At 69.3% G+C, this 115,343-nt stretch carries 88 protein-coding genes, 1 tRNA gene and 2 pseudogenes (2 of these 91 cut by a window edge); 33 read left to right on the forward strand and 58 right to left on the reverse strand.

What is annotated here, in order from left to right; all coding sequences use genetic code 11:
- The 5 genes from W7S_RS14530 to W7S_RS14550 form a co-directional block, all read left to right on the forward strand.
- Positions 1–253, forward strand: the 3' portion of a protein-coding gene (locus tag W7S_RS14530; RefSeq protein WP_014711873.1) for a glycoside hydrolase family 15 protein. It extends 1,538 nt beyond the left edge of the window; the window shows 253 of its 1,791 coding nt (coding positions 1,539–1,791); its start codon lies beyond the left edge, outside the window; its stop codon occupies positions 251–253.
- 34 nt (positions 254–287) lie between these two features.
- Positions 288–1,304 carry an SDR family oxidoreductase gene (locus W7S_RS14535; protein WP_041298240.1) on the forward strand — a complete coding sequence of 339 codons (1,017 nt, stop codon included), beginning with the start codon at positions 288–290 and terminating at the stop codon, positions 1,302–1,304.
- The gene (locus W7S_RS14540) at positions 1,301–2,419 is read left to right on the forward strand and encodes an enolase C-terminal domain-like protein (RefSeq protein ID WP_050989420.1); all 1,119 of its coding nucleotides are present in this window, start codon (positions 1,301–1,303) and stop codon (positions 2,417–2,419) included. Before W7S_RS14535 ends, W7S_RS14540 begins: the two co-directional genes overlap by 4 nt.
- A gap of 91 nt (positions 2,420–2,510) precedes the next feature.
- Positions 2,511–3,197, forward strand: a complete 687-nt coding sequence (locus tag W7S_RS14545; RefSeq protein WP_008257606.1) for a PAS and ANTAR domain-containing protein — start codon at positions 2,511–2,513, stop codon at positions 3,195–3,197.
- Between the two features lie 23 nt (positions 3,198–3,220).
- Entirely contained in the window at positions 3,221–5,035 is a 1,815-nt protein-coding gene (locus W7S_RS14550) for an ABC-F family ATP-binding cassette domain-containing protein (RefSeq protein WP_014711876.1), read from the forward strand.
- Positions 5,036–5,157: 122 nt separating this feature from the next.
- Here the strand turns inward: W7S_RS14550 and W7S_RS14555 are convergent, their stop codons facing one another.
- From W7S_RS14555 to W7S_RS14640, 18 genes and pseudogenes are all read right to left on the reverse strand, one after another.
- Positions 5,158–6,414, reverse strand: a complete 1,257-nt coding sequence (locus W7S_RS14555; RefSeq protein WP_014711877.1) for an HNH endonuclease signature motif containing protein — start codon at positions 6,412–6,414, stop codon at positions 5,158–5,160.
- Positions 6,415–6,471: 57 nt separating this feature from the next.
- Positions 6,472–7,533 (reverse strand): type III polyketide synthase, encoded by a 1,062-nt coding sequence (locus tag W7S_RS14560; protein ID WP_014711878.1) that lies wholly within the window; start codon positions 7,531–7,533, stop codon positions 6,472–6,474.
- Between the two features lie 160 nt (positions 7,534–7,693).
- Positions 7,694–10,795, reverse strand: coding sequence for a type I polyketide synthase (locus tag W7S_RS14565; protein ID WP_014711879.1), 3,102 nt, complete (start codon positions 10,793–10,795; stop codon positions 7,694–7,696).
- A gap of 2 nt (positions 10,796–10,797) precedes the next feature.
- Entirely contained in the window at positions 10,798–17,193 is a 6,396-nt protein-coding gene (locus tag W7S_RS14570; RefSeq protein ID WP_014711880.1) for a type I polyketide synthase, read from the reverse strand.
- The gene (locus W7S_RS14575) at positions 17,174–23,563 is read right to left on the reverse strand and encodes a type I polyketide synthase (RefSeq protein ID WP_014711881.1); all 6,390 of its coding nucleotides are present in this window, start codon (positions 23,561–23,563) and stop codon (positions 17,174–17,176) included. The genes W7S_RS14570 and W7S_RS14575 overlap by 20 nt, the downstream gene beginning before the upstream one ends.
- A 129-nt stretch (positions 23,564–23,692) precedes the next feature.
- On the reverse strand, positions 23,693–24,754 hold the full coding sequence (locus tag W7S_RS14580; RefSeq protein ID WP_014711882.1) for a type III polyketide synthase: 1,062 nt from the start codon (positions 24,752–24,754) through the stop codon (positions 23,693–23,695).
- Positions 24,755–24,865: 111 nt separating this feature from the next.
- Positions 24,866–26,296 carry an argininosuccinate lyase gene (gene argH / locus W7S_RS14585; RefSeq protein ID WP_014711883.1) on the reverse strand — a complete coding sequence of 477 codons (1,431 nt, stop codon included), beginning with the start codon at positions 26,294–26,296 and terminating at the stop codon, positions 24,866–24,868.
- Positions 26,293–27,510 carry an argininosuccinate synthase gene (locus W7S_RS14590; protein ID WP_014711884.1) on the reverse strand — a complete coding sequence of 406 codons (1,218 nt, stop codon included), beginning with the start codon at positions 27,508–27,510 and terminating at the stop codon, positions 26,293–26,295. The genes argH and W7S_RS14590 overlap by 4 nt, the downstream gene beginning before the upstream one ends.
- A 27-nt stretch (positions 27,511–27,537) precedes the next feature.
- Entirely contained in the window at positions 27,538–28,032 is a 495-nt protein-coding gene (locus W7S_RS14595) for an arginine repressor (protein WP_008257622.1), read from the reverse strand.
- 50 nt (positions 28,033–28,082) lie between these two features.
- Complete coding sequence (argF, locus tag W7S_RS14600; protein ID WP_014711885.1) at positions 28,083–29,009, reverse strand: ornithine carbamoyltransferase; 927 nt, start codon at positions 29,007–29,009, stop codon at positions 28,083–28,085.
- Positions 29,002–30,195, reverse strand: coding sequence for an acetylornithine transaminase (locus W7S_RS14605; RefSeq protein ID WP_014711886.1), 1,194 nt, complete (start codon positions 30,193–30,195; stop codon positions 29,002–29,004). The genes argF and W7S_RS14605 overlap by 8 nt, the downstream gene beginning before the upstream one ends.
- Positions 30,192–31,076: an acetylglutamate kinase gene (gene argB / locus W7S_RS14610; protein WP_008257625.1), complete on the reverse strand. Its 885-nt coding sequence runs from the start codon at positions 31,074–31,076 to the stop codon at positions 30,192–30,194. The genes W7S_RS14605 and argB overlap by 4 nt, the downstream gene beginning before the upstream one ends.
- Entirely contained in the window at positions 31,073–32,284 is a 1,212-nt protein-coding gene (gene argJ, locus W7S_RS14615; RefSeq protein WP_014711887.1) for a bifunctional glutamate N-acetyltransferase/amino-acid acetyltransferase ArgJ, read from the reverse strand. Before argJ ends, argB begins: the two co-directional genes overlap by 4 nt.
- Positions 32,281–33,340, reverse strand: a pseudogene (gene argC, locus W7S_RS14620) (N-acetyl-gamma-glutamyl-phosphate reductase). Before argC ends, argJ begins: the two are co-directional and overlap by 4 nt.
- Before the next feature lie 30 nt (positions 33,341–33,370).
- On the reverse strand, positions 33,371–35,857 hold the full coding sequence (gene pheT / locus W7S_RS14625; protein WP_014711889.1) for a phenylalanine--tRNA ligase subunit beta: 2,487 nt from the start codon (positions 35,855–35,857) through the stop codon (positions 33,371–33,373).
- Entirely contained in the window at positions 35,857–36,900 is a 1,044-nt protein-coding gene (gene pheS / locus W7S_RS14630) for a phenylalanine--tRNA ligase subunit alpha (protein WP_014711890.1), read from the reverse strand. Before pheS ends, pheT begins: the two co-directional genes overlap by 1 nt.
- Positions 36,901–37,039: 139 nt before the next feature.
- Positions 37,040–37,858, reverse strand: coding sequence for a rhomboid-like protein (locus W7S_RS14635; RefSeq protein ID WP_008257630.1), 819 nt, complete (start codon positions 37,856–37,858; stop codon positions 37,040–37,042).
- Between the two features lie 9 nt (positions 37,859–37,867).
- Positions 37,868–38,788, reverse strand: a complete 921-nt coding sequence (locus W7S_RS14640) for an adenylate/guanylate cyclase domain-containing protein (RefSeq protein ID WP_014711891.1) — start codon at positions 38,786–38,788, stop codon at positions 37,868–37,870.
- A 201-nt stretch (positions 38,789–38,989) separates the two neighbouring features.
- On the opposite strand from W7S_RS14640, the gene W7S_RS14645 reads away from it, so the two are divergent.
- Positions 38,990–40,057 (forward strand): oxygenase MpaB family protein, encoded by a 1,068-nt coding sequence (locus W7S_RS14645; protein ID WP_014711892.1) that lies wholly within the window; start codon positions 38,990–38,992, stop codon positions 40,055–40,057.
- Here the strand turns inward: W7S_RS14645 and W7S_RS14650 are convergent.
- The 4 genes from W7S_RS14650 to infC all read right to left on the reverse strand — a co-directional run bounded on the left by W7S_RS14650 (position 40,044) and on the right by infC (position 42,200).
- Positions 40,044–40,835 (reverse strand): RNA methyltransferase, encoded by a 792-nt coding sequence (locus W7S_RS14650; protein ID WP_085976503.1) that lies wholly within the window; start codon positions 40,833–40,835, stop codon positions 40,044–40,046. The genes W7S_RS14645 and W7S_RS14650 overlap by 14 nt on opposite strands.
- 30 nt (positions 40,836–40,865) lie before the next feature.
- On the reverse strand, positions 40,866–41,261 hold the full coding sequence (gene rplT / locus W7S_RS14655) for a 50S ribosomal protein L20 (protein WP_008257634.1): 396 nt from the start codon (positions 41,259–41,261) through the stop codon (positions 40,866–40,868).
- 88 nt (positions 41,262–41,349) lie between these two features.
- A complete protein-coding gene (rpmI, locus tag W7S_RS14660) occupies positions 41,350–41,544 on the reverse strand; it encodes a 50S ribosomal protein L35 (protein WP_008257635.1) in 195 nt (64 codons plus the stop codon).
- Positions 41,545–41,594: 50 nt separating this feature from the next.
- Positions 41,595–42,200, reverse strand: a complete 606-nt coding sequence (gene infC / locus W7S_RS14665) for a translation initiation factor IF-3 (RefSeq protein WP_072501342.1) — start codon at positions 42,198–42,200, stop codon at positions 41,595–41,597.
- Positions 42,201–42,660: 460 nt separating this feature from the next.
- Between infC and lysX the strand changes: the two genes are divergently transcribed.
- The 6 genes from lysX to W7S_RS14695 all read left to right on the forward strand — a co-directional run bounded on the left by lysX (position 42,661) and on the right by W7S_RS14695 (position 53,115).
- A complete protein-coding gene (lysX, locus tag W7S_RS14670; protein WP_369751689.1) occupies positions 42,661–46,014 on the forward strand; it encodes a bifunctional lysylphosphatidylglycerol synthetase/lysine--tRNA ligase LysX in 3,354 nt (1,117 codons plus the stop codon).
- 77 nt (positions 46,015–46,091) lie between these two features.
- Positions 46,092–47,570 (forward strand): alpha/beta hydrolase family protein, encoded by a 1,479-nt coding sequence (locus W7S_RS14675; RefSeq protein WP_192579388.1) that lies wholly within the window; start codon positions 46,092–46,094, stop codon positions 47,568–47,570.
- Positions 47,571–47,574: 4 nt separating this feature from the next.
- Entirely contained in the window at positions 47,575–47,994 is a 420-nt protein-coding gene (locus tag W7S_RS14680; RefSeq protein WP_179945122.1) for a DUF6653 family protein, read from the forward strand.
- A gap of 262 nt (positions 47,995–48,256) precedes the next feature.
- Positions 48,257–48,922: a TetR/AcrR family transcriptional regulator gene (locus W7S_RS14685; RefSeq protein WP_041297882.1), complete on the forward strand. Its 666-nt coding sequence runs from the start codon at positions 48,257–48,259 to the stop codon at positions 48,920–48,922.
- 87 nt (positions 48,923–49,009) lie between these two features.
- Entirely contained in the window at positions 49,010–51,136 is a 2,127-nt protein-coding gene (locus W7S_RS14690) for an Rv1355c family protein (RefSeq protein WP_014711898.1), read from the forward strand.
- Positions 51,137–51,249: 113 nt separating this feature from the next.
- Entirely contained in the window at positions 51,250–53,115 is a 1,866-nt protein-coding gene (locus tag W7S_RS14695) for a bifunctional diguanylate cyclase/phosphodiesterase (RefSeq protein WP_014711899.1), read from the forward strand.
- 48 nt (positions 53,116–53,163) lie between these two features.
- Here W7S_RS14695 and W7S_RS14700 read toward each other — a convergent pair whose 3' ends face one another.
- Positions 53,164–53,898: a hypothetical protein gene (locus W7S_RS14700; RefSeq protein WP_041297884.1), complete on the reverse strand. Its 735-nt coding sequence runs from the start codon at positions 53,896–53,898 to the stop codon at positions 53,164–53,166.
- 336 nt (positions 53,899–54,234) lie between these two features.
- Here W7S_RS14700 and W7S_RS14705 point away from each other — a divergent pair, with 336 nt between their 5' ends.
- Complete coding sequence (locus W7S_RS14705) at positions 54,235–54,480, forward strand: hypothetical protein (RefSeq protein ID WP_014711901.1); 246 nt, start codon at positions 54,235–54,237, stop codon at positions 54,478–54,480.
- Between the two features lie 82 nt (positions 54,481–54,562).
- On the opposite strand, the gene uvrA is transcribed toward W7S_RS14705, so the two are convergent.
- Positions 54,563–57,481 carry an excinuclease ABC subunit UvrA gene (gene uvrA / locus W7S_RS14710; protein ID WP_014711902.1) on the reverse strand — a complete coding sequence of 973 codons (2,919 nt, stop codon included), beginning with the start codon at positions 57,479–57,481 and terminating at the stop codon, positions 54,563–54,565.
- A gap of 133 nt (positions 57,482–57,614) precedes the next feature.
- Here uvrA and W7S_RS14715 point away from each other — a divergent pair, with 133 nt between their 5' ends.
- Entirely contained in the window at positions 57,615–58,313 is a 699-nt protein-coding gene (locus tag W7S_RS14715; RefSeq protein WP_020188595.1) for an MBL fold metallo-hydrolase, read from the forward strand.
- Between the two features lie 22 nt (positions 58,314–58,335).
- Here the strand turns inward: W7S_RS14715 and W7S_RS14720 are convergent, their stop codons facing one another.
- Positions 58,336–58,779, reverse strand: a complete 444-nt coding sequence (locus W7S_RS14720) for a universal stress protein (protein ID WP_008257654.1) — start codon at positions 58,777–58,779, stop codon at positions 58,336–58,338.
- Between the two features lie 297 nt (positions 58,780–59,076).
- Here W7S_RS14720 and W7S_RS14725 point away from each other — a divergent pair, with 297 nt between their 5' ends.
- Complete coding sequence (locus W7S_RS14725) at positions 59,077–60,660, forward strand: glycosyltransferase family 39 protein (RefSeq protein ID WP_014711903.1); 1,584 nt, start codon at positions 59,077–59,079, stop codon at positions 60,658–60,660.
- 11 nt (positions 60,661–60,671) lie between these two features.
- On the opposite strand, the gene W7S_RS14730 is transcribed toward W7S_RS14725, so the two are convergent.
- From W7S_RS14730 to W7S_RS14740, 3 genes are all read right to left on the reverse strand, one after another.
- Positions 60,672–62,090 (reverse strand): MFS transporter, encoded by a 1,419-nt coding sequence (locus W7S_RS14730; RefSeq protein ID WP_014711904.1) that lies wholly within the window; start codon positions 62,088–62,090, stop codon positions 60,672–60,674.
- Between the two features lie 57 nt (positions 62,091–62,147).
- Positions 62,148–64,325 carry an excinuclease ABC subunit UvrB gene (uvrB, locus tag W7S_RS14735; RefSeq protein WP_009954231.1) on the reverse strand — a complete coding sequence of 726 codons (2,178 nt, stop codon included), beginning with the start codon at positions 64,323–64,325 and terminating at the stop codon, positions 62,148–62,150.
- 343 nt (positions 64,326–64,668) lie between these two features.
- Positions 64,669–66,708 carry a serine/threonine-protein kinase gene (locus W7S_RS14740; protein WP_014380346.1) on the reverse strand — a complete coding sequence of 680 codons (2,040 nt, stop codon included), beginning with the start codon at positions 66,706–66,708 and terminating at the stop codon, positions 64,669–64,671.
- A 157-nt stretch (positions 66,709–66,865) separates the two neighbouring features.
- Between W7S_RS14740 and W7S_RS14745 the strand changes: the two genes are divergently transcribed.
- Positions 66,866–69,460, forward strand: a complete 2,595-nt coding sequence (locus tag W7S_RS14745; protein WP_238535812.1) for an FHA domain-containing protein — start codon at positions 66,866–66,868, stop codon at positions 69,458–69,460.
- Positions 69,461–69,554: 94 nt separating this feature from the next.
- Positions 69,555–69,995 (forward strand): DUF402 domain-containing protein, encoded by a 441-nt coding sequence (locus W7S_RS14750; RefSeq protein ID WP_014711906.1) that lies wholly within the window; start codon positions 69,555–69,557, stop codon positions 69,993–69,995.
- Between the two features lie 11 nt (positions 69,996–70,006).
- Here W7S_RS14750 and W7S_RS27180 read toward each other — a convergent pair whose 3' ends face one another.
- Positions 70,007–70,168 (reverse strand): hypothetical protein, encoded by a 162-nt coding sequence (locus tag W7S_RS27180; RefSeq protein WP_014385108.1) that lies wholly within the window; start codon positions 70,166–70,168, stop codon positions 70,007–70,009.
- Between the two features lie 86 nt (positions 70,169–70,254).
- Between W7S_RS27180 and W7S_RS14755 the strand changes: the two genes are divergently transcribed.
- Genes W7S_RS14755 through W7S_RS14775 form a run of 5 tightly spaced genes read left to right on the forward strand, consistent with a single transcriptional unit; the run spans position 70,255 to position 74,029 of the window.
- On the forward strand, positions 70,255–70,896 hold the full coding sequence (locus tag W7S_RS14755) for a chemotaxis protein CheB (RefSeq protein ID WP_008257666.1): 642 nt from the start codon (positions 70,255–70,257) through the stop codon (positions 70,894–70,896).
- Positions 70,897–70,901: 5 nt separating this feature from the next.
- Positions 70,902–71,900 (forward strand): non-homologous end-joining DNA ligase, encoded by a 999-nt coding sequence (gene ligD / locus W7S_RS14760; RefSeq protein ID WP_008257667.1) that lies wholly within the window; start codon positions 70,902–70,904, stop codon positions 71,898–71,900.
- Positions 71,900–72,790 carry a non-homologous end-joining DNA ligase gene (ligD, locus tag W7S_RS14765; RefSeq protein WP_008257668.1) on the forward strand — a complete coding sequence of 297 codons (891 nt, stop codon included), beginning with the start codon at positions 71,900–71,902 and terminating at the stop codon, positions 72,788–72,790. The genes ligD (W7S_RS14760) and ligD (W7S_RS14765) overlap by 1 nt, the downstream gene beginning before the upstream one ends.
- Complete coding sequence (locus W7S_RS14770) at positions 72,783–73,568, forward strand: Fpg/Nei family DNA glycosylase (protein WP_008257669.1); 786 nt, start codon at positions 72,783–72,785, stop codon at positions 73,566–73,568. The genes ligD (W7S_RS14765) and W7S_RS14770 overlap by 8 nt, the downstream gene beginning before the upstream one ends.
- Positions 73,569–73,615: 47 nt before the next feature.
- The gene (locus tag W7S_RS14775; protein ID WP_008257671.1) at positions 73,616–74,029 is read left to right on the forward strand and encodes a hypothetical protein; all 414 of its coding nucleotides are present in this window, start codon (positions 73,616–73,618) and stop codon (positions 74,027–74,029) included.
- Positions 74,030–74,041: 12 nt separating this feature from the next.
- Here the strand turns inward: W7S_RS14775 and coaE are convergent, their stop codons facing one another.
- From coaE to polA, 5 genes and pseudogenes are all read right to left on the reverse strand, one after another.
- Positions 74,042–75,256: a dephospho-CoA kinase gene (gene coaE, locus W7S_RS14780; RefSeq protein WP_008257672.1), complete on the reverse strand. Its 1,215-nt coding sequence runs from the start codon at positions 75,254–75,256 to the stop codon at positions 74,042–74,044.
- A gap of 18 nt (positions 75,257–75,274) precedes the next feature.
- The gene (gene rpsA / locus W7S_RS14785) at positions 75,275–76,717 is read right to left on the reverse strand and encodes a 30S ribosomal protein S1 (RefSeq protein ID WP_008257673.1); all 1,443 of its coding nucleotides are present in this window, start codon (positions 76,715–76,717) and stop codon (positions 75,275–75,277) included.
- 103 nt (positions 76,718–76,820) lie between these two features.
- Positions 76,821–78,356 (reverse strand): annotated as a pseudogene (locus W7S_RS14790) (carotenoid oxygenase family protein).
- A gap of 17 nt (positions 78,357–78,373) precedes the next feature.
- Entirely contained in the window at positions 78,374–79,003 is a 630-nt protein-coding gene (locus W7S_RS14795; protein WP_029384787.1) for a TetR family transcriptional regulator, read from the reverse strand.
- Between the two features lie 13 nt (positions 79,004–79,016).
- Complete coding sequence (gene polA / locus W7S_RS14800; RefSeq protein ID WP_008257678.1) at positions 79,017–81,677, reverse strand: DNA polymerase I; 2,661 nt, start codon at positions 81,675–81,677, stop codon at positions 79,017–79,019.
- A 164-nt stretch (positions 81,678–81,841) separates the two neighbouring features.
- Between polA and W7S_RS14805 the strand changes: the two genes are divergently transcribed.
- Together W7S_RS14805 and W7S_RS14810 are read left to right on the forward strand one after the other, a co-directional pair.
- Complete coding sequence (locus W7S_RS14805; RefSeq protein WP_008257680.1) at positions 81,842–82,324, forward strand: Zn-ribbon domain-containing OB-fold protein; 483 nt, start codon at positions 81,842–81,844, stop codon at positions 82,322–82,324.
- 5 nt (positions 82,325–82,329) lie between these two features.
- A complete protein-coding gene (locus W7S_RS14810; protein WP_008257683.1) occupies positions 82,330–83,532 on the forward strand; it encodes a lipid-transfer protein in 1,203 nt (400 codons plus the stop codon).
- Positions 83,533–83,703: 171 nt separating this feature from the next.
- Here W7S_RS14810 and W7S_RS14815 read toward each other — a convergent pair whose 3' ends face one another.
- Positions 83,704–84,318 (reverse strand): ANTAR domain-containing response regulator, encoded by a 615-nt coding sequence (locus W7S_RS14815; protein ID WP_008257686.1) that lies wholly within the window; start codon positions 84,316–84,318, stop codon positions 83,704–83,706.
- 113 nt (positions 84,319–84,431) lie between these two features.
- Between W7S_RS14815 and W7S_RS14820 the strand changes: the two genes are divergently transcribed.
- A tRNA-Leu gene (locus W7S_RS14820) sits at positions 84,432–84,508 on the forward strand.
- A 341-nt stretch (positions 84,509–84,849) separates the two neighbouring features.
- On the opposite strand, the gene W7S_RS26970 is transcribed toward W7S_RS14820, so the two are convergent.
- Positions 84,850–85,044, reverse strand: a complete 195-nt coding sequence (locus tag W7S_RS26970; protein WP_131810781.1) for a hypothetical protein — start codon at positions 85,042–85,044, stop codon at positions 84,850–84,852.
- A gap of 196 nt (positions 85,045–85,240) precedes the next feature.
- Here W7S_RS26970 and W7S_RS14825 point away from each other — a divergent pair, with 196 nt between their 5' ends.
- The 6 genes from W7S_RS14825 (at position 85,241) to cydC (ending at position 93,194) form a co-directional block, all read left to right on the forward strand.
- Positions 85,241–86,572 carry an adenylate/guanylate cyclase domain-containing protein gene (locus tag W7S_RS14825; protein WP_014711907.1) on the forward strand — a complete coding sequence of 444 codons (1,332 nt, stop codon included), beginning with the start codon at positions 85,241–85,243 and terminating at the stop codon, positions 86,570–86,572.
- Between the two features lie 38 nt (positions 86,573–86,610).
- Entirely contained in the window at positions 86,611–87,216 is a 606-nt protein-coding gene (locus W7S_RS14830; protein ID WP_026071350.1) for a DUF308 domain-containing protein, read from the forward strand.
- Between the two features lie 86 nt (positions 87,217–87,302).
- Positions 87,303–88,775, forward strand: coding sequence for a cytochrome ubiquinol oxidase subunit I (locus tag W7S_RS14835; protein WP_014711908.1), 1,473 nt, complete (start codon positions 87,303–87,305; stop codon positions 88,773–88,775).
- A gap of 42 nt (positions 88,776–88,817) precedes the next feature.
- Positions 88,818–89,858, forward strand: coding sequence for a cytochrome d ubiquinol oxidase subunit II (gene cydB, locus W7S_RS14840; RefSeq protein ID WP_014711909.1), 1,041 nt, complete (start codon positions 88,818–88,820; stop codon positions 89,856–89,858).
- Positions 89,859–89,920: 62 nt separating this feature from the next.
- A complete protein-coding gene (cydD, locus tag W7S_RS14845) occupies positions 89,921–91,534 on the forward strand; it encodes a thiol reductant ABC exporter subunit CydD (RefSeq protein WP_081490163.1) in 1,614 nt (537 codons plus the stop codon).
- The gene (gene cydC, locus W7S_RS14850) at positions 91,521–93,194 is read left to right on the forward strand and encodes a thiol reductant ABC exporter subunit CydC (RefSeq protein WP_014711911.1); all 1,674 of its coding nucleotides are present in this window, start codon (positions 91,521–91,523) and stop codon (positions 93,192–93,194) included. The genes cydD and cydC overlap by 14 nt, the downstream gene beginning before the upstream one ends.
- A gap of 26 nt (positions 93,195–93,220) precedes the next feature.
- Here the strand turns inward: cydC and usfY are convergent, their stop codons facing one another.
- From usfY to W7S_RS14905, 11 genes are all read right to left on the reverse strand, one after another.
- A complete protein-coding gene (usfY, locus tag W7S_RS14855; RefSeq protein ID WP_014385114.1) occupies positions 93,221–93,532 on the reverse strand; it encodes a protein UsfY in 312 nt (103 codons plus the stop codon).
- A 143-nt stretch (positions 93,533–93,675) separates the two neighbouring features.
- The gene (locus W7S_RS14860) at positions 93,676–95,073 is read right to left on the reverse strand and encodes a bifunctional lysylphosphatidylglycerol flippase/synthetase MprF (protein WP_036455977.1); all 1,398 of its coding nucleotides are present in this window, start codon (positions 95,071–95,073) and stop codon (positions 93,676–93,678) included.
- A gap of 143 nt (positions 95,074–95,216) precedes the next feature.
- Entirely contained in the window at positions 95,217–96,062 is an 846-nt protein-coding gene (locus W7S_RS14865; protein ID WP_238535854.1) for an acyl-CoA thioesterase II, read from the reverse strand.
- A gap of 56 nt (positions 96,063–96,118) precedes the next feature.
- Entirely contained in the window at positions 96,119–97,537 is a 1,419-nt protein-coding gene (gene pyk, locus W7S_RS14870; RefSeq protein ID WP_014711914.1) for a pyruvate kinase, read from the reverse strand.
- 66 nt (positions 97,538–97,603) lie between these two features.
- Positions 97,604–98,047 carry a DUF2752 domain-containing protein gene (locus tag W7S_RS14875; protein WP_014711915.1) on the reverse strand — a complete coding sequence of 148 codons (444 nt, stop codon included), beginning with the start codon at positions 98,045–98,047 and terminating at the stop codon, positions 97,604–97,606.
- 51 nt (positions 98,048–98,098) lie between these two features.
- Entirely contained in the window at positions 98,099–99,730 is a 1,632-nt protein-coding gene (locus tag W7S_RS14880) for a prolipoprotein diacylglyceryl transferase (protein ID WP_008257752.1), read from the reverse strand.
- Entirely contained in the window at positions 99,727–100,542 is an 816-nt protein-coding gene (gene trpA / locus W7S_RS14885; protein ID WP_008257755.1) for a tryptophan synthase subunit alpha, read from the reverse strand. The genes W7S_RS14880 and trpA overlap by 4 nt, the downstream gene beginning before the upstream one ends.
- Positions 100,539–101,801, reverse strand: coding sequence for a tryptophan synthase subunit beta (trpB, locus tag W7S_RS14890; RefSeq protein ID WP_176476830.1), 1,263 nt, complete (start codon positions 101,799–101,801; stop codon positions 100,539–100,541). Before trpB ends, trpA begins: the two co-directional genes overlap by 4 nt.
- Before the next feature lie 70 nt (positions 101,802–101,871).
- Positions 101,872–102,690: an indole-3-glycerol phosphate synthase TrpC gene (gene trpC, locus W7S_RS14895; RefSeq protein WP_008257758.1), complete on the reverse strand. Its 819-nt coding sequence runs from the start codon at positions 102,688–102,690 to the stop codon at positions 101,872–101,874.
- Between the two features lie 113 nt (positions 102,691–102,803).
- Positions 102,804–103,484 carry a TIGR02234 family membrane protein gene (locus W7S_RS14900; RefSeq protein WP_008257759.1) on the reverse strand — a complete coding sequence of 227 codons (681 nt, stop codon included), beginning with the start codon at positions 103,482–103,484 and terminating at the stop codon, positions 102,804–102,806.
- Positions 103,477–105,015 carry an anthranilate synthase component I gene (locus W7S_RS14905; protein WP_008257760.1) on the reverse strand — a complete coding sequence of 513 codons (1,539 nt, stop codon included), beginning with the start codon at positions 105,013–105,015 and terminating at the stop codon, positions 103,477–103,479. The genes W7S_RS14900 and W7S_RS14905 overlap by 8 nt, the downstream gene beginning before the upstream one ends.
- Positions 105,016–105,068: 53 nt before the next feature.
- Here W7S_RS14905 and W7S_RS14910 point away from each other — a divergent pair, with 53 nt between their 5' ends.
- On the forward strand, positions 105,069–105,527 hold the full coding sequence (locus tag W7S_RS14910; protein WP_008257761.1) for a peroxiredoxin: 459 nt from the start codon (positions 105,069–105,071) through the stop codon (positions 105,525–105,527).
- A gap of 9 nt (positions 105,528–105,536) precedes the next feature.
- Here the strand turns inward: W7S_RS14910 and W7S_RS14915 are convergent, their stop codons facing one another.
- From W7S_RS14915 to hisD, 9 genes are all read right to left on the reverse strand, one after another.
- Positions 105,537–106,643, reverse strand: a complete 1,107-nt coding sequence (locus tag W7S_RS14915; RefSeq protein ID WP_008257762.1) for a calcium:proton antiporter — start codon at positions 106,641–106,643, stop codon at positions 105,537–105,539.
- 61 nt (positions 106,644–106,704) lie between these two features.
- Positions 106,705–107,052 carry a phosphoribosyl-AMP cyclohydrolase gene (gene hisI / locus W7S_RS14920; RefSeq protein ID WP_008257763.1) on the reverse strand — a complete coding sequence of 116 codons (348 nt, stop codon included), beginning with the start codon at positions 107,050–107,052 and terminating at the stop codon, positions 106,705–106,707.
- Complete coding sequence (hisF, locus tag W7S_RS14925; protein ID WP_008257764.1) at positions 107,049–107,837, reverse strand: imidazole glycerol phosphate synthase subunit HisF; 789 nt, start codon at positions 107,835–107,837, stop codon at positions 107,049–107,051. The genes hisI and hisF overlap by 4 nt, the downstream gene beginning before the upstream one ends.
- A gap of 1 nt (position 107,838) precedes the next feature.
- Complete coding sequence (locus tag W7S_RS14930; RefSeq protein WP_008257765.1) at positions 107,839–108,639, reverse strand: inositol monophosphatase family protein; 801 nt, start codon at positions 108,637–108,639, stop codon at positions 107,839–107,841.
- 7 nt (positions 108,640–108,646) lie between these two features.
- Entirely contained in the window at positions 108,647–109,390 is a 744-nt protein-coding gene (gene priA / locus W7S_RS14935; protein WP_008257766.1) for a bifunctional 1-(5-phosphoribosyl)-5-((5-phosphoribosylamino)methylideneamino)imidazole-4-carboxamide isomerase/phosphoribosylanthranilate isomerase PriA, read from the reverse strand.
- A gap of 82 nt (positions 109,391–109,472) precedes the next feature.
- Entirely contained in the window at positions 109,473–110,093 is a 621-nt protein-coding gene (hisH, locus tag W7S_RS14940) for an imidazole glycerol phosphate synthase subunit HisH (RefSeq protein WP_008257767.1), read from the reverse strand.
- Entirely contained in the window at positions 110,090–110,722 is a 633-nt protein-coding gene (hisB, locus tag W7S_RS14945) for an imidazoleglycerol-phosphate dehydratase HisB (RefSeq protein ID WP_014711916.1), read from the reverse strand. The genes hisH and hisB overlap by 4 nt, the downstream gene beginning before the upstream one ends.
- Positions 110,719–111,852, reverse strand: a complete 1,134-nt coding sequence (locus W7S_RS14950; RefSeq protein ID WP_008257769.1) for a histidinol-phosphate transaminase — start codon at positions 111,850–111,852, stop codon at positions 110,719–110,721. Before W7S_RS14950 ends, hisB begins: the two co-directional genes overlap by 4 nt.
- Positions 111,849–113,252 carry a histidinol dehydrogenase gene (hisD, locus tag W7S_RS14955; protein WP_008257770.1) on the reverse strand — a complete coding sequence of 468 codons (1,404 nt, stop codon included), beginning with the start codon at positions 113,250–113,252 and terminating at the stop codon, positions 111,849–111,851. The genes W7S_RS14950 and hisD overlap by 4 nt, the downstream gene beginning before the upstream one ends.
- Before the next feature lie 108 nt (positions 113,253–113,360).
- Between hisD and W7S_RS14960 the strand changes: the two genes are divergently transcribed.
- Positions 113,361–113,783 (forward strand): nitroreductase family deazaflavin-dependent oxidoreductase, encoded by a 423-nt coding sequence (locus tag W7S_RS14960; protein WP_008257780.1) that lies wholly within the window; start codon positions 113,361–113,363, stop codon positions 113,781–113,783.
- Between the two features lie 127 nt (positions 113,784–113,910).
- On the opposite strand, the gene nadC is transcribed toward W7S_RS14960, so the two are convergent.
- Entirely contained in the window at positions 113,911–114,771 is an 861-nt protein-coding gene (gene nadC, locus W7S_RS14965) for a carboxylating nicotinate-nucleotide diphosphorylase (RefSeq protein ID WP_014711917.1), read from the reverse strand.
- On the reverse strand, positions 114,768–115,343 hold the end of the coding sequence (locus tag W7S_RS14970; RefSeq protein ID WP_014711918.1) for an L-aspartate oxidase. It continues 1,014 nt past the right edge of the window; only the last 576 of its 1,590 coding nucleotides appear in the window; the start codon falls outside the window, past its right edge; the stop codon is at positions 114,768–114,770. Before W7S_RS14970 ends, nadC begins: the two co-directional genes overlap by 4 nt.

Genomic DNA, 115,343 nt, shown 5'->3' on the forward strand with positions numbered 1-115,343 from the left:
CGGCGACGCCGAGGGAGCGTTCCTGCTCTGCGGGTTCATGATGGCGCTGGCCGAACACCAACAGGGCCATGCCCATTGCGCGATGCGATGGTTCGAACGCAACCGCACCGCCTGCGGGCCGCCGGGTCTGTTCTGCGAGGAATACGACGTGCAGCAGCGCCAGCTCCGCGGCAACCTCCCCCAGGCGTTCGCGCACGCGCTGATGCTGGAATGCACCGCCACCCTCACCGACGACGCCGCCCACCATGACTGATCGGGTGCCCGACACCGAGCGAAAGGGATTTGCGATGACTCAAACAGTGGTGATCACCGGAGCAAGCGCCGGCATCGGGCGCGCCACCGCCCAGCAGTTCGGGCAGCGCGGCGCGAACGTCGCCCTCCTCGCCCGCGGCGCCGCCGGGCTGGAAGGCGCGGCCCGTGACGTCGAGGCCGGCGGCGGCAAAGCCCTGGCCATCCCCACCGACGTCGCCGACCACGCGGCCGTCCTCGCCGCCGCCGACGAGGCCGAAGCCACGTTCGGACCCATCGACGTCTGGGTCAACGTCGCGTTCACCTCGGTGTTCGCGCCGTTCACCGAGATCAGCCCCGAGGAGTTCAAGCGCGTGACCGAGGTGTCCTACCTCGGCTACGTGCACGGCACCATGGCCGCGCTGGCCAAGATGCGCCCCCGCGACCGCGGCACCATCGTGCAGGTCGGCTCCGCGCTCGGGCAACGATCCATCCCGCTGCAATCGGCCTACTGCGGGGCCAAACACGCCATCAACGGGTTCACCGAGTCGGTGCGCTGCGAGCTGTTCCACGAGGGCTCGAAGGTGCGGATCACCGTGGTCCAGATGCCCGCGGTCAACACCCCGCAGTTCTCCTGGGTGCTGTCCCGGCTGCCCCGCCACCCCCAACCGGTGCCGCCGATCTATCAGCCCGAGGTCGCCGCCCGCGGCGTGCTGTACGCCGCGGATCACCCAGGGCGCAAACAGTATTGGGTCGGCGATTCCACCATGGTGACGCTGCTGGCGCAGAAGTTCGTCGCGCCGCTGCTGGACCGCTACCTCGGTCGCACCGGATACGACTCGCAGCAGACCGAGGAGCACGTCAGCGCCGGCCGGCCCCACAACCTCTGGGAACCGCTCGACCAGCAACCCGGCAGCGATCACGGCGCCCGCGGCGAATTCGACGACGAGTCGCACACCCACAGCCCGCAGCTGTGGGCGTCGCAGCACCCGGTCGTCAGCGGCACCGGCGCGCTGGGCGCCGCGGGTGTGGGCGCGTGGCTCACGGCGCGCGCGGGCCGCCGGTGGGCGCGATGACGACCGCCGCGCGGCTCGACACGACCATCGACGAGGTCACCGCGCAGGTCTACAAGATCCCCACCGACGCACCGGAAGCCGACGGGACCCTGGCCTGGTCGTCGACCACGCTGGTGCTGGCCGAGGTGTCGGCCGGCGGCGAGCGCGGAATCGGCTACACCTACGGCGACGGCGCGGCCGGCACGCTGATCACCGGGCCGCTGGCCGGCACGCTCACCGGGCACAACGCCGTCGACATCCCCGCCCGGTGGGAGTCGATGGTCAAGGCGATGCGCAACAACGGGCGGCCGGGTTTGGTGTCGTGCGCGATCTCGGCGATCGACACCGCGCTGTGGGACCTCAAGGGCAAGCTGCTGGGGCTGCCGGTGTGCCGACTGCTCGGCATGGCGCATCCCAAGGTGCCGATCTACGGCAGCGGCGGCTTCACCACGTATGACGAACGCACCACCCGCGCCCAGCTCGAACGCTGGGTCGACGAGTGGCAGATCCCGCGCGTCAAGATCAAGATCGGCGAGTCATGGGGCTCCGACGAGCGTCGCGATCTTGATCGAATCGCCTTGGCGCGCAAGGTGATCGGGTCCGACACCGAACTGTACGTCGACGCCAACGGGGCCTACCAACGCAAGCAGGCGATTCGGGTGGCCCACGCCATGGCCGATCACGACGTCACGTGGTTCGAAGAACCCGTCTCCTCGGACGACCTGGCCGGGCTCCGCGAGGTGCGCGACCAGGTGACCCCGGACGTCACCGCCGGCGAATACGGCTATGACTTGGCCTATTTCCACCGAATGCTGGCCGCCGGCGCGGTCGACTGCCTGCAGATCGACGTCACCCGCTGCGGGGGCATCACCGACTGGGTGCGCGCCGCCGCCGTGGCCGCCGCCCGCAACGTGGACGTCTCCGGGCACTGCGCCCCCAACCTGCACGCCCACGTCGCCACCGCCATCCCGAATCTGCGGCACCTGGAGTACTTCCACGATCACCACCGCATCGAGCACATGCTCTTCGAGGGCGCGCTCGCCCCCGAGGGCGGCGCCCTGCGGCCGGATCAGCACCGGCCGGGGTTCGGCCTGGAGTTCAAGCACAGCGACGCCGAGCGGTACCGGGTGGCCTGAGCGACCCCTCCGCTGCCGGCAGGCATGGACGGGGCAAAAAACGGGAACCGATACGCCAGGGTTTTCACAAACGGGAATGGAGCAAGGCGCGATGACAGTGAACTCGGACGACGAAACCGTGGAGCGCCGCGAGGCGCTCATGCGTGACGTCGTCGAGGAGAGCGACCTCACCGCGGTCGACTCGGTGCTCGGTCTCGGCGATCCGCAGCGCGTCGGCCGGTTCCGGTTCTTTCTGGACGGCCATCGCTGGGAATGGTCGGACGCGGTGGCGCGCATGCACGGCTACAAGCCCGGACAGGTGCAGCCCACCACGGAACTGTTGCTGCAACACAAGCATCCCGAGGACCGCGAACGGGTGGCGGCCGTGCTGGAGCGGGTGATGAAGGGGAAGCCGTTCAGCAGCCGGCACCGCATCATCGACACCGCCGGGCGCACCCACTGCGTCGTCGTCGCCGGGGATCGGATGGTCGACGACGCCGGTGCGCTGGCCGGCACGTCCGGCTTCTACGTCGACGTCACCGACTCGCTGCACACCGACATCACCAATGTGCTGTCGGCGGTCGCCGACGCCCGGGCCCGCATCGAGCAGGCCAAAGGCGTGCTGATGGTCACCTACGGCATTTCCGCCGAGCGGGCGTTCGACATCCTGGTGTGGCGTTCCCAGGAGGAAAACCTCAAGGTGCGCGACGTCGCCGGCCGCTTCCTGGACGCCGTGGCCAGCAAGGCGTCAGCGGAAACGCAAAGCCATGTGGACCAGGCGCTGCTGACGCTGGAATAGCACGCGCCAGTAGGGTCGGGCCGGTGGCGCACCTACTCGGAGCCGAGGCCGTACACCTCGAATACCCGACCCAGGTGGTGTTCGGGTCGATCACGCTCGGGGTCAACGACGGCGCGCGAATCGGCATCGTCGGGCGCAACGGCGACGGCAAGTCCAGCCTGCTGCGGCTGCTCACCGGCCAGCAACAGCCCGACTCCGGCCGCGTCACCCGGCGCAGCGGGCTGCGGGTCGGCGCGCTGAGCCAGGCCGACACCCTGGACCCCGACCACACCGTGGGGTGGACCCTGGTCGGCGATGCCGCCGAACACCAGTGGGCCGGCGACCCGCGGGTCCGCGACGTGGTCACCGGGCTGGTCTCCGACATCGCTTGGGACGCAACGGTTGCCACGCTCTCCGGCGGGCAGCGCCGGCGGGTGCAGCTGGCCAGGTTGCTGGTGGGCGAATGGGACGTCATCGCGCTCGACGAGCCCACCAACCACCTGGACATCGAGGGGATCACCTGGCTGGCCGGCCACCTGAAGGGGCGCTGGGCGCGCAACACCGGCGGGCTGCTGCTGGTCACCCACGACCGCTGGTTCCTCGACGAGGTCGCCACCACGACGTGGGAGGTGCACGACGGGATCGCCGAGCCGTTCGACGGCGGGTACGCGGCCTACGTGCTGCAGCGCGTCGAGCGGGACCGGATGGCCGCCGTCGCCGAAGCCAAGCGGCAGAACCTGATGCGCAAGGAGCTGGCGTGGCTGCGTCGCGGCGCCCCGGCGCGGACCTCCAAGCCCAAGTTCCGGATCGAGGCCGCCAACCAGCTGATCGCCGACGTGCCGCCGCTGCGTGACACCGTCGAGTTGGCCAAGCTGGCGAGCGCCCGCCTCGGCAAGGACGTGATCGATCTGCTCGACGTGTCGGTCTCTTTTGGCGGCCGCCCGGTGCTGCGCGACGTCGAGTGGCGGATCGCCCCGGGCGAGCGCACCGGCATCGTCGGGGCCAACGGCGCCGGGAAGTCCACGCTGCTGGGGTTGATCGACGGCACGATCGCGCCCGATGCCGGCCGCGTCAAACGCGGCAAGACGGTGCGGCTGGCGGTCCTCGACCAACAGGGCGACGCGCTGGGCGCGGTCGACGACGACCGGATCGCCGACGTGCTGGGCCGGCTGCCCGGCGCCTACCAGGTCGACGGCCGTGAGGTGACCCCGGCCCAGCTGCTTGAGCGGCTCGGCTTCGGACGCGGCCAGCTGTCCGCCCGCGTGGCGGATCTCTCCGGCGGCGAGCGTCGGCGGCTGCAGCTGATGCTCACGTTGCTGTCCGAGCCCAACGTGTTGCTGCTCGACGAGCCGACCAACGACGTGGACACCGACACGCTGGCCGCCATGGAGGATCTGCTCGACTCCTGGGCGGGAACGCTGATCGTCGTCTCGCACGACCGCTATCTGCTGGAGCGGGTCACCGATCAGCAGTACGCGGTGCTCGACGGCCGGTTGCGGCACCTGCCCGGCGGCATCGACGAGTACCTGCGGCTGGCCGAGCGGCGGAAGGACGGGGCGACCACCGAAGAGGCGCGGCCGTCGCGGCCGGCGCAGGCGTCGCAGGCGCAGGCGTCGCGGCCGTCGCAGCCCGCGATGTCGGGCGCCCAGCGCCGCGCCGCGGAGAAAGAGATGGCCTCCCTCGACCGCCAGCTGGTGCGGCTGGCGGACCGGATCAAGGACAAACACCACGAACTCGCTGCGCACGACCAGTCCGACCATGTCGGCATCACCCGGCTCACGCACGAGCTGCGCGCGCTCGAAGACGAGGTTGCCGCGACCGAGAGCCGTTGGCTGGAGCTTTCGGAATTGCTCGAATAGCGGTGAGCGGCTACAGCTTTCGTTATGCGGTGTAGGTGTGCGACCGGGTGGTGTGAACGAATTTCGTTATGCCCCACTGTATTTGATCGCCATCACTGTGCCGGTGGCGCCCGGTGGCCGGGCTAGTTGTTTGTCGGTGGTGGTTGGGGTTGGAAGGGGTCATACCACCACCAGTCGGCGCGTTCCCCGGTAGGACCGGGGCAGGGCGGCACCGCGGGCGGGGGAAGGCTGGGTGGGCGTGCGAGTGATCCCGGGCTCAGTATTTGGCCGGTGTCGTCGGTGACGGTGAGGTCGTGGGCGGTTCCGGTGAGGGTGATGTCGCCGCGGTGGTGTGCCCGGTGGTGATAGGGGCAGACCAGCACCAGGTTGGCCAACTCGGTGGGGCCACCGTCTTCCCAATGCCACAGGTGATGGGCATGCAGACCACGGGTGGCCCCACAACCGGGCACCACACACGCGCGGTCGCGGTGCTCCAGGGCGCGGCGCAGCCGCCGGTTGATCACCCGGGTGGTCCGGCCGGCCCCAATGACCTGCCCGTGGCGTTCGAACCACACTTCACAGGTGGCATCACAGGTCAACAAGCGGCGCTCGGCATCTGAGAGCAGCGGACCCAGGTGCAGAGCCGCAGCGCGCCGTTCGATGTCGAGGTGGGCCACCACGGTGGTGTGCTGCCCATGCGGGCGGCGGGTGGCCTCGGCGTCCCAGCCGGTCTCGACCAGGCGCATAAACGCATCGGCGGTGGTCGGCAATGGGGGCCGCTGGTCTGAAACGCCCTGGCCCTGGTTGTGGTCGTGTTTCCACTCGGCGATCAGCGCCTCGCGATGCGCGGCCACCGCGGCGTCGAACTTCGCCGCGTCGTGGTGGGGAAGTTTGATCCGATAGCAGCTGCCCGCCTCGTCGGTGGTCGTGGTGATCGAACGCTCGGGCCCAGGATCGGGGCGAGGTTCGGGTTGCGGTCGCGGTTCGAGGTTGACCGCGGTGCGCAACTGACTGACCGTCGCGACCGCGGCCAGCTGCGCATAATGCTTATCGGATCCCTGCCCGGCGCGCGCCGCGATCACCCCGACCTGATCGGCCGACAACCGACCCTCCCGCAGACCCTGGGCACAGCGCGGAAACTCGCCCAACCGGCCCGCAATCGCAGCGAGCGTGTGCGCGTTGGCCGACGAGCAGCCCAACTTCCAGGCCACTAACGCCGGCACCGAGCGCGCCCCGGTCACACCCCACAACCCGTCACGATCAATCTCGGCCACGATCTCCACGATGCGCCCATCGATCGCATTGCGCTGACCCGCCAACTCCGCCAACTCCTCGAACAGCACCGCCAGGCGGTCACTCGCAGTGACCACCACGGGCTCAGCGGACGCGATCGACGACATGACCACATCATCACAGCCACCACCGACAACACCGGGCCGCCTACGGAAGCGACCCGCTCAGTGCCAGCGCAGCAGCACCAGTTCGGACCCGAAGCCGGGCCCCGTCGCGATCATCAGCCCGGGGCTTCCGCCGGGCGGTGGTTTGGCGATGGTGTCCCGCAGGATGTGCAGCACCGACGCGGACGACAGGTTCGCGATTTCGCCGAGCGAGCGCCAGGTCAGCTCGTGCGCCTCCGGCGGCAGCTCGAGGCACTTGGCGATGGTGTTGATGACTTTGGGGCCGCCGGGGTGCGTCACCCAGGCGCCGACGTCGTCCTTGGTCAGCTGGTGCGCGGCGAGGAACCGGCTCACGTCGTCGGCCAGGTACCGGTCGATGACCGCGGGCAGTTCCGGCGACATCACCAGCTGAATGCCGGCCGAGCCGACGTTCCAGCCCATGATGTGCAGCGATTCGGGGTACAGGCGGCTGCGCGAATCGAGGATGTCGGGCCCGGCCGAGCTCAGCTGCTCGGCGCGACGGTCGCCGACGGCGACCACCGCGGCGGCGCCATCGCCGAACATCGCGGTCCCGACCAGCCCCGACACCGTCGGCCCGACCGCGGGGAAGGTCAGCGAGCACAGCTCGACCGACACCAGGGCGGCGACGCCGTCGGGGGCGCCGCGCAGGTAGTCGTGCAGTCTGCCGACCCCCGCCGCCCCGCCGGCGCAGCCCAGCCCGAACAGCGGCACGCGGCGCACGTCCGGGCGCAGGCCGAGGCGCCCGACGATCCGGGCGTCGAGCGACGGCACCGCGACGCCGGTGACGGTCGTGGTGACGATCGTGTCGATGTCTTGCGGGACGAGCCCCGCCTCGTCGAGGGCGCCGAGCAGCGCGTCGCAGCCCAGTTCCACGGCTTTGTCGATGAAGACCTCGTTGGCCTCACCGAAGTCGGTCAGCGAGTGGTACCGCTCGAGCGGCAGCACGAAGTGGCGGCTGTTGACCTTGGCGGCGGCGTGCAGACGCCGGACGATCTCTTCGTGTTCCTTCAACGCGGGGAACTCGACGATGTGGTCGGTGATTTCGCGTTGGCTGTAGCGATGCGGCGGCAAAGCGCCGAACACACCCGCGATGACGCTCATGCTCTACTCTCTTGATTGCCAACCAACGTGAACACGATTCCGCGTAATGCCGGAAGTTTATGCGGTTGGCTGTGGTCTTGCAAAAGTTTCTGGTATTCAACACATGTCAGATTGAGTGCGCGTGGTGTACGCGTAATCATGTCCGCCAGCGGGGAATTCGTCATTCGATATCGTCGTCCTCCGCCGCATTGAGCGCCATGGCGATTAAATCGTCGGGGCTCAAAGAATCGATATCGTCACCGCTGAGACCGGATTCATTTGCGTGGCCTTCGGGTGTTGACGGCACACCGGCAAGTAATAAGAGTTTGTCGAGCAATCCCGTTCTGCGAAGTTCACGCACGGGAATCCTCCTCAGCGCGGACCATAGTTTTTCGTCGTCGGATTCCTCGCGGTCGTCGTGGAGTAGTTGCCGGCGAAGATGATCGGCCAGCGCGGCCGGGGTCGGGTAGTCGAAGATCACTGTGCGTGACAACGCCGTCCCGGTATGCGTGGTGAGGCGGTTGCGCAGTTCGACCCCGGTCAGTGAGTCGAACCCGAAGTCGCCGAAGGCGCGGTCGTGGTCGATGGCCTGTCCGTCCGGATGTCCCAGCACGGCCGCCGCGTGCTCGCACACCAACCCGATCAGCACACGCTGCTGTTCGTCGCGCGGCAGGCCGTGCAACCGCTGGGCCAAGTCGGGCGAGCGCGTCACGGTGGCGGGCGCGGCCCCCGATCCCCCCGGCCCGCGCCCGTCACCGAGCCAAAACCTCTCTCGCGCAAAGCCATACGTCGGCAATTCGACCCGCCGCGCGTTCAGCCCGGCGAAGACGCCCGCCCAGTCGAGGTCGAGTCCGCGGGTGAACAGCTGCCCGGCGGCGGCCAGGGTCGATTCCGTCTCGGGGCGGTCCTTGGGCATGGTGGCCAGCGACACCGCCCGCTCGGCGCTCAGCGACTGGTCCACGGCGGCCGTCAGCGCCGCGCCCGGTCCCAGCTCGAGGAAAATCGCGGCGCCGCCCGCCTCGGCGGCGCGCACCCCCTCGAAGAAGCGCACCGGCCGGCGCACGTGTTCCACCCAGTACTGCGCGGACCCGTACTCGGCATCGGCCAGCCGCCCGGTCAGGTTCGAGACCAACTCGACTCGGGGGCGCCGCGGTTCGATGCCGGCCGCCACCGCGGAAAACTCGCCCAGCATGGGCTCCATCAGTGGGGAATGAAAAGCGTGGGAGACCGCCAACCGGTGTACGCGCCGACCGGTTTGCGCCAGCCGATCGGCCAGCGCCGCGACCGGTGTCTGCTCACCGGAGAGCACCACGGACTGCGGGCCGTTGACCGCCGCAATGCTCACCCCACCGCCCATCAACGCGGCCACCTCGGCCTCGCCGGCGCCGACGGCCACCATCACCCCACCGGCCGGCAGCCGTCCCATCAGCCGGCCGCGGGCGGCCACCAGCCGGGCCGCATCGGGCAGCGACAGCGCCCCGGCCACGCATGCCGCGGTGATCTCGCCCACCGAATGTCCCATCACCACATCCGTTGTGACACCGAAGGATTGCCACAGCGCCGCCAGCGCGATCCCCTGCGCGAACAGCGCCGGCTGGGCAAACTCCGTGCTCTGCAACAACTCCGGGTCCTCGCCCCACATCACCTCGCGCACGGGCAGCCGCACATGCCCGTCCATCGCTTCGACGGCCTCGTCGAAAGCGCGGGCGAACACCTCGAAGCGATCGTAGAGTTGGCGCCCCATCCCGAGCCACTGCGAACCCTGGCCGGGAAAGACGAACACCGTCTTGCCCGGTGGCATGCCCCGGCCCACCGACACATTCGAATGTGGCTGCCCCGCCGCGAGCGCCGCCAATCCCGTTGCCAGCTCCCCACGATCGCCACCCACCACGACCGCGCGGTGCTCGAAGGACGCCCGGGTGCTGACCAAAGACCAGGCCACGTCGAGGGGGGTGAGATCCTCCCGCTCGGCCAGGTGGTCCGACAGCCTCCGCGCCTGGTTGGTGAGCGCGCGTTGCGATCGGGCCGAGAGCACCCACGGCACCATGTGGCCTGGGTCCGACTGCGCCGCATCGGGTTGGACGGGAGGCTGTTCCACGACGAGGTGCGCGTTCGTCCCGCCCATGCCGAACGAGGACACCCCGGCCCGCCGCGGGTGGCCCGTCGACGGCCAGGGTACCGCCTCGGTATTGACTTGCAGTCCAAGGCGATTCAGATCCATCTCGGGATCTGGGCCGGCATGGTTGAGGCTCGGCGGAATCGTCGAATGGTGGATCGACAGGACGGCCTTGAGCAGACCCGCCACCCCGGCGGCGCCGCCGGCGTGGCCGATGTTGGTCTTCACCGATCCCACCCGAACCGGATCGTGTGCGCGCACGCCGAAAACCTCACCCAGCGCTTGGGCTTCGATCGCGTCACCCACTTTGGTTCCCGTGCCGTGGGCCTCGACGTAGTCGATGTCCGCCGCGTCGAGGCCGGCGTCGGCGAGCGCGCGGCGGATCACGTCGGCCTCGCCACGCGCCGACGGCACGGTCTGGCCGGCCGCGCTGTGCCCGGCGTTGGCGACGGCGCTGCCGCGAATGACGGCGTGGATGCGATCGCCGTCGTCGAGCGCGGCCGGCAGGGGCTTCAGCAGCACCAGCCCCGCGCCCTCACCGCGCACGTAACCGTCGGCGCGCCGATCGAAAGCGTAGGTGTGGCCGGACACCGACACGGCGCCGAATTCCCGTTCCAGCATGGCGATTTCGTCGGCCAGGTTGAGGTGAACCCCGCCCGCGATGGCCAGCGACGACTGCCCGGTCCGCACGCTTTCGCATCCGAGATGCACCGCCACCAGGGACGAGGACTGGCCGGAGTCGACGGTCATGCTGGGCCCCTGCAGCCCGAAGGCATGCGAGATCCGGTTGGCGATCATCGCCCGGCTGATGCCGGTGAACGTGTGGTGGTCGAGGTTGTCGGCGAGGTCGCGCAGCGTCAGCGCGGCGTAGTCATCCGTCATCACCCCGAGGTACACCGAGACCGGTTCTGTCCGCAGTGTGTCCGGAACGATGAATGCGTTCTCGAACAGCTCCCAGGTCAGTTCGAGGGCCAGCCGTTGCCTCGGGTCCATCGCGCACGCCTCGCGCGGCGACAGGTTGAAGAAGTCGGCATCGAATTGCTGTGCCTCCCCGGAGAATTGGGTGTTCTCTTGCCCGTCGCGGATGAGCCGCCACAAGGCCTCGGGGCCGGCCGCTCCGGGGAACTTGCACGCCAGCCCGATGATCGCTACGTCTGTCGAGGCCAAGGTCAGGGCCCGACTTCGTCGTCGAGGATGGCAAAGAGTTGACTCTCGGTGGCGGTGGCGAGGTCGTCGTCGAACGCGTCCTCAGGCTGATCCGGCAGCGCGGGCGGCGTCGGGCCGGTCGCCGTCGCCAGCAGACCCTCGAGGCGGGCGACGAGCTGCGCTCGGTCGGCGGTGCTCAGCCCGGGCCGGCCCAGCAGTGCCTGCAGTTCCCGCGCGATGTCGTCGAACCGTGCGATGCGATCGGGCTCGGTGGCCGGGGCGGCGACGGATCCGGTGGCCAGTTCGGTTCCGAGGTGTTCGGCCAAGGCGGCCGGAGTGGGGTGATCGAAGATCAGCGTGGGTGAAAGGGTAAGCCCGGTCGCGATTTTGAGCCGGTTTCGCAGTTCGACGGCGGTCAGCGAGTCGAAACCGAGGTCACCGAACGCGTCGTCGGCGTTGACGTCGGCAGTGGTGTGCCCCAGTACCGTGGCCGCGTTACCGCAGACCAGTTCCACCAATTCGGCTTGTCGCTGTTCGGGACTCAGGCCGTCCAGGCGCGCCCGCAGGCCCGTCAGGGACACCATGTCGGTGTGCTCGAGGACCCGCCGGGCGGGGCGGGTGGCCAGCTGGCTCAGCAGCGGCGGCAGCGTGGCGCTGTGGTGCGCCAGCGCGCCCCGGTCGAGGCGGGTGCCCACCACCATGGGCCGGTCGCCGAGCAGCGCGGCGTCCAACAGGTCCAGCGCTTGCCGGGTGGACAACGCGCTCAGCCCGGCCCGGCTCATCCTGGCCCGGTCGGCCTCACCGAGGTGGTGCGTCATCGCCGACGGCTCTTCCCACATCCCCCACGCCACCGACAATCCCGGCAGCCCCCGGGCGTGGCGATGGGCCGCCAGCGCGTCGAGGAAGCTGTTGGCCGCCGCATAGTTGCCTTGACCCGGCGCACCCACGATTCCGGCCATGGACGAAAAGGCCACGAACGCGGCCAGGTCCAGTTCTTTGGTCAGCTCGTGCAGGTGCCACGCGCCGTCGACCTTGGCGCGCAACACCGCGTCGATGCGCGCGGGAGTCAATGACGCGACCATCGCGTCGTCGATCACCCCCGCGGCGTGGAACACCGACCGCAGCGGGTAGTGCGAGGGCACCCGCGCGAGCAGGGCCGCGACCGCGTCCCGGTCGCCGATATCGCAGGCCACCACCGACACCGAGGCGCCCAGGTCGCGCAATTCGCCTGCCAGCTCGGCGATTCCGGCCGCCTGCTCCCCGCCGCGACTGACCAGCATCACGTGGGGCACCCGATGCCGCTCGACGAGGTGGCGGGCCACCGCCGACCCCGCCATGCCGGTGCCGCCGGTGATGAGCGCGGTCCCGCCCGCCAGCCCCGCGGGGCCGTCCGGCATGGTGAGCACGACCTTGCCGATGTGACGGGCCTGGCTGACAAAGCGGTAGGCGTCGGCGGCGCTCCGCGCGTCGAAAGCCTTGACCGGCAACGGCGCCAGGGCCCCACCGGCGAACAGCGTCATCAGTTCGGCCAGCATCTCCGCGATGCGATCCGGGCCGGCCTCCATCAGGTCGAAGGCGCGGTACCCCACCCCGGGGTGGGCGCGCGCGACGACATCCGGATCACGCAGGTCGGTCTTGCCCATCTCGATGAAACGACCACCCCGGCCCAAGAGCCGCAGGGACGCATCGTTGAATTCACCGGCCAGGGAGTTGAGCACCACGTCGAAGCCCCCGGCGCCCACCGCCGCGCGGAACTTGTGCTCGAAATCCAGCGTCCGCGAATCCGCGATGTGGGCGTCGTCGAAACCCATGGCGCGCAGCGTGTCCCATTTGCCGCGACTGGCCGTCGCGAACACCTCCGCGCCCCAATGCCGGGCCAGCTGCACCGCGGCCATGCCGACCCCGCCGGTGGCCGCGTGCACCAGCACCCGTTGGCCCGCCCGCAATCCGGCCAACACCGAGAGCCCGTAGTAGGCGGTCAGGAACACCACCGGCACGCCGGCGGCCTGAGCCATCGACCACCCCCGCGGCACCCGCGTGACCAGCCGCCGATCGACGGTCGCCTCCGAGCCCGCCAGCCCGAAGATCCCCATCACCGCGTCGCCGACGGCCACATCGGTGACGCCGGAACCGACTTCGGTCACGACGCCGGCGCCCTCGGCACCCAACTGCGCGGCACCGGGATACATGCCCAGCGCCACCAGCACGTCCCGGAAATTCACCCCGGCCGCGGCCACCGCCACCCGCACCTGTCCGGCTTCCAGCCCCGCCGGCGGGTACGCCTGGACCGCCAGATCCTCCAGCGTCCCGGCGTCGCCGGCGGCCAGCCGCCACACCGACGGCGGTTCGGGCAGCGACAACAGCGTCCGCTGGCCGGCCGGCTTCAGCCGGACACTGTGGGCGACCCCGTCGCGCACCACCAATTGCGGTTCGCCGCAGCCGATCACCGTCGCGACGTCCAGCGAGCCGTCGGTGTCGACCAATACGATGCGGCCCGGATGCTCGGCCTGCGCCGAGCGCACCAGCCCCCAGACGGCCGCGCCGGCCAGGTCGGAGACGTCGTCAGCGGACAGGGTCACCGCACCACGGGTCTGCACCACCAACGTCCCGGCCGCGTCGCCGGACAGCCAGGACTGCAGGACGCCGAGGGCCTCGTGCGCCGCGGTGTAGACCGCGGTGATCGAAGCGCCGGGGGGCGGCTCCCACACGGTCACGCCCTCGCCAACCCCGTTGCCCGGGAGCGAGATCGGCGACCACACCACGTCGAGGAGCTCGCCGCCCCCGGCGTGGGCCGCCAGCGCCGCCGTCAATTGGTCGGCCGACACGGCGCGCGTCACCAACTCCCGCACCGAGAGCACCGGCAGGCCTGACGCGTCGGCCAAATCGACCGCCACGGCGCCGGTGCCCGCCGGTGCCAGCCGCACCCGGACCCGCGACGCACCGGCGGCGTACAGGCTCACGCCCTGCCAGGAGAACGGCAACACGGTCTCGATCCGCTCGTCGGCCACCCCGAGCGCGTGCAACGCCGCGTCCAGCAGCACCGGGTGGATGCCGAAGCCGCCGGTCGCGACACCGGCGTGCTGCGGGAGTTCGACCTCGGCGAACGTTTCGGCCCCCCGCCGCCATACGGCACGCAACCCCTGAAAGGCCGGGCCGTACCCATAGCCGCGGTCCGCCAGGCCGTCGTACGCGCCGGCCACGTCCACCGCCTCGGCGCCGGCGGGGGGCCACACCGACAGATCCGTCACCGGGGTGGTCGCGCCGTCGCGCAACAAGCCTTCGGCGTGCAAAATCCAATCCGTTTGCGCCGCACGCGAATACACGCAGACGGCCCGCGCTCCGGTGCCGTCGGCCGCCTCCACCACCACCTGCAGCTGCACGACCCCGCCCGCCGGGACCGCCAGCGGTGCCGACAGCGTCAGTTCCTCGATCACCGAGCAGCCGACCTCGTCACCCGCCCGCAGCGCCAGCTCCACGAAGCCCGCCCCGGGGAACAGCACCGTGCCGGCCACGGCGTGGTCGCCCAGCCACGGTTGGGCGGCCGTCGACAGCCGGCCGGTCAACACCACACCGCCGGAATCCGGCCGGTCCACCACCGCCCCCAGCAACGCGTGCTCGGCCTCGGTCAGACCCAGGCTGGCGATGTTCGCCGATCCCACCGAATCGCTCGACAGCCAAAACCGGCGCCGCACAAAGGCATACGTCGGCAACGGGATGCGCCGCGCGCTCAGCCCGGTGAACGCCGCCGACCAGTCCAGGTCCGAACCTGTCGCGAACAGCTGTCCGGCCGCCGACAGCAGCGAGTCGACCTCGGGGCGGCCCTTGGCCATCGACACCACCGAGATCGCGCGGTCGGTCGTGAGGCATTGGTCGACCGCTGCCGCCAACGCCGCCCCGGGGCCGACCTCTAAATACACACCTGCGCCCAGCGATTCGGCCAGCTGCACGCCATCGACGAACCGAACCGGCTTGCGCACATGGTCAACCCAGTACGCGACCGTCCCATAGTCGGGCCCGGCCAGCTGCCCGGTCAGGTTGGACACCAACGCGATCCGCGGCTCGCGGGCCGACACGCCGGCCACCACCGCGGCGAAGTCCCCCATCATGGGTTCCATCAGCGGGGAGTGGAACGCGTGCGAGACCGCCAGCTGCCGCACCCGGGCGCCCCCGGCCGCCAGCCGGTCCGCGACCACCTTCACCGCCGGCTCCGAGCCCGAAAGCACCAGCGATCGCGGGCCGTTGACCGCCGCGATGCCGACGTCACCGGTCAGCAGCGGCGCCACGTCGGCCTCGGTCGCGGTCACGGCCATCATCACCCCACCGGGCGGCAATTGCGCCATCAACCGGCCCCGGGCCGCCACCAGTCGCGCCGCGTCGGACAGCGAGAGCGCCCCCGCGACGCAGGCAGCGGCGATCTCCCCCACGGAGTGGCCGATCACCACATCCGGTGTGACGCCCAGGGATTCCCACAGCGCGGCCACCGCGATCTCCAGCGCGAACAGCGCCGGCTGGGCGAATTCGGTGCTCTGCAACAACTCCGAGTCGGAGCCCCACATCACCTCGCGCAACGGCAGCCGGCAGTGGGCGTCCACCGCGGTCACCGCCTCGTCAAAAGCCCGGGCGAATACGGGAAAGCGTTCGTACAAGGGCGCACCCATGCCCAGCCACTGCGAACCCTGACCGGGAAACACGAACACGCGCTTGCCCGCCGCGCGGGTGCGCCCGGTGATCGCGCCCGGGACCGGCACCCCCGCGGCCAACCCCGCCAGGCCGGCCGTCAGGCCCGCGCGGTCGGCGCCGATCAGCACCGCGCGGTGCTCGAATGCCGCCCGGGTGGTCGCCAACGACCAGCCGACGTCCACCGCGGGCACATCCGGTGTGGCGGCCAGGTGGTCCAGCAGGCGTTGGGCCTGACCGGCCAGCGCGTCGGTCGAGCGCGCCGAGACCACCCACGGGACAACGGGATTCGAGTCGTCGCGCGCCGCGGGCACGTCGTTGGGTTCGGCGGGGGCCTGCTCGACGATCACGTGGGCGTTGGTGCCGCTGATCCCGAAGGAGGAGACGCCCGCCCGCCGCGGCCCGCCGTGATCCGGCCAGGGTCGCGGCTCGGTCAGCAGCGACACCGCCCCGGCCGACCAATCCACATGGGGCGACGGGACATCCACGTGCAGCGTCCTGGGCAACACACCGTGCCGCATCGCCTGCACCATCTTGATCACCCCGGCCACGCCCGCCGCGGCCGAGGTGTGGCCGATGTTGGATTTGATCGATCCCAGCCACAGCGGGCGCTCCGCCGGGCGGTCCTGCCCGTACGTCGCGAGCAGCGCCTGCGCCTCGATGGGGTCCCCGAGCACGGTCCCGGTCCCGTGGCCCTCCACGGCATCCACGTCCGCCGCCGTCAATCCGGCGTTGGCCAACGCCGCCCGGATGACCCGCTGCTGCGACGGGCCGTTGGGTGCGGTCAAGCCGTTGGACGCGCCGTCCTGGTTCACCGCGGTCCCCCGCAGCAGCGCCAGGACCGGGTGTCCCAGGCGCCGCGCGTCGGCCAGCCGCTCCAGCACCAGCACACCGGCGCCCTCCGACCACGAAGTCCCGTCCGCCGCACCGGCGTACACCTTGCAGCGACCGTCGGGCGCCAGCGCCCGCTGCCGGCTGAATTCGACGAACGCCGCCGGGGTGGCCATGACGGTCACTCCCCCGGCCAGCGCCAGGTCGCATTCCCCGGACCGCAACGACTGCGCGGCCAGGTGCATGGAGACCAACGAGGACGAGCACGCGGTGTCCACCGAGACCGCCGGGCCCTCCAGCCCCAACACGTACGACACCCGGCCCGAGGTGACGCTCAGGGTCGAGCCCGTGAGCCCGTAACCCTCCAGCTCGCCTTTCACCTCGCCGCCATACCCGGCGTGAATGACGCCCGCGAAGACTCCGGTCGCCGTGCCGCGCAGCGCGAAGGGGTCAATTCCCGCGCGCTCCAACGCCTCCCAGCAGATCTCCAGCATCATCCGCTGCTGGGGGTCCATGGCCAGCGCCTCGCTGGGCCCGATGCCGAAGAACCCGGCGTCGAAGTCCCCCGCGTCCTGCAGGAAGCTGCCGTGGCGGGTGTACATCTTGCCTTTCGCGTCCGGGTCCGGGTCGTAGAGGCCCTCGACGTCCCAGCCGCGATCGAGGGGGAAGTCCGACACCGTGTCCCGCCCGTCGGCGACCAGCTCCCAGAGGGCTTCCGGGGTGTCCACGCCGCCGGCGTAGCGGCAGGCCATGCCCACCACCGCGACCGGTTCGGACAGTTGGCCTTCCAGCTCGGCGACGCGCCGCCGGGTCCGCCTGAGATCCGCCGTGAGGCGCTTCAGGTAGTCGACGTGCTGCGCGGTGCCGGACGTCGCCGCTCCTGGCGGGGTATCAGCGGCCGAGTTCTTCATCGAGGATCGCAAAGAGTTGGCTTTCGGTGGCGGCATCGAGGTCATCGTCGAGGTGTTCGGAGTCGGCCGGATCGGCGGGCGCAATGGCGCCGAGCAGGGTGTGGATGCGCGCCCGCAGCACCGAGCGGTCGTCGGCATTCCAGTCGGGCGCGCCCAGCAGCGCCTGCAGTTCGCGGGTGATGTCGTTGACCCGGGCCATCAGGTTCGGCTGGACGTCGGTGTCGGCCCCCGCCAGCTGTGTGTCCAGGTGCCCGGCCAGCACGGTCGGCGTGGGGTAGTCGAAGATGAGAGTCGGCGAAAGGGTAAGGCCCGTCGCGTTTTTGAGCCGGTTGCGCAGCTCGACCGCGGTCAGCGAATCGAAGCCGAGCTCCTGGAACGCGCGGCCGACGTTGATGTCGGCCGGGTTCGGCACGCCCAGCACCATCGCGGCGTTGCCGCGAACCAGGTCGATCAATTCGCGCTGCCGGGCCTCGGGACTCAGGCCGTTCAGGCGTGCGCTCAGACCCGTGCTCGACGCGGCGGCGCCGGTGTCGTCGACCACGCGCCGGGCCGGGCCGGCGGCGAGTTCGCGCAGCAACGGCGGCAGCGCGGCGACGTTGTCCGACAGGGCGGCCCGGTCCACGGCGGCGGCCACCAGCACCGGACGGTCGACCAGCATGGCGGCGTCGAACGCCGCCAAGGCCTGCCCCGTCGACAGCGGCGCGAGACCGATCCTGCTCATCCGGGCCTTGTCCCGGTCGCCGAGGTGCGCCGTCATCGCCGAGGCCTGTTCCCACAGGCCCCAGGCCAGCGACAGGCCCGCGAGGCCGTGGGCGCGCCGGTAGGCGGCCAGCCCGTCGAGGAAGCTGTTGGCCGCCGCGTAGTTGGCCTGTCCCGGGGTCCCCACGATCCCGGCCATCGACGAAAACACCACGAACGCCGACAAATCCAGATCGCGGGTGAGCTGGTGCAGGTTCCAGGCGCCGTCGACCTTGGCCCGCAGCACCGCGTCCACCCGGTCCGGGGTCAGCGACGAGATCAACCCGTCATCGAGGATCCCGGCGGCATGAACGACGCCGCGCAGCGGATAGTGCGCCGGTATCCGGGAAAGCATCGCCCCCACCGCGTCGGGATCGGCGACATCGCAGGCCTCCACCGACACGTCGGCGCCAGCCCGCCGCAGCCCGTCCACCAGTTCCGCGACACCGGGCGCCTCCGCGCCGGCCCGGCTGACCAGCACCACGTGGGCCACCCCGTAGCGGTCGACAAGGTGGCGGGCCAGCGCCGAACCGGCCATCCCGGTGCCGCCGGTGATCACCACGCTGCCCCCGGCCAGCCCGCCGCCACAGCCGCTGAGCACCTCGCCGGGCCCCGACGGCACGGTGAGCGCGACCTTGCCGATGTGGCGGGCCTGGCTGACGTACCGGTAGGCCGCCGCGGCGCAGCGGACGTCGAATGTCTTCTGCGGCAACGGTGTCAAGACGCCGCCGGTCAACAATCCGACGATCTCGGCCAGCATGGCCGCCGTCCGGTCCGGGCCGGCCTCCAACAGGTCGAAGGCCCGGTACTGAGCGCCCCCATACTGTTCGGCGACGACGCGCGGGTCGCGGACGTCGGTCTTGCCCATCTCGATGAATCGCCCACCGGGCGCCAACAGCCGCAGCGAGGCGTCGGTGAAATCGCCGGCCAGCGAATTGAGCACGACGTCGAAGCCGCGGTCACCCGCCACCGCGCGGAACTTCTCCTCGAACTCGAGCGTGCGGGAATCCCCGATGTGGTCGTCGTCGAATCCCATCGCGCGCAAGGTATCCCACTTACCGCGGCTTGCGGTGACGAACACCTCCGCACCCCAGTGCCGCGCCAGTTGCACCGCGGCCATGCCCACTCCCCCGGTGGCGGTGTGCACCAACACGCGCTCCCCGCAGCGCAGCCCCGCCAGCACCGACAACCCGTACAGCGCGGTGAGGAACACCACCGGCACGCCGGCGGCGGCGACCAGCGACAGCCCTGGCGGCACCGGTGTCACCAAGCGCTGATCGACCATCGCCTCGGAGCCGACGACCCCCACCAACCCCATCACCCGATCACCGACGGTCAGCCCGGTCACGTCGGGGGCGACCTCGACGACCACACCGGCGCCCTCGGCCCCCAGCTGGCCGCCGCCGGGATACATCCCCAGCGCCACCAGCACATCGCGGAAGTTGACCCCGACCGCGGCCACCGCCACCCGCACCTGCCCGGCGGTCAATTCGGTTCGCGGGCAAGGGCTTACGACTAGGTCCTCCAGGGTGCCCTCGCCGCCGGCGTCCAACCGCCAGCCGCCGGCCGGCAGGCCGATCGCGGAGTCCGCCCGCACCGGCCGCAGCCGGGCCGCGTAGGCTACGCCCCGGCGGACCACCACTTGCGGCTCACCGCAACCGATTACCGCGTGGGCATCCAGCGACCCGTCAGAGTCGATCAGCACCATGCGGCCGGGGTGCTCGGCCTGCGCCGAGCGCACCAGGCCCCACACCGCGGCGCCGGAAAGGTCCGAAACGTCTTCGCCGGCAAGCGCGACCGCGCCGCGGGTCCGCACGGCCAGCACCCCGTCGCCGTCGGCGCGCAACCACGATTGCAGCACCCCCAAGACCTCGGCGGCCGCCGCGTGCACCGACTTCACCACGTCGCCGCCGTGATCGGCCAGCTCCCACACCGTGGCCTTTGCGCCGTCGTCCTCGCCGCCCAGCGTGATCGGTGACCAGGTGACGTCGAGCACTCCCTGGGCGAGCGGGCGCTGCGTGGGTGCCGCCGCGGTCGCCAATTGCTCGGCGGAGACCGGGCGCATGGCCAACGCGCCCACCGACAGCACCGGCAGCCCCGCTCCGTCCGCCAATTCCACCGAGACCGCCCCGGCGCCGGCCGGCGCGATCCGTACCCGCGCCCGCGCCGCACCCGACGCGTGCAACGACACGCCCTGCCAGGAGAACGGCAACACGGTCATGTCCTGCTCCCCGGCGACCCCGATCGCGTGCAGCGCGGCGTCCAACAGCACGGGATGGATTCCGAAGCCGCCGTCGGCCGCGGCGTGGTCGGGCACGGCGACCTCGGCGAAGAGCTCGTCCCCGCGCTGCCACATCGCCCGCAATCCCTGGAATGCGCGGCCGTATTCGTAGCCGCGCCGGGCGAGCGCGGCGTAGGCTCCCGAGACCTCGACCGCGGTCGCCCCGACGGGCGGCCACACCGAGAGGTCCGCGGCCGGCGTCACCGCCCCCGGCCGCAACAGTCCCTCGGCGTGCAACACCCACTCCGAACCCGGCTGCGCGGCATCCGAATACACCGACAGCCGACGCCGACCCGACTCGTCGGCCGCCCCGACCGCGAGTTGCACCTGCACACCGTCGCCGGCGGGCAGCACCAACGGCGCCGACAGCGTCAGCTCGTCGAGCACGCCGCAGCCGACCTCGTCACCCGCGCGGATGGCCAGCTCGACGAATCCCGCACCGGGGAACAAGACGGTCTGGCCCACCGCGTGATCGGCCAACCAGGGGTGGGCGGCCGTCGACACCCGGCCCGTGAGCGCCACACCGCCGGAGTCGGGCCGGGGCACCACCGCGCCGAGCAGCCCGTGCTCGGCACCGCTAACCCCCAGGGTGGCGGCGTCAGACGAGCCCGTCGATCCGCCCGGAAGCCAAAAGTGTTGCCGCGCAAACCCGTACGTGGGCAGGTCGACACGCCGGCCGCCCAGTCCGTCGAACGCGGCGGGCCAGTCCACACCCACGCCCGCCACGAACGCCTGCCCGGCCGAGAGCCAGAAGCGGTCCGGGCCGCCGTCGTCGCGGCCCAACGACGGGATGACGCAGCCCTGTTCGTCGTCGGGCATGGTCTCTTCGATGGCGGCCATCAGCACGGGGTGCGGGCTGGATTCGATGAACGCCCGATAGCCCGCGTCGCAGGCGCAGCGGACCGCCCGCTCGAACTGCACCGTCTGCCGGATGCTGCGGAACCAGTAGTCGGCGTCCAGTCCCGCGGTGTCCATGAGCTCACCGGTCACGGTGGAGAAGAACGCGACCGAGGACGACCGCGGTGCAATGCCGTCCAGCGCCGCGGCGAGGGGCTCGCGGATCGCGTCCACCGCGGCGGAATGCGAGGCGTAGTCGACGTCGATGCGGCGGGCGCGGATGTTGTCGGCTTCGCACCGCCGCATCAATTCGGTCAACGCGTCCACCTCGCCGGAGACCACCACCGCCGAAACACCGTTGATCGTGGCGATATTCAATCGCTCACCCCACGGCGCGATCAGCTGATCGGCGCGCGGCAGGGCGCAGGCCAGCGAGACCATGCCGCCCCGGCCCGACAGCCCCACCAGCAGCCTGCTGCGCAGCGCCACCACCAGGGCGGCGTCTTCCAGCGACAGCGCCCCCGCCACGCAGGCCGCAGCGATTTCGCCCTGGGAATGACCGATCACCGCATCGGGCACCACGCCCACCGAACGCCACAACTCCGCGAGCGACACCATGACCGCCCACAGCGCCGGCTGCACCACGTCCACCCGGTCCAGTCCGGGCGCGCCCGGCGCGCCGCGGATGACGTCGATCAGCGACCAGTCGACGTGATCGGCGAGCGCCCCCGCGCACCGGTGCAGCTGCTCGGCGAATACCGTTGAACTGTCCAGCAATTGGGCGCCCATGCCGGCCCATTGCGAGCCCTGGCCGGGGAACACGAACACCGTCTTGCCGGGCGACTGCGCCCGGCCCACCGCGACGCCGGCCCCCTGCTCGCCGGCCGCCAACTCGGCCAGCCCCCGCAGCAGCTGCGCGCCGGTGGCACCCACGACCACCGCGCGGTGCTCGAAGCGCGACCGCGTCGCGACCAGCGACCAGCCCACGTCGACCACCCGCAGCGCGGGATGGGCCTTCACGTGCGCCAGCAGCCGCGCCGCCTGGTTCGACAGCGCCTCGGCCGACCGGGCCGAGAGGACCCACGGCACCACCACGTCATCGCCTGGGGGCGAGTCGCTTTCGGGCTCCGGCGCATACTGCTCGACGATGACGTGCGCGTTGGTGCCGCTGATGCCGAACGACGAGACGCCCGCGCGGCGCGGCCGGTCGGGCGTGGACCACGGCCGCGATTCGGTCAGCAGCGACACCGCGCCGGCCGACCAATCCACGTGCGGCGTCGGCTCATCCACGTGCAGCGTCTTGGGCATCACGCCGTGGCGGACCGCCTGCACCATCTTGATCACTCCGCCCGCGCCCGCCGCGGCCGACGTGTGACCCATGTTCGATTTGATCGACCCCAGCCACAGCGGCCGGTCCACGGGCCGGTCCTGCCCGTAGGTCGCCAGAAGCGCTTGCGCCTCAATCGGATCCCCGAGCGTGGTGCCGGTCCCATGGCCCTCCACCAGGTCCACGTCCGCGGCGCCCAGCCGCGCGTTGGCCAGCGCCGCCCGGATCACCCGTTGCTGCGAGGGCCCGTTGGGCGTCGCCAGCCCGTTGGACGCGCCGTCCTGGTTCACCGCGGACCCGCGTATCACGGCCAGCACCGGATGCCCGAGCCGGCGCGCGTCGGCCAGCCGCTCCAGCACGAGCACGCCGACGCCCTCGGAAAACCCGGTGCCGTCGGCCGCGCCCGCGTAGGCCTTGCAGCGTCCGTCGGCGGCCAGCGCCCGCTGGCGACTGAATTCGATGAACATCGCCGGCGTGGCCATCACCGTCACGCCGCCGGCCAGCGCCAGATCGCATTCACCGGAACGCAACGACTGCGCCGCCAGATGGAGGGCCACCAGCGACGACGAACACGCCGTGTCGACGGAGACCGCCGGGCCCTCGAGCCCCAACGAGTACGCCACCCGCCCGGATGCCACACTCAGCGTCGAGCCGCGCAGGCCGTATCGCTCCAAGTGTCCCGGCACCCGGCCCTGTCCCCCGTAGGAGCCGTGAAAGATCCCGGCGAACACGCCGGTCGACGAACCGCGCAGGGTGACGGGATCGATTCCGGCGCGCTCCAACGCCTCCCACGACACCTCGAGCAACAGGCGTTGCTGCGGGTCCATCGCCAGCGCCTCGCTCGGCGCGATCCCGAAGAAGGCGGCGTCGAAATCCCCGACGTCCGAGAGGAACCCGCCGCAGCGCGCGTAGGACTTTCCGACCGCGTCCGGATCCGCATCGAAGAGCCCGGCCAGGCTCCAGCCGCGGTCCGACGGGAACTCCGAGACGACGTCGCGGCCCTCAACCACCATCTCCCACAACGCCTCTGGCGAGTCCACCCCACCGGGATAGCGGCATCCCATGCCCACCACCGCCACCGGTTCGGTGGTGGCGGCGAGGTATTGGCGGTTCTCGCGCTTGAGCCGCTCGTTTTCCTTCAGCGATTGGCGAAGGGCCCGGACGAGCTCTTCGGTGTTGCCGTTCATCGAACGCGGCCTTTCGTGTCACTCACAGCGCCGGCTCCCCCAAAGGGCCGTCGGTCGACCCACCGCCACAACCTCCCCGCCGCCCCAAGAGGGCGCCTCAGGGCAGGAACGGAGGTACACGAGCGACCATCAGTGCCAACGCAACAACACCAATTCGGAACAGAATCCCGGCCCCATCGCGAGCATCAGGCCGGGACTTCCGCTCGGCGGCGGCTTGGCGAGGGTGTCGCGCAGCACGTGCAACACCGACGCCGACGAAAGATTGCCGATCTCGCCGAGCGAACGCCAGGTGAGTTCGAGGGCCTCCGGCGGCAGGCTGAGCGCCGCGTTGATCGCCTCGATGACCTTGGGTCCACCGGGGTGGCTGACGAACGCGCCGACGTCGGTCGGGGTCAGGCCATGGGCCCCGAGAAACTGGGTGACGTCGTCCTCGATGTATTGCTCCACGACGGCCGCGACGTCCTTCGACAGCACGAGCTCGAATCCGCCCGAACGCACGTCGAAGCCCATGGTGCGCAGCGAATCGGGATACAGATGGCTGCGCGAATCCAGGACGCTGGGCCCGGCGGCGGCGAGCTGTTCGGCGCGCCGGTCGCCCACGGCCACCACCGCCGCGGCGCCGTCGGCGAACAGGGCGCTGCCGACCATCCCCGCCAGCGACGGCTTGTATCCGGGGTAGGTCAGCGAGCACAGCTCGACCGAGACCAGGGCGGCGACGGCGTCGGGCGCGCCACGCAGGTAGTCGTTCGCTCGGGCGACACCGGCCGCGCCGGCCACGCAGCCGAGGCCGAACAGCGGCACGCGGCGCACATCGTCGCGCAGGCCGAGCCGCGCGGCGATCCGGGCGTCCACCGACGGCACCGTCAGCCCCGTGACGGTCGTCGTGATCAGCACGTCGACGTCCTGCGCCCGCAGTCCCGCCTCGTCGAGCGCGCCGGACAGCGCCTCGCAGCCGAGGTTCACGGCGTGCTCGGTGAAGATCCGGTTGGCCATGCCGAAGTCGGTCAGCGTGGGGTATTGCTCGAGCGGCAGCACCAGGTGGCGGCTGTCGACTTTGGCGCTGGCGTGCAGCTGCCGGACGATGTCTTCGTAGTCCGCGAACTCGGGGATGCTGACGAAGAAGTCGGTGAGCTCGCGCTGCGAATAACGGTGCGGCGGTAGCGCACCGAAGACGCCGGCGACGACGCTCATTGGTTTCCCACCCCTTGGTCACGGGGATCCGGCCCGAAACGTTCATCCGGATCGCTTTGAGCCCGCAGTCTAGTCGGCGCGACAGCGCGGGGCACGGAAACCGACGTCATCTCAACGGCTCCCGCGCGCCCGGTCCTCGAGCCGCTCTTTGAGCCTTCCGGCGCTGGCCAGGACGTTTTCGATCTGCTCGGCGACCCGGACCGGCGCGGTGCCGCCCCACGCGTCGCGCGACGCCACCGAGCCCTCGATCGTCAAGACCTCGCGAACCTGCGGTGTCAGGTCGCCGCTGATGGCGGCCAGCTCGTCGTCGGTGAGCTCGTCGAGCCCGACGCCGCGCTGCTCGGCGGCGCGCACGGCCGCACCGGCGGCCTCGTGCGCGGAGCGGAACGGCACCCCCTGGCGCACCAGCCATTCGGCGATGTCGGTCGCCAGCGTGTAGCCGGCCGGCGCGAGGGCGGCCATCCGGTCGACGTCGAACGTCAGGCTTCCCACCAGCCCCGCCATCGCGGGCAGCACCAGCTCCAGCTGGGCCACCGAATCGAACACCGGTTCCTTGTCTTCCTGCAGGTCACGGTTGTAGGCGAGCGGCTGGGCCTTCAGCGTGGCCAGCAGGCCGGCCAGGTTTCCGATCAGCCGACCCGACTTGCCGCGGGCCAGCTCGGCGATGTCCGGGTTCTTCTTCTGCGGCATGATCGAGCTGCCGGTGGACCACGAGTCGTGCAGGGTGACGTAGCCGAATTCGGTCGAGCTCCACAGGATGACGTCCTCGGCCAGCCGGGACAGGTCGACGCCGATCATGGCGAAGACGAACGCCGCCTCCGCGGCGAAATCTCGGGACGCGGTGGCGTCGATGGAGTTGTCGGCGGGGGCCGCGAAGCCGAGCTCAGCGGCGATCGCGCCGGGGTCCAGGCCCAGCGACGACCCGGCCAGCGCCCCGGATCCGTACGGGGAGATCGCGGCCCGCTTGTCGAAGTCGGCGAGGCGGTCGACGTCGCGCAGCAGCGGGTGGGCGTGCGCGAGCAGGTGGTGGGCTAGCAGCACCGGCTGGGCGGACTGCAGGTGGGTTTTGCCGGGCATGATGGCGTCGGGGTGGGCGGCGGCCTGGGCGGCCAGCGCGCCGACGACGTCCAGCGCCCCGGCGGCGACGCGGCGCACCGCGTCGCGCAGCCACATCCGGAACAGGGTGGCCACCTGGTCGTTGCGGGACCGGCCAGCCCGCAACCGCCCGCCCAGCTCCGGTCCGACGCGGTCGATCAGCCCGCGTTCCAGCGCCGCGTGCACGTCCTCGTCGGTGACCAACGGCGAAAAGCTGCCGTCGGCGACGTCGGAGGCGAGCTGGTCCAGGCCGGCCAGCAGCCCGTCGCGCTGCTCTTCGGTCAGCAGCCCGGCCCGGAACAGGATCACCGTGTGCGCCCGCGAGGCGACGATGTCGTAGGGAGCCAGCACCCAGTCGAAATGGGTGGACTTGCTCAGCGCGGCCAGCGCGTCCGACGGGCCGTCGGCGAACCGCCCGCCCCACAGCGACCCCTCGCGCGTGCTCACGCTTGGGCCGGCCCCGTCACCGTCTGGTCCCGGCGGGACGCGATCTTCGACGACAGGCCGTGCACGTAGACGAAACCCTTCGCGGCCGACTGGTCGAAGCTGTCGCCCTCGTCGTAGGTGGCCAGGTTGAAGTCGTACAGCGATTCGGCGCTGCGCCGCCCGTTGACCGCGATGTGGCCGCCGTGCAACACCATTCGCACCTCGCCCGTCACGTGCTCCTGGGTCTTGGCGACGAAGCTCTCCAGCGCCTCCTTGAGCGGGGAGTACCACAGCCCGTCGTACACCAGCTCGGCCCAACGCTGATCGGTGTGCCGCTTGAACCGGCCCAGCTCGCGCTCGAGCGTGACGTGTTCGAGCTCGGTGTGCGCGGTGATGAGCACCATGGCGCCGGGCGCCTCGTAGATCTCGCGGCTCTTGATGCCCACCAGCCGGTCCTCGACGACGTCGAGGCGGCCGACGCCCTGCGCGCCGGCGCGGGTGTTGAGCTCCTCGATGGCGCCCAGCACCGAGACCCGCTTGCCGTCGATCGTCACCGGCACGCCGCGCTCGAACCCGACGATCACCTCGTCGGGGGTGCTCCAGTTCAGCGTGGGGTCTTCGGTGTAGGCGTAGACGTCCTTGGTGGGCGCGTTCCAAAGGTGTTCCAGGAAGCCGGTTTCCACCGCGCGGCCCCACACGTTCTGGTCGATCGAGAACGGCGAGCGTTTGGTCACGTTGATCGGGATGGCGTTCTCCTCGGCGAACGCGATCGCCTTCTCGCGCGTCCAGGCGTAGTCACGGACCGGCGCCAGCACCTCGAGATCGGGTGCCAGCGAACCGAATCCGACCTCGAACCGGACCTGGTCGTTGCCCTTGCCGGTGCAGCCGTGCGCGACGATGCTGCCGCCGTGCTCGCGCGCCGCCGCCACCAGGTGCTTGACGATCAACGGCCGGCTGATCGCCGACACCAGCGGGTAGCGATCCATATAGAGGGCGTTGGACAGGATGGTGGGAAGGCAGTAACCCTCGGCGAATTCGTCGCGGGCGTCGACGACGACGGCCTCCACCGCCCCGCAGTCCAGGGCCCGCTGGCGGATGACCTCCATGTCTTCGCCGCCCTGGCCGAGGTCGATCGCCACCGCTACGACCTCACGGCCGGTCTCCTTGCCGATCCAGCTGATGGCCACCGAGGTGTCCAGACCGCCGGAATACGCCAGGATGACGCGTTCTGACATGAACCAATCTCCTTAGGTTGAAATCGCTTACGTGAGTTTTTCCAATGTGGTGGCCAGTTCGGCGCCGGTCATCGGCTCTCGGGCGGCCACGAAGACGGTGTCATCGCCGGCGATGGTGCCGACGACGTACGGTAGCGCCGCGCGATCGATCGCGCTGGCCAAATAGTTGGCACCGCCGGGCGGGGTGCGCAGCACCGCGAGGTTTGCGCTGGAGTCGGCCGACACCAACAGCTCGCCGAGCAACCGGGACAGCCGGGCGGTGCCGCCCGACACGCCGCGCACCGGGCTGCCGTCCTCGGGAACGATGTAGACGCCGACCCCGCCGTCGGCGCCGCGCAGCTTCACCGCGCCCAGCTCCTCCAGGTCGCGCGACAGGGTGGCCTGGGTGACCTCGATGCCCTCGCCGGCCAGCCGGGCCGCCAGTTCGCTTTGGCTGCTGATCGACGCCGACGACAGGATCGCCACGATGCGGTCCTGCCGCCCGGCCCGGGTGGTTTCGGGCGTGGCCTTGCTACGGGTCATTGCGCCGCTCCTCCTCATCGCTGCGCTCTGCATCGTCGCCGGCGCGCGGGTCATGACCGCCGCTCCAAAAGCCATGTCAGCAGCGCCTTTTGGGCGTGCAACCGGTTCTCGGCCTCGTCGAAGACCACGCTGGCCGGGCCGTCCATCACCTCGTCGGTGATCTCGTCGCCGCGATGAGCCGGAAGGCAATGCAGCACAATGGCTTCCGGGTCGGCCAGCGATAGCAGGTCGGCATTGATCTGATACGGCCGGAACGGTTTGACCCGGTCCAGGCCGTCGCCCTCCTGCCCCATCGACGTCCACGTGTCGGTGACCAGGACGTCGGCGCCGCGAGCGGCCGCCCCGGCGTCGGCGGTGACGGTGACCGAGGCGCCGGTGTCCTCGGCGCGCCGCCGGGCCGCGGCCACGAACGCCGGATCGGGGGCGAAGCCGTCCGGGGCGGCGATCGTGACGTGGATGCCGGCGGTGACCCCGCCGAGCATCAACGAGTGCGCCATGTTGTTGGCGCCGTCGCCGAGGTAGGTCATCCGCAGGCCACGCAGCGCTCCCTTGCGTTCGGCGATGGTCTGCAGGTCGGCGAGCACCTGGCAGGGGTGGAACTCGTCGGACAGCGCGTTGACCACCGGCACCGTCGCGGCCCCGGCCATCGCCTCGAGTCGCTCCTGCCCGAACGTGCGCCAGACGATGGCCTCGACGTAGCGGGACAGCACCCGCGCGGTGTCCTCCAGGGTCTCGTCGCGGCCCAGCTGGGTGCTGCGGGCGTCGACGACGACGGCGTGCCCGCCGAGCTGGGCGATGCCCACTTCGAACGAGAACCGGGTGCGGGTGGAGTTCTTGTCGAACAGGACCGCGACCCCGCGCGGGCCCTCCAAGGGACGCGCGCAGAACGGGTCCTTCTTCAGCTCGGCGGCCAGCTGCAGCACTTCGGACTGCTCGGCGGGCGACAGGTCGTCGTCGCGCAGAAAATGCCTAACCACGTGCGGCCCCCTCGAGGATGCCCGGCAGCGCGGCGATGAACCCGTCGAGCTGGCCTTCGGTGATGATCAGCGGCGGGGCCAGCCGGATGACGTCGGGCGCGGCGGCGTTCACCAGGAACCCGGCCTCGCGCGCGGCCGCCTCGGCGTCCTTGGCCCGCGCCGCGGTGAGCACCACCCCGCACAGCAGTCCGCGCCCGCGCACGTGGTCGACGAGCGGGTGACCGAGCCCCTCGATGCCGTGCCGCAACGACTTGCCCACCACCTCGGCGTGGCGGACCAGGTTGTCGGACGCCAGCACCCGCAGCACCGCCAACGCCGCCGCGGTGCAGACCGGATTGCCGCCGAAGGTGCTGCCGTGCAGACCGGGCGTCATCAGCTCGGCGGCGCGCCCGACGGCCAGGCACGCCCCGATGGGCAGGCCGCCGCCGAGCCCCTTGGCCAGCGTGACCACGTCGGGGGTGATGCCGTCATGCTGGTGGGCGAAAAACGTTCCGGTGCGGCCCATCCCGGTCTGCACCTCGTCGAGCACCAGCAGGGCGCCGTGCCGCGCGGTGACATCGCGCGCGGCGGCCAGGTATCCCTCGGGCGGGACGACGACGCCGCTCTCCCCCATGATCGGCTCCAGAAACACCGCCGCGGTGTCGTCGTCGACCGCCGCGGCCAGCGCCGCGGCGTCGCCGTACGGCACGTAGGTGACGTCGCCGGGCAGCGGGGCGAACGGCGCCCGCTTGCTCGGCTGGCCGGTCAGCGCCAGCGATCCCATCGTCCGGCCGTGGAAAGCCTCTTGCGCGGCAACCAGTTTCGTGCGGCCCGTGAGCCGGGACATTTTGAAGGCCACCTCGTTGGCCTCGGTGCCGGAGTTGCAGAAGAATACCCGCGGCGGAGTTTCCTCGGGCGCGCCCAGCAGGGCCACCAGTTCCTCGGCCAGAGCGATGCCGGGTTCGGTCGCGTACAGGTTGGACGTGTGGCCCAGCGTCGCCATCTGCCGGGTGACGGCCTCGGTGATCGCGGGGTGGCGGTGGCCCAGGATGTTGACCGCGATGCCGCCGAGCAGGTCGAGGTAGCTCTTGCCGTCGACGTCGGTGACCACGGCCCCGTCGCCACTGGCCAGGGCCATCGCGGGGGTGCCGTAGTTGTTCATCATCACGGCTTCCCACCGCCGCTTCAGGGCGTCGGTATTACTCATGCCGGTACCACCTTGGTTCCCGTGCCCGCGTCGGTGAAAAGCTCCACCAGCACACAATGTTCGACCCGGCCGTCGATGACGTGCGCGCTCGGCACGCCCGCGGTCACGGCCCGCAGACACGCCTCGACCTTGGGAATCATGCCCGCCTCCAGCGTGGGTAGCAGTTGCGACAGTGTGGCCGTGTCGATTTCGCTGACCAGCGAATCGCGGTCGGGCCAACTCGTGTACAGGCCTTCGACGTCGGTGAGCATCAACAGCTTCTCGGCGTGCAGCGCGTCGGCCAGGGCCGCCGCGGCGGTGTCGGCGTTGATGTTGTGCACCACACCTTCGGCGTCCGGCGCCAGCGTCGACACCACCGGAATGCGCCGTGCGGCAATAAGATCCAGCACCGCGGCGGTATTGACCCGCTCGACGTCGCCCACCAGGCCGATGTCGGTGGCCACGCCGTCGACGGTGACGCTGCGCCGCACGGCGGTGAACAGCTGGGCGTCCTCGCCGGTGATGCCGACCGCGTACGGCCCGTGCGCGTTGATCAAGTTGACGAGCTCGCGGCCGACCTGGCCGAACAACACCATCCGCGCCACGTCGAGCACTTCCGGTGTGGTGACCCGGAATCCGCCCTTGAAGTCACCCTGGATGCCGAGCCGGCGCAGCATCGCGCTGATCTGCGGGCCGCCGCCGTGCACGACGACGGGGTGCACGCCGCAGTTGCGCAGGAACGCCATGTCGGCGGCGAACGCGTGCCGCAGCGTGTCGTCAGTCATGGCGTTGCCGCCGTACTTGATGACGACGATCTTGCCGTGCAACTGCTTGAGCCAGGGCAGCGCCTCGGCGAGCACCTGCGCCTTGACCGCGGTGGATAAGTCGCTGGCGCGGGTCATGAGCTGTAGGCCGAATTCTCTTCGACGTAGCCGTGGGACAGGTCGGTGGTCCGGATGGTGGCCCGGCCGTCGCCGAGCCGCAGATCGACGGCGATGTCGATGTCGGCTCCCGAGAGGTCCACCTCGCGCGCTCCCGGCGCCCCCACCCCGTCGGCGAAGACCGTGGAGCCGTTGAACGACACCGTGATCCTATCGGGATCCAGGGCGATGGGCGCGATGCCGACGGCGGCGAGCACCCGTCCCCAGTTGGGGTCCGAACCGAACACCGCCGTCTTGACCAGGCTGTCGCGGGCGATGGTCCGGGCGGCGACCAGGGCGTCGTCCTCGGAGGCGGCGCCGGTGACGGTGACGTTGACGCGCTTGGTGACGCCCTCGGCGTCGGCCTGCAGCTGCGCGCACAGGTCGTCGCAGACACGCAGCACGGCGTCGTCGAGATCGCCCTGATCCGGCGCGATCCCGCTGGCCCCGGAGGCCAGCAGCAGCACCGTGTCGTTGGTCGAGCACGCGCCGTCGATGTCGAGCCGGTCGAAGGTGCGCGCGGTGGCGTGGCGCAGCGCGGAGTCCAGCGCGGCGGCGTCGACGACCGCGTCGGTGGTCAGCACGCAGAGCATGGTCGCCAGCGACGGCGCGAGCATGCCCGCGCCCTTGGCCATCCCGCCGATCGTCCAGCTGTCCGGGTGGTGCAGCGCAACCTGTTTGGGCACGGTGTCGGTGGTCATGATCGCCTGGGCGGCGTCGTCGCCGCCGGACAGGCCGCCGGCCATGTCCTGCACGATCGCGCGCACGCCGGACAGCACCTTGTCCATCGGCAACCGGTCACCGATCAGCCCGGTGGAGCACACCGCGACCTCGATGGCCCCGGTCTCGGTTCCCCAGTCCGACAGGGCGGCCGCGACGGCCTCGGCCGTGGCGTGGGTGTCTCCGAACCCGCCCGGCCCGGTGCAGGCGTTGGCGCCGCCGGAGTTGAGGATCACCGCGCGCAGCGCGCCCGTGCTCAGCACCTGCTGGCTCCACAGCACCGGCGCGGCCTTGACCCTGTTGCGGGTGAACACCCCGGCGGCCGCGTAATCGGGGCCCTCGTTGAAGACCAGGGCCAGGTCGCGCTTGCCCGAGGCCTTGATGCCGGCGGCGATGCCCGCCGCCCGGAATCCGGCCGGCGCGGTGACGCCCTGCTCGCGCAGCAACCGCGGCGACTCGGTGCGCGTCACGGCGCCACCCCTATCACCGAAAGGCCTTCCGTCTCCGGCCAACCCAGTGCCAGGTTCATCGACTGCACGGCGGCCCCGGCCGTGCCCTTGACCAGGTTGTCGATCGCGGCGATCGCCACGAAGGTCTGGGCCGCCTCGTCCACCGCGACGGCGATGTGCGCCGCGTTGCTGCCGATCACCGCACCCGTGCGGGGCAGCTGACCGTCGGGCATCAGGTAGATGAATGGCTCTGCGTCGTAAGCCTTTTCGTAGGCCTCCCGCAGCTGCGGCAACGACGCACGGGTGGGGGCGGTGCACGTGGCCAGGATCCCGCGCGACGTCGGGATCAGCACCGGGGTGAACGACACCGTCACGGCGCGGCCGGTGACGGCCCCCAGCCCCTGGGCGATCTCCGGGGTGTGCCGGTGCGCCCCGGCGATGTTGTAGGCGCGCGCCGACCCGATGACCTCGGCGCCCAGCAGGTCGGTCTTGGCGGCCCGCCCGGCCCCGGAGGTGCCGCTGACGGCGACGACCGTGACGGCGGGCTCGACGAGGTCTGAGGCCACCGCGGGCAGCAACGCCAGCAGCGCCGCGGTCGGGTAGCAGCCGGGAACCGCGATGCGCCGCGCGCCGCGCAGCCGCTCGCGCGCACCGGGGAGCTCCGGCAGCCCGTAGGGCCAGCTGCCCGCGTGCGGGGTGCCGTAGAACCGCTCCCAGGCGGCGGCGTCGGTGAGCCGGAAGTCCGCGCCGCAGTCGATGATCACGGTGTCGGGGCCGAGCTGAGAGGCCAGCGCGGCCGAATGGCCGTGCGGCAAGCCCAGGAACACCACGTCGTGGCCCGCGAGCACGGCGGGCTCGGTCGGCTCGACGACGCGCTGGGCCAGCGGCGTCAGGTGCGGATGGTGCTCGGCGAGCGTGCTGCCGGCGCTGGCAGCGGCGGTCAGCGCGCCGATCGACAGGCGCCCCTGGGCGTAGGCCGGGTGCCCGAGCAGCAAGCGCAGGATTTCACCGCCCGCATAGCCGCTGGCACCGGCAACTGCCACCTTGATCACGTCGGCCATTTCGACGATTTTGCATGGTTATGCAGTAGTTTGCAAATCCATTCCATCAGGCGCGGAGCTCGGCGCCGACCGACTCGGCGGCCCGGCGCACGGCAGCCTCGCGGGCCGCGGTGGCATCGTCCTCGGTCAGCGTGCGATCCGGCGCCCGGAACCGCAGCGCGAAGGTCAGCGACTTGCGGTCCTCCCCGATCTGCGGGCCGCTGAAAACGTCGAACAGCTGCAGGTCTTCCAGCAGCTCGCCCGCGCCTTCGCGCACGGCGTCGGCCACCGCCTGAGCCGGTACGTCCGCCGACACCACCAGGCTGACGTCCTGGAAGACCGCCGGGAACGGAGACACCCGGGGCGCGGGCAACGCCGCGACGAGGGGCACGGCGTCGAGATCGAGCTCGAGGGCGCAGGTGCCCTTGGGCAGCCCGGAGCGCTCGGTCACGGCCGGGTGCAGCTGGCCCGCGTACCCGGCCGTCGTGTCGCCCACGAGCACCTCGGCGCACCGGCCCGGGTGCCACGGCAGCTGCTGCGCCGCCCGCAACCGCACGTCGATGCCGGCGGCGCGGGCGATGATGCGCACCGCCTCGAACGCGTCGGCGGCCTCGGCGCGCCGGCCCGGCCCCCAGGGGCCGCGCGCTTCCCGCAGGCCGGTCAGCACCGCGGCGACGTGCTGGGGTTGGCGCGGCAACGACGCGTCGAGCGTGGCGATCTCGGCGTCGGTGGGCCGCCGGTCGACGGGGATCGGCGTCACGCCGCGGGTCTCTGCTGTCGGCTGCACCACCTGGGCAAGGGCATAGAGCGAAACGTCGACCAGACCGCGGGATACGTTGCGCACCAAGGCTTCCAGCAGCGCCGGCAGCAGGGTGGTGGCCAGGTGCGGGCGGTCGGCCTCCAGCGGGTTGAGCACGTCGGTCGTGACGCGCCGCGGATCGTCGGGCGGCAGTCCCCACAGGTCGAACACCCCGGCGGGCAAAAAGGGCGTCGGCAGGATCTCGACGTACCCGGACTGGGCCAGCGACCTGCCGATGGCGCGGCGGCGCTGTTGCACGGCGGACAGCCCGCGGCCCGCCGGCGCCGACGGCAGCACCGAGGGGATGACCTCCAGGCCCTCGAGCCGCAGCACCTCCTCGACGAGGTCGGCGGGCTGCAGCAGGTCGGGCCGCCAGCTGGGTGGGGTGACCGTCAGCGTGTCGCCGTGTTCGGCGACGGCGGCACCGATTTGGGACAGCCGCTTGGCGGCCGTGCCCGGGGCGTAGGCCACGCCGGCGATGCGGCCGGGCAGGTCGGCGGCGATGTCGATCGGCGACCCGGCCCAGTCGTCGCGGGGCGGGTCACCCCGCCAATCGGTCAGCGTGTCGGACACCGCGCCGCCGGCGATCTCGGCGAGCAGCGTGGCGCAGCGGTCCAGCGCGGTAACGGAAATGGCCGGATCCACGCCCCGCTCGTAGCGGCGGGCGGCCTCGCTGGGCAGGTGCAATCTGCGCTGTGTGCGCGACACCGCGGCGGGATCCCAGACCGCGGCCTCGAGCAGCACGTCGGTGGAATCGGCGCGCACCTCGGTGCTCGCCGCGCCCATCACGCCGCCGATCGCCGTGGTCGCCGTGTCGTCGACGATCAGGACGTCGGCCGGTTCCAGTTTGCGTTCGATGTCGTCGAGGGTGACGACGGTCTCGCCGGGACGGGCGCAGCGCACGCCGAAGCCGCCGTTGATGCGGTTGCGGTCGTGGGCGTGCAGGGGGTGGCCCAGCTCGAGCATCACGTAGTTCGTGACGTCGACCGCCGGCGAGGTGGGGCGGATGCCCGAGAGCAGCAGGCGGCGCTGCAGCCACCACGGTGACACGGCCGCCGGCTCGATGCCGGTGACCGGGCGTAGCGCGAACCGCCGCACGCCGGTGTCGGGCTGCACCGTCAGCGGCCAGGCCTCCCCGTTGGCCGGCAACGGCTTGACGTCCGCGGGGTCGACGAAGTCCAGGTCGTAGGCGCAGGCGACCTCGCGCGCCAGGCCCCGCAGCGACATGCCGTAACCGCGGTCGGGGGTGATGGCCAGGTGGAAGATAACGTCGTCGAGTCCCAGCACGGCGTGGCCGTCGGCTCCGGGTTCGGCGGTGCCCGGCGGCAGCACCAGAATCCCGGAATGGTCGGCGCCCAAACCGAGTTCGGCCGCCGAGCAGATCATTCCCTCCGAGGTGCGGCCGTAGGTCTTACGCGCGGCGATGGCGAATCCGCCGGGCAGCGTGGCGCCCGGCAGCGCCGCCACCACGAGGTCACCGGCCACGAAGTTGGTTGCGCCGCAAACGATCTCGCGGTCTTGATCCTCGCCGACGTCGACGCGGCAGAACCGGATCGGCTTCTTGAAACCGGTGAGTTCCTCGATGTCGGTGACGCGGCCCACCGTCAGCGGGCCCTCGACCGGGCCGAGGACGAGAACCTCTTCGACCTCGTGGCCGATGTCCACCAGCGCCCGCTCCAGCTCGGCGGGGGCCACGTCCCAGCCCGGCGCGCCGACGTTCACGACCTCGCGCAGCCAGCTGTACGGAACGCGCATCAGGCACCCACCCCGAACGGCAGCGAGAACCGGACGTCGCCCTCGACCATGTCGCGCATGTCCGGAATCCCGTTGCGGAACTGCAGCGTTCGTTCCAGGCCCATGCCGAATGCGAAGCCGGAGTATTCCTCGGGGTCAATTCCGGCCGCCCGCAACACGTTTGGATGCACCATCCCGCAGCCGCCCCACTCCACCCAGCCCGGGCCGCCCTTCTTGCCGACGAACCACACGTCGACCTCGGCGGACGGCTCGGTGAACGGAAAGAAGTGCGGGCGGATGCGGGTCCGCGCCTCCGGGCCGAACTGGGCGCGCGCGAACGCATCCAGCGTGCCCCGCAGGTGCGCCATGGACAGGCCGCGGTCCACCGCCAGGCCCTCGACCTGGTGGAAGACCGGGGTGTGGGTGGCGTCGAGCTCGTCGGTGCGGAACGTGCGGCCTATCGAGACGATGTAGACGGGCAACTCGCGGGCCAGCAGCGTGCGCACCTGCACCGGCGAGGTGTGGGTGCGCAGCAGCTGCCGAGAATCCTCGGGCGCGATGTAGAAGGTGTCCTGCTCGCTGCGCGCGGGGTGGTCGGCGGGAAAGTTGAGCGCGTCGAAGTTGAACTGTTCGCTTTCGACCTCGGGGCCGTCGACCACTTCCCAACCCATGGCGATGAAGGTGTCGGCGACGTGTTCGGCGAGGATCGTGATCGGGTGCCGCGCCCCGGCCGGCTGTCGCGTCGACGGCAACGTGACGTCGATGCGCTCGGCGACGAGCACGGCGGCGTCGCGTTCGGCGCGCAGGGCCGCGAGGCGCTCGTCGTACCCCTGCTGGGCCTCGCCCCGCGCGGCGTTGACCCGCTTGCCGGCATCGGCGCGTTGGTCTTTGGCAACGCTCCCCAGCGCCTGGCGCGCCAGCGCCAGCGGTGAGCGGTCGCCGAGGTGCTCGGTCTTGGCGCGCGCCAGCGCGTCGAGGTCGTCGGCCCGGGTGAAGGCCTGCCGCGCGGCGTTGACCGCCGCGGTCAACGCTTCGGGCGACAGGTCGACGGGTTGCTCACCCACGCGGCGACACTCTCCTTGCTGACGAAGCTGTTAGGGCTGCCCGCATCGATAGTGCATTCCGCGCGGCACGGGACGACTGCTGATCATAGTGATCGGATCCGCGGCGCCCGGCGGGCGCTGGGCAGTGGCGCGGCGGGACTCAGCCGGCGACGGCCGGCGCCGGACCGGGCAGCGTGTCGTCGCCGTCCAGCGGCGCGACCGGCAGGCCCCGGCCGGTGACGTACCTCGCCCCCGCATAGGCGACCACGGCGCCGAGGAGACCGAACACCGGCGTCGCCGCCATGGTCCCCCAGTGGTGCGCCAGCATCAGGAAACCGAAGCCCGAGGATGCCGCCAGCATCAGGTACCGGGCCGGTGTCCAGTGGATCGGCTGCCGGAACCGCGCCGACACGAGCACGCCCAGGATCACCGCGACGGTGTGGCCGGCGTCGGTGAAGTCGCCGCCGACGATCGCCGAAGCGATGCCCGCCGCCACCCACCAGCCGACCCAGGCGGCCCGCCAGCGCGACGGGATCACCGCCGTCATCGCGCCGAGCACCGCCAGCGCGCCGTAGCTCATCCCGACGTCACTCGCCCGGGTGATCGACACAGGCAGCCAGCCGAATTCGACCGCCCCGGCCAGGGCGGCGGCCACCAGCAGCGTCGCGCCGATGTGGCCAACGAGAAAGGCCACCACCAGCCGGATGGTGCGCAAATGCAGCTCCGCCAGCGCCAGCAGGCAGGTCAGGAAGGGCAGCCAGAAGTAGAGCGGCCCGGCGTCAACGACCAGCGCGCTGCCCAGCAGCGTGCCGAGGTGCCCGTGGGCCAGGTTGTGCAGGTTGGTGCTGGCGCGCGCGACGATGACGTCATGTGCGTCCGGGCCGAGCACCAGGATGGCGCAGCTGATCGCAAGCAGCAGCGCCGCATACCCCACGGTGAATTGGACCCGGGCGAGCCGGGACACGATGCCCCCAATCATTGGCACTCATTATGGCTGCGGTTTTGTTTCGGCTGTGTCATCAGAGCCTGACAACTCCCTAAAAGTCTTGAGGCGATATATCGCCAAATCGGCGGGCATGCCGGCGGGCTTGGGCCCGAAAACCGGTTTGCGGGTCCGCTTGGCCTCGACGCCCAACGCGTCCAACTCGCTTTGCGGTATGAGATCCAACGTTGAACTCGACACCATGATTCCACCTTTGGTGGCCCGTTCCATAACTCGTGCGGCGATATTCACATCCACGCCGAGCCAGTCCGAGGCCAGCCGCTGCGGTCGTCCGGTGTGGATCCCCACGCGCATCCGCGGTGTGTAGCCCTCCACCTCGACCGATCCGACCGCCTCCTTGGCGGCCAACACGGCCCGCACGGCGACGGTCGGATCGCCGAACACGGCCATGAGGCCGTCACCCATGCGTTTGACGATGTGCCCGCCGGCGTCGAGCAGCGGCGGCTCGAGGGCCCGTGCCACCTGACGCAACAGCGCCAGCGCCGCGTCGTCGCCGGCCCGCAGGGACCACGTCGAAAAGCCGACCAGGTCGGTGAAGACCAACGTCACCTCGGGATTGGCCGGCCGGCGGGAAACGCCTTCGGTCAGCGCCTGCCACACCTGCAGCACCCCGAGGCTGACCTCACGCGACACCGCGTCGCGGTCCCCCAGCAGCCGGTCGGCCGCGCGCGCCGCGGCACGCGGACCGCCGTCGCCGGCCGTGGACAACGGATCGCCGAACTCGGGGTCCCCCGGCAACAGCCGGCGTGCCCGGCGGACCAGGGCGACCGCCCCGGGGCTGTGATTGCGGCCGTGCAGCCATTGGGTCGCGTTGTGCACCGACAGCGGCGTGCGCCGCGAAGCGGAGTGCGCCGCGCGGGGTTCGTCGGGCTCGCCCGGCTTCAGATCGCGACGCGCGAGTTCCACCTGGCCAGGTTATTTGGTTTCGTCAGAGGCAGGCAACGACGGCCCCGGCGGGTGTGTCACAAGTCGCACTTCACCGCCTGGTCACGGTGGCGGCACACCGGTGTGGAACCTCGATAACAGCTGCGGGGACACATCACCGAAATCGTAGACAACACTCGTTGTCAAAAGTTATCGTGAGGCCAATCGGTGCAGGAGGCCGCGATGACTGCCAGATCGACTACCCCCGCTGATCCGCTCGGACCAGATTCTTTGACCTGGAAGTATTTTGGCGATCTGCGCACCGGAATGATGGGCGTGTGGATCGGTGCGATCCAGAACATGTACCCGGAACTGGGCGCCGCCGTCGAGGAGCATTCGATCCTGCTGCGCGAGCCGCTGCAGCGGGTGGCCCGGTCGGTCTACCCGATCATGGGCGTGGTCTACGACGGCGACCGCGCGGCCCAGACCGGGCAGCAGATCAAGGGCTACCACCGCACGATCAAGGGCGTCGACGCCGAGGGCCGCCGCTATCACGCGCTCGACCCCGACACCTTCTACTGGGCGCACGCCACGTTCTTCATGCTGATCGTCAAGGTGGCCGAGTACTTCTGCGGCGGCCTGACCGAGGCCGAGAAGCGGCAGCTCTTCGACGAGCACGTGCAGTGGTACCGGATGTACGGGATGAGCATGCGGCCGGTGCCCGGGTCGTGGGACGAATTCCAGGAGTACTGGGAGCGGGTCGGTCGCGAAGAGCTGGAGATCAACCGGGCGGTCCTCGACATCTTCGACATCCGCATTCCCAAACCCAGGTTCGTGTTGATGCCGACCCCGATCTGGGACCAGATCTTCAAACCGCTGGTGGCCGGGCAGCGCTGGATCGCGGCCGGGCTGTTCGAGCCCGCGGTCCGCGAAAAGGCCGGTATGCGTTGGACTCCGGGTGACGAGGTGCTGCTGCGATTGTTCGGCAAGATCGTCGAACTCGCGTTCCTGGCGGTGCCCGACGAGATCCGGCTGCACCCGCGCGCGCTGGCCGCCTACCGCCGCGCCGAGGGACGGCTGCCCAGCGACGCGCCGCTGGTCGAGGCCCCGCCGTTCATGGCGCCGCCGCGCGACCGCCGCGGGCTGCCGATGCACTACTTCCCGCCGCCGCCCAAGTTGCCGTTCGACCCCGCCCTTCAACCCGCCCGGGCGCTGCTGGAGCGGGCCGGATCGCTGGTGCACACGACGTTGTCGCTGGCTGGCCTGCGCGCCGGGCGGGGCCGCCCGAAGCGCGCGGTCAAGGCCGCGTAGGCAGCTTCAGGGCCCGCGCGCTCTGGTACAGGCAGATGGCCGCGGCCGACGCCACATTCAGGCTCTCGGCGCCGCCGGACATCGGGATGCGCAGCCGGTGGTCGGCCACCGACGCGATTTCGCTTGGCAGGCCGTGGGATTCGGGCCCGAACAGCCACGCCGTCGGCCTGCCCAGCAGTTCGCCGGCCTCGTCCAGCCGTCGCTCACCGTCCACGGTGGTGGCGAGCGCCTGCAGGCCCGCGGCGCGCACCGCGTCCACGGCGGCGAGGGCGTCCGGCGCGACGACGACAGGGACGCAGAAGATGCTGCCGGCCGAGGCGCGCAGGCATTTGCCGTTGTACGGATCGACGCTGCGGCCGCCGAGGATCACGCCCGCCGCGCCCATCGCGTCCGCGAGGCGGATCAGGGTGCCGGCATTGCCGGGCTCGCCGATCTCGACGGCCACCGCGACCAGCTGCGGCGCGCCCGCCAGCACGTCGTCGAGGCGGGTCGCCGGCATGTCGCACACCGCGACCAGGCCCGCCGGGGTGACCGTGTCGGAGAGCGCCTTCGCGGCGCGCTCGGTGACCGGGTGAACCGGGCAGTCCAGCCCCGCCAGCAACGACGCATGGCGCTGCTGCGCGACCTCGGTGACAAAGACGTCGCGCACCAGGCCGCGACGCGAGGCCGCCTCGACCAGGTTCGGGCCTTCGGCGAGGAAACGCCCCGCCCGACGGCGCCCGACGTGGCGATGCAGTTTGACCGCCGCGGCGACCCTGGCCGAACGCTCGGTCAGCACCTGCCGGTCGGGCATCTTCGGTCGGGCCGGTTAGGCGGCTTCTCCCGAATCCGAGGGGGCGTTGACGTCCTCGGGCAGCGCCGCGCGGGCGATGTCGACCAGGGCGGTGAAGGCGGCCGGGTCCGCGACCGCGATGTCGGCCAGGTTCTTGCGGTCCACCTCCACGCCGGCGGCCTTGAGGCCCTGAATCAGCCGGTTGTAGGTGATGTCGTTGGCGCGCGCCGCCGCGTTGATCCGCGAGATCCACAGCTTGCGGAACTCGCCCTTGCGCGCGCGACGGTCGCGATAGGCGTACTGCAGCGAATGCAGCTGCTGTTCTTTGGCTTTGCGGTAGAGCCGGGATCGCTGGCCGCGATAGCCCTTCGAGGCCTTAAGGATGCTGCGCCTCTTCTTGTGGGCGTTGACCGCCCGCTTCACGCGTGCCATTGGATGTTCCTACTCTCGTTCATGCGTAGTGGGTCGACAAATGGGTTCGCCGTGCCAGCTCGCGATGCGGGTCTGGCCGGCGCGGTGATCAGCCGTTCAGCAGCCGATTGATCCGCTGGGCGTCGTTGGCGGCCACCACGGTGCGGCCGTCGAGCCGCCGGGTCCGTTTCGTCGGCTTGTGCTCGAGCAGGTGCCGGCGGTTGGCCTTCTGCCGGACGATCTTGCCGGTTCCGGTGCGCCGGAAGCGCTTTGACGCCCCGCTGTGGGTCTTGGCTTTGGGCATGTTTCCTCTGGTTCTCGCTCGGTTCTCGCTATTAGGTCAGTTCGACTAGGTCAGTTCGACGACGGTTCGGCGTCGGCGGCGTCGGAATCCGGTGCCGCTCCGCCCCCCACCTCTTCGGGATGCCGCGCCCTGGCGCGGGTCTTCGCGCCGCGGTGCGGCGCCAGCACCATCGTCATGTTGCGGCCGTCCTGCTTGGCCGACGTCTCCACGAAACCGTATTCGGCGACGTCCGCGCCCAGGCGCTGCAGCAACCGATAGCCCAGCTCGGGCCGCGACTGCTCACGTCCGCGGAACATGATCGTGACCTTCACCTTCGATCCCGCCTCCAGGAAGCGGATGACGTGGCCCTTTTTGGTCTCGTAGTCGTGATCGTCGATCTTGGGTCGCAGCTTTTGTTCCTTGACGACGGTCTGCTGCTGGTTGCGGCGGGATTCGCGCGCCTTTTGCGCCGCTTCGTATTTGAACTTGCCGTAGTCCATGATCTTGCAGACCGGCGGCCTGGCGTTCGGGGCAACTTCGACAAGGTCGAGATCGGCGTCCGCAGCGACGCGCAGTGCGTCTTCGATGCGCACTATGCCTACCTGCTCTCCCCCTGGGCCAATCAATCGGACTTCAGGTACGCGGATGCGCTCGTTGACGCGGGTCTCAGTGCTGATGGGGCCTCCCTTGTTGGGCTTCTCTATGTCCTGCGGTGACGACCGTTACCTGGGTTCGTCGGGAAGCAGCGGCGGAAACACCACACCACGAGCAAAAAAGCCCTGCACAAGCAGGGCCCAATGCCGACCGATCGCGGCCGAGGGCTACTCGGGCCGCCCGCGCTGGACGCGGAACAGGCATACGCGCTGCCTGTGACCGGACCGTCGAACCTTCCGCAGATCCGCACAGGGATCTCGTCGGTTCGCGGTGGGAGTGGGACTCCACTTAACTGTTCCTGGCGTTCGCCGGGATGGTCGCAGGCGTCAGTTTAGCAGCCTTGAGGTGCCTTTTAGCACTTCGGCCGGTCGGCGGCAGCGCGCCGGCCACCGACCGGCCCCGAAAAACGCGTGCAAACTCGCGCCCGTCACTCTTAGCGCTTCGGCAAGCTTTTCACGGATTGAGGGCATATCCTCGCGGTCTGTGACACTCGCTTCTCCTCGTTCAGGCCCCCGTTCGGGGCCGCACTTGGGGCCCCGTAGCCGATCGAACTCGCGGTATCGCTGGGTGCCCGCGGCGGCCGGATGGACCGTGGGTGTCATCGCCACCGTGTCGCTGCTGGGCAGTGTGTCCCCCCTGATCCGTTACCTGATCAAGGTGCCGCGCGAGTTCATCAACGACTATCTGTTCAACTTCCCCGACACCAGCATCGCGTGGTCGTTCGTGTTGGCCTTACTGGCCGCGGCCCTGACCGCGCGCAAGCGGATCGCCTGGCTGCTGTTGCTGGGCAACATGATTCTCGCCGCCGGCCTTAACGCCGCCGATATCGCCGCCGGGGACAACACCGCCGCCGAGATCTTGGGCGAGAATCTCGGGTTCGCCCTGCACATCGTCGCGATCGTCCTGCTGGTGTTGGCCTATCGGGAGTTCTGGGCCAAGGTCCGCCGGGGCGCGCTGGTCAAGGCGGCCGGCGTGCTGGTGGCCGGCGATGTGGTGGGGATCTTGGTGTCCTGGGGCCTGGTCGAGTTGTTCCCCGGAACGCTGGCCCGCCCGGATCGCCTGCCCTACGTGGCCAACCGGGTGGTCGGATTCGCGCTCGCCGATCCGGACCTGTTCACCGGCCGGCCGCACGTGTTCCTCAACGCGATCTTCGGTCTGTTCGGCGCGCTCGCGCTGATCATGGCGACGATCGTGCTCTTTCAATCGCAGCGCGCGGAGAACGCGCTCACCGGCGAGGACGAATCGGCCATCCGCGGGCTGCTCGAGCTGTACGGCAAGAACGACTCCCTGGGCTACTTCGCCACCCGCCGCGACAAGTCGGTGGTTTTCGCCCAGAGCGGGCGCGCCGCCATCACCTACCGGGTCGAGGTCGGCGTCTGCCTGGCCAGCGGCGACCCGATCGGCGATCCCCGGGCGTGGTCCCAGGCCGCCGACGCCTGGCTGGGTCTGTGCCAAACCTACGGCTGGGCGCCCGGGGTCATGGGCGCCAGCACCCAGGGGGCGCGGACATATCGCGAAGCCGGCCTGAACGCGCTGGAGCTCGGCGACGAGGCCATCCTGCGGACCGCCGACTTCAAGCTGTCCGGCCCCGACATGCGTGGAGTGCGACAGGCCGTGACCCGCGCCCGCCGGGCCGGCCTGACCGTGCGGATCCGGCGGCACCGCGACATCGGCGCCGACGAGATGGCCGACACCATCACCCGCGCCGACGCCTGGCGCGACACCCAAACCGAGCGCGGGTTTTCCATGGCGCTGGGCCGCCTCGGCGACCCCGCCGACGGGGACTGCCTGCTGGTCGAGGCCCTGGACCGGGACGGCACCGTCGTCGCGATGCTGTCGCTGGTCCCGTGGGGAACCACCGGCGTCTCCCTGGACCTGATGCGCCGATCGCCGCAGTCCCCCAACGGCACCATCGAGCTGATGGTCAGCGACCTCGCACTCAACGCGGAAAACCTTGGCATCACCCGCATTTCACTGAACTTCGCGATGTTCCGCTCGGCTTTCGAACAGGGTGCCCAACTGGGCGCCGGCCCCGTCGCGCGGCTGTGGCGCGGGTTTTTGCTGTTCTTCTCGCGGTGGTGGCAGCTGGAGACGCTGTATCGCTCCAACATGAAGTACCAGCCCGACTGGGTGCCGCGGTATGCCTGCTACGAGGACGCCCGCCTGATCCCGCGGGTCGGGGTCGCCTCGGCGCTGGCCGAGGGCTTCCTCGTCCTGCCGTTCGGCCGGCGCAAGCCGCACACGGGTCACCACCCGGCCGTCCCCGCCCGGCTGGCCGCGTCCGGGCTGCTGCACCACGACGGGAGCGCGCCGGACGTCAGCGGGCTGCAGAGGCGCCAGGAGTCGGCCGACGAGGAAGAGGCGAGATCCCGGCTGCCCGAGCAGGTTCGGGTGCGCCTGGCCAAGTTGAAGGTGTTGCGGCGCAAGGGCATCGACGCGTATCCGGTGGGCCATCCGCCCAGTCACACCGTCGCCGCGGCGCTGGACACGGACGACCGGGAGACGATCACCGTCTCCGGCCGGATACTGCGAATACGCGACTACGGCGGGGTGCTGTTCGCCCACCTGCGTGACTGGTCGGGCGAAATGCAAGTGCTGCTGGACAATTCGCAGTTGCAGCGCGGGCGAACGGCCGACTTCACGGCGGCCATCGATCTCGGCGACTTGGTCGAGGTCTCCGGCCACATGGGCTTTTCCAAGAAGGGAACCCGCTCGCTGATCGTCGGCGACTGGCGGATGATCGGTAAGTGCTTGCGGCCGTTGCCCAACAAGTGGAAGGGGCTGACCGATCCGGAGGCCCGGGTGCGGACCCGCTACGTCGACCTGGCGGTCAATCCCGAGTCTCGCGAATTGATCACGGCACGCAGCGAGGTGTTGCGCTCGGTCCGGCAGACGCTGTTCGACAGGGGGTTCATCGAAGTCGAGACCCCGATCCTGCAACAGATCCACGGCGGAGCCACCGCCCGGCCGTTCGTCACGCACATCAACACCTACGACATGGACCTGTTCCTGCGGATCGCGCCGGAGCTCTACCTCAAGCGGTTATGCGTCGGCGGCGTCGAGCGGGTCTTCGAGCTGGGCCGGGCCTTCCGCAACGAGGGCGTGGACTTCAGCCACAACCCGGAGTTCACCCTGCTGGAGGCGTACCAGGCGCACGCCGACTACAAGGTCTGGATCGACGGGTGCCGCGAGCTGATCCAGAACGCCGCCGAGGCCGCCCACGGCGAGCAGGCCGTCATGCGCCCCCGCGACCAGGGCGCCGGTGGCGGCCTCGAGCCGGTCGACATCTCCGGCGTGTGGGCGGTCAAGACCGTGTACGACGCCGTCTCCGAAGCGCTCGGCGAGCACATCGACCCCGCCACGCCGCTGCCCGCGCTGCGCAAGCTGTCGGACGCCGCGCACATTCCGTATCGGGCGCACTGGGACGCCGGCGCGGTGGTGCTGGAGCTGTACGAGCATCTGGTCGAGGACCGGACCGAGGAGCCGACGTTCTATATCGACTTCCCGACGTCGGTGTCGCCACTGACCCGGCCGCATCGCAGCGAGCCCGGCGTCGCCGAACGGTGGGACCTGGTGGCGTGGGGTGTCGAGCTGGCCACCGCCTACAGCGAGCTCACCGATCCGGTGGAACAGCGTCGCCGCCTGCAGGAGCAGTCGCTGTTGGCCGCGGGTGGGGATCCCGAGGCGATGGAGCTCGACGAAGACTTCCTGCAGGCGATGGAATACGCGATGCCGCCCACCGGCGGGCTCGGGATGGGCGTCGATCGCCTCGTCATGCTCATAACGGGGCGCAGCATCCGGGAGACGCTGCCGTTCCCGCTGGCCAAACCCCATTAATCGAGGTCAGCAACGCTGCGTCCATAGTGGGCGAACATTAGGTAAATATGTTCCAGGCCGGTAAACAATAGATCACAATGACTCACGTGACAGCCTCGACGAACGGTGCGCCCGCGCAGTTCCTGGCTCTTAGTCACACCTCGCTGATGCATGGCTGGGTGCCGACGACGATCCAGGTGCTGGCCGCCGTCGTGCTGACGTTGGCGGTCGGGTGGCGGTCGCGTCGCTGGCGCACGGTGCGGATGCCGGTGGCGGCGCTGAGCGGCGGAGCCGCCGCCTACGTGACCCACTGGTACGTCGTCGACCATGGGCTCTCCGAGGAGCCGGCGCCGACGGCGCTGTGGGTGTGGATCGCGCTGACGGGCGTGGCGGCGGCGGTGCTGGTGCTGGGCTGGCGCAGCGCGCGCCGCTGGCGGCGCGGCGCGGGGGTGCTGGCCGTGCCGCTGTGCTTGCTGAGCGCGGCGCTGGTGCTCAACCTGTGGGTGGGCTACTTCCCCACCGTCCAGTCCGCGTGGAGCCAGCTGACGTCGGGCCCGCTGCCCGATCAGACCGACCAGGCGACCGTTACCGCCATGGCCGCCAGCCGAATCCGGCCACCGCACGGCACCGTGGTGCCCGTCGCGATCCCCTCGGACGGGTCGCACTTCAAACACCGTGGCGAGCTCGTGTACCTGCCGCCCGAATGGTTCGCCACGTCCCCGCCGCCACCATTACCGACCGTGATGATGATCGGCGGGCAGTTCAACACGCCGGCGGACTGGACCCGTGCGGGCAACGCGGTCAAGACGATCGATGACTTCGCGGCCGCGCACGACGGCAAGGCGCCGGTGTTCGTGTTCGTGGACTCCGGCGGCGCCTTCAACAACGACACCGAATGCGTCAACGGGGTGCGGGGCAACGCCGCCGACCACCTCACCAAAGACGTCGTGCCCTATATGGTTTCGGCGTTCGGTGTCAGCCCGCTCCGGTCCAACTGGGGTGTGGCGGGCTGGTCCATGGGCGGGACCTGCGCCGTGGACTTGACCGTCATGCATCCCGATATGTTCAGCGCGTTCGTCGACGTCGCCGGCGACTTCTTCCCCAATGCCGGCAACAAGGCCCAGACCATCGCCCGGCTGTTCGGCGGAAACGCCGATGCCTGGGCGGCTTTCGATCCGTCCACGGTGATCACCCGGCATGGGCCGTACCACGATGTCGCCGGCTGGTTCGCGATTTCGTCGGACGGTCCGCCGACGGCGCGCCGGGACATCACACTGACCGACAGCGGCGCCATCCGTCTGGCCGGACGCGAGGCGGCCGCCAACCCCGCCAATCAGACCGCGGCCGCCTATTCGCTGTGCGCGCTCGGCCGCGCGAACGGAATCGACTGCGCCGTCGTTCCGCAGCCCGGCCGGCACGATTGGCCGTTCGCGGACCGCGTGTTCGCCGCCGCACTGCCCTGGCTGGCCGGCGCGCTGGGCACCCCGGGCATTTCGCGGACGCCGTTGCCCTCCGCCCCGGCCGCCGGCGCCCCGGTCGTCGTTCCGGCCGAACGTTCCAAGACCGCGATGCGGTAGCTCGGTGGTATCCGTTGCGCGCGTTCGGCGTGCGGTCTTCGCGCGGCACTGCCATCCGTGGAGCGCGTGGAGCCGGTGGGCGAGCACGCCGTTGATCCTGGTGCCGCCGTGGACGCGGCGGTGGAGCCACGCGGCGTGGATCGCGCTGTGGCTGGCCGCGAACCCGTTCGTTTTCGGCACGCCCGCCCATCACCGCGCATGGTCGACGCGGGCGATGCTGGGCGAGGAGCGCTGGATCAGCCGCCGCCCCCGTGATGCGGCGGCGTTGGTCAGCGCGGCGACGTCGGCCGCCGCGTTGGGCGCGGTGCTCGCCGCCCGCCGCCACCGGCTGCGGCCGGCGCTGATCGCGGTCGCCGTGCAGATGGCGCTGACCCTGGTGTACTGGCAGCAGATGGTCCGGTATCTCGAGCGGCAGGCGCGGTAGCCTCCCGGACCTTGTGGGCGAGAACACCGTTCGTCGCCGAGGACGCCCGCGGGCGCGCAGATAAATTGATCTCAGCCCGGGCGCTTTGCCGTTGACATTGTCGCGCGAAACGTAGGCGAGAACCGCCCCGCGAGGAAGTCGCATTCACTTGCCGCGCCCCGACTTCCGTTCCGCCAGGCGGGGATCCGCCTGCAAAACAATATCTATGTAAGGTAAGTCGATCGTTGCATATCGTCATACGATGCGGATGTATTGTCGACGGATGGGACCCTGCCGGATGTTCCCTTACGAACCGCCCCCGCCGGTCGCTCCGACGGCCAAAGAGCGGATTCGCGACGCCACCCTGAGCTGCTTCGCCACGCACGGCATCGCCGCCACATCGCTGCGCACCGTGGCCGACACTGCTGGAGTGTCAGTAGGGCTGGTGCAGCATCACTTCCGCACGAAGGCCGCGCTCACCGCCGCGGTGAATCAGTACGTGCTGCAGGTGGTCGGGGAGGCATTGGAGCCGGCTGCCCTTTCCGAGGCGCCCTCCGACGGGCTTGACGAGGCCGGCCGCCGTCTGACGTCCTTGATGGCCGAGCGCCCTGATCTCATCATCTACCTGGGGCGCGCGCTCGCCGAGGGCGGTGCATTCGGATCCGTCATCTTCACCGGACTGTTGGGTATCAGCACGGCCCAGGGCGACGAGTTCTCCCGGCGGAGCAAGCCCCGGCCCGACCTCGATCTCGTTTGGGGGGCGCTCAACCCGCTGATCCTGCGTGTCGGCGCGATCATCCTGCATCCCTATATCGAGCTGTACTTACAAGAGTCTTTCTTTACAGAGCCGCAGTTGCGCCGTTGGGACGCCGCCGTCACCAACCTTTTACGGCATGGCCAATTCCTCGACGAGTCGGTAGCCCAGGAAACAAGTCCTCACCGAGTGTGACCGATAACCGTCAGCGCAGAAGCCGCGCAACGGAAACAGGGTCAATCCCGGTCCGAGCTGTCGCCCAGGTGCTATACACGAAGCACCATGGATGTGTCAGCCGTATCCGCTTACTCCGCGCAGCTTCTCGACGTTAACGCGCCCGACGGCGACGCGGCGTTGCGGCGGCTCCAGGCAGACCCTGCCGTGGAGTTCATCGACCGACTCGACATACAGCTGGCCAACCTGGGCAGCCTGCGGCCCGCACCGCATCCTGAGCTCCTCACGGAGCCGAGCCGGTGGGCCTACTACCCCTGGCGGCGCACCGTCGTGGCGGTGCTCGGCCCGCGGGGCTACCGAGCGGTACGCCTAGACCGCAATCGCAACAGCATCACGCCGGCGGAACAGGATCGGCTCGCGGCGCTGCGCATCGGCGTGGCCGGCCTCAGCGTCGGGCATGTCATCGCGCACACCCTTGCCGCCCAAGGACTCTGTGGCGACCTTCGGCTGGCGGACTTCGATCATCTCGAACTATCAAACCTGAATCGGGTCCCGGCGACGGTGTTCGATATCGGCCTCAACAAGACGCACGTCGCGGCGCGAAGGATTGCCGAGTTGGATCCTTACATCGCGGTCGAAGTTTTCGATGCGGGACTCACATTGGCTAACATCGGCGAATTCCTTGAAGGACTTGACATCGTCATCGAGGAGTGCGATTCCCTTGACATCAAGGCCGCCCTTCGGGACGCTGCCCGCGCCCGCAGAATTCCGGTGTTAATGGCTACCAGCGATCGCGGACTAGTCGACGTGGAACGTTTCGACCAAGAGCCTCACCGCCCGATTCTGCATGGTTTGATGGGCGATCTCGACATAGGGTTACTTCCCGGCATGAGCAGCCGCGAAAAGGTTCGACACATCCTTGGTTACCTTGAGGCCGAACGATTATCGTCCCGTGGGGCCGCGTCGCTGATAGAAATTGACCGCTCGCTGTCGACCTGGCCCCAGCTGGCCTCGGAGGTGGTGCTGGGCGCGGCGGCGCTCGCCGAGGCCGTGCGCCGAATCGGACTCGGCGAGGAACTGGGTTCAGGAAGGGCCCGGATCGATATCGGGTCTGCCCTGGACAAACTCGACGAACCCGGCGGGACGCTGCCTTGCCCCTCGCCGGTGGATCCTTGCGAAGCAGGGGCACTGCCGGGGGTATCCGGTGCCATCGTCGATGCCGCGATCCGTGCCCCGTCGGGTGGAAACGCGCAGCCATGGAGCATCCAGGCTGGACCGACCGAGGTCACCATCGAGATTGCCGCCCAACACACTTCGGCGATGGACGTCGAATTCCGCGGCAGTGCCGTGGCGCTTGGCGCGGCCTTATTGAACGCGAGGATCGCAGCTGCCGCGCACCACGTCCTGGGACCGGTTACCGTTGACGATCCCGACGAGGGCTCACCGCTGCGCGCCACTCTCAAATTGGTCGACGGCACCGACCCCGACCTCGCTGACCTCTACGAACCAATGCTCAAGCGGGAAACCAACCGTCATCGCGGTATCCCCAGACACATCGATGTCGACACGATTGGCGCGCTGGCCGCCGCAGCAGAACGAGAAGGAGCACGGCTACATCTACTCACCGACAGAGGCCACATGGCGCATGCGGCAACTATTTTGGCCGCCTCCGACCGCACTCGCTACCTGACGCCGCGGCTACACCGAGACATGATCTCGGAATTGCGTTGGCCAGGGGACCCCAACCCCGATACCGGTATCGACGTACTCAGCCTCGAACTCAGCGCCGGCGACCTCGCAATACTGGACATCCTTCGTCGCCCTGACGTGATGGCCCACCTAGCCGAATGGGAAGCTGGCGGCGCGCTCGGAGAAGACACGCGCGATCGGATACTGGCCAGTTCTGGCCTGGCTGTCATCACCGTGCCCGGACGCGAACTCCGCGACTACGCGAAGGGCGGCTCCGCCGCCGAATTGGTCTGGATCGTCGCCCAGCAGAAAGGGCTCGCGGTACAGCCGATCTCGCCGGTCTTCCTATTCGCGCGGAGTCGCGCCGACTTCGAAGAACTCTCACCCCGATTCGGGGAAGAGTTGATGCAATTGGACCGCGAGTTTCGAGGCTTGGCCGACATACCGGCGGAACAATCCACGGTGCTGCTACTCCGGTTCACCGCCGGACCGCCGGCGTCAGTACCAAGTCGGCGCAGCATTGATCGGGCTCGGGCGCGTAGTTGAACTGGCTCAGTGCTGACACACGATGTATGGACTCCGAGTCCATTGCAAGAACAGGTTCGTGACCCTGCGCACAAAGCCTGCGCCACACACCAGTTGGAGCTACGGTAACGCAAATGCCGGGAACGTTGGACTACCTGGTCACCGCCGCCGCCGCCGAGTTGATGGCGGCCACGGCGGTGAACTCCGCCCGGATCAGTGAACGGGTGCTCGCCGACTTGGTTAACCACTTCGGCGTTAATTTTGGGTTTCTGCGCCACAACGACCACACAATCCACGCGACTGTGCTCGTCGCCGAATGGCCTCCACGCAACGTCGACCCCGATCCCATCGGCGTGATCTATTTCGCCGACGCCGACTCGGTCTTCGCGAGGGTCGAAACGATGAAAGAGCCCGACGTTTTGCGTCCCGATCCGTCGAACGCCGACTACCAACGCAATATCGAAGACGGCACCGGTATTCCTGCCGTCTCCCTAGCCGCTGTGCCGCTGCTGTCTGGGGACGTAACCACCGGCACCCTGGGGTTCGTCAAATTCGGGGATCGTGAATGGCTGCCCGCGGAGCTCAATGCTTTGCAGGCAATCGCGGCGTTGTTCGCTCAGCTGCAAGCCCGTGTCGTCGCTGAAGAGCAAATCCACTACCTCGCTGAGCACGACGAACTCACGGGGCTGCTTAACCGTAGAGCACTAATCGCACACCTCGATAAGCGTTTGGCTGCAGGACAGCCGGGACCAGTCTCGGTGGTTTTCCTTGCACTGGACCGCTTCAAAGTCATAAATGACCATCTCGGCCAACAGGCTGGTGACTTGTTCATCGAGGCCTTCGCCGCGCTGCTGCAGGGGGCCCTCGAGGTGCCTTCCGTCATCGCCCGTTTCGGCGGCGACGAGTTCGTCGTGGTGCCGGAACCACCGATGGGCGTCAAGGATGCTGAAGCGTTCGCGCAGTCATTACACACTCGAGTTCACCAGCAAGTCGCGATTGACGGCGAGATGCTCAGTCGCACCGTCAGTATCGGCGTTGCAGCCGGCATCCCCGGTCGCGAGAGCACGTCGGACCTATTGCGCCGAGTCGACCAGGCCACCCGGTCGGCGAAGAGCTCTGGCGGCAACAAGGTCACAACTTTCAATCCCGAAATGTCTACAACAGACATGATCAGCAACGATATCGAATTGCACCTGGAAGGGATGATCGAGGGCGGTAGCGGCGCCTTGGTGCTCCATTACCTTCCCGAGTTTGACCTGCGCACCGGCGAGATCCTGGGTACCGAGGCGCTAATCCGTTGGCACCACCCAACTCTTGGGTTGTTGATGCCGGATTCTTTCATCCCGGTGGTGGAATCCATTAACCTGAGTGCCAAGCTCGGGCGTCTCGTTATGCGATCGGCGTGCGCGCAGTTCGGACTCTGGCAATCGCACGGCGTCGGGCACGGCACGGTATTGCGGATCAACGTGTCGCCGGTGCAACTTGTCACGGACGGCATCATCGCAACCGTCACGGCCACCCTCGACGAGTTTGGTCTCGATCCCAGCACCGTATGTCTGGAGATCACCGAAAGCGTTGTGGTCCAAGATATTGACGCCACACGCAAAACGCTGTTTGGGTTGAAAGACATCGGAGTGCAAATCGCCATCGACGACTTCGGCACCGGCTACAGCGTGCTTACGTATCTGAAATCCCTTCCGGTCGACTCGCTCAAGATCGACCAAGGCTTTGTACGCACTCTGGATACCAATCCAGGTGACTTGGCCATCGTGCGTTCGACGATGGCCCTGGCCGAGGCCTTCGGTCTTGACGTCATCGCCGAAGGAGTCGAAACCGTGGCCGCGGCAGAGACGTTGTTGAGCCTGGGTTGCCATCGCGCACAAGGCTTTCTGCTGTCCCGCCCGCTAGACAGCGCAGCGATGGAGTCGCTCCTCGCCAGAGGCGCGATTCCGACGAACTTCTCAAACGCGGGACCGAGTGGAAGTGGGAACGCGTTTTAGACCCGCGCAAAGCCGAACAACCACCGCTGATCGGTACTTGATAGGAGATCAACACGTGATTTCTTCCAATGCCGAAAAGCGGCTGAGGATTTCGGCGTTCTCGGCGCACATCAGCTTGAATTGCGCCGGCTCGGCATGAGCGGAAAGGGTGCGACGGTCCCACCACATCACTTTGGTTCGATAGTTTTCATTCGGATAGGCGGCCGCCGGAACGCGTGCGGCCACGACGCCCCCGGAGGATTGCCACTGCTCCAGCACATGGGCCGCCGCGGTAGCCATCACAAATTGAGCACCCAGCAACGTCATCGTCGGCAGGGCCGTGCGGGCCAATACTCGGGAAAGCGACTGATTGCCATATTCGCGGGAATTGGCCCAGGCGCTTTTCACCTCCACGACGCCGAACGGAAGCCGGTTGGCGATCATATGACGCAGCAGGGAAAGGCCGGGATTGCCTTTCCACTCCACCAGCGCGTGGGAGTCCTCGGGCGAGCGCAACGGCCCCACGACGCGCGTGCCCCCGACCACGCGCCCCTCCGGGTCAAGGGCCGCGAAGAACAGCGCCGTGTCCGCGCCGTCCGAAATCGCGTCCACGTCGAGCACCCAATCCAACCCGTGCCTGCGATAGCTGTGCGCTGCGCCTTCCAGGTATTGATTCCACAGATCGGGCTCCGCCCTCGGCGTGGACGCGACGACCCAACATCCCGTCGCGTGATCGCGCCAGCCGGACCGAACGTCCGACGGCGGGGCATCAAACACTCTTGCTTCGAGCTGAGCCGCTTCCATGGGTTTGCCTCCACCTATTAACCGTGCGAACCGAACTATTTCGTGAACACGTCTTGAATCGTTTCTCAATTCGACTCGCGACAAATAACCAAGGAGATTGTGACATAACAAGCTAATGGCGGCTGTACAGCGCGGGCGGAAAATATCAACGCGGGCTTGTTAGGCGCCGCACGGGATTTGGCGAAAACGTCAGCTACTGTTCAGTAACACGCGACCGCGGCCGAATTATGGTTAACGCCGGTCGGGGCTAGAGCACGGGAAATGCGAACCGCAGCGACCCCAAGAACTGACAACGGATGTTGCCGATTTCGACCGGGCGCGCAGTACCGTGGCGGCATGCCCGACGAATCCAGCACTGAAGGTTCCGCCGACGCCGGATACGACGACGCCGGTACGCCGACGTTCGAGTCCATGCGCGACAAGATCGAGGCCCGGTACGCGACGGCACAGGGCTCGGCCGAACTCGACGCGGAGTCACGCGAGGGACGATCGGTCGAGGCCGACTACGACGAGCGCCGTCGCGCGGCGGCCGAGCGGCTGGCCCAGATCCGCGAGTCGATGCGGCCAGGCGACCAGCCGTGAGCGACGCCGGGCGTGTGTCCCCTCAGTGCTCGCCAGATGCCTTGCCCGACAATGTCATTCGGGCCTTGTCGCGAAGGCGGGCTCAGGCGGTGGCTTTACGGCGGCGGGCCGGCCGGCGCGCGGGAGCGCTGGCCGGCGGCGCGCTGCGACCGATGACCTCGGCGAGGAACTTCCCGGTGTAGCTCTCCGGCACCGCCGCGACGTCCTCCGGAGTGCCTTCCGCGACAACGGTTCCGCCCTCGGCGCCGCCTTCCGGCCCCATGTCGACGATCCAGTCCGAAGTCTTGATGACGTCCAGGTTATGTTCGATGACGATGACCGTATTGCCTTTGTCGACAAGGCCGTTGATGACCTTGAGCAACTTGCGGATGTCGTCGAAATGCAGACCCGTGGTCGGCTCGTCGAGGATGTAGACGGTGCGTCCGGTGGAGCGCTTCTGCAGTTCGGCGGCCAGCTTGACGCGCTGGGCCTCGCCGCCGGACAGCGTCGGCGCCGGCTGGCCGAGCCGCACGTAACCCAGCCCGACGTCGACCAGGGTGCGCAGGTAGCGGTGGATGCCGGTGATCGGCTCGAAGAACTCCGCCGCCTCCTCGATGGACATGTCCAGCACCTCGGAGATGGTCTTGCCCTTGTAGTGCACCTCGAGGGTTTCCCGGTTGTAGCGCGCGCCCTGACACACCTCGCACGGCACATACACGTCGGGCAGGAAGTTCATCTCGATCTTGATGGTGCCGTCGCCCGTGCACGCCTCGCAGCGGCCGCCCTTGACGTTGAACGAGAACCGGCCCGGTTGGTAGCCACGGACTTTGGCCTCGGTGGTCGCCGCGAACAGGGTCCGGATCTTGTCGAACACGCCGGTGTAGGTGGCCGGGTTCGACCGCGGCGTGCGCCCGATCGGCGACTGATCAACCCGCACCAGCTTGTCCAGGTGGTCCAGCCCGGTGACCCGGGTGTGGCGGCCGGGGACCAGCCTTGCGCCGTTGAGCCGGTTGGCCAGCACCGCCGCGAGGATGTCGTTGACCAGAGTCGACTTGCCGGAACCGGACACACCGGTCACCGACGTGAGCACGCCGAGCGGGAACGAGACGTCGATGCCGCGCAAGTTGTGCTCGCGCGCGCCGACGACGGTGAGCTGACGGCGCCGGTCGACGGGACGCCGGATCGCCGGCATCTCGATGCTTTCCTTGCCCGACAGGTAGGCGCCCGTGATCGACTCCTTGTTGGCCAGCAGCTCGCTGTAGGTGCCGCTGTGCACGATCTGACCGCCGTGCTCACCGGCCCGCGGGCCGATGTCGACGATCCAGTCGGCGTGCGCGATGGTGTCCTCGTCATGCTCGACGACGATCAGCGTGTTGCCCAAACCCCTTAGCCGAGTGAGGGTTTCGATGAGGCGACGGTTATCGCGCTGATGCAGCCCGATGGACGGCTCGTCGAGCACGTAGAGCACGCCCACCAGCCCGGACCCGATCTGGGTGGCCAGCCGAATGCGTTGCGCCTCACCACCGGACAGCGTGGCGGCCGCGCGGGACAGCGACAGGTATTCAAGACCGACGTCGAGCAAAAATCCCAGCCGCGACTGAATTTCCTTGAGCACCTGCCCGGCGATCGCCTGCTCGCGCGGCCCCAGGGTGAGGGTGTTGAGGAAGTCGGCGCAATCGGAGATCGACAGCTCACAGACCTCGGCGATGGACTTCTTGCCGCGATTGCTCGCGCTCAACGACACCGCCAGGATCTCCGGCTTGAGCCGGGTCCCCTCGCAGACCGGGCAGGGCACGTCACGCATGAAGCCCTCGTAGCGCTCCTTCATCTGCTCGGATTCGGTCTGCGCCATCTTGCGCTGCAGAAACGCCAGCACGCCCTCGAAATCGGCGTAGTACGAGCGGGTCCGGCCATACCGGTTGCGGTACCGCACGTGCACCTGGTGGTCGGATCCCTCGAGGATCGCCTTGCGGGCCTTGGCGGGCAGTTTGCGCCACGGGGTGTCGACGTCGAAGCCCAGCTCGTCCCCCAGCCCGGCCATCATCCGGGTGAAGTACTCCGCGGTATGGCCCGTCGACCACGGCGCCACCGCACCCTCGGACAGGGTGCGCTCGGGGTCGGGCACCACCAGGTCCGGGTCGACCTCCTTGCGGATGCCCAGGCCGCTGCATTCGGGGCAGGCGCCGTACGGCGAGTTGAAGGAGAACGACCGCGGCTCCAGGTCGTCGACGGCCAGCGCGTGCCCGTTCGGGCAGGCCAGCTTCTCGGAGAACCGCTGCTCGCGGTTGTGGGCGTCGTGCTCGTGATCGACGAACTCCAGCACCACGATGCCGTCGGCCAGGTTCAGCGCGGTTTCCACCGAGTCGGTGAGCCGCTGCTTGGCGCTGGCCTTGACAGTGAGCCGGTCCACCACGACCTCGATGTCGTGCTTCTCCTGCTTCTTCAGCTTCGGCGGATCGGTCAGCGGATGCACGACGCCGTCGACCCGGACCCGGCTGTAGCCCTGGGCGTTGAGCTTTTCGAAGAGGTCGGCGAACTCGCCCTTGCGGGTGCGCACCACCGGCGCGAGCACCTGAAAGCGGGTGCCCTCCGGCATCGCCAGCACCTGGTCGACGATTTGCTGTGGCGTCTGGCGGGCAATGCGCTCGCCGCACACCGGGCAGTGCGGGGTACCGGCGCGCGCGTACAGCAGCCGCAGGTAGTCGTAGACCTCGGTGATGGTGCCAACCGTCGATCGCGGGTTGCGGTTGGTGGACTTCTGGTCGATCGACACCGCCGGGGACAGGCCCTCGATGAAGTCGACGTCCGGCTTGTCCATCTGCCCGAGGAACTGGCGGGCGTAGGCCGACAGCGACTCCACGTAACGCCGCTGCCCCTCGGCGAAGATCGTGTCGAAGGCCAGCGACGATTTGCCCGAACCCGACAGCCCCGTGAAGACGATCAGCGCGTCGCGGGGCAGGTCGAGGTCGACGCCGCGCAGGTTGTGCTCGCGGGCGCCCTTGATGATCAGACGGTCAGCCAACGCCGCCCCTCTCAGGAACTATCTGCTACTTCTCCGCAGCCGCAATGCCGATCCCGAATCGGAGTTGCGCACGGCGCATTCCATGCTATGTGCCCATACCGACAAGCAGCGCGTGACCAGTAACGTGGCCGCTATGACTGCCCAGGACGGCCCCACTGACAAGCTTGTCGACACCTACACGGGACACGTCGACCCTGGTACCGCGGCCCGCCGGACCCTACCCGGCGCCACGATCATAAAGGCGTCGGTGGGCCCCATGGACAACAACGCGTATCTGGTGACGTGTTCCGCCACGGGCGAAACCCTGCTCATCGACGCCGCCAACGACGCCGACGACCTGATCGGCCTGATCCGGCAGCACGCACCAAAGGTGTCGCTGATCGTGACCAGCCATCAGCACTTCGATCACTGGCAGGCGCTCGACGCCGTGGCGAAGGCGACCGGCGCGCCGACCGCCGCCAACGAAATCGACGCCGAGGCGCTGCCGGTCAAACCGGACCGTTTGCTGGCGGGCGGCGACACCGTGCAGATCGGCGAGCTGAACTTCGACGTCATCCACCTGCGGGGGCACACCCCCGGATCGATCGCGCTGGCCCTGGACGGACCCGCGACCGGCGGGGTCACGCAGCTGTTCACCGGCGACTGCCTTTTCCCCGGCGGCGTCGGCAAGACCTGGCAGCCCGGCGATTTCGACCAGCTGCTCGACGACGTCACCACCCGGGTGTTCGACGTGTATGACGACGCGACGGTCATCTACCCCGGCCACGGCGACGACACGGTGTTGGGCGCCGAACGACCCCATCTGAGCGAATGGCGCGCGCGGGGCTGGTAGCGCCGGGCCCGGCGGCAGGCGGTTACGTCGTGGTGTGCACGATCAGGACGTCGGTCTTGGCCCGCCGCGAGACGTTGGCCGGCACCGATCCCAGCAGCCGGCCGGCGATGGTGCTCAGACCGACGTTGCCGACCACGAGCAGGTCCGCCTGCTCCTCCTCGGCGAGGTGCACCAGCGCATCGACCGGCGCCCCCACGATCGGGCGCTCGTCGATGTTCTGCGCGCCCGCCGCGTGCGCGCGGTCCTTGGCGTCGCGCAGAATCGCGTAAATCGGCGCGGTGCCCGAAACCTTGTAGCTTTCGTCCCGGAGGGCGTCGGCGGCCCGGGCGTCCTCATGTTGGGGCAAGTACGCCGAGGCGACGATCAGCTTGGCGTCCGGCCCGGCGATCTGCGCCGCCTTCTCCACCGCACGCATCGACGAGTCCGAGCCATCGGTTCCTACCACCACAGTCCGATAGGCGCCCATTTACCCTCCCAGTTTCGGTTGGTCAGCCAACCCAAGACAGTATCGCGTTTGCTCGATGCAGAGGAGATAGATGAACGACACGGTGTGGCGTGGCGCACCCGTGATTTGCGGCGCCTGGCTGGGCCAACGGACAATATCGATAATGACAAAACAATCGAATGCGCGATTCGGCGACGGAAAGCATTGCATGACGCCGCTTTTCGCAAATACCGGAGCGAACTGCAAATGCGGGGGGGCGCTGTTGGTGACCGGTTCGACCGGCCGCGCCCTACAGTAACAAGCATCATGTCTGGTCCCATGCTCGAGCCCACCCTCGAGCCGATTTTCGAGCCGCGCGCCGGGGATGCCGTCGATAAACCCGTCGCAGCGCGCCCCGGCGGCAGGTTGCTCGATCCGTGGGCGATCGCCCTGTTCGCCACGGCCGTCAGCGCCGCCTGGGCCTGCCGGCCTTCGCTGTGGTTCGACGAGGGGGCCACGATTTCGGCCGCGGCGAGCCGGACCCTGCCCGAGCTGTGGCGGCTGCTGGGCCACATCGACGCCGTCCACGGTGCGTACTACCTGGTGATGCACGGTTGGTTCGCCGTGTTTCCGCCCACCGAGTTCTTCTCGCGCCTGCCCAGCGCCCTTGCCGTGGGCGCCGCGGCCGCCGGGGTCACGGTGTTCACCAAGAAGTTCGCGACGCGCCCGACGGCGGTGTGCGCGGGCGTCGTCTTCGCCATCCTGCCCCGCACGACGTGGGCCGGCATGGAGGCGCGTTCCTATGGCTTCGTCGCGGCCGCGTCCGTATGGCTGACCGTGTTGTTCGTGGCCGCCGTCCGGCGCAATCGGCCCCGCTGGTGGATTTGCTACGCGCTGGCATTGGCGCTGTCGATCCTGCTCAACGTCAACCTGGTGCTGCTGGTGCCGGTGTACGGCGCGATCCTGCCGCTGTTGCTTCCTGCGGGGTCCCGCAGATCCCCGGCCGTGTGGTGGGCCGCCAGCTCCGCCGTCGCGGTCGGGGCGATGATCCCGTTCGCGCTGTTCGCCCATGGCCAGGTGTGGCAGGTCGGCTGGATCTACCCGGTGAGCTGGCATTACGCGTTCGACATCATCCTGCGGCAGTATTTCGACCACAGCGTCGCCTTCGCGGTGCTGAGCGCGGTCGTGATCGTCGCGGCGGCGCTGGCCCGGTTGGCCGGCGCGCCGGCCCCGGCCGGCGACCTGCGCCGGTTGTTGACCTTCTGTGTGGTGTGGATGGTCATTCCGACCGCGCTGGTCGTCATCTATTCGGCCGTCAGCGAGCCGATCTACTACCCGCGCTACCTGATCTTCACCGCGCCCGCGATGGCCATCGTCCTGGCCGTCTGCATCGTCACGCTGGCCCGCCGGCCCTGGCCGATGGTCGGCGCGGTGCTGCTGTTCGTCATCGCCGCGGTGCCCAATTACCTGTTCGTCCAGCGCTGGCCGTACGCCAAGGAGGGCTGGGACTACAGCCAGGTCGCCGACCTGATCGCCGCACACGCCGCCCCCGGCGACTGCCTGATGGTGGACAACACCGTGCCGTGGCGGCCCGGCCCGATCCGGGCGCTGCTGGCCACCCGGCCGGCGGCCTTCCGGTCGCTGATCGACGTCGAGCGCGGCGTGTACGGCCCGAAGGTCGGCTCGCTGTGGGACGGCCATGTGGCCGTCTGGCTGACCACGGCCAAAATCAACAAATGCCCCACCATCTGGACCATTACCAATAAAGACGCCTCGCTGCCGGATCACCAAGCGGGACAAGCGCTCCCGCCCGGAAGCGCATTCGGGCGCGCCCCGGCATACCGATTCCCGGGCTACCTGGGCTTCCACATCGTCGAGCGTTGGCAATTCCATTACTCGCAGGTGGTCAAGTCCACCCGGTGATCGGCGACGGGTCAGCCCACGCTGGCGACCGGCCGCGCCTGGCGCGTGGCCCGGGTCGCGGCGTACGACACCGCCACACCGGCGGCGCTCACCGCGGTGAAGACCGTGAACAACAAATGGGCCGCGACCGCCTCGCCGCCGGTGGCGGTGTTGACGACCACTCCGGCCAGCCCGGCGCCGATCGCCGCGGAGGTCAGCTGGACGGTGTTGATCGCCGCGGAGGCGGCGCCGCCCTCGGCCGGATCGTTGACGCAGGCCATCGCGCGGGCCGAGAGGTGCGGCCAGGCCATCCCGATGCCGATGCCGGCGACCAGCAGGGCCACCGCCCACAGGGCGGCGGTCCAGTTGGACCCGTCGCCGTGCCGGGCGACCGCGCCCAGCGCCAGGCCGGACGCGGCCACCAGCGGCGCCACCATGACCACCCGCCCGATCGTGCGCGGGTTTTCCAGCGAGGCGCTGACGATTTCGCTGACGGTCCAGCCGAGGGCGAGCGCCGCGCCGAGGAAGCCGGCCGCGATGGGCGTGAGGTGGGCCAACCGCTGCCCGAACAGCGGCACATAGGTGTTCACCATCGCCGCGCCCATCAGGACACCCATGGTTAGGTAAATCCACTTCAACGGCCCGGGAGAGAACACGCTGGGCGGGAGGATGGCCGCGTGCATGCGCCAGTCGACGATCACGAACAGGCCGACCAGCAGGATGCCGGCCGCGAGCAGCCCGTACGTCGCGGCGGTGTTGCGGGGAATCTGCGCGACGCTCACGGCCAGCGCGGCCACACCGATGATCAGCAGCGACCACACCGGCACCTTCATCCGCGGGATGCCGTTGGTCGGGTCGACGCGGGCCAGCGCGACCGGCACCAGCAGGGCCATCAAGACGGTGAGGACGGCCATCGTGACGAACGCCCACCGCCAGATCCCGAGCTGCGCGAACAACCCGCCCGTCGTGGGCCCGACCACCGTCGCGACACCCCACATCGCCGACACCAGCGCCGAGCCCCGCGTCCACAGCCAGCGGGGCAGCGCGGAGTTGATCACCGCGTAGCCCAGGCCGGCCAGCAAGCCCCCGGCCACCCCCTGCATCGCCCGGCCAGCAATCAAAACATGCATGGTCGGCGCGGCCGCGCAAACCATGCTGGCGATGCCGAACACGGCGAGTCCGAACAGATACGACGACCGCGCCCCGACGCGCAGCAGCATCGGATTGACCATCGTCGCCGCGACCACCGACCCGACCAGGTACAGCGTCGTCACCCACGCGTAGAGCCGGCTTCCGCCGATCTCGGCGATGGTGTTGGGCAACAAGCTGGTGGTCAGGAACTCGTTGGTGGCGTAAAGCGCTACCCCACCGGCTAGCAGGATTGACGTCCTCAGATACCGGGCGCCCAGCAGCTCTCGCCAGCCGCCGGTGATAGTCGCCGCGTCGGTCACCCCTCTACCGTATGGGGTGCCGCGGGGTTACCCGGCGCAGATCGGTTGCCAGCAAACTCATTTCAGGCCGGCGGCGTCCATCCCGCGCAGTTCCTTCTTCAGGTCGGCGATCTCGTCCCGGAACCGCGCGGCCAGCTCGAATTGCAAGTCCCGGGCGGCGGCCATCATCTGCGCGGTCAGGTCCTTGATCAGGTCGGCCAGTTCGGCGCGGGGCATGCTGGTCGTGTCGCGGCCCTCGAACACCCCGGCGCTGACCGCGCGGCCCGGCTCGCCCTGTGCGCGCCGACCGCGGGACGCATTGCGCCCTGACCCGCCGATCTCCACCACGCTGGCTTCTGTATCAGACGCCTCGCGATAGACCTGGTCGAGGATGTCGGCGATCTTCTTGCGCAGCGGTTGCGGGTCGATCCCGTTGGCCTCGTTGTAGGCGATCTGCTTCGCCCGGCGCCGTTCGGTCTCGTCGATGGCTTCCTTCATCGAGTCGGTGATCGTGTCGGCGTACATGTGCACTTCGCCGGAGACGTTGCGGGCGGCGCGGCCGATGGTTTGGATCAGGCTGCGCGATGACCGCAGGAAGCCCTCTTTGTCGGCATCCAGGATGGCGACGAGCGACACCTCCGGCAGGTCCAGGCCCTCGCGCAGCAGGTTGATGCCGACCAGCACGTCGTACTCGCCGAGCCGCAGCTGGCGCAGCAATTCCACCCGGCGCAGCGTGTCGACCTCCGAGTGCAGATAGCGCACCCGGATGCCCATCTCGAGCAGGTAGTCGGTGAGGTCCTCGGCCATCTTCTTGGTGAGCGTGGTGACCAGCACCCGCTGGTCGGCGTCGGTGCGCTTGCGGATCTCGCCGATCAGGTCGTCGATCTGCCCCTTGGTCGGTTTGACCACCACCTTCGGGTCCACCAGGCCGGTGGGCCGGATGACCTGCTCGACGAACTCGCCGCCGGACTGACTGAGCTCATAGGGGCCCGGGGTGGCCGACAGATACACCGTCTGCCCGACCCGGTCGGCGAACTCCTCCCACGTCAGCGGGCGGTTATCGCACGCCGACGGCAACCGGAACCCGTATTCGACCAGGTTGCGCTTGCGCGACATGTCGCCCTCGTACATGCCGCCGATCTGCGGCACGGTGACGTGCGACTCGTCGATGACCATCAAAAAGTCTTCCGGAAAGTAGTCGAGCAGGGTCGCCGGCGGCGAGCCCGGCCCCCGGGCGTCGATGTGGCGGGAGTAGTTCTCGATGCCCGAACAGAATCCGACCTGGCGCATCATCTCGATGTCGTAGTTGGTGCGCATCCTCAGGCGCTGCGCCTCGAGCAGCTTGCCCTGGCCCTCGAGTTCGGCCAGCCGGGCGGCCAGTTCCTCTTCGATCGTCGAGATGGCGTGGGCCATCCGCTCGGGGCCGGCCACGTAGTGGGTGGCCGGGAAGATGCGCAGCGAGTCGACCTGGCGGATCACGTCGCCCGTCAGCGGGTGCAGGTAATACAGCGCCTCGATCTCGTCGCCGAAGAACTCGATGCGCACCGCCAGTTCTTCGTAGGACGGGATGATCTCCACGGTGTCGCCGCGCACCCGGAACGAGCCGCGGGTGAAGGACAGGTCGTTGCGGGTGTACTGGACGTCGACCAGTAGCCGCAGCAACCCGTCCCGGGGCACCTCGTTGCCGACCCGCAGTTCCACCGAGCGATCCAGGTACGACTGCGGGGTGCCCAGGCCGTAGATGCACGACACCGACGCCACCACGACCACATCGCGCCGCGACAGCAGCGACGACGTCGCGGAGTGCCGCAAGCGCTCGACGTCGTCGTTGATCGAGCTGTCCTTTTCGATGTAGGTGTCGGTCTGCGCGATGTAGGCCTCGGGCTGGTAGTAGTCGTAGTACGACACGAAGTACTCAACGGCGTTGTGCGGCAACATCTCCCGCAGCTCGTTGGCCAGCTGGGCGGCCAGCGTCTTGTTGGGTGCCATCACCAGGGTGGGCCGCTGCAGGCGCTCGATGAGCCAAGCGGTGGTGGCCGACTTCCCGGTGCCGGTGGCGCCGAGCAGCACCACATCGCGCTCCCCCGCCCTGATCCTGCGCTCCAGCTCGTCGATGGCCGCCGGCTGGTCCCCGGCGGGGTCGTGCGGGCTGACGACCTCGAAGCGGCCGCCGGCGCGCACCAGCCCCGCCACGGCCTCTTCGGCCGGGCGATATTCCGAATGAGCGACTACCGGATGTTCCGTGGCGAATGCCATGCCACCAGGGTAGAGGCGATCACCGACAAGTGCCTTGGAGCTGGTCTTTGCAGGTCGTCGTCCTGACGGTTGAGGGATTCGCTCATGGAGGATCTTGGTAAAGACGAGGCTGCGTCTTTGGTCGAGCTTGGTTTTGGCTGGCGCTAGACGGGGGCGCTCCGGTCGACGGCGTATACCGATACGCCTCAGAGATGCTCGACGTCCGGTCAGGGAGGTTCTCGCGCGGATAGCCGAACCACCAAATAGTGTCTGGCTCTCCCGGTTGGCGGGAGGACGAGGACGGCTGGTTTTCCTCGAAGTCGACCAGAAAGTAGTACAGGACGGCCCCCGCGGCCGTCCTCGGCTAACCCGCGGGACGCGTCCACGTCCGGGTGACCGGGTCGCATTGCAGCAGGTAGCCGTCGCTGGAGGTGCTCATGGCGAACACCGAGGTGCCCGGCCGGTCGCACGAGCTACCGGCCGCGTGCACGCCCATCGTGATCGGGGCCTTGGCCCAGCTGCTGCCCTCGCACACGATCTGCTCGTTGTTGGTCGGGTCGTAGGCGACCTTGCCGACATCGGCGCACAACCCGCCCAGCACGGGCGGCGCCGGGGCGGACGCGGTGGTCGAGGCGTTGATGACCTGGGTGGGGTCGCCCAACGCCACGCCGGCCGGCGCGGCGCCGGCCCGGGTGGCCACCACGGGCACCCGGACCACCGCCCCCTGAGCGCCGCACTCGTTGCTGAGCACGGTCTCGGTCTGCGTGCCCCGCAGCGTGCCGTCGGCCTGCGGCGCCAGCGACCACGCGACGGTTTCCTGCTGGGTGGCAGGCGCGTGTCCGTTCGGCTGGGCGCAGCCCACTCGCAGCTGCTCGGGCGCGCCTTGCCAGTAGCCACCCACGTAGCGCAACGTGTCGGCCTGGCCGCCGCCGGTGGTGCTGGCCAGTTGGTGGGTGGCATCGTCCAGCTGGGTCCCGGTGGCCGCGCATCCGTTGGTCGTGCAGGCCGACCGGAACGCCCACCAGTCGGTGGTGGCTCCGCCGTGCCGGATGCCGATGCCGTTGGTGGTCCGCTTGGTCTGGTCATAGTCCAGCCGATAGGTCCCATTCAGCGCCGGTCCCCCGGCGGCGGGTGCGGCGCTGGGAGCGGGCAGGGACGGTTTGGAGGCGAGCGCGGGGCTGGGCGGCGGCGTGGTGGGCTCAAACGAGTACAGGATCGACCAGGTCGCCGCGACGGCGACGAGCACCGCGCACACCAGCGCCGCGGCCCACCGGGTTTTCGACGAGAACCGGTGGTTCAAGGCGGCGAGCCCGCGCCGGCGGTGCGGCGCCAACGGGGCGGTGCGCGGCGGCGGGCGGCGGGCTTCGGAAACCCGCGCGCTGACGGCGGTGGCGAACTCCCGGCACCGCGCGAACCTGTCCTCGGGCCGTTTGGCGAGCGCCGTCGAGAACACGTCGTCGAGCTCCGCCAGCTCCGGCCGAAAGTCGCTGAGGCGGGGAGGCGTCTCGTGCAGGTGCCGGCTGATCACCGCGATCGGGTTGGAATGCTGAAACGGTGGCGCACCGGTCAGCAGATGGAAAGCCGTTGCGGCCAACGCGTATTGGTCGGCCCTCCCGTCGATCGGAGCGCCGGCAAGCTGCTCGGGCGCGGCGTAGGCCACGGTTCCCACCGCGACGTTGGTTTCGGTGATCCCGCTCACGTCGCCCAGGTGGCGCGCGACACCGAAGTCCGCCAACAGGATTCGGCGTTCCCCGTCTTCCGGGTGGGTGAGCAGGATGTTGGCGGGCTTGACGTCGCGGTGCAGCAGGCCACGGTCGTGCGCGTAGTCCAGCGCACCCGCGACCGCTTGCACGATGGCACACACCTCGTGGATCGGCATGCCCTCGGGGTGGCTCTGCTTGACCAACCGCGACGCATCGGTGCCCTCGACATAGTCCATCGAGATCCACAGATGCCCGTTGAAAGCGCCGCGGTCGTGGACGCCGACGATGTGGGGATGCCACAGCGTCGCCGCGAGATCGGCCTCCCGATTGAACCTTTCGCGAAACTCGGGATCGGCCGTCACCGCCTCGGCGAGGACTTTGATCACGTCGCGGCGCGGCAGCCGGGGATGCAATGCCAGGTAGACCTCGGCCATGCCACCGGCGCCCAGTTGCCGCAAGATCGTGTAGCCGGCAAACGACGCACCATTCCCCACCGCACCGGAATCGCTGTGTGGTTGCGCCGCTTGGGGTTCCGCGTTCGGCAGGGAACTCACCGGTGGTATCCGGCGAAACAGCTGCCCGATCGGCATCGCGGGTAACGAGTGAAAACCCGCGCGCAGGGCGTCGCGGGCCTGGCGCGGGTTGGTCAGCAGTCGTCGCCCGGTGCCGATGCGCCGGGTCGTTCGCTTGTGCTCATCCATCAATGCGTTGGTCCCCCTCCGATCGAATAATGCCGCACGGCCGTAGGCGATTCGACTCCGCCGACTATGAAACAGCTATGAATAGCCGTGCCGAAACAAAGGGAAGTCACAGCCGGATCCCATAGAAGCACGGCCGGCGCGACCCGATACTTGAGTGGTGACTCGACCCGCCCCGCCTCTGCTGACCATTCGGCACGACGGGTCCCAACGATCCTTCGCGGCCGGACACGAAGTGGTCGTCGGACGCGACGCGCAGGCCGACGTGCAGATCGCCGATCCGCGCATCTCGCGCGCGCATCTGATCCTGCGTTTCGATCAAGGCCGCTGGCTGGCAATCGATAACGGTTCGCTGAACGGGACCTATCTCAACGGTTACCGGATGCCGGTCATCGATATCCACGACGGCCAGAGCATTCACGTCGGAAACCCGCGCGGCCCGCACCTGACCTTCGCGATCGGGCCCCGGCAGGGCCAGGCGACCCGCCCGGCCCGCACCCGGCCCAGCCACGATTCCGGGCCACCGACCCTGACGTGGTCCGCGGTTGGCGAGCAAACGAATCCGACGCATCATCGGCCCCCGCCGCGCCGCGGCGTTCCCCGAGGTCCGCTGCCTCGCCCCGCGCCCCCGCTGCCGCTCGCGGCGCCTTCGCCAGTGCGCGGCGCACCACCGGAGGAGCTGACCGTCATCGATCCCGGCTCGCCCGCCAGGTTGCGGGCCGCGCCGGCAACGGAATTCACGGTGATCGACGCAAAGACGGCCGACGTGTCGAACCTGGCGACGCGCTTTGTGAGATTGCTCTCGCCGCGCGCGTCGTCCGCCGCGGGCACGACCGGCGCCCTGACCATCGGGCGCGCCCCCGAAAACGACATCGTCGTCCCCGACGTATTGGCGTCGCGCCGGCACGCGACCTTGGTGCCCACACCGCTGGGCACCGAGATCCGGGACAACAGCGTCAACGGCACGTTCGTCAACGGCACCCGGGTCGGGTCGGCGATCCTGTCCGAGGACGACGTCGTCACCATCGGCAACGTCGACCTGGTGTTCCGTGGCGGCACGCTCACCAAGCGCAGCGAAGCCGCGTCGCGGAGCGGCGGGCTCGAGGTGCGCAACGTCAAGTACGTCGTCGACAACGGCAAACAACTGCTCGACGACATCTCGCTGGTCGCACGTCCCGGAACGCTCACCGCGGTGATCGGCGGGTCGGGCGCCGGAAAGAGCACCCTGGCCAGGCTCATCGCCGGCTACACCACACCCAGCTCGGGCTCAGTTACGTTCGAGGGACAGAACATTCACGCCGAGTACGCCTCCCTGCGCAGCAGGATCGGCATGGTCCCCCAAGACGACGTCGTGCATCGCCAGCTGACCGTCAACCAGGCGCTGGGCTACGCCGCCGAGCTGCGGCTGCCGCCCGACACCGGAAAGGCCGACCGCGCCGGGGTCGTCGCCCAGGTGCTCGAGGAGCTCGACCTGACCAAACACGCCGACACCCGCGTCGACAAGCTGTCCGGCGGGCAGCGCAAACGCGCGTCGGTGGCGCTGGAACTGCTGACCGGCCCGTCATTGCTGATCCTCGACGAGCCCACGTCCGGCCTGGACCCCGCGCTCGACCTGCAGGTCATGACGATGCTGCGCCAGTTGGCCGACGCCGGTCGTGTGGTGCTGGTGGTGACGCACTCGCTGTCCTACCTGGACGTCTGCGACCAGGTGTTGCTGATGGCCCCCGGCGGCAAGACGGCCTACCGCGGCTCGCCCGAGCAGATCGGCGACGCGATGGGCACCACCAACTGGGCCAAGATCTTCACCCAGGTCGGCGCCGACCCGGACGAAGCCAATCGCCGCTTCGTGGAACGCAGCGAGGCCCAAAAGCGCATGCCGGACAAGGCCGATGAGCCGAGCGGCCTGGGTGAGCCGGTGCACACCAGCGTGCGACGCCAGATCTCGACCATCGCCCGGCGGCAGTTCCGCCTCGTCGTCGCCGACCGCGCCTACTTCGTCTTCCTGGCGCTACTGCCCTTCGTATTGGGTTCGCTGTCCCTGACCGTCCCGGGCAGCAACGGATTTCATGCGCCGGGGCCCAATGCGGGAACGCCCGACGAGGCCGCACAGATACTGGCCCTGCTGATGCCGGCCGCGGCATTCATGGGCACCGCCTTGACAATTCGCGATCTGGTCGGCGAACGGGCCATCTTCCAGCGGGAGCAGGCGGTCGGCCTGTCGACCACCGCATACCTGCTCGCCAAGTCCGCGGTGTTCTGCGCGTTCGCCATTTTGCAGTCGGCGATCGTCACGGCGATCGTGGTGGCCGGCAAGGGCGCACCGACGCGCGGCGCAAATCTGTTCGGCCACTCCACGATTGGGGCCACGGTCGAGCTGTTCGCGACGGTGGCCGCGACGTGCGTCGCCTCGGCCATCCTGGGCCTGGCCATCTCGTCGCTGGTGCGCTCGAGCGAGCAAATCATGCCGCTGTTCGTGGTGACGGTGATGGCGCAGCTGGTGCTGTGCGGCGGCATGGTGCCCGTGACCGGCCGGCTCGGCCTGAACCAGTTGTCGTGGGCGATGCCGGCGCGCTGGGGCTACGCCGCCGCCTCGTCGACGGTGGACCTGCGGCACCTGGTGCCCGATTCGCTGCTGTCCCAGGACCGGTTCTGGCAGCACGCGCCGAAGACCTGGCTGCTGGACATGGCCATGCTGGCCGCGCTGTCACTGTTGTATGGCGGGTTTGTGCGGTGGAAGATCCGGTTGCGCCGGTAGGGTGTGATCATTCAGGAGGAACAGCGAGATTCACCCACCGAAACACGAGACGTTCGACTTAGTGGGCCGCACCAACACCGATCCCAAGGGAATCGTGCGGGCCGTGGACGAGTATGCGGTGCACCCGTGGGGTCTCTACGTCGCCCGCCCCACCCCCGGCCGCGCCCAGTTTCACTACCTCGAATCGTGGCTGCTGCCGTCGTTGGGCCTGCGCGCCACGGTCTTTCACTTCAACCCCGGCCACGAACGCGACCACGACTACTACCTGGATGTGGGCGAATACACGCCTGGGCCCGAGGTGTGGCGCGCCGAGGATCATTACCTCGACATCGAGGTCCGCAGCGGCGCCCGCGCGGAACTGTGCGATATCGACGAGTTGCTCGATGCGGTCCGCCACGGCCTGCTGACCCCCGAGGTCGCGGAGCTGGCGGTGCGACGCGCCGTGGCCGCCGTGGATGGGTTGGCCCGCAACGGCTATGACCTGTCGCGGTGGCTGGCCGCCGGCGGCATGGAGCTCACCTGGCGCGGCCGCTGAGCGCGACCGCACTACCCTGGCCGGTGGTTGGTGATGCTGTCGAACTCGTCTTTGACGATGCGGTAGCAGCCGCAGGCTAGTCGTTCCAGCCCCTGACGGTCGGTGATGGTCACGATGCCGCGGCTGTAGCGGGTCAGGTGCTGGGCCTGGATGCGTTGTGCCGTCTGGGACACGGTGGCTCGGGATGCGGCACGTTCGACGGCGACCCACGGTTCCAGGAACTATGTCGGCGCCCCGACACAAGGATTACCCTGGCGCTATGTCCGCGACCCAACACAAGCCCGTCCAGGCGGCGTTTGGGCGAGTGGTGCTGGTGGCGTCGCTGGGCGGCATGAAAGCCCTGGGCACCGTGCTCGCGGGTCTGCCGGGTGATTTTGCGGTACCCGTCGTCGTCGCCCAGCATCGCCGCCCCACGCTCAGCGGCGACGATCCGCTGGCCCAGATTTTGTCCCGCGCGAGCTCTCTGCCGATTCGAGTCGCCGAGCCGGGGGCGCCGGCGGACAAACCGGGCATCACCATCGTGCCCGCCGGAAAGACGGCAACCATCGATGCGGACGGCGCCTGGATGCTCGCCGAGGAAGCGGCCAAGGCCAGCGTCGGGGACGCCGTCCTGACCAGCTCCGCCGCGCTGGTGCCGACGGTCGCCGTGATCCTGACCGGGCGGCTGGCCGACGGCGCCAACGGATGTCGCGCGGTCAAGCGCAACGGCGGGCGCGTGCTCGTCCAAGACCCGGCGACCGCCGAGGCGTCGAGCATGCCGGCGCACGCGATCGCCACCGGCTGCGTGGATTTCGTGCTGCCGCCCGATCGCCTCGCGGCGGCGGTGCTCGCCCTGACCACCGCACCCGGGGGCGCCGAACTGCTGACGGTTCCCGTGCCGCCGTGGGCATGTCTTAACTAGTCGGCATGACGGACTTCGCGAGCCTGCCCGGTGCGGTGCGCGAAGCGCTGTACGACGAACCCGTGCCCGACTGGCGCTCGCCCACCCTGGCAACCCTCACCGACGACCGGTTCTCCGATCCGGGCTGGATCTTCGAGCGCAAGTTCGACGGCATGCGCTGCCTGGCGTTCCGCGACGGCGATCGGGTCCGGCTGTTGTCGCGTAATCGTCAGCCGCTCAATGGAACCTATCCCGAATTGGTGGATGCGCTTGCCGCGCAACCGGTCACGCGGTTCGTCGTGGACGGAGAGGTGGTGGCCTTCGACGGCCGGCGGACCAGCTTCGCCCGGCTGCAGGGTCGGCTGGGCCTCACCGACCCCGACGTGGCCCGGGCGTCGCCGGTGCGTGTCTTCTACTACGTATTCGATCTGCTGCATCTCGACGGCATGTCCACCGTCGAGGTGCCGCTCCTCTGGCGAAAGAGGTTGCTGCGCAAAGCGATCGACTTTGCCGACCCGCTGCGCTGTGCACCGCACCGCGTCGGGGACGGGATCGCCGCCTACCGGCGCGCATGTGAGCGCGGGGACGAGGGAGTGATCGCCAAGCGGGCCGACTCCACCTACCAGGGCGGTCGCTCGAAAAACTGGCTGAAGTTCAAATGCGTGCGCGATCAGGAGTTCGTGGTGGGGGGCTACACCAGTCCCAAGGGCAGTCGAGTCGAGTTGGGCGCCCTGATGCTCGGCTACTACGACGGCGGGGACCTGGTCTACGCGGGCAAGGTCGGCACCGGTTTCGACGACGCCACGCTGCGCCGGCTGCACGCGCGCCTGTCGCCGATCACCCGGGACAGGCCGCCGTTCGCCCGCGGTTTGGTGCGCGAGGCCGGCGCGAACTGGGTATCCCCCGAGATGGTGGTTCAGATCGGATTCAGCGAGTGGACGCGTGATGGCAAGTTGCGCCATCCGCGCTACCTCGGCATGCGCACCGACAAGGAGCCCGGCGAAGTGGTGCGGGAGACGCACTGATGGCCCGCGTCGACGTCGAGATCACCCACCCGGACCGCGTCCTGTTTCCCGCCGACGGGATCACGAAACGCGATCTCGCCGCCTATTACGACCAGGTGGCCGACACCATGTTGACGCACCTGCGGGGCCGGGCCCTCAACGTGCAGCGCTATCCCCGCGGCATCGCCGAAACAGGGTTCATCCAGCAGGATTTCGCCGATTCGCTACCAGACTGGATGAGCAGTGTCCGGGTGGCCAAGGAGGGCGGCACCGTAGAGCATCCGGTCGTCGAACGGCCGGAGGCGCTGCGCTGGCTGGCCAATCAAAGCTGCATCACCCTGCACATGTGGCAGTCGCGCCGGGCCCGGCTGGACCACCCGGACCGACTCGTCTTCGATCTCGACCCGTCCGACGGCGACTTCGCCGTGGTGCGAGCGACCGCACGCGCCACCGCCGGGGTGCTCGGGGACCTGGGCCTGGCGTGCTACGTCCAGACCACCGGCTCGCGGGGGCTGCACGTGGTCGCCCCCTTGCGCGCCGACACCGATTTCGACACCGCCCGGCAGTTCGCCCGTGACGTCAGCGAAGTGGTCGCCGCGGACGATCCCGCGCATCGCACCGTCGAGGCTCGCAAGGACAAGCGCGACGGGCGGGTATACCTCGACATCATGCGAAACGCCTACGCGCAGACGGCGGTTGCGCCGTATTCGGTTCGGGCCCGCAACGGCGCACCGGTAGCCACACCGCTGGAATGGGACGAGCTGGACGCCGGGCGGTTGCGGGCCGACCGGTTCACCATCCGCGACGTACCCAAACGGCTTGCCGGACAACCGGATCCGTGGGCGCACATGTCGCGGCACGCCCGCTCACTGGCCGGCCCGCTGCGCCGATTGGCGAGGCTACGTGCCTGAGCTGCCCGACGTGGAAGGGTTTCGGCGGCAACTGGCCGCGTCCCTGCCGCGGCGGCGAATCCGGCACGTGCAGGTGCACGATCCCGGGATCCTGCGCAACACCACCGGACAAGCGCTGGCGCGCCGGTTGACCGGTCACCGCTTCGCGGACCCACGCCGGCACGGCAAGTGGTTGGTGCTCCCCACCGACGGCCCGGCGCTGCTGATCCACAGCGGCATGACCGGCCGGCCCTACTATGCCCCCGACGGGGCCGCCCACGACCCCTACGAGCGGCTGGTGGTGTCGCTGGACGGGGGCGAGCTGCGCTACGCCGACCTCCGCAAATTGCGCGGGGTGTGGCTGGCCGACGATGCCGACGACATCGGGCACATCACCGGCCCGCAGGGACCCGACGCGTTGGGTCTCGGCCTGCGCGAGTTCCGCGCGGTGCTGGCCTCGCGGTCGGCCCGCTCGCGGCAGCTCAAACCCACGCTGATGGACCAGTCGGTGCTCGCCGGCCTCGGCAACCTGCTGGTCGACGAGATCTGTTGGCGGGCCAAAACCCGACCGACCGTGGCGGTCGCGGACTTGGGCGACGACGACGTAAAGGCCTTGCACGCCGCGATGACCCGGGTGCTGCGCACCGCGGTGCGCCACGGCCGGGTGCCCGGCCTGCCGCGCTGGCTCACCAGGGTGCGTGACGAGCCCGACCCGCGCTGCCCCCGCTGTGGGACGCGGCTCGAGCGCGCCCGGGTGGGCGGACGGGCGACGCTGTGGTGTCCGCGCTGCCAGCCGTAGCCAAACGATCTGGCTCGGAAATCACGCGGGTTGTAATGTCACCGGCTATGAGCTGCAAAGGCCACAGGTTCCTGCCGGTCGCCGCGGTGACGGTGATCGCCGCCGGGGCCCAGTTGTATCCGGCGACGGCGAGCGCGGACCTGCACAACATCACCTATCGGGCCAGGATCGACGGCGTCACGACCGGCAGTCAGGCCACGTTCGTCATCAACGGCGGCCAGACGAACACGGCCGGGCTGAGCTCGATGCCCGGCAACGCATTCGAGGCCGACACCGTATTGTCCGATCCGCAGCAGGCCGGCATGCGCATCGTGCTGCACTTCCCGTACTCGGCGAACGTGCACTGCGAGATCGACGTGGACGACAACGTTTTCGTCCAGGCCGACCAAATGGTCCGGCCGGTGGCGGGGAACGCCGATCCCAACAACGGCGCGCTGCAGTGCGGGGCGCCCCTGCCGTGAGTGGCGTAGTGGCTAGGGACGCCAGCCCGTCGCGTCGGCCCACTCCCAGGCCCGCCGGTAGGCGTCGAGAAACCACGGCTCCTTGACGGCAACATAGGCCGCAATGTCTCCCCCGCCGTCGGTTTCGGCGGTGCGCTTGACGCTCAGGTACTCCGCCCGCGCATCGGGATCGGCGGTCAGCCAGTCGGGGAACAGCAGGGCGAACTGCTGATTGGGCCACCCCTCCACCCGGATGTGCACATTGGTGGGCCGGCCGGGATCCGCCGAGGCGTGAATCCGCTTGGACCACAACGCCGGATCGTCATCGCGGTCGTAGCGGCCGACGGTGCTGCGCGCGTCGCTCTTGGCGACATCGCCGACGATGCGCTCGATGCGCGGGTACCCGGCGGACAACAAGGGTTCGGCGAGTTCGTCGGCGACGGCCAGGGATTCGACGGTGATCTGGATGTCGATGAGGTCCTTGGCGGGGAAATCCGGCACGGCCGTCGACCCGATGTGGTCGACGCGCAACGCCCGCTGCCCGCAGGTCGTCCTCAGGCGGTTGAGGATTCGCTGCGCCTGGTCCGGCCAGGTCGGGTCGGGCGGCGCCAATTGGACCGGCGCCGGGGCGATCTGACGCGTGCTCAGGTTGTGAGCAAACGGCACGATGCGGTTGTCCCACACCTGTTGGGCGCGTTGCACCAGGTCTTCCGGGCTGCCCGAGTTGTCCACCCAGATGTCGGCGACCGCGCGGCGCTGCTCGTCGCTGGCCTGCGCGGCGATCCTGGCGCGGGCGTCGTCTTCGGCCATGCCGCGCTGGTCGACCAGTCGCCGCAGCCGCACCTCGACGTCGGCGTACACGATGACCACGAGCGGGAACAGCGGCGCCATCCCGGACTCCACCAGCAGCGGAATGTCCTCGACCACAACCGAATCCTCGGGCACCGAGGCGATGATCTCCGCGCGGCGCCGGCCCACCAGCGGGTGGACGATTCCGTTCAGCGTCTGGCGGGCCTGGTCGTCGCGAAAGGCCTTGGCGGCCAACGCCGGTCGATCCAGCGATCCATCCGGCAGCAGGATGTCGGCACCGAACGCCTCGACCAGCGCCGCCAGCCCTTCGGTGCCCGGCTGGACCACCTCACGCGCGATGACGTCCCCGTCGACGATGACGGCGCCGCATCGCTCGAACGTGGACGACAGCGCCGACTTGCCGGCGCCGATGCCACCGGTCAACCCGATACGCAGCATGGCGTCCTCAGGTCAGGATCACGCGTTGCCGGCGAGTTTCTCCCGCAGCGCGGCCAATTGGGCATCGCTGGCCAGCGATCCGCCCGCCTTCTCGGCGGGCGCACCGTTGCCCGGCGACTGCTCGCCGGCCGTGTGGCCGGCCGCCTCGGCCGCCGCGAACTTCTCCATCTGCGCGGTGTGCATCTTGTGCCGGCGCTCGGCCTCGGCGTAGCGGGCCTCCCACTCGGTGCGCTGCTTGTCGAATCCCTCGAGCCATTCGTTGGTCTCGGAGTCGAAGCCCTCGGGGAAGATGTAGTTGCCCTGCTCGTCGTAGCTGTCAGCCATGCCGTACTTCGCCGGGTCGAACTCGTCGGTGTAGTCCTCGTTGGCCTGCTTGAGCGACAACGAGATCCGGCGGCGCTCCAGGTCGATGTCGATGACCTTGACCATCGCGTCGTCGCCGACGGCAACCACCTGGTCGGGGACCTCGACGTGGCGCTCGGCCAGCTCGGAGATGTGCACCAGGCCCTCGATGCCCTCCTCGACGCGGACGAACGCGCCGAACGGAACCAGCTTGGTGACCTTGCCGGGCACGATCTGGCCGATGGCGTGGGTGCGGGCGAAGTGGCGCCACGGGTCTTCCTGAGTCGCCTTGAGCGACAACGAAACCCGCTCGCGGTCCATGTCGACGTCGAGCACCTCGACGGTGACCTCGTCGCCGACCTGGACCACCTCGGACGGGTGGTCGATGTGCTTCCAGCTCAGCTCGGAGACGTGCACCAGACCGTCGACGCCGCCGAGGTCGACGAACGCACCGAAGTTGACGATGGAGGAGACGACACCCTTGCGGATGGCGCCCTTCTGCAGCTGGTTGAGGAACTCGCTGCGCACCTCGGACTGCGTCTGCTCCAGCCACGCCCGGCGCGACAGCACCACGTTGTTGCGGTTCTTGTCCAGCTCGATGATCTTGGCCTCGATCTCCTTGCCGATGTACGGCTGCAGATCGCGCACCCGGCGCATCTCGACCAGCGAGGCGGGCAGGAAGCCGCGCAACCCGATGTCGAGGATCAGGCCACCCTTGACCACCTCGATGACGGTGCCCTTGACGGCCTCGTCCTTCTCCTTGAGCGCCTCGATGGTGCCCCAGGCGCGCTCGTACTGCGCGCGCTTCTTGGACAGGATCAGGCGGCCCTCTTTGTCCTCCTTGGTGAGAACCAGGGCCTCGACCTCGTCGCCCACGGAAACGACCTCGTTGGGGTCGACGTCGTGCTTGATCGAGAGCTCGCGGGCGGGGATGACCCCCTCGGTCTTGTAGCCGATGTCGAGGAGCACCTCGTCCCGGTCCACTTTGACGATCGTGCCCTCGACGATGTCGCCATCGTTGAAGTACTTGATCGTTTTGTCTATTGCGGCGAGAAAGTCCTCGCTGGAGCCAATGTCGTTGACGGCTACTTGGGGCGAGGTGACGGCGGGACTCGGCATATTGTTGGGGTGCTCCGGACAGGTTTGGTCGTAGGGACAATTGGGATTTACCCATCGAGGCTACTCGACTGTGCACACGCTGGCCAAACCCAGTCCCGGCGGCTCACCCGGTTCGATGGGCCACCCGGTTGGTGAAGGCGCCGTGGTAGCTCATCGGCACGTGGAACGGCAGCCACGCCTCCGCGATCGGGCCGTCGGCCACGTGGGCCGCGTCGACCACCATTAACCTGCTGCGATGCTGCGATTCCTGGTATCCGACGGTGAGTAGCCAGCCGTCGTCCTCGGCCGTTCCGCCGGGTCGCGGCACAAACGTCGGCTCCACCAGCACGTCCCCGGGCGGGCAATAGGTCTGGACCGCGCCGGTGCGGTGATCGATGCGGGCGATTCCCTGGCCTGCAAACCTGGCCGGGTCCTGGACCGTCACGTAGGACACGTCGTGCCGGGTCGTGGAACGCCGCTCGTCGATCTGGGGGAACTCGCACCCGAAATCGGCCAACGGCTCGCGGGACACGCGCCCCGACGGGGCGATCCGGAACCGCGTCAGCACCACGGCGTCGTCGATGGCCCCGTAGTCGTCGACCTGGGCGATGTCGGACCGGATGTGGGCGGTGTATTTCTTCATGCCCGCGTAGGTCTGCGGCACGAACCGTGGCAGCTCGACGACGACATCGTCGCCGTCGTCATATGCGTTGGTGAAATGCCAGTGATAGAACGGATCGGTCTCGGCCACCCGCACCCGGCCCCCGTCGCGCGGCGCGAGAACGAAGTACGACGGCGCATCCCGCTTGAAAAATATGGAGTCTCAATAGGATTGGTGGCCGACGAGCGCCCACGGGTTGATCCGCAGCGGCGACACCACGAAGATCGCGTAGCGCCGGGTCAACGCCATGTCGTGCACCACGCCCATCCCCGGCAGCGGCACCGCCCGCAGGTAGCGGGTCACACCGTTGGCGCCGGTCTCGTAGAGCCGCAGGCGCATCCGCGGCACCGCCTCGCCCGCCAGCTCCCGCAGCCGGCGCCACCGCTCGCGACCGCGGGCCCCGCGCAGCGCGTGGCGCAGGTCGATCCGCGGGAAGTACGGGTCGAACCCGAAGTTGATTTTGGTGTTGGTGGCCGGGTCGTAGGTGTAGTGCGCCGAATAGGCCCGGACCGCACCCTTGAGCGCCCCGCCGAGGTTTGACGGCCCCATGGTGTCCAGGGTGTCGAGATCGAGTTCGTGCGGCGGTCCGCCCTCCCAGAGCGCCAGCAGCTGGTTGCGGTTGACCATGACGCTGGTGTTGGCGGTGTTGGCCGGCAGCCGCAGCGCGTTCGCCAGCGCGCCGCCGTCGCGCTGGTAGGCGAAGCCGCGGTCCACCAGCCGTCCGGCCGCCGTCGACCTCAGGTAGTGCTTGGTGCGGACGAAGCGGTTGCGGAAACGCACCCCCGACCCGTCGAGCACGAACGCGCTGACCATCCCGTCGGCATCAAAAATGCCCTCGACCTGCGTCGATCCGAGATTCCAGCGGCCCGACCCGTTCCGGTACAGGGTGCCGAGGAGCCCGTCGGGGATCGTCCCGGTGATTTCGGTGACGTCTACGTCGGTTTCGCCGACGATGTTTTCCCAGTACCGCGACGGAGCTTGAACGTCTGCCAGAGCCATAAAAGACAGTGTGTCTATTATCGCTGGGCGTTGTCAATGGTCTTGATGTCGTCGGCGTTGAACGGCAGGGCCGCCCCGCCGTCCCAGCACAGCGCGGTGAGGTGTTCGACGAGCGCCTCCCGCGGCATGGTTCCCGTCCGGCACCACCATTCCGCGGCCGCCACCGCCGACCCGACGATGGCCCGCGACCAGGGGGCCGCCGCCATGCGCGCGGCCTCGGAGCCCGACGACGACGCCAGCATCCATTCGACCGCGCCGGCCAGCTGCTCGAAGACACTGGTCGACGGGTCACCGGTGAGGGCCCGGTAGAGATTCGGCTCGGCTTCCATCCACGCGCTGATCACGTCGAAGAACAACGCCATCCGCTCCCTGAGGTCGGTGGAACCGGCTGCCCGAGTGGTGATTTCGGCGAGCAGCCGCTGCGAGGTGCGTTTGCTCAGCTCGGCCAGCAGCGCGTCACGGCCGGGGTACATGGCATAGACCGCCGAGCGGACGAAGCCGGCCTCGCCCGCGATGTCGACCAGTCCGGCGGACGGCCCCTTGGCGCGGATCACCCGCTCGGCGGCGTCGAGAAGCTCCGAGCGCCGCGCGCCGGGATCCACCCGCGAGCCCGCCGGGCGACCACGACTGCGCTTTGCCGGGGGCATCGACGGTGGCCTGTCAGTGCGCCGCAGCGTCCCAGCTGCGGCCGTAGCCCACCGAAACCTCGAGCGGGACGTCCAACGGGTAGGCGCCGCCCATCTTGTCGCGGGCCAACGCTTCGAGCTGCTCGCGCTCCCCCGCCGCGACCTCGAACAGCAGCTCGTCGTGCACCTGCAGCAGGATCCGGGAGGACAGCCCGGCGTCCTTGATCGCCTTGTCGGTTTCGATCATCGCCACCTTGATGATGTCGGCGGCGCTGCCCTGAATGGGCGCGTTGAGCGCCGCCCGCTCGGCGGCCTCGCGCACCTGGCGGTTACTGCTGTCGAGTTCGGGCAGATAGCGGCGGCGGCCGAACACCGTCGACGTGTAGCCGTCCTTGCGGGCCTGTTCCACCACGGCCATCAGGTAGTCGCGGACTCCGCCGAACCGGGCGAAGTACTGCTCCATCTGGTCTTTGGCCTCTTCGGTGGAGATCTTGAGCTGGGCGGACAGCCCGTAGGCGCTCAATCCATAGGCCAGCCCGTAGGACATGGCCTTGACCCGGCGGCGCAGTTCGGCGGTGACCTCCTCGATCGGCACGCCGAAGGCGCGGGAGGCGACGAACGAGTGCAGGTCCTCCCCGGTGTTGAACGCCTCGATGAGTCCCTCGTCCTTGGACAGGTGGGCCATGATCCGCATCTCGATCTGGCTGTAGTCGGCGGTCATCAGCTCGCTGTAGCCGTCGCCGACCACGAACGCGTCGCGGATCCGCCGGCCGGCCTCGGTGCGGATCGGAATGTTCTGCAGGTTCGGCTCGGTCGAGGACAACCTGCCGGTGGCCGCGATGGTCTGGTTGAACGTGGTGTGGATGCGCCCGTCGGAGGCCACCGAATTCAGCAGCCCGTCGACGGTGACCTTGAGCCTGGTGGCGTCGCGGTGGGCCAGCAGATGTTGCAGGAACGGGTGACCGGTCTTGTCGAACAGCGACTGCAGCGCGTCCGCGTCGGTGGTGTATCCGGTCTTGGTGCGCTTGGTCTTCGGCATCTCCAGCTCGTCGAAGAGCACCGCCTGCAACTGTTTCGGCGAGCCCAGGTTGATCTGCTTGCCGATCACCGCGTACGCCGCTTCGGCCGCGTCGCGGATCAGGTGGGCGAAGTCGCTCTGCAGTTCGGTCAGCAACTCCAAATCGACGGCGATGCCGGCGTTTTCCATCCCCGCCAGCACCCGCTGCACCGGCAGCTCCATGCCGCTGAGCAACGAGGTGGAGTTGATGCGGGCCAGCTCCTCGTCGAGCGCGTCGGCCAGATCCAGCACCGCCACGGCACGCAAAAGCAGCGTCTGCACCGCCTGGTCGTCGGTGCCGTCGGTGTCGTCGAGCAGCGAAAGCTGTTGCTGCTCAGGGTTTTCGGCCCGCAACTCGCGACGCAGGTAGCGCAGCGACAGGTCGTCGAGGGAGAAGCTGCGCTGCCCGGGGCGCACCAGGTAGGCCGCCAGCGCGGTGTCGGAGGTGACGCCGGCCAGCGTCCAGCCCCGCCCGGCCAGGTCGTGCATGGCCAGCTTGGCTTCGTGCAGCGCCTTGGGCGGCCCGGGGTCGGCCAGCCAGGACGCCAGCGCCGCCTCGTCTTCGGGATCCAGCGTCGCGGTGTCGATGTAGCGGCCCTCGCCGTCGGCGGAGACGATGGCCAGCGCGGTGGCGTCGGCGTCGTAGGCCAGGTGGGTGCCGACGACGGCCAGCCCGAAGCGCTTCCCCGAGCTGTGCTCGGCCAGCCACACCGCCAGCTCGCCGGCTTCCAGCGCGCCGCCGCGCACGTCGAAGCCCTCGTCGACCTCGGGCTCCACCGCGGCCAGGGTTTCGAACAGCCGGTCGCGCAGCACCCGGAACTCCAGGTCGTCGAAGAGCCGGTGGATCTGGTCGCGGTCCCACGGTTGCAGCCGCAGCGTGTCGGGAGTCTGGGCCAGCGGCACGTCTTTGACCAGATCGGTGAGCTCGCGGTTGCGGATCACGCTGGCCAGATGTTCGCGCAGCGCGTCGCCCACCTTGCCGCGCACCGAATCGACGTTGTCGACCAGCGCCTGCAGCGACCCGTACTCGCCGATCCACTTGGAGGCGGTCTTCTCCCCCACACCGGGGATGCCGGGCAGGTTGTCGCTGGGGTCGCCGCGCAGCGCGGCGAAGTCGGGGTACTGCGTGGGCGTCAGTCCGTACTTCTCGACGACCGCGTCCGGGGTGAAGCGGGTCAATTCGCTCACCCCCTTGCGGGGGTAGAGGACCGTCACGTTCTCGCTGACCAACTGCAACGAATCGCGGTCGCCGGTGACCACCAGCACGCGGTAGCCCTCGTTTTCGGCCTGGGTGGCCAGGGTGGCGATCAGGTCGTCGGCCTCGAAGCCCGGCTCGGCGAGCACCGTGATGCCCAGGGCGGCCAGGACCTCCTTGGTGATGTCGATCTGGCCGTGGAACTCGTCGGGCGTCGCCGACCGATTGGCCTTGTACTCCGGATAGCGCTCGGAGCGGAAGGTCTGCCGCGACACGTCGAAGGCCGCGGCGATGTGGGTGGGGGCTTCGTCGCGCAGGAGGTTGATCAGCATGGCGGTGAAGCCGTAGACCGCGTTGGTGGTCAGCCCCCCGCGGGTCTTGAAGTTCTCGGCGGGCAGCGCATAGAACGCCCGGAACGCCAGGGAGTTGCCGTCCAGCAGCATGAGCGTCGGCCTGGTCTGTTCCTCGCTGGCCTTCGTAGCGGTTTTCGTGGCGGGCACGGCTTTCACTTTAGGCACCCGGTGTGACGAGTTGCGCGCCCCGACCGCGCCGTCCGCAGAACTGCAACACGTTTCAGTTTTGTGCGCGGGCTGGGTACGCTGGCCCGGTGCCAGAAGTCATCCGACAAGAACCGGCGGTCGATGGATGGTTCGCCACCGACGACGCCGGTGTCCCGCATCTGATCGGCAGCAAGTGCCCCGAGTGCGGCACCTACGTCTTCCCGCCGCGGGCGAACAACTGCCCCAATCCGGGTTGCGCCAGCGACACGCTGGAATCGGTCGCGCTGTCGACGCGGGGAAAGTTGTGGAGCTACACCGAGAACCGGTACGCGCCACCGCCGCCCTACCCGTCGCCGGACCCCTTTGAGCCGTTCGCCGTCGCCGCCGTGGAGCTGGCCGAGGAGGGCCTGATCGTGCTGGGCAAGGTGGTCGAGGGCACGCTGGCCGCCGACCTGAAGGTCGGCACGGAGATGGAACTGACCACCATGCCGCTCTACACCGACGACGACGGCGTGCAGCGCATCGTGCACGCGTGGAAGCGCGCCGGCGACGATGCAGAGCGAAGCGATGAGAAGGAGCGGCGCAAATGACGACCATGAGCGCTCCCGAACCGCTGTACATCCTGGGCGCCGGGATGCACCCCTGGGGCAAGTGGGGCAACGACTTCACCGAATACGGGGTGGCCGCGGCCCGGGCCGCGCTGAACGAAGCGGGCCTGGACTGGCGACAGATCCAGTTGGTGGCCGGCGCGGACACCATCCGCAACGGCTACCCCGGGTTCGTCGCGGGCGCGACGTTCGCCCAGAAGCTCGGGTGGAACGGCGTGCCGGTCAGCTCGAGCTACGCCGCGTGCGCCAGCGGTTCGCAGGCGCTGCAGAGCGCCCGCGCCCAGATCCTGGCCGGCTTTTGCGACGTCGCCCTCGTCATCGGCGCCGACACCACGCCGAAGGGCTTTTTCGCCCCGGTCGGCGGTGAGCGCAAGAACGATCCCGACTGGCAGCGGTTCCACCTGATCGGCGCCACCAACCCGGTGTACTTCGCGCTGTTGGCGCGGCGGCGGATGGACCTCTACGGCGCCACGCTCGAGGATTTCGCCCAGGTCAAGGTCAAGAACTCGCGGCATGGCCTGCAGAACCCGAACGCCCGGTACCGCAAGGAGGTGTCGGTCGAGGACGTGCTGGCCAGCGCGGTGGTGGCCGACCCGTTGCGGCTGCTGGACATCTGCGCCACCTCCGACGGCGCGGCCGCGCTGATCGTGGCCAGCGCGAAGTTCGCCCGCGAACACCTCGGCTCGCTGGCCGGTGTGCCGTCGGTGCGGGCGGTCAGCACGGTCACCCCGAACTATCCGCAGCATCTGCCCGAATTGCCGGACATCGCAACGGATTCCACCGCCGCGGTGCCCGCACCCGATCGGGCGTTCAAGGACCATATCCTCGACGCGGCCTATGCCGAGGCGGGCATCGGGCCCGAGGACGTGAGCCTGGCCGAGGTCTACGACCTGTCCACCGCGCTCGAGCTCGACTGGTACGAACACCTGGGCCTGTGCCCCAAGGGCGAGGCCGAGGCGCTGCTGCGCAGCGGCGCCACCACGATCGGCGGCCGGGTGCCCGTCAACGCGTCCGGCGGGCTGGCCTGCTTCGGCGAGGCCATCCCCGCGCAGGCGATCGCTCAGGTCTGCGAGCTGACGTGGCAGCTGCGCGGTCGGGCCACGGGCCGGCAGGTGGAAAACGCCACGGTCGGCATCACCGCCAACCAGGGGCTGTTCGGGCACGGTTCGTCGGTGATCGTCGCCCGCTAGGGATTGCCGCCGCGTTGGCTTGCGTTGTGCGGCCACGGTTTTGAGTGTGAAGCCACGGCTTTCAGTGTGAAGCGTGGGCGCGGATTGTCGGCGTGTCGCCGCCGGGGGTTCACATCCAAAGCCAACGATTCACACTCGACGGATCGGGTGCTCCTCGGGGTACTCCGAGAGCTATTCCTTGGGCGGGTCCAGGGTCTCCAAGACGACCTCGGCCACCCTCTTCATCGTGGTTCGCCGGTCCATGGCTGCCCGCTGAATCCACTTGAACGCCTCGGGCTCGGTCATCCCCTGTTCGGTCTGCAGCAGCCCCTTGGCGCGCTCCACGAGCTTGCGGGTCTCCAGCCGATCGGACAGTGACGCCACCTCGCGTTCCAGCTCGGCGATCTCACCGAATCGGCTGACGGCCAATTCGATGGCCGGGATCAGGTCGCTGATGGTGAACGGCTTCACCAGGTAGGCCATCGCCCCCGCATCCCGGGCCCGCTCGACCAGGTCGCGCTGACTGAACGCGGTCAACACGACGATCGGTGCGATGCGCTTGCTGGCGATCTCCGAGGCCGCGTCGATGCCATCACGGCGCGGCATCTTCACATCCATGATCACCAGGTCCGGCCGATGGCGCTCGGCCAGCTCGACGGCTTCCTGCCCGTCGCCGGCCTCGCCGACGATCTCGTAACCCTCCTCTCGGAGCATCTCGGCGAGATCCAGTCGGATGAGCGCTTCGTCTTCAGCGATCAGGACCCGGCGCGGCACAGCGGCGTCGGTGTCGGTCGTGGGGCCTGTCATGACGAATATTGTGTCGCGAACGCCTCAGACCAGCGTGCGCGGGGGCGGTGTGGCAGGTGAGGACACCAAATCCTCTATGGTGGGAGGCTGCCTCTAAGGTAAGAGGCCGGCACGCCCTCGTATCCCAACTGGCAGAGGAAACGGATTCAAAACCCGTCCAGTGTGAGTTCGAATCTCACCGAGGGCACCAGCGACCGCGGTCGGTGGCGCCATCGGCTCGGCCGGCTTTCTTCGGTACCGAAGTAGCGGTTCCGGCCGACGCAACCGGTTCACAAGTTTCCATATCGAGTCCAATACCTTCCAATGGTATGAATTCGGCCGCATTTATAAACTCTGCGCATTTATAGCTCTTCGTATTGCAGGCAAGAATATGGCGCGCAAAAGATCACTTGAATTCATAATTCGGCGCGGGCAGGACGCGGCCGATCGCGATTTCGGTGGCGACGATCCCGAATCGAATCGGTGACGTCCACCGTCGGCCCCGCTAGCGGTCCCGGCGATCCGCGGGAACCCCGGGCGGGCTCGGAACCGTCAGTCGCCGAATGATCGCGTGACACACACCTGGCCGGATGCCGAAACCTCCGGCCCCGCGGTGTAATTGCCGATGGAATCGCCGGCCACCCGTAGCAGCCAACTCGGATCACTACAGGCGACGCTGCAGCCGTCCATCAGCATGGCGGTAAGGGCAATGAGCGACGCAAGAACGATTCTTCTGAGAACCGCCATCAGGCACCCCTTAGTCGAGGCGAACACGCGTCACGCAGAGCGTCCAACACGTGTTGAATAACCGAACCAAATGACTCGTAACCCGACAAAAACCCGATAACTAGATGGTTATCAGATCCGGAAACTTACGGGGGCGAAAACGGTGATATTCATTAGACAGCCGACAAATACCCTGCTCAGCGGTTAGGCTTGCTGCGTGGCGGCCAAGGATTGTGGTGGCCCACCGCGATGGCCAGACGGCTCGTCGAAGCGCCCGGACTGTGTAGCCGCGGCGCGGGCCCAGTCGCGCGCCCGCAACCAGCACTACGCCGACAGCGCCGCGCGCCAATACCGGGTGCTCGCGATTGCCGCGTGGCTGGCCGTGCTGGTCTGCGTCGACTTCGTCGCTTTGCAGTTGATCACCGGAGTCTGGACGTGGCAGATCATCTCGCTCAACGCCCTCGCCGCGATGATCTTCGCCGCGGTGCCGTGGCTGCACCGTTTCGGTGACCTCATCGCGCCGCTCACCTTCATCGGCGCCGCCTACGTCACGGTCTTCGTCAGCACCTGGGACGCTGGCACGGGTACGGGCGCGCAGTTCTTCTTTTTGGTCGGGGCGTGCCTGGTGGTGCTGTTGCTGGGCATCGAACACACCGTGCTGGCGGCCGGCCTGACGGCGGTCGGGGCCGGGCTGGTGATCGCCCTGGAGTTCCTGGTCCCCCGCGACACCGGATTACAGCCGGCGTGGGCGCAGTCGATGACCTTCGTGGTCACCATCGTCTCCGCCTGCGTGATGGTGTTCGTGGCGGTGTGGTTCGCGCTGCGCGACACGCAGCGCGCCGAGGCGGTGATGGAGGCCGAGTACGAGCGCTCGGAAGCGCTGCTGGCCAACATGTTGCCGGGCAGCATCGCCGAGCGTCTCAAGAGCTCGTCGCGCAGCGTCATCGCCGACAAGTACGACGAGGTCTCCGTCCTGTTCGCCGACATCGTCGGGTTCACCGAACGCGCCAGCACCACCACCCCGGCCGACCTGGTGCGGTTCTTGAACCGGCTGTACGGCGCCTTCGACGAACTGGTCGACAAACACGGCCTCGAGAAGATCAAGGTCAGCGGCGACTCCTACATGGTGGTCAGCGGGGTCCCGCGGGCTCGGCCGGATCACGCCTTCGCTCTTGCCGATTTCGCGCTCGACATGGCCAATATCGCTGCCGCACTGAAGGATCCGCACGGCGATCCGGTCGCGCTGCGGATGGGCATGGCCTGCGGGCCCGTGGTCGCGGGCGTCGTCGGCTCGCGCCGCTTCTTCTATGACGTCTGGGGCGACGCGGTCAATGTCGCGTCGCGGATGGAATCCACCGATTCGGTGGGCCGAATCCAGGTGCCCGAGGCGATGTACGAGCGACTCAAGAACGAGTTCGTCCTGCAGGAGCGCGGCCGCATCGAAGTCAAGGGCAAGGGCGTTATGCGCACCTGGTACCTCATCGGCCGCAAGGCGGACGAAGAGCCCGCCGACCTGCTCACCGGGCGACCACACACCGTCCACGTCTGATCAAAGCCCCTGCACGGTCCCTGTACCAGGGCCCGCGTTTGTGTCAGACTGCGGCCATGACTATCTCCCCTGGCTCTCCTGGAACCCACCCCGTTCCAAGCTTGCTGCCGCATCTGTGGAAATCCGCTCTGCTGTCGGGAATTCTGTCGATCGTCCTCGGTGTCCTGGTGTTGGCGTGGCCGGGAATTTCCATCCTGGTGGCCGCCGTCGCCTTCGGCGTTTACCTGCTCATCACCGGTATCGCGCAGGTCGTATTCGCGTTCTCACTGCACGTCTCGGCGGGGAGCCGAGTCTTGTTGTTCATCAGCGGGGCCGCGTCGCTGATTCTGGCGTTGCTCGCGTTCCGCCACTTCGGTCAGGGTTACGCAATTCTGCTGCTGGCCATCTGGATTGGCATCGGGTTCATCTTCCGTGGTGTCGCCACGACGATTTCGGCCGTCAGCGACCCGCACCTGCCGGGCCGGGGCTGGAACATCTTCCTCGGCGTGCTCAGCCTGCTGGCCGGCATCGTGGTCGTGGCGTCACCGTTCGAATCGATTGTCACCCTGGCGATCGTGGTCGGCGCGTGGTTCGTGGTCATCGGGATCTTCGAGGTCATTTCGGCCTTCGGCATCCGCAAGGCGTCCAACTCGCTCGGCAGCTGACGCGCGCGCCGGTGGCGCAGGCGCCTACCCATCTACTACACTCTGTCGTAGCCGTTGATCGGGCCTCCGCAGTCGGGAGATGACAGATGAATGTCGTCGATATTTCGCGGTGGCAGTTCGGTATTGTTACCGTCTACCACTTCATCTTTGTGCCGCTCACGATCGGTTTGGCCCCACTGATCGCCATCATGCAGACGGTGTGGGTGGCTACCGGGAACACCGCGTGGTACCGGCTGACCAAGTTCTTCGGCAAGCTGTTCTTGATCAACTTCGCCATCGGTGTGGCGACCGGCATCGTCCAGGAATTTCAGTTCGGGATGAACTGGAGCGAGTATTCGCGGTTCGTCGGCGACATCTTCGGTGCACCGCTGGCGATGGAAGGGCTGTTCGCCTTCTTCTTCGAATCCACGTTCATCGGCTTGTGGATCTTCGGCTGGAGCCGGCTGCCGAAGCTGCTCCACCTGGCCTGCATCTGGATCGTCGCGATCGGTGTCAACGCCTCGGCGTTCTTCATCATCGCGGCGAACTCGTTCATGCAACACCCGGTCGGCGCGCACTACAACCCGGCGACACGGCGCGCCGAGCTGGACAGCATTTTCGCCCTGCTGTCCAATAACACTGCGCAAGCGGCGTTTTCACACACCGTGGCGGGAGCGCTGCTGACCGCCGGCACCTTCGTCGCCGCCGTCAGCGCGTGGTGGATGGTGCGCTCACGCAGGACCGAATCCACCGCCCCCGCCGCGGAAACCGAGGCCCGCACCATGTTTCGCCCCGCGGCAATCCTGGGCTGCGGGGTGGTGCTGCTCGCCGCGGTCGGCCTGTTCTTCACCGGCGATCGCCAGGGCAAGCTGATGTTCGTCCAGCAGCCGATGAAGATGGCGTCGGCGGAGGCGTTGTGCCGCACACAAACCGACCCCGATTTCTCGGTGCTGACCATCGGCACCCACAACAATTGCGGCAGCGTCACGGAAGTGATCAAGGTGCACTACGTGCTGCCGTTCCTGGCCGAGGGCAAGCTCAGCGGCGTGACGCTGCAGGGGGTGAACGAGCTGCAGCAGCAGTACCAGCACCGCTTCGGACCCGACGACTACCGGCCGAACCTGTTCGTCACCTACTGGTCGTTCCGATTGATGATCGGGTTCCTGGTGTTCCCCGTGGTGTTCGCCCTGACCGTGCTGTGGCTGACCCGCGCCGGGCGAACCCCCAAGGGCCGCTGGTTTTCCTGGTTCGCACTGCTCACCATTCCCACGCCGTTTTTGGCCAACATCTCGGGTTGGGTGTTCACCGAGATGGGCCGGCAGCCATGGGTGGTGGCTCCGAACCCGACCGGTGACCCGCTGGTCCGGATGACCGTCCGCGAAGGCGTGTCGAACCACGTGCCGGGCATGGTCATCACGTCGCTGGTGACCTTCACCGTCGTCTACGCGGTGCTGGCGGTCGTGTGGTTCTTTCTGCTCAAGCGTTACACCGTCGAAGGGCCGCTGGAACACGACGCGGAACCCGCTCCCCCGCAGGCGCCCGACGCTGACGAGGTGGCGCCCCTGTCGTTCGCCTACTAAGGGCGTGATGGGGCTTATCGACGCCGAAAGGAGCTGATCGCAGTGGGACTGCAAGAAGTGTGGTTCGGCATCATCGGGATGCTGTTCCTGGGGTTCTTCATCCTCGAGGGCTTCGACTTCGGCGTGGGCATGTTGATGGAGCCGTTCGCGCGCGCGGGCATCGGTGAGGCCGAGCCGTTGCGGCGCACGGCGCTCAACACCATCGGCCCGGTCTGGGATGGCAACGAGGTGTGGCTGATCGTCGGCGGTGCGGCGATGTTCGCCGCCTTTCCCGGTTGGTACGCCACCGTGTTCTCGACGCTGTACCTGCCGTTGCTGGCGATCCTGTTCGGCATGATCGTGCGTGCCGTGGCGATCGAGTGGCGCGGCAAGATCGACGACACAAAATGGCGCGGCTGGGCGGATTTCGGCATCGCTGCCGGCTCGTGGCTGCCGGCCGTCTTGTGGGGTGTCGCGTTCGCCGTCCTGGTCCGCGGGCTTCCGGTGGACGCCGCGGGCCACATTCACCTGTCGGTCGCCGACGTGCTGCACCCGTATACGGTGTTGGGCGGCTTGGCGACCGCCGGTCTGTTCTTGCTGTACGGAGCGGTGTTCGTCGCGTTGAAGACGTCCGGCGCCATCCGTGAGGACGCCCACCGGTTCGCCGTGTGGCTCTCGCTGCCGGTGACCGGACTGGTTGCGGGCTTTGGACTTTGGACGCAACTGGCGTACGGCAAAGACTGGACCTGGGCGGTGCTGGCCGCCGCGGTGGTCGCGCAGGTGGCCGCGGTGCTGCTGGTGTGGCGGCGGGCCTCCGACGGCTGGGCGTTCACGTGCGTCGCGCTGGTCGTCGCGGCCGTGGTGATCCTGTTGTTCGGCTCGCTGTATCCGAACCTGGTGCCCTCGACCTTGAACAGGCAGTGGAGTCTCACCATCTACAACGCGTCGTCGACGCACTACACGCTCAAGGTCATGACGTGGGTGACCGCCTTCATGGCGCCGCTGACGGTGGTGTACCAGGCATGGACGTACTGGGTGTTCCGGCAACGGATCTCGGCCGAGCGGATACCCGCACCCATCGGTCTGGCAAGGCGCCCGTCCTGAGCGGTAACGACCGCGCGAGCCGGGCGCCACTGGACCCGAGACTGTGGCGGGCATCGGCGGCGCTGCGCCGCTATCTGGTCGCCGCGGTGGGTTGCGGGGTGCTGATCTCCGGCTGCGCGATCGGCTCGGCGATCGTGTTGGCGCGCATCGTCGCACGCGTCGTCGACGATCCCCCCGCGCGCGGCCTGCACGCCTGGTGGGGTCCGCTCTCACTCCTGTTGGCGCTGTGGGTAATTCGCGCGATAGGGCATTGGTTTCAGGCCCGGTTGGGGCAGCGGGGGGCCAGCGCCGTCATCGCCGACCTGTCCGGCCGGGTGCTCGATGCGGTGACCGCCAGGCAGCCCGGTGAGCTCGCGGCGCAACGCGACGCCGCCGCGGTGGTGGTCACCCGCGGACTCGACGGCCTGCGGCCCTACCTCACCGGATACCTGCCGACGTTGCTGCTCGCCGCGATCCTGACGCCGGCCACCGTCGCCGTGATCGCGGCCTACGACCTGAAATCGACGGCGATCGTGGCGATCACGCTGCCGCTGATACCGGTCTTCATGGTGCTGATCGGGCTGGCGACCCGGGACCGCTCGTCGGCCGCCCTGACCGCGATGACCACCCTGCAGGCGCGGCTGCTGGACCTGATCGCCGGGATCCCCACCCTGCGGGCGTTGGGACGCGGCGCGGGCCCCGAACAGCGCATCGCCGAACTCGCCGCCGCGCACCGCCGCTCGGCCATGGCGACGCTGCGGATCGCCTTCCTGTCGGCTCTGGTGCTGGAATTGCTGGCCACCCTGGGGGTGGCGCTGATCGCCGTCGGAATCGGGCTCCGCCTGGTGTTCGGCGAGATGACCCTGACCACGGGGTTGACGGTGCTGTTGCTGGCGCCGGACGTGTACTGGCCGCTACGCCGCATCGGCGTGGAGTTCCATGCCGCTCAAGACGGGAGGGCCGCGGCCGGTGCGGCGTTCGCCCTCATCGGCGAGCACACCCCGGCCAAGGGCGGCACCCGGACGGTGACCGCGCGCGGCGCGCCGATCCGCCTCGAACGTCTCACCGTCGCCGGCCGCGACGGTCGGGCGCCGTGGGAACTGAACGCGGTGATCGAGCCCGGCGCCGTGACCGTGCTGACCGGGCGCAACGGTGCCGGGAAAAGCACCACGCTGCAGGCGATCGCCGGCATCACCGTGGCCTCGTCGGGCCGGGTCACCGTCGCCGGGGTCGATGTCGCGGATCTCGAGCCGGCCCGGTGGTGGGCTCAGCTGTCCTGGCTGCCCCAACGCCCGGTGCTCGTGCCCGGCACCGTCGATGACAACCTGGCGCTGCTCGGAGAGCTCGAGGACCGCGAAACCGCCTGTGCGGTATCCGGATTCGACGCCGTGTTGGCCGAGCTTCCCGAGGGGGGCGACACCGTGCTGGGGCGCGGCGGCGTCGGGCTTTCTTTGGGACAGCGGCAACGGCTGGGTCTCGCGCGGGCCCTCGAATCGACGGCCGACGTGCTGTTGCTCGACGAGCCGACCGCGCACCTGGACGCGCGCACCGAGGAACGGGTCTTGCGGGCCATCGCGGCGCGGGCGCGCGCCGGTGCGACCGTGATCGTGGTCGGGCACCGCGAGCCGGTTTTGGCCATCGGCGATCGGGTCGTCGAGGTGATCGCCGACCGTGGGGTGCGCTATGCCCCGGCCTGATTCGGCGGCGACTCGCCCTGAACCCCTATTTGCCGCCGCGGCGCTGCTGCGGCCCCGGTTGCCGCGCGTGCTGGCCGCGATCACGCTCGGGGTGCTCTCGCTGGGCAGCGCGCTGGCGCTGGCCGGTGTTGCGGCGTGGCTGATCACCCGCGCCTGGCAAATGCCGCCCGTGCTCGACCTCTCGGTCGCCGCGGTCGCGGTGCGCCTGTTCGCGATCTCGCGGGCCGTGCTGCATTACTGCGAGCGCCTGGTCACCCACGACACGGCCCTGCGCGCCGCCGGCACCGCCCGGGTGCAGGTCTATCAGCGGCTGGCGCGTGGGCCCGCGGCGGCCGCCGTCCGGCTGCACAGCGGTGAGCTGGTGTCCCGGGTGGGCGCCGACGTCGACGAGCTGGCGAACGTCTTGGTGCGCGCCCTGGTTCCGATCGGCGTCGCGGCGGTGCTGGCGCTCGCGGCCACCGCGGTCGTCGCCGCCATTTCGCCGGCGGCGGCCGTCGTGCTCGCCATCTGCCTGCTCATCGCCGGTTTCGTCGCTCCCCGACTCGCCGCGCGGGCCGCCGCGACCCAGGAGCAGATCGCGCGGCAGCAGCATTCCGAGCGCGACACCTCGGCGCTCGTCGCGCTCGAACACGCGCCCGAGCTTCGCGTCGCCGGCCTGCTCCCCGGCGTCATCGCCGAATCGCGACGCCGGCACCGCGCCTGGGGTGACGCCCTGGACACCGCGGCCAAACCGGCCGCCATTGCCGAGGCGATGACCACGGCGGCCGTCGGGGCCAGCGTGCTGGGTGCGGTGGTGGCCGGGATCGGGTTGGCACCCGCGGTCGCGCCCACCACGCTCGCCGTGCTGATGTTGCTGCCGCTGTCCGCCTTCGAGGCGATGACGCCGCTTCCGGCGGCGGCCGTGCAGCTGACCCGGTCGCGGATCGCCGCGCGGCGGTTGCTCGAGTTGGCGGCCGAGGGCCCGCGCGAGACCGTCGACGCCACGCAGACGACACCGAGGCCGGTCGGCACCTGCCGGTTGTCCGCGGACGTGCGTTCGGGTCACAGCGCGGCAGGCTCGATCCGCGTCGCGCTGGACCTGCCCCCGGGCGCGCGGTTGGCGGTGACCGGCGCCAGCGGCTCGGGGAAGACGACGCTGCTGATGACGCTCGCCGGGTTGCTGCCGCCGCGCGAAGGGCAGGTGCTGCTCGACGGCGTCGCCGCGACTCGGTTCGACGAAGCCGATTTGCGCTGCGCCATCGGCTTTTTCGCGGAGGACGCGCACATTTTCGCCACCACGATCCGGGACAACCTGCTGGTCGCCCGCGGCGACCGCCGCGACGACGAACTCACCGCGGCCCTGGGCGCCGTCGGGCTGGGCGGGTGGCTCGCCGGCTTGCCCGAGGGCTTGGCCACGGTGTTGATCGGTGGCGCGCAATCCCTTTCGGCGGGCCAGCGCCGGCGGCTGCTGCTGGCCAGGGCGGTCCTCTCGCCCGCGCGGATCGTGCTGCTCGACGAACCCACCGAACACCTCGACGTCACCGACGCCGAGAAGGTCCTGCGCGACCTGTTGGCCCCGGATTCCCGGCTGCTGTCCCCCGAGCGCACCGTGGTGGTGGCCACTCACCACCTGCCCAAGGGAATTGGCTGCGACGAGCTGCGCGTCGATCACAAAGCCTGAACTAACGCGTGTTCGACGGGCAGCGGTCAGCTGGCCGGGCGCTGCCGATGGGCGTCCGGGTGCTCGTCATACCAGCGGTTCTCGAGCTTGCGGACCCGCCCGCGTTCGACCTTGAGCCACACCAACCCGACCGTGATCGCCGCGATCGCGATCGCGCCGCCGATCAGGCTCCGGCCCTCGTGGCCGGTGCCGAGGGCGACGAGGCACCGAAAGACGGCGATCACCCCCACCAGCATGAACAGGTAGCCCGGCCAGCTCATCACGTCGATCAGCGACTCACCCGCATGCGGCCTGGTCGTCCTCGCATGGTCGATGGGGTCGCGAAACGTGTCACCCATGACAAAGCGCCTTTCCCCGTGTGTCCACCGCGGTATCCGGGGGTGCCTACCTCTTCAACGGTAGCGACGAAGGGTGAGAATGTGCTGTCGGGTAACTGGACGGCCGCTGCCAATCAGGCTGTCCCCCATGGCCGGCGGCACGCTCAGAGGTGTCGGCGGCGTGGCATGAACTCCAGCGACAGCAGCACGAACAGTAGCGGGACGATCTGTGTCATGGAGATCAGCGCGTAGCGCCGCGCGTCGAGCGCGTGCCACTTGCGCACGTACCGGTATAACGACTCGAGCGCGATCAGCGGGTCGAGGATGTGGATCAGCCGGTAGAACACGCGCTGGGTCCAGCCGCGGTTCTTGTCGTCGAATATCTCGGGGAAAGCGGCGAATGCGAGCGAAACCCGCTGTGCCCCATTGTCTTTGCCGGCCATGATCATGTCGACGCTGAGCCGCTCGTCGAGTCCGTTGGGGGCGCCGCGGCGTCGCCACGGGACGTCGAGGGTGATGTCGCTGCCGCCGCCGGCCGTGGCGTATCGGTGAAAGGCCTGCACCTTGCCGGTGGCGTCCCTGGCGATGATCAGCTGTATCCCCGGGAAACGGCCTTCCAGGACGCCGTCGAGATTCATGTGGAATCCGCGGTCGGCGCGAGCCCCCTTGGACGATTCCCGCACCACCTCGGTCAGCTCGGCCAGCAACGTGTGGTCGAGCTCCTGCTCGGCCACGATTTCGGTTGTGACACCGCAGTTATGGGTGCGCTTGACCGCCTGACGCAGGTTGCGGAACCTGCGGCCCACCATGTCGAAGCCCGACACGTCGACAACGACGTCGCGCCCAATCGGTATGGCCCGCAACGTTTGTCCCAGGACGGCCGGGTCGGTCCAGAGTTCGCGCCGCCGCTCGCCGCACCCCACCACCGCGATGCGCCATCCGTGGGCATGACAGGTGGCGGCGAAATCGGCCACCAGTTCGCCGAAACGCTTCTCCTCGCCGATGGGGTCGCCGCTCACCACGGCGATTCCCATCCGCGTCCGGTAGGCCAGCGCCGCGGAGCCGTCGGCGGTGAAGTGGTAGCTCTTGCCGGTCTGCATCGTGAACGGCGCCAACGCGTCATCGCGGGTCACCTTGATCAATTCCCACACGCGCGGCAGGTCGGCGGGCCGCGGGTGTGAGGTCATCGGCCACATCAACACCAGGCCCGAGCTGGCGATCACGACGTCACCGAGCAGATCGAAGGACAGCACGTGCATGCCCAGCCCCGCCAGCACGAAAAACGCGGCCGCAATGGCGTGCATCGTCGTCACCGGGCGGCCCAGGAAGACGCCGCGCGCGATCCACGCCACCGCGACCAGGACCGTCAACGACCAGGCCAACCGGTCGGCGAAATGCCAGTTGGGTTGGCTGTGGTGGCGGGCGAGTATCTCGATGAGCCAGCACGCCGCGCACAGCAGCGCCAGGGCGCCGATCAGCCGGGCCGCCCGCGAATCGGCCGAAACGACAACACGTTCGCGCACGCGAGGTCGTGCTGTGACGTCCACCACCGGCCCGTTCACACTCACCTCCCGATGCGCTGACAACAGCTGGGCGGCATGTCTGCCGCCTCTGCACCGAATACCCGGCTACGTCAAAGCTACGCCCGATCAGGGCCCATCCGGGAGAGATTCGGGCGGATATCCTGCAGCTATTGGGTAACGGTTTATCGGGCAGAAGACGGAAAGTACTTCAGCACGCCCTCCTGCACCACCGTGGCGAGCGGCTGCCCGGACCGGTCGAAGAAGTGCCCGGTGCCCAGGCCGCGCGAATCCGCGGCCACGGGCGACGACGTCGAGTACAACACCCAGTCGTTGAAGTTGACCTGCCGGTGAAACCAGATGGAATGGTTGGCAGACGCGGCGAAGATGCGGTCGAAGCCCCAGGAGAGGCCGTGCGTGGTGATGACCGAGTCGAGCACCGTGGTGTCCGAGGAGTACACCATTGTCGCCGTGTGCAATACCGGGTCCTCGGGAACCTCGCCCAGTGCCTTGACCCAGACCCGGTTGTGGGGCAGCCGGTCCCCCTTCGTCCGCATCACCCACGCCGGGTCATTGGTGTAGCGCCACTCGATGGGCTGCAGGGCGTTGACGAAGTGCGGGACCGTCTCCTCGTACCCGCGCAACAGCTCGCCGATCGTGGGTTGGGTGTGCGGTTCGGCGACCTGCGGCGGCTCGATGCCGTGCTCGAGGCCCCGGCCGCCGGCCATGTAGGAGACCATGGCCGAGCACAGCAACGTGCCGTCTTGCGTCGCGTCGACGCGCCGGTTGGCGAACCGCCGCTCGTCGCGCAGCCGGGTCACGCGGTATTCGATGTCCTTGCCGGTGTCGCCACCGTTGATGAAGTGCACCGAGAGCGCGCTCGGCGGCAGGTCGCCGCGAACCAGGCTTCGGCTGGCCGCGACGAACGCTTGCGACATGAGCTGACCGCCGAACGTTCGCATCGGATTCTTGCTGGGATGCGAGCCGATGAACAGGTCATCATCGAGACGATCGAGGTCGAGTGTCGCCAGCAGTTCCTGGAAATCAGAATCGGTGCTGATGGCGGCCTCTCCTTCGGGTCCGGGCGTTAGACGTCGTCCTCCCCGATCCGGTGCACGTGGATCAGGTTGGTCGACCCTACTGTGCCAGGTGGCGCGCCGGCGACGATGACCACCAGGTCGCCGCGCTTGTAGCGGCCGAGTTCGAGCAGCGACTTGTCGACCTGGCGGATCATGCCGTCCGTGGAGGTCATCATCGGGACGATGAACGTTTCGGTGCCCCAGGTCATGGCGAGCTGGCTGCGCACCTCGGGCCAGGCGGTGAAGGCCAGCAGCGGCAGCGGGGTGTGCAGGCGCGCGAGCCGCTTGACCGTGTCGCCGGATTGGGTGAAGGCGACCAGGGCTTTGGCGTCGAGCCGCTCGCCGATGTCGCGGGCCGCATAGGAGATCACGCCGCGTTTGGTGCGCGGCACGTGGGTCAGCGGCGGCGCGGCGGTGGAATTGTCCTCGACCGCGCAGATGATGCGCGACATGGTCCGCACGGCAGCCATCGGATACTTACCCACCGACGTCTCCCCGGACAGCATCACCGCGTCGGCGCCGTCGAGGACGGCGTTGGCGACGTCGGAGGCCTCGGCGCGGGTCGGGCGTGAGTTCTCGATCATGGAATCGAGCATCTGGGTGGCCACGATGACGGGTTTCGCGTTCTCCCGGGCCATCTGGATGGCCCGCTTCTGCACCAGCGGAACCTCTTCCAGTGGCAGCTCGACGCCGAGGTCGCCGCGGGCCACCATGATGGCGTCGAAGGCAAGCACGATGGCTTCCAGATTGTCGACGGCTTCGGGCTTTTCCAGCTTGGCGATCACCGGAACCCGCCGCCCGACCCGGTCCATCACCTCGTGCACCAGCTCGACGTCGGCCGGCGAGCGCACGAAGGACAGGGCGACCAGGTCGACGCCGAGGTCCAGGGCGAACGTGAGGTCCTCGATGTCCTTCTCCGACAAGGCCGGTGCCGACACGTTCATGCCCGGCAACGAGATTCCCTTGTTGTTGCTGACCGGGCCGCCCTCGACGACCGTGCAGATGACGTCGTCGCCCTCGATGCCGTCGACCACCAGGCAGACCTTGCCGTCGTCGACCAGCACCCGGTCACCGACGGCGGCGTCCTCGGCCAGTTTCTTGTAGGTGGTCGACACCCGGTCGTGGCTGCCCTCGACGTCGGCGACGGTGATCCGGACGGTCTCACCGTCGGCCCAGTAGGTTGGGCCGGTCGCGAAGCGTCCCAGCCTGATCTTGGGGCCCTGCAAATCGGCGAGCACGCCGACGGCGCGGCCGGTGGCGTCGGAGGCCACCCGGACCCGTTCGTAGGCGGCTTTGTGATCGGCATAATCACCGTGGCTGAAGTTCAACCGGGCGACGTCCATTCCCGCCTCAACCAGCGCCAAGATCAACTCGTCCGAATTGGTCGCAGGCCCAAGGGTGCAGACGATCTTCCCGCGTCTACTCACGCCGACCCAGCATAGTCGCGTGTGACCCCCGGGGCGTGCACATAACGCCGCCGGGGCAGTGTGCTTTTACCCACCAAGAACGGTCGGAATCAACGGGAAGGCGGGCAAGTTACGCGCAACCGTCCAAACGGCCGTCGCGACGATGACGGTCAGCAACACCGGTCGTGACAGCGGCGATGCGCCGCGCGCGCGGCGAACCACCAGCCACGCGGCCAGCATCGGGATTGCGACCAGCACGAAAACGTTGTCGTGGAGGGCGGCCGCCAGGTCACCGTGCACCACGTCATACGTCATCCGCAGCCCGCCGCAAAACGGGCAATTCCAGCCGGTGAGCCACCTGAACGGACACGGCGGATAGATCGACGCGGGATTGTGCGGGTCGGCCAGCGCGACATAGCCGAGCGCGCCGCCCAGCGCGAGGCCGGTCGCGGCCCCGACGTAGCGGAGATGATGACGCAGACCGTGCGCACCGGCGTGCGCGGGTGGCAGGGCGGGCCTCGCGTTGGTCACAGTGCTTCCAGCATGCCAGATGCACCGCGCCCCGACGTCATGAGCGGGTGGTCAGCGGCCCGACAGTCGGTTCCGCAGACGCGAGCCCCATCGCCGCCGGGTTTCCGGTTGATCCGAAATCTTTTCGGCGACGGGCTCTTCCGTAGTGGCTTCTGCGCTTTCGGCTTCCGGTTCCTCGTCTTCCGCCTCGTCGGCGGGTTCCGGTTGCGGCGCTTCGGCTTCCGCCTCGGATTCCGGCTCGTCGAGCTCGAGCTCTTCGGCCTCGGATTCCTCCGCCTCGGCCTCATCGGCCACCGCCTCGGCCTCCGGCTCGTCCGCGTCGCCCTCGGATCCTTCGGCTACCGCCTCGTCGGCTTCCGCTTGCGGCGCTTCGACTTCCGTCGCGACCTCCGGCTCGTCAAGCTCGAGCTCTTCGGCCTCGGATTCCTCCGCCTCGGCCTCGGATTGCTCCGCCTCGGCCTCCGGCTCTCCCGCGTCGCCTGCGGATTCTTCGGCTACCACCTCGTCGGCTTCCGCCTCGTCGGCCGCTTCCCCTTGCGGCGCTTCAGCTTCCGCGGCGGCCTCCGCCTCGTCGAGCTCGACCTCCTCGGCCTCGGATTCCTCCGCCTCGGCCTCGGATTCCTCCGCCTCGGCCTCATCGGCCACCGCCTCGGCCTCCGGCTCTTCGGCTTGTGCCGCGTCGGCGACGGCCGCGGTCCCCACCGCGGATTCGGTCGGCACGTCGTCGTCACCGCCACCCGCCGCGGCCGTCGCACCCGCCGCACCCGCCGTCGCCGCAACGGTCGCCGGCTCCAGTTCGGCGGATTCCTCAACGTATTGGTTTCCGCGCAGGCTCTCGGGATCTTCGCGGCCCCTGGGCGCCGCCATGATGTACACCACGGCCCCGATGAACACGAAAGTCGATGTGAACGAATTGATCCGGATGCCGGCGATGTGGGTGGCGGTGTCGTCGCGCAGCAGCTCGACACAGAAGCGGCCCACGCAATAGCCGGCCACATAGAGCGCGAACAGCCGGCCATGTCCCAGCGTGAATCGCCGGTCCGCATAGATCAGCACGGCGAAAATCAGCAGGTTCCACAGCAATTCGTAGAGGAACGTCGGTTGCACGACGAGTGCCACCTGCCCGGTGGAGATCCCGTCCAGCGAATGCGGGTCGATGTATCCCGAGGGGTCCCGGCGGTAGAAGATCTCCAGCCCCCACGGCAGCGTGGTCTCGCGGCCATAGAGTTCCTGGTTGAAGTAGTTCCCGAGCCGACCGATGGCCTGCGCCAGAATGATTCCCGGGGCGATCGCGTCGGCGAAGGCCGGCAGCGGAATGCCGTGCCGGCGGCAGCCGATCCAGGCGCCCACACCCCCGAGCGCCACCGCACCCCAGATGCCCAGTCCGCCGTCCCAGATCCGGATCGCCGCCCCGAGCCCGGCTCCGCCCGGGCCCCAATAGGTTCGCCAGTCGGTGGCCAGGTGGTAGAGCCGACCACCGATCAACCCGAACGGCACGGTCCACAGCGCGATGTCGTAGATCACCCCACGTTCACCGCCGCGCGCCTCCCAGCGCCGGTCGCCGATCAGCAGGGCGGCCACGATGCCGGCGATGATGAACAGGGCATAGGCCCGGATGGGCAGCGGCCCGACGTGCCAGACGCCCTGCGCCGGACTCGGAAAATAGGCGAGCAACTTCGTCACGACGCGGCCGCCCTTTGACGTACACCGGCGGCGAGTTCCTCAGTGAGTGCGCGCAATGCGGTCAAACCCCCGTCCCCCAGCGCCGACACCAGCGCGGAACCGACAATGACACCGTCGGCGTAGCCGCCGATCTGGGCGGCTTGCTCACCCGACCGCACCCCCAGCCCGACACCGACGGGGATGTCCGATATCTCCTTGACCCTGCCCACCAATTCGGGCGCGGCATTGGACACCACGTCGCGTGCTCCCGTGACGCCCATCGTCGACGCCGCGTAGACAAATCCGCGGGACGCCTCGACCGTCATCGCCAAGCGCTGCGGCGTCGAGGAGGGCGCCACCAGAAATATCCGGTCCAACCGATGCTCCTCGGACGCCGCCAACCACTGCCCGGCTTCGTCGGGGATGAGGTCCGGAGTGATCAGGCCGTACCCGCCGGCCGATGCCAGGTCGCGGGCGAAGGCGTCAATTCCGTAGCGCAACACGGGGTTCCAGTAGGTCATCACCACGGCGTGGCCCCCGGCGGCGCTGATCGCCTCGACCGCGGCCAGGGTGTCGCGGACGCGCACTCCCCCGTGCAGCGCGGCCTCGGTGGCCTTGGCGATGGTCGGGCCGTCCATGCCGGGATCCGAATAGGGCACCCCGACCTCGACGATGTCGCAACCGGATTCGACCAGGGCGACCATCGCGTGCACGGACGTCGTCACATCCGGGTACCCGGTGGGCAGATAGCCGATCAGCGCGGCGCGACCGTCGTCGCGGCACACGTCGAAGATCGGCCCGAGCCTGCTGGCCTCGCTCTGCTTCACGGTCATCGGTCGCTGGATCCCAACAGCCCGAACCACTGCGCGGCCGTCTCGACGTCCTTGTCCCCGCGGCCGGACAGGTTCACCACGATGATCGCGGCCTTCCCCAATTCGGGGGCCACCTTCAGGGCCCCGGCCACCGCGTGCGCGGATTCGATGGCGGGGATGATCCCCTCGGTGCGGCACAGGGTGCGGAATGCCTCCATCGCTTCGGAGTCGGTGATGGGCCGGTACTCGGCGCGTCCGCTCTCGCGCAGCCACGCGTGTTCCGGACCCACCCCCGGGTAGTCGAGACCCGCTGAGATGGAATGGGATTCGATGGTCTGCCCGTCGGAGTCCTGCAGCAGGTAGGAGAACGATCCCTGGAACGCCCCGGGGGAACCGCCGCTGAAGGTCGCGGCGTGCCTTCCGGTTTCGACGCCGTCGCCGGCCGCCTCGAAGCCGATCAGCCGCACGCCGGGATCGTCGATGAACGGGTGGAAGATGCCGATGGCGTTCGATCCGCCACCGATGCAGGCCAGCACCGCGTCGGGCAGCCGGCCCGCCTGCGCCTGGATCTGGGCGCGCGCCTCGAGGCCGATGATGCGCTGAAAGTCGCGCACCATGGCGGGAAAGGGATGGGGCCCCGCCGCCGTGCCGAAGCAGTAGAAGGTGTTGTCGGCATTGGTAACCCAATCCCGGAACGCTTCATTGATGGCGTCCTTGAGCGTCCTCGAACCGCTCTGGACCGAGACGACCGTGGCTCCCAGCAAGCGCATCCGGGCCACGTTGAGCGCCTGGCGTTCGGTGTCGACGGCGCCCATGTAGATCACACACTCCAGGCCGAGCAGGGCGCACGCGGTGGCGGTCGCCACGCCGTGCTGACCGGCCCCGGTCTCGGCGATCACCCGCTTCTTGCCCATCCGCTGAGCGAGCAGCGCCTGGCCGAGCACGTTGTTGATCTTGTGAGAACCGGTGTGGTTCAGGTCTTCTCGCTTGAGGAAGATGCGGGCGCCGGCCTGCTCGGACAGCCGCGGCGCCTCATACAGCGGTGACGGCCGCCCCGCGTAATGCGCCTGCAGATAGTCCAGCGTGTCCAGGAAATCCTGGTTGACGCGCTCCTTCTCGTAGGCCGCGGTGACCTCTTCGATCACGGCCATCAACGCCTCGGCGACGTAGCGGCCGCCGTACACACCGAAATGGCCACCCGCATCGGGTTCGTGGCGGGTGGGTTCGGCGATGGCTGCGCTCGGAAGCGGAAGGTCCGGGCGGGACAGATCCACCATCACCAAGGCTCTACGCGGGGATGGCTCATGGGGTTCAACGTTACAGCGAAGGGGCTCTTCAGTGACGCAGCGACTAGCGAGAAGGTTTCGGACAGGACGGATGGGTGCCCGCGGTGACCAGATCGGCGACCGCGGCGCGCGGGTCACCACTTTTGACCAGACCTTCGCCCACCAACACGGCGTCGGCACCCGCACCGGCGTACGCCAGCAGGTCTGCGGTACCGCGCACACCGGATTCGGCGATCCTGATCACGTTGCTGGGCAGCCCGGGAGCGATGCGCGCGAAGCAATCCCGGTCCACCGCCAGCGTGGCCAGATCGCGGGCGTTGACGCCGATTACGTTGGCCCCGGCCTTGAGCGCGCGGTCGGCCTCCTCTTCGGTGTGCACCTCGACGAGTGCCGTCATGCCCAGCGATTCGGTGCGGTCCAGCATCGACACCAACGCCGACTGCTCCAGCGCGGCGACGATGAGCAACAACATGTCGGCGCCGTGCGCACGCGCTTCGTGGATCTGATAGGGCTGCACCACAAAGTCTTTGCGCAAAATCGGTATCGAGACCGCCGCCCGAACCGCGTCGAGATCGTCGAGCGAACCGTGAAAGCGGCGCTCCTCGGTCAAGACGCTGATGATGCGCGCGCCGCCGTCCTCGTACGCCCTGGCCAGTTTGGCCGGATCGGCAATGGTCGCCAGGGAACCCGCCGACGGGCTGGCGCGCTTGACTTCGGCGATGACGCCGATTCCGGGCTCGCGCAGGGCGGCCATCACGTCGCGGGGCGGCGGCGCGGCCGCCGCGGCGGCCTTGATCTCGGACAGGCTGATGAGGGCTTCGCGCGCGGCAACGTCGGCCCGGACTCCCTCGAGGATGGAGTCAAGCACGGTTGCCGGACTCATGCCTGTCGTTTCCCTTCGCCCTGTCGCCCCGCTGTCATCCCACGGCCACTCGGTTGTCCCCGGCCGATTGCGACGACGTCAATGAAGGGTAGCGGCCCGCGGCTTGCGGCCCGTCACCGACCCTCGGTGTCAGACTCGCTCGGCGCATCGGTTGGGTCACGCCCCTCGTCAAGCGCGTCCCAGATCATCCGCTCCGACATTTCCGGCGTCTGTCGCCCCTCCAGCATCGCCCCGGAGGCGTCGTCGCGTCGGGCAATCGAGCGGCGCGTCGCCGGCGTCGTGTACTTGATGGCGCTGGATCGGGCCGACCCGGAGTCCGACGCGGACCGCATCAGCAGGACGGCCGCGATCAGGGCGCACGCGGCGGCGGCCACCGTGACCCCGGCGCCCCAGTACCGTCGCTCGCTCCCTACCAGCGACATCACCGAGACGTGCGCCAGCTCGGCGCCGCGGACCGCCACGTCGGGCAGCACCCACAGGCTGACGCCCAGGTAACCGACCGCCAGGCTGGCCAGCGCCAGCAACCCCGCCAGCGCGCGCAGCGGCCAGCCCCGCACGGCGATGGCGGCGACGGCCGCGGCCAGCAGCAGCATCGCCAACGGCAGCAGCGCCGTCGACCACGCCCCGCCGGACAACGTCACCTCCTTGGGTGGCCCCAGCCCGTCGAACGACCGGATCACCACCCAGGGCAGGCGCGAGGCCGCCCACAGCGCGCCCGCGGCCACCACCAGCGTCGCCTGGGCGATGCGGATCAACCAGGGACTGTTCAGGGGGCGCCCCGAGGCGTCAGCCATCGCGGCCGGCCCCCGGCTCGGTCAGCGTCTCGGCCGCTGCGATCGCGCTGAGCACCGCGCGCGCCTTGTTGGTCGCCTCGGTGTATTCGTAGGGGCCGTTGGAGTCGGCGACCACCCCGCCCCCGGACTGCACGTAGGCGGTGCCGGCGCGCATCAGGGCGGTGCGGATGGCGATCGCGAAGTCGGCGTTGCCGGCGAAGTCCAGGTAGCCGACCACGCCGCCGTACAGGCCGCGGCGCGTCTTCTCCACCTCCTCGATCAGCTCCATGGCCCGCACCTTCGGCGCGCCCGACAGCGTGCCGGCCGGGAAGCAGGCCGTGACCGCGTCCAGGGCGGTCCGGCCCTCGCCGAGCAGCCCGGTCACCGTCGACACCAAATGCATGACGTGGCTATAGCGTTCGATGTGGCTGTAGTCCTCGACGCGGACGGTGCCCGGCGCGCACACCCGGCCGAGATCGTTGCGGCCCAGATCGACCAGCATCAAATGCTCGGCGCGTTCCTTCTCGTCGGCCAGCAGCTCCTTTTCCAGCAGCTGATCCTCTTCGTCGGTGTCCCCGCGCCAGCGGGTTCCGGCGATCGGATGGGTGGTCGCGACGCCGTCGGCGACGGTGACCAGCGCCTCCGGGCTCGACCCGACGATCGAAAAGTCCGTTCCCCCAGCGTCATTCGGCACGTGCAGCAGGTACATGTAGGGGCTCGGGTTGGTCACCCGCAGCATCCGGTACACGTCGATCGGGTCGACGGCGGTGTCCATTTCGAACCGCTGCGAGGGCACCACCTGAAAGGCCTCACCCGCGGCGATCTGCTCGACGAGGTAGTCGACGATCTTCCCGTACTCCTCGACGCTGCGCTGCGCGCGGTAGCGCGGCTCGGGCCGGTCGAACGTGGCGACGGTCGACGACAGCGGCTGGCCCAGCGCCGCGGTCATCACGTCCAGCCGGGCGACCGCGTCGTCGTAGGCCTCGTCGACCCGCTCGTCGGTCCCGTTCCAGTTCACGGCGTTGGCGATCAGCGTGATGGTGCCCTCGTGGTGATCCACCGCCGCCACATCGGTGGCCAGCAGCAACAACATGTCCGGCAGGCCCAGGTCGTCGACGGCCAGCTCGGGCAGCCGCTCCAGGCGCCGCACCAGGTCGTAGGCGAAGAACCCGACCATGCCGCCCGACAGCGGCGGCAGACCCGCCAGCGGCCCGGTGGCCAGCAGCTCGAGGGTGGCCCGCAGGGCCCGCAGCGGGTCGCCTCCGGTGGGCGCGTCCTGCGGCACCACGCCGAGCCAGATCGCCTCGCCGTCGCGCACGGTCAGCGCCGAGGGCGCTCCGGCGCCGATGAACGACCACCGCGACCAGGAGCGGCCGTGCTCGGCCGACTCCAGCAGAAAGGTGCCCGGGCGGTTGGCGGCGAGTTTGCGGTAGGCCGACAGCGGCGTCTCGCTGTCGGCCAACACCTTGCGGGTCACCGGGACCACGCGGTGCTCGGCGGCCAGCTGGCGGAAATCCTCTCGTGAGGTCGTCGCGGCGAGGTGGGCGTGCACCGACCCATCCTCCCAGACGCGGGCGGACGGCTCGCGCGCGTAGCGTGTCCGCCATGAAACCTGGTGAGACCGTCGCCGACTTCGAACTGCCCGACCAGACGGGCACGCCGCGCAAGCTCAGCGAATTGCTGTCCAGCGGGCCCGTCGTGCTGTTCTTCTACCCCGCGGCGATGACGCCCGGCTGCACCAAGGAAGCGTGCCATTTCCGCGACCTGGCCGCCGAATTCGCCGCGGTCGGGGCCAACCGGGTGGGGATCAGCGCCGACCCGGTGGACAAGCAGGCCAAGTTCGCCGACCTGCGGAAGTTCGACTACCCGCTGCTGTCGGACACCGACGGCACCGTCGCCGCCCAATTCGGCGTCAAGCGCGGCCTGCTGGGCAAGCTGATGCCGGTCAAGCGCACCACGTTCGTCATCGACACCGACCGCACGGTGCTCGACGTGATCTCCAGCGAGTTCAACATGGACACCCACGCCGACAAGGCGCTGGCGACGCTGCGCGCCCGGTCCTAGCGGCGGCCCTCAGGGGCTGATCGCCAGGAAGACGTAGGCGGCCAGCAGCACCAGATGCACCTCGCCCTGCAGCCGGGTGGCCCGCCCGGGTACCACGGTCAGCATGCTGATCACCACGGTCAGCGCGAGCAGCACCAGCTGGATGGGGCCGAGGCCGAGCACCAGCGGCCCTTTGAGCCAGATCGACGCCAGCGCGATCGTCGGGATGGTGAGCCCGATGCTGGCCATCGCCGAGCCGTACGCCAGGTTCAGGCTGATCTGGATGCGGCCCTTTCGCGCCGACCGGGCGGCCGCGAGCGTCTCGGGCAGCAGCACCAGCGCCGCGATGATCACACCCACGAACGACTGCGGCAGACCCGCCACCATGACAGCGTGTTCCACGGCCGGCGACTCCTCCTCGGCCAGGCCGACCACCGCCACCAGGGCGCAGAGCAGCAGCACCAGGCTGCTCAGCGCCTGCCGCCTGCTGGGCGGATCCGCGTGGCTCTCGTCCTCGAACACGCGCTTTTGGCCCCGCTGCGCGATCGGCAGGAAGAAGTCGCGGTGCCGCACGGTCTGGGTGAACACGAACAGCAGGTACACCAAGAGCGTGGCGATCGCGGCGAAGGCGAGCTGGCTCGAGGTGAACTCCTTGCCCGGATGCCCGGTGGTGAAGGCCGGCAGGACCAGGCTCAGCGTGGCCACCGTGGTGACTGTGGCCAGCGCGGCCCCGGCGCCCTCGGCGTTGAACAGCGTCACGCCGTAGCGCCGCGACCCGAGCAGCAGCGACAAACCGGCGATCCCGTTGGTGGTGATCATCAGCGCGGCGAACGCGGTGTCCCTGGCCAGCGTCGCGGCCTCGTTGCCGCCGGAGGTCATCAGGGCGACGATGAGGGCCACTTCGATGATGGTGACCGCGGCCGCGAGGATCAGCGACCCGAACGGCTCGCCGACCCGGTGCGCGACCACCTCCGCGTGATGCACCGCGGCGACCACGGCACCGACGAGAAACAGCGCGGCCACCGCGACCAGCACCGGTCCCAGCTTCTCGCCCCAGATCACTGCCAGCACGACGACGGCAAGCACCGGAACCACCACGTTCCAGGACAAGACGTCCCGGGACACCCATTTCGACATTGCCCGCCATTCTTGTCGAAGTCACGCGCCCGCGCCCGCCGAAAGTGACGCGGGCCACGCGCTAGCGCTCCGGTTGCAGCAGCGCGTCGGCGTCGAAGCAGCTGTGATCGCCGGTGTGGCAGGCGCCGCCGACCTGGTCGACGGTCAGCAGCACGGTGTCCCCGTCGCAGTCCAATCGCACCGAGTGGACGTATTGGGTGTGGCCGGAGGTCGCGCCCTTCACCCACTGTTCGCGCCGCGACCGCGAATAGTACGTCGCCTCACGGGTTTCCAGGGTGCGGGCCAGGGCCGCGTCGTCCATCCACGCGACCATCAGCACGTCGCCGCTCCCGCGCTCCTGCACGACGGCGGCGATCAGGCCGTCGGCGTTGCGCTTCAGGCGCGCGGCGATCCGCGGGTCGAGCGTCATCGAACGGTGATCCCCTCTTTGGCCATGGCCGCCTTCACCTGCCCGATGGTCAGCTCCCGGAAGTGGAACACGCTGGCCGCCAACACCGCATCGGCGCCGGCCGCGATCGCGGGTGCGAAGTGCTCGGCCGCCCCGGCTCCGCCGCTGGCGATGACGGGCACGGTGACCGCCGAGCGCACCGCCTGCAGCATCTCGAGGTCGAACCCCGCCTTGGTGCCGTCGGCGTCCATCGAGTTCAGCAGGATCTCCCCCACCCCCAAATCGGCTCCGCGGGAAGCCCATTCGACGGCGTCGAGCCCGGTACCGCGGCGCCCGCCGTGGGTGGTGACCTCCCAGCCCGACGGGGTGGGCACCGAGCCCGGCGGCACCGTGCGCGCATCGACGGAGAGCACGATGCATTGGGATCCGAACTGCCGCGCCATCTCGGCCAGCAGCTCGGGCCGGGCGATCGCGGCGGTGTTGATCGAGACCTTGTCCGCCCCGGCGCGCAACAACACGTCGACGTCGGCCACGGTGCGCACCCCGCCGCCGACGGTCAGCGGGATGAAGACCTGCTCGGCCGTGCGCCGTACCACGTCCAGCATCGTGGTTCGTCCCGACGACGACGCGGTCACGTCGAGAAAGGTGAGCTCGTCGGCGCCCTCGGCGTCATAGGCGGCCGCGAGTTCCACGGGATCGCCTGCGTCCCGGAGGTTTTCGAAGTTGACCCCCTTGACCACGCGCCCGCCGTCGACGTCCAGGCACGGGATCACCCGGACCGCGAGGCCGCTGTGGTTGGCGTGCATGTCAGTAGTCCTCCGGTCGGCCGGTGCTGCGCAAAAGGTCGAGGATCTCGGCGTGCGCGGCGGGGCCCGCCGCCAGCGCGGAATCCGACGCGGGGCTCCAGGGCTCGCCGGCCAGGTCGGTGACGACACCGCCGGCGGCCCGCACCAACGCGACCCCGGCGGCGTGGTCCCACACGTGGCCGCCGAAACTGATTGCCGCGCCCAGGATTCCGTCGGCAACGTAGGCGAGGTCGAGGCCGGTGGAACCGTGCATGCGCAACCGCGACGAGACCCGGCTGAGATTCTCCAGCACCGCGATCCGGTAGCGGCCCGGGAACCGGCCCCGGGCGTCCGCGCTGAACGATCCCGCGCCGACGAGGGCGTCGGACAGGTCGATGGCCGCCAGTGGCGGCTGCGGGATCCCGTTCTTGCGCAACGGTCCACCCGACACCGCGGTGTAGCGCTGGTCCATGAACGGCAACCAGGTCAGCCCGGCCACCGGGTCGCCGTGGTGCAGCAGCCCGAGCAGGATCCCGGCCATCGGTGACCCGGCCGCATAGTTGAAGGTGCCGTCGACGGGGTCGAGCACCCATACCCAGGGTGAATCGACGGCCGAGCCGCCGAATTCCTCGCCGTGGACGCCGATTCCGGTCGCTTCGGTCAGCGCGGCGACCACCTGACGCTCGATCGCGAGGTCCACGTCGGTGGCGAAGTCGTTGCCCTTCTTGCGCACCGCGGAGTCGGCTCGGTGACCGGCGAGGAAGGGTTCGGTGGCGTCGTCGAGGATTGCCGATGCCGTCTCGACCAACGCGTCCAAGTCCATGCCGCTGTTACTCTCCGACCGCGGCCAGCGCCTGCGGCAGCGTGAATCGCCCGGCGTAGAGGGCCTTGCCGACGATGGCGCCCTCGACGCCGCGGCCGGTCAGGGTGGCGATGGCGCGCAGGTCGTCCAGGCTGGACACCCCGCCCGACGCGATCACCGGGACGTCGGTGCGGTCGGCGACGGCCGCCAGCAGCTCCAGGTTGGGGCCGCCCAGCGTGCCGTCCTTGGTGACGTCGGTGACCACGAACCGCGAACACCCTTCGCGGTCAAGGCGTTCCAGCACCTCCCACAGGTCACCGCCATCGGTCTCCCAGCCGCGTCCCCGCAGCCGGTGGGTGCCGCCCGGATGGGTTTTGTCGATCTGGACGTCGAGCCCCACGGCGACCTTGTCCCCGTGCTCGCCGATCGCCCGCGCGCACCACTGCGGGTTCTCCAGCGCCGCCGTGCCCAGGTTGACCCGGGCGCAGCCGGTGGCCAACGCCGCCGCCAGCGAGTCGTCGTCGCGGATCCCCCCGGAGAGCTCCACCTGCACGTCGAGCTTGCCGACCACCTCGGCGAGCAGTTCACGGTTGGAGCCGCGCCCGAACGCCGCGTCCAGATCGACCAGATGGATCCATTCGGCGCCGTCGCGTTGCCAAGTCAGAGCGGCGTCGAGCGCCGAGCCGTATTCGGTTTCACTGCCCGCCTTGCCCTGCACCAGACGCACGGCGCGGCCGTCGACCACGTCGACCGCGGGCAACAAGATCAACACGCTTTCTCCTTCACGCCGAGACTGCAACTGGCTGCGGGTCCCCTCGGCGTTTGTGTCGTGGAATACAGTTTCGCGGAAGCCATCACAGTGCCTGGACCCAATTGCTCAAGACGGCCGCGCCGGCATCTCCGCTTTTCTCCGGGTGAAACTGGGTGGCCGACAACGGCCCTTCCTCGACCGCGGCCAGGAAAGGCCCCTCGTGGGTGGCCCAGGTCAGCACCGCATCGGGCGATCCCTCCCACTGCTGGGCGGCGTAGGAGTGCACGAAGTAGAACCGGGTGTCCGCGTCGAGCCCCTTGAACAGGACGCTGCCGGGCCCGGAATCGACGACGTTCCAACCCATGTGCGGGATCACCGGCGCCTGCAGCCGCGTCACGTATCCCGGCCACTGCCCGCACCCTTCGGTCTCCACGCTGAACTCGACGCCGCGGGCGAACAGGATCTGCATCCCGACGCACACGCCCAGCACCGGACGCCCGGCCGCGACCCGATCGGCGATGATGCGGTCCCCGTTGATCGTGCGCAGCCCCGTCATGCAGGCCTCGTACGCGCCGACGCCGGGCACCACCAGGCCGTCGGCCGCGGCCGCGGCTCCGGCGTCGGCGGTCACCTCGACCGACGCACCGACCCGCTCGAGGGCGCGCTGAGCCGACCGCAGGTTGCCCGAGCCGTAATCGAGGACAACAACCGATTTCTTTGTCACAGAACACCTTTGGTGGACGGCACGCCCGACACCCGGGGGTCGGGCTCGACCGCCTGGCGCAGCGCGCGGGCCACGGCCTTGTACTGCGCCTCGGTGATGTGGTGCGGGTCGCGCCCATACAGGACGCGGACGTGCAGCGCGATGCGCGCGTTCATGGCGAGCGACTCGAACACGTGCCGGTTGATGACGGTGTGATAGGGCACCGAATTGCCGGCGATCGTGGTGTGCTGCAGGTGATCCGGCTCCCCGCTGTGCACACAGTAGGGCCGGCCGGACACGTCGACCGCCGCGTGGGCCAGCGTCTCGTCCATCGGGATGAAGGCGTCCCCGAACCGGCGGATGCCCCGCTTGTCGCCCAGGGCCTGGCCGAGCGCCTGCCCCAGCGCGATGGCGGTGTCCTCGATGGTGTGATGGCCCTCGATCTCGACGTCACCCTTGGTGCGCACCGTCAGGTCGAAGCTGGCGTGACTGCCCAGCGCGGTAAGCATGTGGTCGTAGAACGGCACCCCGGTGTCGACGTCGACCTGGCCGGTGCCGTCGAGGTCGAGGTCGATGACGATGTCGGATTCCTTGGTGCGGCGCTCGACGCGCGCACGGCGGGCGGCTTTGTCGGTGTTGACGGCGGTCATGGCGCTCCTACGTTGACGGGGGCCGGCTCGGTGGCGGCGATCTGGGCGCTGGCCCGCAGGAAGGCGTCGTTCTCCTCGACCAGGCCGGTGGTGACCCGTAGATAGCCGGGGATTCCGACATCGCGGATCAGGACGCCGGCATCCAGATAGCGCTGCCAGGTGGCCGGCGCGTCGGCGAACTCCCCGAACAGCACGAAGTTGGCGTCGCTGGGGATCACCCGAAAACCCAGGCGGGTCAACGCCGCCCCCACGCGTTCGCGCTCGGCGATGAGCGCCGCGACGCTGCCCAGCGTGTCGTCGGCGTGCCGCAGCGCGGCGCGCGCGGCGGCTTGGGTGACCGACGACAGGTGATACGGCAGCCGCACCAGCAGCATCGCGTCGATCACCGCCGGCGTGGCGATCAGATAGCCGAGCCGTCCCCCGGCGAAGGCGAACGCCTTGCTCATGGTGCGCGAGACGATGAGCTTGGTCGGATACTCCCCCACCAGCGCCACCGCGCTGGGCTCCGACGAGAATTCGCCGTAGGCCTCGTCGACGATCAGGATGCCGGGCACCACGTCGAGCAGCCGCCGCAGATCCGGCAGCGAAACACTCTGCCCGGACGGGTTGTTCGGGCTGGCGACGAACACCACGTCGGGTTGGCGGTCGGTGATGGCGGCGACGGCGGCCTCGACGTCCAGGCTGAAGTCGTCGGCCCGGGCGGCCTGCAACCATTCGGTGCGGGTGCCGTCGGAGATGATCGGGTGCATCGAGTAGGAGGGAACGAACCCGATCGCCGTGCGCCCCGGGCCGCCGAACGCCTGCAGCAGTTGCTGCAGGATCTCGTTGGAACCGTTTGCCGCCCAGAGGTTTTCGACCCCGAGTGCAACGCCGGTCTGGGCGCTGAGGTATTCGGCCAGATCGGTCCGCAGGGCGACCGCGTCGCGGTCGGGGTAGCGGTGCAGGTCGGCGGCGGCGTCGGCGACCGAGCGCACCACGTCGTCCACCAGCGCCTTGCTGGGCGGGTGCGGGTTCTCGTTGGTGTTCAGCCGCACCGGGACCGCCAATTGCGGTGCGCCATAGGGCGACTTGCCACGCAGGTCGTCGCGCAGCGGCAGGTCGTCCAGTGTCGGTTGCCGCGGCCCGGTCATCGCTCGAACCTCCGCCGTACCGCCTCGCCGTGCGCCGGCAGGTCCTCGGCCTCGGCGAGCGTGATCACGTGCCCGGACACGTCTTTGAGCGCCGCCTCGGTGTAGTCGACGACGTGGATGCCGCGCAGGAAGGTCTGCACGGACAGGCCGCTGGAATGCCGCGCGCAGCCGGCGGTCGGCAGGACGTGATTGGATCCGGCGCAGTAGTCCCCGAGGCTCACCGGCGCATACGGGCCGACGAAAATGGCTCCCGCCGCGCGTATTCGCCCGGCCACGCTCGCCGCGTCGGCGGTCTGGATCTCCAGGTGTTCGGCGGCGTAGGCGTTGACGACCTTGACGCCGGCGTCCACGTCGTCGACCAGGATGATCGCCGACTGACGCCCGCCCAGGGCGGCGGTCACCCGCTCGCGGTGCACGGTCGTCCGCAACTGGGCGGCCAGTTCCTTGTCGGTGGCCGCGGCCAGGTCTTCGCTGGGGGTCACCAGCACGCTGCCGGCCATCTCGTCGTGTTCGGCCTGGCTAATCATGTCGGCGGCCACGTGTGCGGGGTCGGCGGTGTTATCGGCCAGGATCGCGATCTCCGTCGGCCCGGCCTCGGCGTCGATGCCGACCCGCGAACGGCACAGCCGCTTGGCGGCGGTGACGTAGATGTTGCCCGGCCCGGTGATCATGTCGACAGGCGCCAACTCGGCGTCTGCCCCCGGCGACGATGCGGATCGTGCGCGATCCGAGGAGAAGCCGGGCCATTCGGCCCCGGTATCGGTGCCGCCGTAGGCCAGCAGCGCCACCGCCTGCGCGCCGCCGACGGCCCACACCTCGTCGACGCCCAGCAGCCGGGCCGCTGCCAGGATGGTCGGGTGCGGCAGGCCGCCGAACTGGGCCTGCGGCGGGCTGGCCACCACCAGCGAGGCGACGCCGGCGGCCTGCGCCGGCACCACGTTCATCACGACGCTGGACGGGTAGACGGCGTTGCCGCCGGGCACGTAGAGGCCCACCCGCTCGACCGGTACCCACCGCTCGGTGACCGTCGCGCCCGGGCCGAGCGTCGTCGTCACGTCGGTGCGGCGCTGGTCGGCGTGCACCGCGCGGGTGCGCTCGATCATCACGCGCAGGGCCTCGGCGACCGCCGCGTCCAGTTCGGCCAGGGCTTTCTCGAGCGCCTCCGCGGGCACCCGGACGGCCGGGGGCCGCACCCCGTCGAAGGACTCCCCGAATTCGAGGGCGGCCTCGGCGCCGCGCTCCGCGACGGCCTGCACGATCGGGCGCACCTTGGGCAGCACCGCCTCCACGTCGGCACCGCCACGCGGCAGCGCCGCCCGCAAACGGGCAGCCGTCAATTCCGCGCCCCGCAGGTCGATACGGGCCATCGGCGACGGTCGGATGGTGCTCACGGTGTCCATTGTCCCAGAGGAACTCAAATCGATATCCGACCGGTAGTGTGCCGGTGAAGAGGCCATGCCCCGCGCTGAAATGACGCTGAGACGATAGAGCCGACCCAGGGAGCCGCCATGTCCGCCAAGGATCACCCCAACAACGCCCCCGGCGTCCCGATGGTCTTCCCGCCCTGGTTCGAGCGCTTCCAGATCAAGTACTTCAACCCGGCGGTCAAGCCGATCGTGCGCTACCTGCCCGGCACCGCGACGATCAAGCACCGTGGCCGTACCTCCGGCAAGCCCTACGAGACCATCGTGACCACGTACCGCAAGGGCAACACCCTGGCGATCGCGCTGGGCCACGGCAAGACGAACTGGGTGAAGAACGTGCTGGCCGCGGGCGAGGCGGACGTGGAGTTGAGCCGCAACCGCGTGCTGCACCTCATCAACCCGCGGATCCTGCCCGCCGGCTCCGACGGCCCCGACGTCCAAGGGCTGCCGGCGTTGGCGCGCATGCAGCTGCGCCGGATCGGGGTTTTCGTCGCCGACATCGCCTGAGACCGGGGCGCGCCGACTTTGAGTGTGCGCCAGTGGCTTTCAGTGTGCGGCCACGGCGCCGACACGCCGAAGAATCGCGCCGACGATTCACACTCAACGCCCAGGTTTCACACCCGATGCAGCCGCGCTACATATCCAAGCCGATGTCGAGCACCCGCACCGAATGCGTCAGCGCGCCGACGGCCAGATAGTCCACGCCGGTCGCGGCGTAGGCGGCGGCGTTTTCCAGGCTGAGGCCGCCGGAGGACTCGAGCAGGACGGCCGGCGCGCGCGCATCCCGGCGTTGCACCGCCATCTGCGTCTGCCACACCGGGAAGTTGTCCAGCAAGATCAGCTCGGGCTTTTCGGGCAGCACCTCGTCGAGCTGCTCGAGTGAATCCACTTCCACCTCACACGGCAGGTCCGGCGCCGCGTCGCGGACCGCGCGCAGCGCCTCGACCACCGAACCCGCCGCCACCACGTGGTTGTCTTTGATCAGCGCGGCATCGCCGAGCCCGAGGCGGTGGTTGACGCCCCCGCCGACGCGCACCGCATATTTCTGCAACACCCGCAGGCCCGGCAGGGTTTTGCGGGTGTCGCGGACCTTGGCCTTGGTGCCGTCCACGGCGGCCACCCAGTGCGCGGTGGTGGTGGCGATCCCCGACAGGTGGCAGATGAGGTTCAGCATGGTCCGCTCGGCGGTCAGCAGGCCGCGGGTTTCGGCCCGCACCGTCAGCACGGGCTGGCCCGCCTGCAGCTGGGCGCCGTCCTCGACGCGGTCGATGACCTCGTAGCCGCGCGCGCCGAGCACCTCGTCGAGCACCAGCAGCGCGATGTCGATGCCGGCGATCACGCCGGGCTGCCGGGGCACCATGGACGCGGTGGCCACCGCGTCGGCGGGCACCGTCGCCAGCGTGGTGACGTCGGGCCCGTAGCGCAGGTCCTCGACCAGGCCGCGCCGGATGGTTTCGCGCGCGGCGGTGAGTTCGCAGTCGGACATCGAGGTCATACGACCGCCGCCAAGGCCTCCACCAGCACCGAGTTCTGGTCGTCGGCCAGTCGCAGCACGTTGCTGCGCGCCTGCTCGGCCACGGTCTGCGGGTGTTCCTCGCGGTGGTGGCAGCCCCGGGTTTCGGTACGGGCCAGGGCCGCGGCCGTCACCGCGCGGGCGGTGACGGCCAGCGCGACGTCCTCGAAGTCGCGACGACCCGCGACGGCGCGCGCCTTGGCCCGCGACAGCGTGGTGGACAGCCGGGTCAGCCCGGCGGCGTCGCGCACCACCGACGCGTCGCGGCTCATCGCGCGCTGCAGCTCGGCGCGCTCGGGCGCGGTGTGCGCAAGCGGCTCAGCGGGCTCGGGTGCGACCGCCCGGGCGGGCCCGGCCGCCGCGGCGTGCGCGGCCGCCGCCCTGCCGGCGCGGCCACCGACCACCAAACCTTCCAACAGGCTGTTGGACGCCAACCGGTTGGCGCCGTGCAGGCCGGTACGGGCGACCTCACCGGCGGCGAACAACCCGGGCAGCTCGGTTTGGCCGCACACGTCGGTGACGATGCCCCCGCAGCTGTAATGCGCCCCGGGCAC

The sequence above is a fragment of the Mycobacterium sp. MOTT36Y genome, from assembly GCF_000262165.1.
GTDB classification, from domain to species: Bacteria; Actinomycetota; Actinomycetes; order Mycobacteriales; family Mycobacteriaceae; genus Mycobacterium; species Mycobacterium intracellulare.

What these genes read in the sequence shown, in the direction of transcription:
- W7S_RS14960 (WP_008257780.1), top strand. Translation starts at nt 113,361, where the DNA reads ATGTCCGCCAAGGATCACCCCAACAACGCCCCCGGCGTCCCGATGGTC.
- nadC (WP_014711917.1), bottom strand. Translation starts at nt 114,771, where the DNA reads ATGACCTCGATGTCCGACTGCGAACTCACCGCCGCGCGCGAAACCATC.
- ligD (WP_008257668.1), top strand. Translation starts at nt 71,900, where the DNA reads ATGGCCCGCGTCGACGTCGAGATCACCCACCCGGACCGCGTCCTGTTT.
- W7S_RS14645 (WP_014711892.1), top strand. Translation starts at nt 38,990, where the DNA reads ATGACTGCCAGATCGACTACCCCCGCTGATCCGCTCGGACCAGATTCT.
- W7S_RS14950 (WP_008257769.1), bottom strand. Translation starts at nt 111,852, where the DNA reads ATGACCGGGCCGCGGCAACCGACACTGGACGACCTGCCGCTGCGCGAC.
- W7S_RS14700 (WP_041297884.1), bottom strand. Translation starts at nt 53,898, where the DNA reads ATGGAAGCGGCTCAGCTCGAAGCAAGAGTGTTTGATGCCCCGCCGTCG.
- W7S_RS14725 (WP_014711903.1), top strand. Translation starts at nt 59,077, where the DNA reads ATGCTCGAGCCCACCCTCGAGCCGATTTTCGAGCCGCGCGCCGGGGAT.
- W7S_RS14720 (WP_008257654.1), bottom strand. Translation starts at nt 58,779, where the DNA reads ATGGGCGCCTATCGGACTGTGGTGGTAGGAACCGATGGCTCGGACTCG.
- rpsA (WP_008257673.1), bottom strand. Translation starts at nt 76,717, where the DNA reads ATGCCGAGTCCCGCCGTCACCTCGCCCCAAGTAGCCGTCAACGACATT.
- W7S_RS14715 (WP_020188595.1), top strand. Translation starts at nt 57,615, where the DNA reads ATGACTGCCCAGGACGGCCCCACTGACAAGCTTGTCGACACCTACACG.
- W7S_RS14635 (WP_008257630.1), bottom strand. Translation starts at nt 37,858, where the DNA reads ATGATTGGGGGCATCGTGTCCCGGCTCGCCCGGGTCCAATTCACCGTG.
- W7S_RS14575 (WP_014711881.1), bottom strand. Translation starts at nt 23,563, where the DNA reads ATGAACGGCAACACCGAAGAGCTCGTCCGGGCCCTTCGCCAATCGCTG.
- uvrB (WP_009954231.1), bottom strand. Translation starts at nt 64,325, where the DNA reads ATGGCATTCGCCACGGAACATCCGGTAGTCGCTCATTCGGAATATCGC.
- usfY (WP_014385114.1), bottom strand. Translation starts at nt 93,532, where the DNA reads ATGGGTGACACGTTTCGCGACCCCATCGACCATGCGAGGACGACCAGG.
- W7S_RS14695 (WP_014711899.1), top strand. Translation starts at nt 51,250, where the DNA reads ATGCCGGGAACGTTGGACTACCTGGTCACCGCCGCCGCCGCCGAGTTG.
- trpA (WP_008257755.1), bottom strand. Translation starts at nt 100,542, where the DNA reads ATGACCGTGAAGCAGAGCGAGGCCAGCAGGCTCGGGCCGATCTTCGAC.
- coaE (WP_008257672.1), bottom strand. Translation starts at nt 75,256, where the DNA reads ATGCTGCGTATCGGGTTGACCGGTGGCATCGGCGCCGGCAAGTCGGCG.
- hisI (WP_008257763.1), bottom strand. Translation starts at nt 107,052, where the DNA reads ATGACGCTCGACCCGCGGATCGCCGCGCGCCTGAAGCGCAACGCCGAC.
- W7S_RS14775 (WP_008257671.1), top strand. Translation starts at nt 73,616, where the DNA reads ATGAGCTGCAAAGGCCACAGGTTCCTGCCGGTCGCCGCGGTGACGGTG.
- trpC (WP_008257758.1), bottom strand. Translation starts at nt 102,690, where the DNA reads ATGAGTCCGGCAACCGTGCTTGACTCCATCCTCGAGGGAGTCCGGGCC.
- W7S_RS14740 (WP_014380346.1), bottom strand. Translation starts at nt 66,708, where the DNA reads ATGGATGAGCACAAGCGAACGACCCGGCGCATCGGCACCGGGCGACGA.
- W7S_RS14815 (WP_008257686.1), bottom strand. Translation starts at nt 84,318, where the DNA reads ATGACAGGCCCCACGACCGACACCGACGCCGCTGTGCCGCGCCGGGTC.
- hisF (WP_008257764.1), bottom strand. Translation starts at nt 107,837, where the DNA reads ATGCACGCCAACCACAGCGGCCTCGCGGTCCGGGTGATCCCGTGCCTG.
- W7S_RS14835 (WP_014711908.1), top strand. Translation starts at nt 87,303, where the DNA reads ATGAATGTCGTCGATATTTCGCGGTGGCAGTTCGGTATTGTTACCGTC.
- cydC (WP_014711911.1), top strand. Translation starts at nt 91,521, where the DNA reads ATGCCCCGGCCTGATTCGGCGGCGACTCGCCCTGAACCCCTATTTGCC.
- W7S_RS26970 (WP_131810781.1), bottom strand. Translation starts at nt 85,044, where the DNA reads ATGGCGGTTCTCAGAAGAATCGTTCTTGCGTCGCTCATTGCCCTTACC.
- W7S_RS14755 (WP_008257666.1), top strand. Translation starts at nt 70,255, where the DNA reads ATGTCCGCGACCCAACACAAGCCCGTCCAGGCGGCGTTTGGGCGAGTG.
- W7S_RS14570 (WP_014711880.1), bottom strand. Translation starts at nt 17,193, where the DNA reads ATGAAGAACTCGGCCGCTGATACCCCGCCAGGAGCGGCGACGTCCGGC.
- W7S_RS14535 (WP_041298240.1), top strand. Translation starts at nt 288, where the DNA reads ATGACTCAAACAGTGGTGATCACCGGAGCAAGCGCCGGCATCGGGCGC.
- W7S_RS14540 (WP_050989420.1), top strand. Translation starts at nt 1,301, where the DNA reads ATGACGACCGCCGCGCGGCTCGACACGACCATCGACGAGGTCACCGCG.
- W7S_RS14795 (WP_029384787.1), bottom strand. Translation starts at nt 79,003, where the DNA reads ATGCCCCCGGCAAAGCGCAGTCGTGGTCGCCCGGCGGGCTCGCGGGTG.
- rpmI (WP_008257635.1), bottom strand. Translation starts at nt 41,544, where the DNA reads ATGCCCAAAGCCAAGACCCACAGCGGGGCGTCAAAGCGCTTCCGGCGC.
- W7S_RS14690 (WP_014711898.1), top strand. Translation starts at nt 49,010, where the DNA reads ATGGATGTGTCAGCCGTATCCGCTTACTCCGCGCAGCTTCTCGACGTT.
- W7S_RS14910 (WP_008257761.1), top strand. Translation starts at nt 105,069, where the DNA reads ATGAAACCTGGTGAGACCGTCGCCGACTTCGAACTGCCCGACCAGACG.
- hisD (WP_008257770.1), bottom strand. Translation starts at nt 113,252, where the DNA reads ATGGACACCGTGAGCACCATCCGACCGTCGCCGATGGCCCGTATCGAC.
- W7S_RS14580 (WP_014711882.1), bottom strand. Translation starts at nt 24,754, where the DNA reads ATGAGCGTCGTCGCCGGCGTCTTCGGTGCGCTACCGCCGCACCGTTAT.
- W7S_RS14685 (WP_041297882.1), top strand. Translation starts at nt 48,257, where the DNA reads ATGGGACCCTGCCGGATGTTCCCTTACGAACCGCCCCCGCCGGTCGCT.
- W7S_RS14915 (WP_008257762.1), bottom strand. Translation starts at nt 106,643, where the DNA reads ATGTCGAAATGGGTGTCCCGGGACGTCTTGTCCTGGAACGTGGTGGTT.
- W7S_RS14930 (WP_008257765.1), bottom strand. Translation starts at nt 108,639, where the DNA reads ATGGACTTGGACGCGTTGGTCGAGACGGCATCGGCAATCCTCGACGAC.
- W7S_RS14590 (WP_014711884.1), bottom strand. Translation starts at nt 27,510, where the DNA reads ATGTCAGAACGCGTCATCCTGGCGTATTCCGGCGGTCTGGACACCTCG.
- W7S_RS14560 (WP_014711878.1), bottom strand. Translation starts at nt 7,533, where the DNA reads ATGAGCGTCATCGCGGGTGTGTTCGGCGCTTTGCCGCCGCATCGCTAC.
- W7S_RS14545 (WP_008257606.1), top strand. Translation starts at nt 2,511, where the DNA reads ATGACAGTGAACTCGGACGACGAAACCGTGGAGCGCCGCGAGGCGCTC.
- W7S_RS14605 (WP_014711886.1), bottom strand. Translation starts at nt 30,195, where the DNA reads ATGAGTAATACCGACGCCCTGAAGCGGCGGTGGGAAGCCGTGATGATG.
- W7S_RS14595 (WP_008257622.1), bottom strand. Translation starts at nt 28,032, where the DNA reads ATGACCCGTAGCAAGGCCACGCCCGAAACCACCCGGGCCGGGCGGCAG.
- ligD (WP_008257667.1), top strand. Translation starts at nt 70,902, where the DNA reads ATGACGGACTTCGCGAGCCTGCCCGGTGCGGTGCGCGAAGCGCTGTAC.
- W7S_RS14705 (WP_014711901.1), top strand. Translation starts at nt 54,235, where the DNA reads ATGCCCGACGAATCCAGCACTGAAGGTTCCGCCGACGCCGGATACGAC.
- pheT (WP_014711889.1), bottom strand. Translation starts at nt 35,857, where the DNA reads ATGCGCGTTCCGTACAGCTGGCTGCGCGAGGTCGTGAACGTCGGCGCG.
- W7S_RS14900 (WP_008257759.1), bottom strand. Translation starts at nt 103,484, where the DNA reads ATGGCTGACGCCTCGGGGCGCCCCCTGAACAGTCCCTGGTTGATCCGC.
- argB (WP_008257625.1), bottom strand. Translation starts at nt 31,076, where the DNA reads ATGACCCGCGCCAGCGACTTATCCACCGCGGTCAAGGCGCAGGTGCTC.
- rplT (WP_008257634.1), bottom strand. Translation starts at nt 41,261, where the DNA reads ATGGCACGCGTGAAGCGGGCGGTCAACGCCCACAAGAAGAGGCGCAGC.
- W7S_RS14555 (WP_014711877.1), bottom strand. Translation starts at nt 6,414, where the DNA reads ATGTCGTCGATCGCGTCCGCTGAGCCCGTGGTGGTCACTGCGAGTGAC.
- W7S_RS14810 (WP_008257683.1), top strand. Translation starts at nt 82,330, where the DNA reads ATGAGCGCTCCCGAACCGCTGTACATCCTGGGCGCCGGGATGCACCCC.
- polA (WP_008257678.1), bottom strand. Translation starts at nt 81,677, where the DNA reads ATGCTGCTGGACGGCAACTCCCTGGCGTTCCGGGCGTTCTATGCGCTG.
- W7S_RS14675 (WP_192579388.1), top strand. Translation starts at nt 46,092, where the DNA reads ATGACTCACGTGACAGCCTCGACGAACGGTGCGCCCGCGCAGTTCCTG.
- hisB (WP_014711916.1), bottom strand. Translation starts at nt 110,722, where the DNA reads ATGACCGCCGTCAACACCGACAAAGCCGCCCGCCGTGCGCGCGTCGAG.